Origin of the sequence: Streptococcus oralis (assembly GCF_001578705.1) — a bacterium.
Lineage (GTDB): Bacteria > Bacillota > Bacilli > Lactobacillales > Streptococcaceae > Streptococcus > Streptococcus oralis_J.
Map to the genome: position 1 here is coordinate 1 of NZ_KQ969038.1, position 100,035 is coordinate 100,035.

Below are 100,035 nucleotides of genomic sequence, written 5' to 3' on the forward strand. Positions count from 1 at the left end.
TTAGTTATAGTGCCCTGCACATTGGTTCGTCTTGTTCAGTTTTCAAAGGTCTTTGTCACTCTTTCTCTCTCAAGCGACAACTATGTTAGTATATCACAGCTGTTGACCTATGTCAACACTTTTTTGAAACTTTTTTTACTTTTTTCGTCCCTGCGATACACTCATAGTCCGTACGGGATTCGAACCCGTGTTACCGCCGTGAAAAGGCGGTGTCTTAACCCCTTGACCAACGGACCTTGAGCTTGTCAACTCTTTCTATTATACCTACTTTTTCCTCTTTGTCAAGGACTTTTTCAGTGAATTTGATTTTTTCTTTTCTTGATCAACTTCACAACTGCTTCTGTTCGTGCGGTGTGGGGAAACATATCGACTGACTGGATATACTGGAGATCATAGACTTTCACTAGTTTAACTAAATCTCGCGCCAAGGTAGAAACATTGCAGGATACATAGACCATTTTTTCTGGAACATAAGTCAGAATGGTATCCAACAACTTATCATCTAAGCCCGTACGAGGAGGGTCTACTATCAGTGCATTCGCTCGGTAACCCTCTTGATACCAGCGTGGAATAATCTCTTCAGCTGTCCCCGCTTCGTAATGGGTATTGTCAAACCCCATTCTTTGAGCATTTTGCTTGGCATCTTCAATGGCTTCTGGAATAATATCCATCCCTCTGAGACTCTTGACCTTATTTGCGAAGGCGAATCCAATCGTCCCGACACCGCAATAGGCATCAATCAGATGATCTTCTTTGCTAACATCTAAAGCTTTAACTGCTTCACTATAGAGAATCTCAGTCTGCTCCGGATTGAGCTGATAGAAGGCACGGGGCGAGAGAGAAAACTCATAGTCGAGCACTCCTTCTTGAATACTCTCTTGGCCCCAGATAATTTCCGTCTTTTCACCATAGATTTCACTTGTTTTTGCTGTATTTGTATTGACTGCAACTGTGACGACTTCTGGAAAATCTTTAACTAAGTCTTTTACTAGCTGGGTTAAATTAAGCTGACGATTTGTGACGATGATTATCTGGACTTGTCCCGTCTTCCTTGCTCGACGTACCATGATGGTGCGAACGCCTAGCGTTTTTCTCTCATCGGTGATGGGGATTTGATGGTAAGTAAGAAGTTCAGCTAGGCGATTCGCAATCACTTGGGTTTCCTTATCTTGTACCAAGCAGTCTTTTAACTCTACGAGATAATGAGAGTTTTGTGCATACAAACCTGCCTTGACCTGATTGTTAAATTTCCGAGTTTGAAATTGCAACTTAGCACGGTAGTACTTCGGTTCCTGCATTCCGATAGTTGGACGGATTTCATAGCTTTCATATCCTGCAGGAGCAAATTTTTTCAGAGCTTGGTGGAGCAAGTTCGTTTTGAACTCTAACTGTTTATCATAGTGAAGGTGCATGATCTGGCATCCACCACATTCATTATAAATCGTACAAGCCGGTACGACTCGAAATTTCGACTTCTTATTAACCTTTAGTAATTTTGCTTCAACAAAGTTGCGTTTAATAGAAGTAATCTGACAATAGATATCTTCTCCTTTGAGGGCACCTGGCACAAAAACGAGGGTTTTCTGGTAGAAACCGATTCCCTCACCATTGATACCCATCCGCTTGATTTTTAAAGGTATTTTTTGTTTGACTTTCAGATTCATACCCCTATCTTATCACATTTTACGGTATAATAGAACTATGAAAATCACAAAACTTGAAAAGAAAAAACGCCTCTACTTAATGGAGCTAGATAATCAACAAACCTCTTATATCACGGAAGATACCATTGTCCGTTTTATGTTGTCTAAAGATAAGGTTGTTAGCAAAGAAGAATTAACCGAGATACAGGCCTTTGCCCAGTTTTCTTATGGTAAGAATCTCGCACTCTACCATCTATCATTTAAAGCTCGAACCGAAAAGGAAGTTCGTGAGTATCTGAAAAAGTATGAACTTGATGAAAAAATCACTAGTCAAGTTATCGCTAACCTTAAAGAAGATAACTGGATTAATGATCGTCAGTATGCCTACTCTGTCATCAATGCAAATCAACTTTCTGGAGATAAGGGACCTTATGTGCTAATTCAAAAACTGTCTCAAAAAGGGATTGCCAAATCAACTATTGAAGATGTTTTAATGGATTTTGATTTTTCAGAGGTTGCTCATCGTGTGGCGGAGAAACTACTTAAAAAACATACCGGAAAGCTTCCTGCTCGTGCCTTGCAGGATAAGATTATTCAAAGCTTGACGAACAAAGGCTTCTCCTATTCTGATGCTAAAAATGCCTTTGATGACTTGGACAGTCAAGTCGACCAAGAAACGACTCAAGAACTCATTTTCAAAGAGTTAGACAAACAATATACTAAATACGCTCGCAAATATGAAGGTTACGAACTAAAGCAACGATTGACTCAAGTTTTAGCTAGAAAAGGCTATGATTTTTCGGATATAGCAAGCGCTCTCAGAGATTATCTTTAACATTTTCATGTAAAATTCAAAAAAATTAGATCAATTTATGATATAATAGTAGACGATAAACTTATAAATTGTAGAAAGTTGGTTAGTTATGAAACTTCCAAAAGAAGGCGACTTTATTACAATTCAAAGTTATAAGCATGATGGGAGTCTTCACCGTACTTGGCGGGACACCATGGTACTAAAAACAACAGAGAACGCTATTATCGGCGTCAACGACCACACACTTGTTACCGAAAGTGACGGTCGTCGTTGGGTAACTCGAGAACCGGCTATTGTTTACTTTCACAAAAAATATTGGTTTAATATCATTGCTATGATTCGTGATAATGGGATTTCCTACTATTGCAATATGGCCAGCCCTTACTATCTAGATGAGGAAGCCCTGAAATACATTGATTATGATTTGGATGTCAAGGTTTTCACTGATGGTGAAAAGCGTCTCTTGGACGTTGAAGAGTATGAGCGCCATAAACGCAAAATGAAGTATTCTGATGATTTAGACTATATTTTGAAAGAGCATGTTAAAATCCTTGTTGATTGGATCAACAATGGACGCGGTCCTTTCTCAGAGGCCTATGTCAACATTTGGTACAAACGCTACATAGAACTAAAGAATCGGTAAAGTTGTCAAACTGGGGTGAGAGCCCTGGTTTTTTATTTGAAAAACCCAGCCTGGAAGCTGGGTTAATTGCTATATATCTAATTTAGTGACAGTAAACTTGATATGAGAATAGTCTTTTTCAACATCCTTATCCAACAAGAAAGCCGTGGCATCCTTCTTAATCTGAACAAGATCAATATTCTGGGCTTGAGCTGCATAGACGCATCCACAATAACATTGACGATAGATATCATACTCCTCGCACATCTCCACTGAACGTTTATAGCCTTGATTTTTCTTGAAATCACTTGGAAGATAGTGGGTTGTGTAAATCTTTTGCACATCGATTCCGATGCTGTTGATGGTTTGAGAATTCTTATGGGGACTGATGGTCAAAGCTGAACCAAAGTAGTCAAAGCCCAAGTCCATAGCTACCTGTGCTGTTTTGTCCAAACGGTAGTCAAAACAAACCTTGCAACGGTCACCACCTTCTGGTTCTTCTTCCAGTCCTCTGACTAACTTCCGGTATTCATTTGGTTCATAAGGTGCTTCTAAATACTGAACCGTATTTCCTGTCCTCTCATTGAAATCACTGACAAATTTCTTGGTGACGTAAGCCCGCTTGTGGTATTCTGCCTTGGGATGGATATTGGAATTGGCAAAATAGATAGTCACATCAGCGTGCTTGGTCAGATACTCTAGGGTGTAGGTACTACAAGGAGCACAGCAAACATGCATGAGAATAGTGGGACGTTGCTCATTTTTCTCCCAAACCTGAACCATTTTTTGCATAACACGGTCATAATTAATCTTCTGATTGGGATTCATCTTGCTCAGAATTTCTTCTACATCGATCATGTTCTTCTCCTTTTTCTAGTCTTATTTTATCATATAAGTTAGGAGAGCTCAAATCAATTTTAGAAGAGAGAACCATAAAAGGAGGGATGCATTCCCCTCCTTTTGTGTTTTTTAGTAAGTTACTTTTACATCATGCCACCCATCATGCTTGGATCCATTGCTGGAGCTGGGGCTGCTGGTTCCGGTTTATTGGCTACGACTGCTTCTGTTGTCAAAATCAAGCTGGCTACAGATGCTGCATTTTGAAGGGCTGAACGGCTCACTTTAACTGGGTCGATGATTCCCTCTTCAATCATGTTGACCCACTCGCCAGTTGCTGCGTTGAAGCCTGTACCAACTTCAGCATTTTTCAAACGGTCAATAACAATAGAACCTTCGAATCCCGCATTGTGGGCGATTTGACGAACAGGCTCTTCCAAGGCACGGAGAACAATATTGCGTCCTGTTGCTTCATCTCCTGTCAATTCCAAATCAGCTACGGCTGGAATGACATTGGCAAGAGCAGTTCCACCACCTGCAACGATTCCTTCTTCAACGGCTGCACGAGTAGCGTTGAGGGCATCTTCAATGCGGAGTTTCATTTCTTTCAACTCAGTTTCAGTTGCAGCTCCGACCTTGATGACTGCGACACCACCTGACAATTTTGCCAAGCGTTCTTGCAATTTTTCACGGTCAAATTCAGAAGTTGTAGTTTCGATTTGAGACTTGATAACCGCAACACGGTGAGAAATAGCTTCAGGATTTCCAGCACCTTCTACGATAACAGTGCTATCTTTGTCCACAGTTACTCTCGCTGCTTGACCAAGCGCTTCAATTGTCGCATCTTTCAACTCAAGACCAAGATCTTCTGTGATGACTGTTCCTCCTGTCAAGATGGCGATGTCTTCAAGCATTGCTTTGCGACGGTCACCAAAGCCAGGTGCCTTGACAGCTACTACGTTGAAGGTTCCACGAATCTTGTTCAATACAAGAGTCGGAAGAGCTTCACCATCTACATCATCCGCAATAATCAAGAGTGGACGGTTGCTTTGGAGAATGCTTTCTAGGAGTGGCAAGATTTCTTGAATATTGGAAATCTTCTTATCAGTAATCAAAATGTATGGATTTTCAAGGTCGGCCACCATTTTTTCGCTATCTGTCACCATGTACTGTGAAAGGTAACCACGGTCAAACTGCATTCCTTCCACGACTTCGAGCTCTGTTTCCATACCACGTGACTCTTCGATGGTGATGACTCCATCTTTGCCAACTTTTTCCATAGCTTCAGAAATGTACTCGCCGACTTTCTCAGAACGAGAAGACACGGCAGCAACCTGAGCGATGGCTTCTTTGTTGGCAACAGGGATGGCATTGTTTTTTAAGGCTTCTACTGCAGCGACAACCGCTGCTTCAATCCCACGACGAATGCCGATTGGGTTGGCACCTGCAGTAACGTTTTTGATTCCTTCGCGGACGATTGCTTGGGTCAATACGGTTGCAGTAGTTGTTCCGTCACCTGCGATATCATTTGTTTTTGAAGCTACTTCTGATACCAATTTGGCACCCATATTTTCAAAATGGTCTTCTAGTTCAATTTCTTTAGCAATAGTAACACCGTCATTGGTAATCAATGGTGAGCCAAATGATTTTTCAAGAACGACATTACGACCTTTTGGTCCTAAGGTTACTTTAACAGTATCTGCTAGGATATCAACACCACGGACCATAGCTGAACGAGCATCAGATGAAAATTTAATTTCTTTTGACATACTTATTTTCTCCTTCTATTCTTCAATGATTGCCAAGATATTGGCTTCTCCAACGATGATGTACTTTTCATCGCCATCTTTGACATCAATACCTGCATTAGCTTCAACTAAGACACGGTCTCCAGGCTTAACGCTTGGGGTCACCAAGTCACCATTCAAGGTACGAACACCTTGTCCAGTAGCTACAACTTGAGCTGTTTTTGTTTTTTCTTGGGCTGATCCTGCAAGGACAAAGCCTCCAACAGTTTGTTCTTTTTCTTCGATTTTCAAGACCACACGGTCTCCTAATGGTTTCAACATCTGTTTTCCTCCATGATGAACTACATATTATTAGCACTCTTTGTAACCGAGTGCTAATTCATAGTTCTATTGTATCACTTGGTCAGAAATAGTCAAGAAAAAAGTCTGACTTTCTCAAGATAAAAAGCCTGAGACCAACTCAGACTTTTCAATGTTTCTACTCAATGAAAATCAAAGAGCAAACTAGGAAGCTAGCCGCAGGTTGCTCAAAACAGTGTTTTGAGGTTGTAGATAAGACTGACGAAGTCAGTTACCTATACCAGCTGACGTGGTTTGAAGAGATTTTCGAAGAGTATTAAAATGGCAATTCTTCCTCTTCCAAAACCAAGTCTGCCAAATCCTGTCCTGCATTATTTTCACGCATAGCACGTTGGGCGCGGCTTTCTAAAAGTTGGAATCCTGTGGCAAGAACTTCAGTCACATAGTTCATCTGACCATTTTTCTCAAAGCGACGGGTACGAAGTTCCCCATCTACTGAAATGAGGCTTCCTTTGGTCGCGTAACTTGCCAAGGTTTCAGCCAATTTCCCCCAAAAAACAAGATTGACAAAATCAGCTTCACGTTCCCCGTTTTGGTCTTTGTAACGACGGTTCACAGCGATAGTTGCTCGCGCTACTGACTTGTCGTTGTTGGTTTTGTGCAATTCTGGTGTAGACGTCAAGCGCCCAATAAGAATAACTTTATTATACATATTTTCTTCCTCCTACTTATCTATTCGTAGGGAATCAAAAAAAGTTACAGAAATTTGTAACTTTTCGAAGAAATTTTTTATTTTTTATGCACCATGAAACCTGTCGCCTGTTGATTGGCCATAATAGTCATATCTGTAATCTGCACACGACGAAGCTGACTGGTCACATAGACCACTGTATCTGCAATATCCTGAGCTTGCAGGGCTTCGATTCCCTGATAGACCGTCGCAGCACGCTCTTTGTCACCATGAAAACGAACCGTAGAGAAGTCTGTTTCGACAATCCCTGGCTGAATGGTGGTCACCTTAATATCCGTTGCGATGGTATCAATTCGCAGTCCATCTGAAAAGGTTTTAACTGCTGCCTTGGTGGCTGAATAAACTGCTGCACCCGCATAGGCATAAATTCCTGCGGTCGATCCCATGTTGATAATATGACCCTGATTGGCTTTTACCATTGCTGGCAAGAAACAGCGAGTAACTGCCATCAAACCCTTGACATTGGTATCCAACATGGTCAGCATATCCAATTCTTCATAGTCTTGATAGGGAGCTAAACCAAGAGCTAGTCCAGCGTTATTGACCAAGATATCAATCTGCCCTATCGTTTCCAAAATATCGGAGCAGACAGTCTTTACCATAGCCATATCCGTCACATCCAGTGGAAAGGTCCAAACGGTTTGATTTGGAAAAGTTTCTGCAAACTCTGACTTGAAGGCCTCTAGTCTGTCTGTCCGTCGCCCTGTTAGAACGACATTCTCTCCCTGCTCCAGATAAGCACGCGCAATCGCTTCACCAATTCCAGAGGTCGCTCCTGTAATCACTACATTTTTTGCCATCTTATCCCCCTCTATCTGGTCTATCAAGCACTGACAATTTCCTAGGCAGTCCAGTGTTTAGCTGGGTCAAATGGAGTTCCAACAACTTGGTCTTCTGATAGTTCAATAACCCCACGTTTTTGCGGAGCATTTGGCAAATGCAACTCACGAGGGCTACACATCATGCCAAAACTCTTTTCGCCACGAAGTTCGCCTGGGAAAATGAGATTGCCTTTGGGCATCATCGCTCCAGGAAGAGCCACAATGGTTTTCAACCCAACACGTGCATTAGGTGCCCCTGCAACGATTTGCACTGTCTTGTCACTTGCAACGGCCACTCGACAGATGTTGAGGTGGTCACTATCAGGATGAGCTACCATCTCGACAATTTCACCAACGACAAACTTAGGTTCTTTGTCATTGACAATCTCTTCTGCAAAGCCTTCCGCCCGCAATTCTTGGTTCAAACGTTCTACTTGTTCATCTGTCAAAAAGACTTGACCACGCTCTGCAATTTCAAATAAACTTGAAACTTCGAAAATATTCCAAGCTACTGTTTCTCCATTTTCTTTGATGAAAACACGGGCTACCTTGCCTGTGCGCTCCACGTCCAACTTGGCATCTCCGCTGTTTTTCACGATGATCATAAGGACATCGCCGACATGCTCTTTGTTATATGTAAAAATCATTCTTTCCTTTTCTCCTATTTCAGTCCTGCTAAAAAGTCGTTAATTTGTTCCTTGCTTTTACGGTCGCGATTGACAAAACGGCCGATTTCCTTGTCCTTTTCTAGAACAACAAGACTAGGAATCCCGTACACATCCCAGAGTTTGGATAGATCCAGATACTGGTCTCGGTCCACTCGAATAAAGGTGAACTCTGGATTGGTCTCCTCAATCTCTGGCAAGGATGGATAGATATAACGACAATCTCCACACCAGTCTGCCACAAAAAGAAAGACCTTCTTGCCATCCTGCTCGACAAAACCTGCGAGTTCTTCTATACTACCGGGAGTAATCATAAGACTTCCTCCTCATAGACCAGATCTTCATTTTCATAGACAAAGGTATAGTGACGGCCATCCTCGAAAATGACTCCTCCGACGAGGCGCTCTAGACTACTTTCGTAGACTTGAACATAGAGAGTCGCAATCTCACCCATATCTGAGAAAAGTTCGCGCACGATAGTGGTTAACTCTTCTTGCGTCTTCATGAGTTTGTGGTTATCTGCTGCTTTTTTGGCACCCAAAGCGAGGACACTTAGACCAGCCACAGTCAAGCCAGTCATCCATAATTTCTTAGCTTTCATACCTTTCATTGTAACACAAAAAGGCCTCTAGGACAAATAGGGAAGCCGTATACGAGCAAGGAAAATCACTTCCCTCAGTGAGAAAAGTGAAGTTCTGATTCTTATTGCCAAGCGCCTGAGTTAACAAGAATTTCCTGAATGGATTAAAAAAATCTCTGAGATTGCTCTCAGAGATTGGAAGATAACTAGTTACTATTTTCAACCGCTGCAGTAACAAAGGCAGTGTAGAGTTCTTCTGGACGGTTCGGACGGCTGGAAAGTTCAGGGTGATACTGACAAGCCACAAAGAATTTATTCTCAGGAATCTCAACGATTTCTACCAAACGATTATCAGGTGAAACTCCTGAAAAGACAAAGCCTGCTGCCTCAAACTGTTCACGAAAGGCGTTGTTAAACTCATAACGGTGACGGTGACGGCGTTGCACCACTTCTTGATTATGGTAAGCAGCTGCTGCCTTAGAACCACGTTTCAACTTAGACGGATAGAGGCCCAAGCGAAGGGTTCCACCCATATCTTCAACATCAACCTGGTCACGCATAATATCAATGATAGGGTATTTTGTTTCTGGTGCAAGTTCTGCAGAATTGGCACCTTCAAGACCTAAAACGTTACGAGCAAACTCGATACAAGTCAACTGCATTCCCAAGCAGATACCTAACATTGGAACATCATTCTCACGCGCATAGCGGATGGCTTGGATTTTCCCTTCCGTACCACGTTGGCCAAAACCGCCTGGTACGATGATTCCGTCCGCATCAGACAAGAGTTCTGCCACATTTTCTGCTGTCACATCATTGGCGTTGATCCAATTAATCTTCACTTCTGCGTCGTTGGCATAACCAGAGTGTTTCAAGGCTTCGACCACAGATATGTAAGCATCTTGCAACTCCACATACTTACCAACGAGGGAAATCTTGACTTGTTTCTTCAGGTTCGTGACCTTGTCCACCATGGCTGACCACTCTGTCATATCCGCTGCTGGTGCATCTAGTTTCAAATGGTCACAGACAATTTGGTCCATGCCTTGCGCCTGCAAATTCAATGGAATTTGGTAAAGATGTTCAACATCCAATGATTCGATGACAGCTTCTGGTGCTACGTCACAGAACTGAGCTAGTTTATTTTTAATTCCTTGACCAGCTGGTTTTTCTGTACGAATGATCAACATATTTGGCTGGATTCCCAACCCACGCAATTCTTTTACAGAATGCTGAGTAGGTTTGGTTTTCATTTCACCAGCTGCCTTGAGGTATGGAAGCAGGGTTGTATGAATATACATGACATTATCCGCCCCCACATCTGCCTTCATCTGACGGAGGGCCTCTAGAAATGGTAAGGACTCAATATCCCCAACGGTTCCACCGACCTCTGTGATAATGACATCAGAGTCTGTCGTTAGAGCGGCACGCTTGATTTTTTCTTTCAAAGCATCTGTGATATGAGGAATGACTTGAACAGTTGCTCCAAGGTATTCTCCACGGCGCTCCTTACGAAGAACTTCACTGTAAATTTTACCAGTTGTCACGTTGGAATATTTGTTGAGATTGATATCGATGAAACGTTCATAGTGACCCAAGTCCAAATCTGTCTCAGCTCCGTCATCTGTCACAAAAACTTCCCCGTGCTGGTAAGGACTCATGGTTCCCGGATCGATATTGATATAAGGGTCAAACTTCTGAATAGTTACTTTAAGACCACGATTTTTCAAGAGTCGGCCCAGACTTGCTGCGACAATTCCTTTCCCAATAGACGACACCACACCACCAGTTACAAAAATATATTTCGTAGACATAGATTCCTCTTTCTAAAATGCTCAAGGCCTTGTTAACTACAAGGGGACATCGAAAACAAGACCCTTATGAATAACAACTCTTCAAGAAAACTTCCTGAAAAAACAAAAATAGCTCCCTAGTAACTAGGGAGCCCCGACCTCTAAAAGAGGTGCCCGAACAATATAATACCTTAAAGCAGAACATTTGTCAACCCGAATTGGTAAAACATGAAAATGAGAAGATTACTTTCAGAAAACCAACTAAAGATCCGCATCCCAACGGATGACCTGCTCAAGGAACAAAAAAGGAGATCAGGCGATCTCCTTTGTGAAGTCTTTTACTCTTCTTCACTCGTTTCAGCGTCATCGTCAGAAAACTCATCGTCTTCTTCGTTGAGATCCACGTCTTCACCCAAGTCATCAGGGGCGATTTCATTGATTTCTGCATCGTAAGCTTCCACTTCATTTTTCTCATCATCTGGATTTTCATCATCATATGAAAGAGCTGGATCTGCTTCGTATGCATCTTCGTCTTCTGGATCATCTGCATTGTAGTCAATAGCATCTGAATCACCATCCATAAAGGCATTGACACGTTTTTTCTTAGCTTTTGGTGCTACTTCATCGTCGTCACTTTCTTCAAGAGCGATGATTTCTTCGTCGATTTCGTCCACACCATACCATGAACGAAGCCCCCATTTGTTGTCTCCAAGAGAGATGAAGCTACCGTCAAAGTTCAACTCTGTGTAGAACAAAGGCAAAGCTTCGCGGATATCGCTGTTTGATGTTCCAAGGTAGTTTTGAATTTCGTTTACAAGATCGCTAAAATGCATCTCATGATCGCGACCACGAAGTTCTAAGATAGCACGCGCTACCTCAATCATAGATAGTTCACTTTTTTCTTGCCCAGCAAATACTTCTAATTCCAAAGCGTTTCTCCTCATTTTTACTACTATCGCCAGAGCGAACAGACTCTGACCTCATTTTATCATGTACTCTTTATTGTACGATAATTTTGCGGAATAGTCAAAGGTTAAATGGGAGAACTAATACAAATCTTCTAAGCTGCTATATTCAATAATTTCATTTTTGATAATATTCTTTTTAAACTCAAAATGTTTTAAAGGATTATCGATTAACACTAACTTTGGAATATCATCTAGATTGGTAACCAAGGATAAAATAAAATCTGTTTGGAACTCTTTGGCTTTTTCAAATTCGTTGGCAGTCAAACGAATGCGACCCTTAGGTTTTCGAATCCCTTTTACTTCGGCAAGGTAAGAATGCTCTTGAACATCTACTTGAAAGTCATATCCATCACCATAAAGACGGGCATCGGTCAATAGCCCACCTTGAAATTTCTCTTCTTTATCAAAATGAAGGATAAAATAATTCTCTGCCTCCATCCCCGTTTCCTGTAGACGTTTGAATTTAGTTCGAATAATTGGTTTTTCAACGATGGTTATGCCTGTTTGCTTTCCTTCACTAGCAAGTAACATTTTAACGATTTCAGCATAACTATGAACATCTTCATTTCCAAACAATATATCAATTAAATCTTTACGAAAACGATAAACTTCGGCTTTCTGCCACCAACCTTTTCGATTATTGTCAAAATAAGGATCAAATAAATCCATTCTATTTTTTACAACCCCAGTTGTTTCAGCAATTCCCAGAGAAACCACATAGCGATAAAACTCTGACTTGCTAGAGCATTGAAATTCTTTTATAAAAAGCTTGTCAAACTTGGCAAGACCGTAACCAATTAAATTTAACAATTCATAATGTGGGTGTTTAGATATCACTTTCTCCATCAATAGATATTGATTTCATTATACCAAAAAAACACGGCTCACCACCGTGTTTCTGTGTTTATTTCACCAACTTCTTCATCTCATCAATACGTGCGACGGTCGCGTCGTATTTTGCTTGGTAGTCGGCTTGTTTATCGCGTTCTTTTTGGACGACTTCTGGTTTTGCGTTGGCTACGAAGCGTTCGTTAGAGAGCTTCTTACCAACCATATCCAGTTCTTTTTGCCATTTAGCCAGTTCCTTGTCGAGACGAGCGAGTTCTTCTTCGACATTGAGGAGGTCTGCTAGTGGCAAGTAGATTTCTGCTCCAGTAATGACGCTTGACATGGCGAGTTCAGGTGCAGGGATAGTTGATGCGATTTCCAAGTGTTCTGGATTTGTGAAGCGTTTGATGTAGTTGACATTGCTGTTAAAGAAAGCTTCCAAGTCGCTATCGCTTGTCTTGACAAGGATGGTGATAGGCTTGCTTGGAGCAACGTTTACTTCAGCACGCGCATTCCGAACAGCCCGAATCAAGTCTTTGAGGCTTTCGACACCAGTGTGAGCCGCAAGGTCTTCAAAGGCTGGGTTGACAGTTGGGTATGCTGCTGTAACGATAGAGCCTTCTGAGATTTGTCCAAAGATTTCCTCGGTCACGAATGGCATGATTGGGTGAAGGAGACGAAGGATCTTGTCCAAAGTATAAAGGAGAACAGAACGTGTGATAACTTTCTCTTCTTCGTTATCGCTATAAAGGACTTCCTTGGTCAATTCAACGTACCAGTCCGCAAACTCATCCCAGATGAAGTTATAGAGGATGTGTCCAGCCACACCAAACTCAAACTTGTCAAAGTTGGCAGTTGCTTTTCCGATCGTTTCATTGAGGTTGTGGAGAATCCAGCGGTCTGTGACATTTCCAGCTTCCTTGTTGACAACTTTTTCCACATTGGCAGTTGCTTGTTCAAGGGTTAAACCTTCATTGTTCATGAGGATGTAGCGAGAGATGTTCCAAATCTTGTTAATGAAGTTCCATGAAGCATCCATTTTCTCGTAAGAGAAACGCACGTCTTGCCCTGGTGCAGAACCGTTTGAAAGGAACCAACGAAGGCTATCTGTTCCGTACTTATCAATAACATCCATTGGATCAATCCCGTTACCGAGAGATTTCGACATCTTGCGTCCTTGCTCATCACGAATGAGACCATGAATCAAGGCATTTTTGAATGGCGACTTGCCAGTAAATTCCAAACCTTGGAAAATCATCCGAGACACCCAAAACGGAATAATATCATAACCAGTCACCAAAGTTGATGTTGGATAATAACGTTTAAAGTCTTCTGAGTCGACATCCGGCCAGCCCATGGTAGAGAATGGCCAAAGGGCAGAACTGAACCACGTATCCAAGACGTCTTCGTCCTGAGTCCAACCGTCACCTTCTGGAGCTTCTTCACCGACGTACATTTCACCCTCAGCATTGTACCAAGCAGGGATTTGGTGACCCCACCAGAGCTGGCGAGAGATAACCCAGTCATGGACATTTTCCATCCATTGGAGGAAGGTATCGTTGAAACGAGGTGGGTAGAATTCTACCTTGTCGTCTGTGTCTTGGTTGGCAATGGCATTCTTAGCCAATTGGTCCATCTTGACGAACCATTGAGTAGACAAGCGTGGCTCAACCACTACACCTGTACGCTCTGAGTGACCAACACTGTGAACACGTTTTTCGATTTTAACGAGGGCACCGATTTCTTCCAACCTAGCAACGACTGCCTTACGAGCTTCAAAACGGTCCATGCCAGCAAATTCGAAGGCCAAGTCGTTCATGGTTCCGTCGTCGTTCATGACGTTAACTTGTGGCAAGTTATGGCGTTGACCAACCAAGAAGTCGTTTGGATCGTGGGCAGGTGTGATTTTCACGACACCAGTACCAAACTCAGGGTCAGCGTGTTCGTCAGCAACGATTGGAATTAGTTTATTAGCGATTGGAAGGATGACATTTTTACCAATCAAGTCCTTGTAGCGCGGGTCTTCTGGATTGACCGCAACCGCAACGTCCCCAAACATGGTCTCAGGACGAGTTGTCGCAACTTCAAGGGCGCGTGAACCGTCTTCTAGCATGTAGTTCATGTGGTAGAAGGCACCTTCGACATCCTTGTGAATCACCTCGATATCAGAAAGAGCTGTGCGAGCTGCTGGGTCCCAGTTGATGATAAACTCACCGCGGTAGATCCAGCCTTTCTTGTAAAGGTCGACAAAGACCTTGCGGACGGCTTTTGACAGACCTTCATCAAGAGTGAAACGCTCACGAGAGTAATCTACAGAGAGGCCCATCTTGCCCCATTGTTCCTTGATAGTAGTGGCATACTCGTCTTTCCATTCCCAGACTTTCTCTAGGAATTTCTCACGACCGAGGTCATAGCGGGAAATACCCTCACCACGCAAGCGCTCCTCAACCTTAGCTTGAGTTGCAATTCCAGCGTGGTCCATACCTGGAAGCCAAAGCGTATCAAAGCCTTGCATGCGTTTTTGACGGATGATGATATCTTGGAGAGTCGTGTCCCAAGCGTGACCAAGGTGAAGTTTACCAGTTACGTTTGGTGGTGGAATGACGATAGAATAAGGCTTAGCCTTTTTATCGCCAGAAGGCTTGAAAACATCCGCATCAAGCCATTTTTGGTAACGACCAGCCTCAACCTCGGCTGGATTGTATTTAGGTGAAAGTTCTTTAGACATGTGTGTGTCCTTTCTAGTTAATTTCTAAGCTACTTTGATAAGCATCTAAAATATCAATAGTATCTCTTATAATAGGGCTCTGTGTGGCTTTGTAAAGAGATTTATTCCCAATAATATAAAACTCTTCTTTAGCTCTAGTCGCTGCAACGTTTAAAATATTGGGTTCAGAGACAGCCCAACGAGCAGCCCCCTCACTCATATTATCTGCTCCAAGCACAAAATATACAATCTTATTTTCTTTTCCTTGGAAAGTATGTACCGTCCCTACATTTATAGGTTTTCCATTTTCCCGCTTTGTGAAACCGATTTTATCTAGTTCTTTTGCTAGTTGAACCGATACATTTTTAAAAGGAGTAATGACATAGATATCATCAAATTCCTCATGTCTTTTCTGCAACTCTTCTTTCAAATAATCAGCTTGCTCAGGAACAAATTTATCCTTAGCACCTCCACCAACGTCAAACCATTCTCCCAGACCTCGAGCTTCTTCCTTTCCTTGAACCATTAAATTATCATAAGAAATTTTATTGGAAATACTGAACATCGGATCACTAGAACGACGATGAACCCAGAGAGGAAGTCCTATCCATGTCCCATCTTGTTTTTTAAAACCATATCTACTAGCAGAATCCATCAATTCTTGCGTTGATGATACAAGATATTTAAAGGCTATCTTGTGGTGCTGTGCTAAAAATCCTAAAATATTTTTATCCATAGTCTGTACTGGTTGTATTTGAGAAGGATCTCCAACAGCCATAATACGTTTACTTCTAAAAATAGCCCCCACACTTGCTTGAGGTAATGCCTGACCAGCTTCATCAATAAATACATTACCGATACTATTTTCAGGCAAACACCGAAACATGGAATTAAAGCTTGCAAAAGTTGTACTAATAACTGGAACAGTGAAATTGACCCAATCCCACGCAGCTTTATATAAATCACTAGCATTATCTCTCATTGAATAGTTTTGAGGCTTCTCCCAAATCCATAATGCTTTTTCAAAATGCTTTTTATTGTCATATATAAATTGCTTCCTAACTGCCAGTGCTTTAATAAACAAACGACTCTGCTCTTCTCGATAGTCATCATCAAACCAAAAATTTGATACTTGTAGTTCTTCATATGGAACAGAAAAATTCAACTTTTTAACAGGGTATGTAGCAAGTTCCGATTGTAATTTCAAAATTTTTTCCTGATGACGAATTAATTTATCTTCTTGTTTAGATTTCCATTCATTATATCTCTGTTGCCTTTGACTCAATTGATTTAATTCAAGTTCATGCATTTTTATCTCTTTTTGCAAACCGTGGCAATATTGACTTTCATCATGTACTTTCTTCAGTTCTGCTTTTAGACTTTCATTCGCTTGATTCAATCTCGTAAAATAAGTATCTAATTTCGATGGTGTGAAAAGTCTTTTTAACCATAAGAAACGTGGAGCTTGTAATTTTATCAACTCAACATCTTGTGCTGCTATCTGTTTGTTAACATTTAACATAGAAATAAGACGCTCATGCTCAAACAGCTCAGATTCTATTTCCTTTTTACTATTTTCTAATTGAATATGTTTATCCCGTATTTTAGATAGTTCTGAACGTCTTTGGGCATCATCCTGATGAAACTCTATCTCAACCTGCTGGTAAGCATTTTTCAATTTTACATGCAATCGAATCTTATCTGCTATATCTTGCATCTTTTCTCTTTTATCAAATAGCTTCTGATATTGAATTTTAAACTCTTCGTATACTGATGGATTCGATTGAAATTTATCCGAATTCAACTCTTGTCGTATTGCTTTTAAAACATTTTGCAGACGGTCTCTATTCTGTTTTTTTCCACCTTCTATCGAAAACAATCCCCAATATTTTTTGTCGTTAGAAACATCTTCATCTTCTAACAATAAATCATTACTGATTTCAGCAAAATAATCAATTTTCTTTAATTCATCTAACCAATTTAATTTCTGATAAATTTCTTTTCTTTGGGGTAATTCATTAACAATATTTTTAACAGCACCATTATTAGAACTTGCAACTACGATTCCCTTTTCTGCAATTTCTTTTGGTAATTTTGCAATAAGATCAGATTTGTCATGACAAACTAGATTCCCTTTAAGCTTAGGAGCCGATAATTCACTAATAATTCTCGCCTGTTCCGTTACCAGATCTGCAAAAATATCTTTTAAAAGTGTCGTTTTACCAGTTCCCGGAGGACCATTGACACTTCTCACATCTTCATCCGCATTCGAAGCTAAATTTACAGCTACTTGTTGCATCATGGACAGAGCATATTTAGGGTTACTAGGAAATCTTCCTAATGGATAATTTTTCGGTTCAAGTATAGTTTCTAAATCTTTGGGATTAAAATAGGATGATTCTTTATTGCCGTCCAGATTGACCCTTACAGAATCGGATCCTGATAAATAACGATTGAGATTTTCATTATAAATTGATTTTGCATATTTCAAATCCTTTAGAAAAAATGAATGTAAATTTATTTCGTCATCGAAATTCTTAACAAAATAATATCTGCAATCACTTGGTGAAATCTCATACTTTTTGAGAAGTTTACTAAAAACTTCATTGAACTCTCCATCAAGAAACGTCTGACCTAACTGTTCTCGAAGCTCATTTTCTGCTATTAAAAAATCTTTAGGCAATTCCCTATTTTTGAAAATTTGCCCACTCATGGTTAAAAAAAACTTATCAGCCAAGAACTTCAAATCTTTATCAAAGTATAGAGCAAAAGTAAATTTATAAGAAGCTCTTCCCAATTCTTCCTCCGTCGCTTTTAAATTGTATTTGCCTCTTAACACTTCAATAATTTTTCGAAAAGGGAAAATTCCACAATAAACAGCAATCCCTGAACTGGATTTTAATTTTTGACGTTTAAAAAAATCTTTTAATATTGATTGATAATCATCACCTTGAAAAATCTTATACTTAGAATCACTTTTTTCAATATTCCCTTCTGATAATTGTTCTACTGTAATCCAGGCATCTAATATTTGATTATGACTACTTCTCATCATGTCTCCCTTAAAGCATATAAAAACAAGAATATATCTTACTCATTAAAAACTCTCCCACTCACTCTTCAGCAAGCCATATATCAGACTGTCACAGCGATTTCCTTGGGCATCTTTGCGGTCCCTTATGCGAGCTTCTAGAGTGAAGCCAAGCTTCTCTGCGACTCGTTGACTTTGGACATTGTAGCCAAAACAAGACAATTCAATTTTATGAAGATTCAATTCTTTAAAAGCTAAATCAATCAAGGTACGTGCTGCTTCTGGGACATATCCTCGTCCCCAATAGTCTGGGTGCAAGGTATAGCCAATCTCCAGAACATCGTCTTCGTAGCGACAGGGGAAATCGACAGAACCAATGATTGTATCGGTTCCTTTAACGATAATTCCGTAGCCTGCTGGGAGATTATCCTTTTGATTACGCTCGGGAAGGATATGTTCTAGGTAATAAATCTCATCTTCCAAGGTCTTGACAGGTAGAAAACCTGCTGGGTAAGAGACTTCTGGACAACTGGCATAGTCAAAGATATCCTCAGCATCCGCCACTGTACGGACTCGCAAGACAAGTCGCTCGGTTTCTATTCGTTCTGGCAACTCTGCTCTGGTCATTTTCCTGCCTCGCTTTCTACAAAAAATCGCCCCTGCCATCTACATGACAGGGACGAATGTGCTTATCCGCGGTACCACCCAACTTCGGGCAGTTGCCCGCAACTCTTGTCTTTAAAACAAAAAGACTTTTTATTTCATTTTTCATCCATCAGCAACCAGTTTTGACACATTTGTGGACTTCTCAGCACCGCCACTTTCTGTAAAATGTGGAATCCAAAACACCTCTAATGGCTCTATTGTAGCAATTTTTTCTCGGAAAAGCAAGGCTCAAGAAAGATTACTTGAAACTGATTCCGTGTTCTTTTAATTTCTTGATGGTAGCAGGGCCAATTCCTTTCAAGGCAAGGAGTTCTTTTTCAGTCCAGTTTTTAAAGTCAGCAGCCGACTTGATGCCTTCATCATAGAAAGTCTTAGCACGATCTACCGAGAGGCCTCCCAAAGTAGCTGCGAAATCTTCTACTGAATTGGCTACTTTTTGAGCTTGTTCTTTAGTTACTTCTACTGCTTGTTCCACTTTTTTAGAGACAACTTTTCCTGCTTCGCTAGCAGATTTTTCTGCGTGTTTCACGACTTTCTTGGTCTCTTCTACAACCTTAGTCACCGTACTTGAAAAGGCACCTGAGCGACGAAGGCTATTTCGCAATTGTTTTTTACGTTGGAGTTTCTTTGACATGATAAAATCCTTTCAATAAAAAATCCCTGATCTGACAAGGATTTAATAAAGATATTCTATCAAGATTTCGATAAAAAATCAAGAAAGTATCACTATTTTAATAATTTCGCTCGCCAAACAATCCTTCTGGCAAATCATGAAATCCCTTGCCTGCCTTGAAGTTTTCAAACTTACCCAGCAAGAACTGGTAGGCATCCAAGCGGCTTTCGTAGCGAATCATGGCATCTTTGGCACGCTCGTCTTGATCTTCCTCGTAGACCTTTTGACTTTCCTTGTGCGCCATGTCGTTGATCATAATCTGGGTATTGACCCAAGCTTCAAATTCCTTCATAAATTCCTGTTCGTAACTCATTGATTCTCCTTATTCTAATCCACGGAAATAGTCCGTATCAATCTCACGGTAGGGCTGAATATCCTGAACATACTCCAACACTCCTTGGAATTCTCCGTTTTCATCGTGTACGGCGGCATAGGTGATGTGGACAAACTTGCCTCGCGACTCTGACTTGAACCACATTTCATACTTGTCCTTTTTACCTTCACGAAGACCTTTCATAACGGCCTTCACCTTTTCTAGGTACTTGGGCGGATGACAGAGTTCTACATTACGCCCGACTTGAGATGGTGTCCGTTTGAAAATCATCTCATCAGCTGGCGCATTGTCATTGTAATACTGGAAAATATCGTCTTTATTGACAAAGGTAATCTCCATGGGGAGGTGATTGAGGATGAGGTTGGCCTGCTCAACTGAGAGATAGCCATTCCCAAAAGCCTGTTGACTATGGCGGTCCAGCACTGCTTCCTTTTCCTTAGGGGTAAAGGTAATGGTGAACTGTCCTTCTGGTGTATCGATAACTTGCTGCACTTGACCTTCAGCCGTGTCTAGTTGCACGGGCTCCTCTGCACTCTTTTCCTCAACAAAGCTCTGGCGTTCTGGAACCCATTTCTCAGACGGACGGATGATGGCATAGCCATAGGCGTCACTCTCCTCCGCAATCTGAAGCCAGTCATCCTGAGTAAAGGACTCAAGGAGAATCATGAGAAGGATGGACTCTTCCTTGAAAATCATACTTTCAAACTCTGTCGCAAAAGCTTCAAAGTCTTCTTTTACACTACTAATCGACACTTCTGGAAGTGACTTGGCTGTCGTTAGAGCTGTTTGAAAGAGTTCCCTAATCTGGTCATCCACTCCCCACATAACTTTTGGAGGTGAATCGTGACCATAGCGCTCCATGATGGGAAAGAAGAGCTCTTCCTTGCGCTGGTAGTGGATATCAAATTGCCCCAAAAGCCCCATTTGACGGACCAAACCCTTGCGCATCTCCGCCAGCATTTCCTCGTCTTCCATAGACTCATAGGTATCTAACAATCTCCGAATGCGAATCAAGGCAGCACGGAGGGCCAGATTTTCATCCTTGAAGACGCGAACTGGGTGACCAGGGTGTTCGGTATCCTCTACTTCGACACCCTTTACAGCGTTTTTAAAAAGATTAGCATGGACATCACAAAGCTCCATGACATCTTCAAAGGTGACTCCTGAATCTGAGTTCATCAATTCGTGCTCCATGAGAGAAATCTCAATTGCCGAGACACCTGTAAAGGTCGCATCAAAACGTTCCTGAACTGACTCAGGAGAGGCGCCATTGTGCAATTCTAACAAAATATCCCGTAGGATATGAATCCGTTCATCTGCCATTAGTCTAATCCAATCACTTCGTAGCCATTCGCTTCCAGTGTGCGGACAATCTTGTCCATAGGAGTTCCTTCGAGCTTAGAACCTTGTTTGAGCGATACTTTGCGACCGACTGTGTTGCGCATCAAGGGATTAGCAAGTGGTTTAAAACCCAGCTCCACTAGGATTTCCAAGACTTCTGGATGCTTGTCCACCACTTCTGCAACGGGAATTGACACATCGATGATATTATCCATGACGACCTCCATGTATGTTCTAAAATGATTTTCCTGCTTATATTATACCATAAGCCTGACTAGCAAACACTAAAAAAGAGGGGCAACCCCTCTTTCTTAATTTTTATCCAGATTGCGTAGCATCTCGTCAATCTTGTTTCCATATTCAATGGATTCATCTTTGACGAAGGTTAAATCTGGGATTTTGTACAATTTCAAATTGCGACCAAGTTCACGTTTGATGGTACCAGTTGCTTTTTCAAGCCCGATTTGTGCTTTTTGGTTATCCGAAGCAAGGTTACTCAAAATGGTATAGTAAACCTTGGCAACAGACAAGTCACCTAGCATCTGAACATCTGTAATGGTCACACCTTGGACACGCGGATCACGGACTTTCTTTTGCAAAATCTCATTGACTTCACGCTTGATTTCCATGCCCACACGATCCGTACGGAAATGATTTGCCATGATATTCCTTTCTCTACTTTGAACCAAAAGCTAGGCCAGCAGACCTAGCTATTTCTGTTAGATAGAGGAACTAGAGCCATTTGAATCTAGGAAACAAGCCTTAGATAGAACTAAGGGTTCATCAAGGCGCTGTTGACGACGAGTCAAATCGGCTATCGTTTCTCTATTATCTCTTGATTTCTTCCATGACATAAGCCTCAATCACATCATCAGTCTTGATGTCATTGTAGCCATCGATCATCAATCCACCTTCACGACCGTTTGTAACTTCTTTGACGTCGTCTTTGTAGTGTTTCAAGCTTGCGAGTTCGCCGTCATAGATAACGACACCGTCACGGATGACACGAACTTTAGAATCACGGGTAACCTTACCACTCATAACCATAAATCCACCGATGGTTCCTACTTTAGATACCTTGAAGGTTTCACGGATAACTGCTTCACCGATAACTTTTTCTTCAAATTCTGGATCAAGCATCCCTTTCATGGCTTCTTCCATCTCTTCGATAACCTTGTAGATAATGCTGTGGAGACGGATTTCTACATCGTCAGCTTCCGCTTGTTGACGCGCTTGTGGTGTAGGGCGTACGTTGAAACCAACGATAAAGGCATTTGAAGCTTCCGCAAGGGTCACGTCAGATTCATTGATAGCACCGACTGCCGAGTGGACAATAGTAACTTTGACACCTTCTACATCGATCTTTTGAAGTGAGGCAGAAAGGGCTTCGACAGAACCTTGTACGTCGGCCTTGATGATAACGTTAACCGACTTAAGTTCACCAGCTTTAAGCGTATCAAAGAGGTTTTCAAGGCTGACACGTTGGGTAGCTTGGCGTTGTTTCATGAGGGCACGTTTCGCACGCTCTTCACCTGCTGCACGCGCAGATTTTTCATCCTCGTAAACGGCAAAATGGTCACCCGCCATTGGCGCTTCGTTTAGACCTGTGATAGAAACCGGCGTTGATGGGCCTGCAACCTTAACACGACGACCAAGGTCATTGGTCATGGCACGGACACGACCGAAGGTATTTCCGACAACGATTGGGTCTTGGACATTCAAGGTACCTTGTTGAACAAGAAGGGTTGCAACTGCACCTTTTCCTTTATCCAAGCGCGCTTCGATAACCGTACCAATCGCACGAACTGTTGGGTCTGCCTTGAGTTCTTGGATTTCAGCTACAAGAAGGACTGTTTCCAAGAGTTCATCGATATTTTGGTTGAATTTGGCTGAGATTTCGACAAACTCAGAATCTCCACCCCAAGCTGTTGACATAACCCCATGCTCTGCCAATTCACCGATAACACGTTCTGGGTTGGCACCTGGTTTATCAATCTTGTTGATAGCTACGATAATTGGAACGTTGGCCGCTTTTGAGTGGTTGATGGCTTCGATAGTCTGAGGCATAACCCCGTCATCTGCCGCAACGACCAAGATGGTAATATCGGTAACAGAAGCACCACGCGCACGCATAGAGGTAAAGGCTGCGTGCCCTGGTGTATCAAGGAAGGTAATCTTCTTGCCATTTTCCACGATTTGGTAGGCACCAATATGCTGAGTGATACCACCTGCTTCACCTGTCGCAACACGAGAGTTACGAAGGGTATCCAAGAGGGTTGTTTTACCATGGTCAACGTGTCCCATGATGGTTACAACTGGTGGACGCTCAACCAATTCATCTTCATTGAGATAGCCATCTTCGACGAAGAAACGTTCGATGTCGGCATTATCCACTTCAACCTTTTGTTTGGCTTCGATGCCGTAATCCACCATGAGGAGTTCGATGGTTTCTCCATCCAAGGATTGGTTTTGTGTGGCCATCACACCCATCATAAAGAGTTTCTTAACGATTTCTGCTGGTTCACGTTTGATACGTTTTGCGATTTCCGCAACAGTCATACCATCTGTATACTCAAATTCCGTTGGCAATTCGTGGAACTTACGCTCTGTAACAGGTTTTGGAGTCTGGTTACGGTTGTTTTGCTTGTTCCCTTTTTTATTCTTTTTGTTGTTATTCCAGTTACTATTTCTTTGATTTCTCACTTGATTCTGACTACTTCGATTCTTTTGTTGTTTTCTAGGACCATCTTCTTCGTGATCATAATCGTCACGTTCTTTGTCTGGTCGAGCTTGTTTTTTACGACGTGTATCCACTGGCGCTTCTTTCGCTACTGGAGCTACTGTTACGGCTGGCTGCGTTTGTTCAGCTAGCTTAGCAGCTTCCTCAAAGATTTCCTCAGGCTCCTTGCGTTTGTTAGCTTGAGCCAAGGCTTCTTTGGCAGCTTGCGATTGTTTGAAGCGCTCCTCGCTTGAGCGTGCGTACTCTGCATTTTGCTCTGCTTTTAGGGCTGCCGCACGGGCTTTAAAGTCAACACGTGGTCCAGCTTGTTTTGGCTGGAAGTCTTGTTGCTGACGGCGATCATTGCCACGATTTCCTTGACCTTGTGGTTTTTTCCCTTGGTCGTTAAATCGGCGATTATCGCGGTTTCCTTGACCAGGTTTGCCACCATTACGGCCGTCATTTTTCTGACGGTTGCCGTTTTGTTGTTGGTCACGGTTATTGCCCTTGTTTTGTTTGCGTCTCTCTGCCTGCTCTTTGGCACGTGCCTCACGCTCCGCCTTGAAGTTTCGACTTTGTGGTCTTGCTGCCACTACTGTTTCTTCCTTAGGAGCTGCAGGTATAGCTGATTTGCTTTCTTTCTTAGCAGCTACTGGTTTAGCTGATACAGGCTTTTCTGCTTTCTTTTCTACACTTACTTTTGGTGCTGCAGGTTTTGCTTCTGCCTTAGGAGCAGGTGCAGGTTTAAAGCTAGCTGCGATTTGTTCAGCAGCAGCAGCTTCCACGCTCGATGAGTGGCTTTTCACATCCAAGCCCAACTCTTTTGCACGCGCTACAACTTCTTTACTTTCTTTTCCAAGTTCTTTTGCGATTTCGTACAATCTTTTCTTAGACAAATCATGTCCTCCTCTTCTATTCCATAAGAGACCTCATTTTCTTTGTAAATCCAGCATCTGTCACAGCCAAAACCTTTCGCGATTTTCCAACTGCTATGCTTAATTCCAGTGTTGAAAACACGGTTATAACTTCTACTTGATAATAGTCACTTTTATCTTGAATCTTCTTGGTCAGATTGGGACCAGCATCATGAGCCAGAAAGACTAGCTTGGCTTTCTGGTCTTGAATGGCCTTGACCACCAATTCCTCACCCGATATGATCCGACCTGCTCGTTGAGCAAGTCCCAAGAGATTGCTTATCTTTTGCTTATTCAAGTCCTAACTCTCTTCTTTTCACTTTGTGATCCACATAAGCGATCAACTCGTCATAAAAGCTTTCTTCCACTTCCATGTTAAAGCTGCGGTTAAAGACTTTCTTCTTTTTTGCCTCTAGGGCTTCTGCATTGTCTAGCTTGATATAAGCGCCACGACCATTGGCCTTGCCTGTTGGATCGATAAAGACCTGTCCTTCCTTGTTCTTGACAATACGGAGCAAATCACGCTTATCAATCACTTGGTTGGATACAACAGACTTGCGCAAAGGGATTTTTCTTGTTTTCATCTTTCCCTCCTCTAGCAGCTTTTATTCTTCGATCAATTCGTCCGCAGCTGCGTAATCCACTTGACCAGCTTCTTCCATAGCTTCAAACTCACTTGCAGACTTGATATCGATACGGTAACCCGTCAAGTGAGCTGCCAAGCGAACGTTTTGTCCACGACGACCGATGGCAAGAGAAAGCTTGTTATCAGGTACAACGACCAAGGCACGTTTGCTGTCATTTTCATCAAAGATAACTTGGTCAACCTCTGCAGGTGCGATGGCATTGTAGATAAATTCAGCTGGATCCGCTACCCACTCAATAACGTCAATGTTTTCTTCTACAGGAATCATGCGGTCGCTCTTGGCATCGTAACGAGCTGGGTGGAATTTGCTGGTGATCTTCTTGATGTTAGCACCACCACGTCCAACGATTGTCCCGATAGCGTCCACGTTTGGATTGTGACTACGAACTGCAACCTTGGTACGGTCACCCGCTTCACGAGCCACACTCATGATTTCAACAGTTCCATCATAAACTTCTGGAATTTCTTGCTCCATCAAGCGTTTGATCATTTCTGGATGGCTACGGCTAACAAAGACGTTGACACCACGAGGGTTGTCTTCAACCTTGTAAACATAAACTTCGATACGATCATGGGAAGCAAAAACTTCTCCAGGGATTTGGTCTTGTTTTGACAATTGGGCTTCGATGCTGCCAAGGTTGACATAGATGAAACGGTTGTCAAAACGTTCTACTGTACCAGACATGATTTCTTGTTCATGTTCCTTGTAAGTATTGTAGGTGATAGCACGTGTTTGCTTGCGCATTTTTTCCATAATGGTTTGTTTAGCAGATTGGGCTGCTACACGACCAAACTCAGCTGGTGCTTCTTCAAACTTGATTTTGTCACCAAGCTCATAGGCTGAATTAATAGCAAGGGCATCTTTCAAGCTGATTTCCAAACGGCTATCAAATACTTCATCAACAACTTCACGGACAGTATAGACAGTAAAGTCACCTGTTTTTTCGTTGAAGTCAATGGCTACGCTATCAGATTGACCATAGCGTCTGCGATAAGCGGAACGAAGCGACTCTACTACTGCGTCGATGATGTCTTCTTTTTTGATTCCCTTGTCTTCTTCCAAAATGCGGAAGGCCTCTAGCATTTCTTTACTCATGTTTTCTTCACTTTTGAATCCTCAAAAGCTATCCTTTCTTTTCTATAGTTTTACTGCTAAACGTGCTTTTGATACTAAACTGTATGGAATTTGGACAGTTTTCTTACGTGTTTTGTCCATATATTCCATGGTCAACTCGTCCTCTTCAAAGGATACCAAGGTTCCTTCAAAGACTTTTTGCTTATCGATAGCTTGGTAGAGCCCGACATGGATGTATTTCCCAACAGCTCCAGCGACAGCATCCTTGGTTTTCAAAGGACGTTCCAATCCTGGACTGGTAATTTCTAGGAAATATTGTTCTGGGAAGGGATCGGGCTTGATGGTGTCTAGGACAGGACTGATAATTTCTGTCAGGTCTGCCGTGTCGTTCAAGGTAATTCCTTCAGGTTTATCTACAAAAATACTGAGAATCATGTCACTGCCAATCTTTCCATACTCGATATCCACGAGTTCAAAAGGTGCTTGAATGACAGGTTCTACAACTTCTCTGACTAATTCTACGATTGTTGCGATTGCGTCCACCTCCTCATAAGCAAGAGGCGAAGATATTTCCCCGCCTCACTTTTTCATATTCTTGCTATTAGTATAACACTCTTGATTCTTTTTGTAAAGCAAAAGCATTCAAAGGGCTTGTTTTCAAGCTTAGTCTTAAAATTCTGCCTCAACTCGGTAGATCACTTGACCTTTGCTGGAGAATTTTTGCTCATATTCCGTCATGACATTGCCTTCAAAATCACTGGCATGCAAGTCCAACCAAACACCATTGAGCTTCATCCCATACTGAGAAAAACTCACCAAGCTGTACTCAAATAAGCCACGATTGTCTGTCTTGAAATGGATTTCCCCATTCTCAGGCAAGATGCGCTTGAAGGTATCCAAGAAACTCTTGTAAGTCAAACGACGTTTTTCATGGCGTTTTTTAGGCCAGGGATCTGAAAAGTTTAGGTAGAGACGATCAATTTCACCGTCTTCAAAGTAGTCGGTCAGATCTGAACCATCTACCCACAACAATTTGATATTGGGCACTCCAACTTCAAGCACCTTGTCCAGGGCATAACTCAATACCGACTTTTGAATGTCAATCCCGATGTAGTTAATGTCAGGGTTTTGCTTGGCCATTCCTGATATGAAGGCCCCTTTCCCACTTCCAACTTCAACATGAATAGGATGATCATTTCCAAACAAGTCTCGCCATTTCCCTTTGGCTTCCAAGGGATTGAGGACAACATACTGGGGATTAGCCTCTAGTAACTCTGTCGCCCCTTTACGATTTCTAACTCTCATCTCTTCTTTCCATACTTGTCACGGAAGACACGCAAGGCATAAATCTCCCGGTTTACATTGTCTAAATCTTGATTTACAAAGTATTTGGCAATCTGGCTCAAGTAAGAATACTGACCATACCAATACAATTTATCTAACACTGTCTGATTGTACTTATAACCGTAATAAGTTAGCCAATCATGCCAATGTTGCTCTGGAATATAATGACACAGCATATGCGCTACATCAAACATACGATCCGTCAGACGAACCGAATCCCAATCCACTAGATAAACGAGTCCACTCTCTGTCTCAATCCAATTGCTATGGCGAAGATCTCCATGCACAATCGTTGCATGGTCTTCCCTAAAACCTGGAACTGTCCTGCGCAAATCATCAATCACCGAGTTTAAGTACTGATGTCGTTTCAAGACTTCGGGTGCTTCCTGCCTCCAAGACTGCAACAAGTCTAATGGAGTCTCCATGGTATATCCCAAACGGCTCAACTGCTTCATCAAGGGACGTGAGCGGTGAAGACGTGTCAAGATATTGATGATCTGCTTGCGATTCATATCGTGAGGTGTCAAGATTTTACCCGTCAACCATTCCTGGGCACACATATCACGACCATCTGGCAAACGACGAGTCCATAGTAATTGAGGAGCGATTTGTTCTCTGGCTAGGCCAGGTAGGATTGGAGAGGTGTTCATTTTTACAAAGACGCGCTTCCCATCAGGGTAGCTTCCCATATAAGCTTTGCCGCTCTTCCCAGGTATAGGGGTCAGCGTTAGCTCATTATCACCCAAGTCCATTTCTTTCCTCCGTATAAAGTTTCCTTACTATTCTACTAGTTTTTGGTCTATTCGTCAACCAATCTTTTTAGTTGGTAAGGCAAATAAAACAATTGTAGGAAGAGACTAGCCCCTACAAGAGCCAACAAGGCTATTTTTTCTTGAAAAACCACTGCTCCGACCAGCAGCTCCAGCAAAAGAACTGCACTTCCCACACCGAGCACAACCTGTTTCAGACCCTTTTCTTTCTCCCCTTTTTCTAGTGGAAAGAGCTGGGTCAAGTATTGGTAATCAAAGGCGTGATAGAGGGCTAGCAATTGGAAGAGTAAGAGATAGTTAAACAGTATTACCACTGCTGTCGCAATCCAAGATTGCTCGATAAAGATCTCAGCTAACAAAGAAAGCAAGAGAAGCCTGAAACTGAGGGCAAAGAGATCTCCATTTCGCAGATAAGAACGAAGATAGAGGTTTTGCCAAATCTTCCCTGGAACCTTTTGAACAACATTTAGGATGAAATCCAGATAAGCACGACGTTTGACACTATTTGAAATCCCCTTGACCTGCGTAAAGAGAGCAAAGAAACGAAGCAAGACTTGCTTGCGTTTGCTTTCTTGAGCGATCACATAGTCCCAGTCAAGCCCATTCTCTGTAAAAAATTTACTAACTTTTTGGCGAAAGATTAGGTACTTTGCTGCTCCCAATAAAAGCACATAGATGAAAAAAACTGGCAAGCCATAACCCATGGCTAAAAATAAGGGCGCAAATAAAAGCAAGAAAAGGGTTTGGACAAAGAGCCAAAAGACCAGTGAGCGCATCGTCTGCCCTTTGAGGTGAGACTTAACCTCCTCTTCACTGACTAAGAGAAAGAGCTTGTCAGGTCCTTCCATGTAGGTCGCGATTCCTCCCCAAGCCAAAAGTAAGACAGATACAATCCCAAAAAACAAGAGGATAGGCCAATGATTTTCAGGAAAATCTTGCAAGAGTTGACTATACTGGTAAGCTAGAAAGCCGATAAGAACTAGCAGGAACAAGACAAAGTGGTCATTTAGAACATAACGCAGATAACCGACACACTCCTTACGAAAAGCCTGCTTTCGCTTTAAAAACAAGTCTTTCATAGCTCCTCCTCTTTGGTCAGAGCCAAGTAAATGTCATTCAAACTTGCTTCAGGCATGTCAAAGGCTTCGCGTAGTTGCGCCAGATTCCCCTTGGCACGCACCTCTCCCTTGTGGAGAATGACAAAGGCGTCACACATCTTCTCCGCCGAGTCCAGAACATGGGTACTCATGAGGATAGACTTGCCTTTTTGCTTTTCCACTTCCAAAAGCTGAATCAAGTCAGAAATAGCGAGTGGATCGAGGCCAAGAAAAGGCTCATCTACGATAAAGAGGCTCGGATCCACGACAAAGGCACAGATAATCATGACCTTCTGCTTCATCCCTTTGGAAAAATGCACTGGGAGCCAGTCTAATTTTTGATCCAAACGAAACATTTTTAACAAAGATTCTACTCGCTCAAAAGCCACTTTTTGCTCAATACCATAGGCCATGGCAACCGTCTCGATATGCTCTCTGAGGGTCAATTCCTCATACAGACTAGGCGTTTCTGGGATATAGCCAACCTGTTTGCGGTAGTTGGTTGCATCTTCTCGCAAGGTGAGACCATTAATCTTGATTTCCCCACTGTAAGGTGTCAACAGACCGATAATCTCATTGATAGTCGTTGATTTCCCAGCACCGTTGAGACCAATCAAACCGACCAACTGCCCACTTTCAACTGTAAAGGACACATCTTTCAAGACAGGAACGTGAACATAGCCTCCTGTCAGGTTTTTAATTTCTAACATATTTTCTCCGAATCTGGTATAATGTAGCTATATTATATCAAAATTCAATACAGTAGAGGTGGATTTTATGTCAGATTGCATTTTTTGTAAGATCATCGCAGGGGATATTCCTGCTTCAAAAGTATACGAAGATGAGCAGGTTCTTGCCTTTCTTGATATCTCTCAAGTAACGCCTGGACACACCTTAGTCGTGCCAAAAGAGCACTACCGCAATCTCTTGGAGATGAATGCTGCGAGCGCCAGCCAACTCTTTGCACAAGTGCCAACAGTGGCTCAAAAAGTTATGAAGGCTACCAAGGCTGTCGGCATGAATATCATTGCCAATTGCGAGGAAGTCGCTGGTCAAACGGTCTTTCATACCCATGTGCACCTCGTACCTCGCTACGGTGCAGAAGATGACCTCAAGATTGACTTTATCGCTCACGAACCTGACTTTGACAAACTTGCCCAAGTCGCTGAAACCATTAGAAACGCTTAAGGAGTTGCCATGAAACTATCCAATCTATTGCTATTCGCAGGAGCTGCAGCTGGAAGTTATTTTGTCGTAAAAAATCGCCAAGCCATCACAGAGGAGTTTGTGGATACTAGCGACCGTGTCGAAGCTATGAAGGAGGATTTGGATGTCATTCAAAACAGTCTACAAATCATCGACCGGCAAAAAACCCTTATCAAGGAATACCAAAAAGACCTAACCTACAAGTTCAAAGTCTTGGAAAAGGATTTCCAAACCAGAATGGCGGTCCTCCAAGAAGAAAAACAAGAATAAGAAAGCCTCCAACTTTCCTTAAACTCTTTTTTGGATACTAGGTTTGAACAGAAAAAGGAGGCAATGAAAGTGAAACAGTTTTTAAAAGTTCTAGCGAAGGTCATCGCAATCCCTTGTGGCTGCCTCTGTCTCCTTGCAGTTCTGGCATTTCTACTACTAATCAATCTTTTCAAAGCGTCACCGAGTGACATCCAAAAAGGGAATGAATCCTTAAAACAAATCTTTATCTCTCTTGACATGCCTCCTAAGAAAGTAGAATCAAATGGAAGGTATCAATTTGAGGGTGGAGGCTTACATTTTTATGTTACTTTCTCAGATGAGGTCATCAATAGCCACCCCGTCCTAAAAGAAAGTCCAAAACTCTCCAAAAACCGACTCGAAGTCTATGTCCTCCAGACAGGAGAGATTTCATACTATAAAGTTGGAGACAACTTATTCAATCATGGTTTAATACAATTTTTAGAGGAGGAGGGCGAGAAGTATCTCCAAGAAATCGGAAAGAAATTTAATCCCAATTACTCAATTCTCTTTTGGAATGATCAGGAAAGTCTAAAAAAGGGAATCGTATTCTATGAAAAAGCCTTGACCTTGGTAGATATTCAGGATAATTCAGCAATCAAGCACATTGATACCGTCACCGTTAAACCAGGTAAAGAAGCGGAAATCAAGCAACTCATCCGGGAGATGGATGCAGCTGGCCTGCTTACTCAAAAGTATAAATAGCAGGCTAACTGGAAAATGATTTTTCGATGCTAAATTTTCAAAGATAACGCAAAAAAAGAGCCAATTGGCTCTTTTTACTTTATTCTCCTTCAAAGGCATCTTTTATATGCTCAAAGAAGCCTTTTTTCTTTGGATTGACTTTCAAATCACCCGCAGCTGCGAATTCTTTAAGCGCTGCTTTTTGGCGATCATTCAAGCCTGTCGGAGTCACGACATTAACTGTAACGTATTGGTCACCAACGGCACCACCACGAAGGCTCGGAGCTCCTTTGCCACGTAGACGGAATTTCTTGCCAGTCTGAGTCCCATCTGGGATAACCAATTCAACATCACCGTGCACGGTTGGAATTTCCACAGTATCACCAAGAGCAGCTTGGACAATATTAAGATTTAACTTGTAGAAAATAGTTGTTCCTTCACGTTCAAACTTATCGCTGGCTTCTACTGAAACCACCACGTACAAGTCTCCGTAAGGCCCACCGTTAAATCCTGCTTCACCTTGGCCCGCTAGGCGAATTTGTTGGCCTGTTTCCACACCAGCAGGGATTTTCACATGTACACTATGAGCTTGTTTTTCATGACCCGTTCCGTGACAAGTTGTACATGGATCTTTGATTTCTTTTCCGCGACCATGACAGACATCACAGGTTACTTGACGGCGCATCATACCAAGCGGAGTCTGCGTATCGACATTAATGACACCAGCGCCATGACAGCGTCCACAAGTGACTGGACTTGTTCCTGGTTTAGCACCAGATCCATTACATGTACGACAGCTGGCTTCACGATTGTATTTAACTTCTTTTTCCGTTCCAAAGATAGCTTCTTCAAAAGTCAAACTCACACGATACTGGAGGTCGTCTCCTTGACGAGGAGCGTTTGGATTGCGCGAAGCTCCGCCTCCGCCGAAGAAACTTGAGAAGATATCCTCAAAACCACCGAAGCCACTTGCTCCGTCAAAGCCGCCAAAACCGCCAGCACCACCAAAGCCACCGTTGGCACCCGCCGCACCATATTGGTCATAGGCTGCACGTTTTTGGTCATCACTCAAAGTCTCATAGGCTTCTTGAACTTCCTTGTATTTTTCCTCAGCACCAGGTTCCTTGTTGATATCTGGGTGGTATTTTTTGGAAAGCTTACGATAAGCCTTTTTGATCTCGTCTGCCGAAGCGTTTTTTGACACCCCCAGACGATCATAAAATTCAGTATTGTTCATAATTCAAGATACAAAGGGCGTCAAACGGACACAGTCAAAATAAGAGTTTTGACGACGGACGCTTACGTCCTAGAAAAAACTATCTTTTTGACACAGTCCGTAGCCCGTGTTCAGTTACTCGAACACCCTTATTCCTTTCTATAGTTTATAAGTAAATCATTAGAGAGTATTTTCTATACTCTGTTTCACTTCATCAAACTCTTTGTCCGATAGAGTAAAAATCAAGTCCTCTTCTGAATATTCGTTCTGTTCTTTAAAATAGTTGTCAGTATTTTCTGCCAAACCTAGACCAAGAATTACTTTTCTTGCAAACTCTTGATGTGCAAAGCCAATAGCAGTAATGATATTTTTATCTTGCAGGACAGCTTTTGCTTTGAAATTTTCCCGAGGAACAAATTCAAAATAGTCAAAGAAGTTTTGCCAAATCCCACCTGTAAATTTCGTATCATTCAATAAACCTGCTTTTGCCAACAAAATAGGCGCTGAAGAAATGGCTGCAATTAAGATATCCTGCTTGCCGAGTCCCCTCAAAAACGAATTTAATTTTTCATCCTGTAGAGCAGACCCTATATTTACCATTCCTGGCAAAATGACACAAGAATAATCTTCTAGACGTATTTGATTCAACGTCTTCGTCGGTTGGCAGGGCAAACCATCTTCAGAGACAATCATCGAATGATTTGAAGCGACATAATCAATCGTGATGTCAAAAGACAGAGCTAAAGTACTTGTTAAAGTGGCTATCTCATAAAGAGAAAAATTAGGATAAAGGACACAAAGTACTTTTTTCATAAGCTACACCCTCTATTTTACCGAAAAACAGAGGCTGGGTTGCAACCTCTGGATTTCTTCCTATCATTACGACGTTCAAGTTTTAAAAATCAAACTAGTAATGCTTAACTGAGTTTCGGCTAAAAACTTCGGAAAAAAGATAAGCCATCTTTTGTGCATCGCACAAGGCGATGGCTTCCTATTTTTCTTTCGTTTTCTTAACGCCTCAACATCTTATTTCTCCGTAAACTCTCCGTCTACGACGTCATCGCCTGCGTTTCCTGTTGCTTGTGCGCCTTCTGCTCCTGCTTGAGCTTGTTGAGCAGCTGCGGCTTGTTCGTAGAGTTTAACAGCAAGTCCTTGAGCTTTTTCGTTCAATGCTTCAAGTTTTGCTTTCATGTCGTCCAAGTTGTTGTCTTCTTGAGCTTTCTTAAGGTCATCAAGGGCAGCTTGTGCAGCATCACGTTCTGCATCGAAGCCTTTGCCTTCAGTTTCCTTGATTGTCTTTTCAGTCGCAAAGATTGCTTGATCTACTTCGTTACGAAGGTCTACTTCTTCTTTACGTTTCTTATCTGCTTCAGCGTTTGCTTCTGCATCTTTCATCATACGGTCGATTTCTTCGTCCGTCAAACCTGAGTTTGATTGGATAACAATTGTTTGTTCTTTTTGAGTTCCAAGGTCTTTGGCTTTAACAGATACGATACCGTTTTTATCGATGTCAAATGTTACTTCGATTTGAGGAATTCCACGAGGAGCGGCTGGAATATCTGTCAATTGGAAGCGTCCAAGAGTCTTGTTATCTGCTGCCATTGGGCGTTCACCTTGAAGAACGTGGATATCAACGGCTGGTTGGTTGTCTGCCGCAGTTGAGAAGACTTGTGATTTAGATGTTGGAATCGTAGTGTTGCGATCGATCAGTTTTGTGAAGACACCACCCATTGTTTCGATACCAAGTGACAATGGCGTTACATCAAGAAGGACAACGTCTTTCACATCACCAGTAATGACACCACCTTGGATCGCAGCACCCATGGCAACCACTTCATCAGGGTTCACTGATTTGTTTGGCTCTTTACCAGTTTCAGCCTTAACAGCTTCTACAACAGCTGGGATACGAGTGGAACCACCAACAAGGATAACTTCATCGATTTCTGACAAGCTCAAACCTGCATCTGAAAGGGCTTGACGAACTGGAACTTTTGTACGTTCTACAAGGTCACGAGTCAAATCGTCAAATTTCGCACGAGTCAAAGTCATTTCCAAGTGAAGAGGTCCAGCTTCACCAGCAGTGATAAATGGCAAGCTGATTTGAGTTGAAGTTACACCAGAAAGGTCTTTCTTAGCTTTTTCAGCTGCATCTTTCAAACGTTGCATTGCCATCTTGTCAGTTGACAAGTCAATACCGTTTTCTTTCTTGAATTCTGCTACCAAGTGGTCGATTATTTTTTGGTCAAAGTCGTCACCACCGAGTTTGTTGTCCCCTGCAGTTGACAATACATCGAAGACACCATCGCCGAGTTCAAGGATAGAGACGTCGAATGTACCACCACCAAGGTCGAATACCAAGATTTTTTCTTCTTTGTCAGTCTTATCCAAACCGTAAGCAAGAGCGGCTGCAGTTGGTTCGTTAACGATACGTTCTACTTCAAGACCAGCGATTTTACCAGCGTCTTTTGTTGCTTGACGTTGAGCATCGTTAAAGTAAGCAGGAACTGTGATAACTGCTTTAGTTACTTTTTCACCAAGGTAATCTTCAGCGTAACCTTTCAAGTATTGAAGGATCATAGCTGAGATTTCTTGTGGAGTGTATTCTTTACCGTTAGCAGAAACTTTTTCAGAAGTTCCCATTTTAGATTTGATAGAGATAACTGTATCTGGGTTTGTGACCGCTTGACGTTTCGCAGCATCACCAACGATGATTTCTCCGTTTTTGAACGATACTACAGATGGAGTTGTACGGTTCCCTTCTGGGTTTGCGATGATTTTGCTTTCAGTTCCTTCAAGAACTGCAACTGCTGAGTTTGTTGTACCTAAGTCAATACCGATAATTTTAGACATGTGTTTTTCTCCTTAAATTTTATATTCTTTCTTTTTGATACCCTTCTTAGGTGGCGGCGCCGTCAGAGCTTGACTTCGTCAATCTCTTTGACTAAACTTTGAGCCTAAGGTCTCAAAGTTTGCGCAAATAACGCCACGGCGAAGAGTATCGCCTTTAGTTCGCTTCGCTCACTATTGCAAAGCTGAACTACTTTTTTATCTTTCTTCATAGTTTATTGTCGTTTCAGACAAGATTTTTAAGCTCTATTGCCTAGTTGTATACTACTACCATTGCTGGGCGTAGGATACGGTCATGGAGTTTGTAGCCTTTTTGGAAGACTTGGGCGATGGTATCTGCTGGATGTTCATCGTCTGCTGGGAGAGTTTGGATGGCCATATGATAGTTATGGTCAAATTCGCCATCAGCTGCGATTTCTTCGATTCCTTCTTCTTTCAAAGCGTGAATCAAGCTCTCTTGCACCATCTCCAATCCTTTTTTGACATCGTCTGTCAATCCTTCAACTGCAAGTGCACGTTCTAGGTTATCGAGCGATGGTAAGATTGCTTTTGCCAAATCTTGACTACGATAGCGCTGCAAGTTTTGACGCTCTTCATTAGCTCGGCGCTGGATATTTTGCATTTCTGCATGAGCACGAAGATATTTATTTTCAAACTCGTCCGCACGTTCATTTGCCAAGTCTAACTCTGACTTTTCAGGAGTTGTTTCTTCAACTGTTTCCACAACTTCCTCTTCTTTTACTTCTTCGTTTTTTATTTCCTCAGACATTTTTCGCCTCCTTTTTAGGAATTTATGTAATTTCATGTTCAACTCACCTCATAATGATTACTACTCAAATAGCGGTAGAAATCTGTGAGTTTCATAGTTAGGACTCGATTGACAACATTGAGTTGATTAACCAATTGCTGGTAATCCAGATTAACCGGACCGATAATGGCAAGAATTCCAAAACCTCGATAAGGAATGAGGAATTTACTGCTAATCACTGCTAGATCTGCTAGACAAGACTCTTGACTGTCCGCAACACGGACATTTTGCATTTGATCTTCATGCAGACCCTCACGAATTTCCAGAGCCACTTTCTGTGGTTGGTCAAAAAACTGATAAGCTGCTAGATTTGCAAAATTCAAGAGATTGACCTTACCAGCCACCACAATGTTTTCGTTGAACATTTCTTTAAAAATGTGTTCAAAAAGATCCATAACATTGTCCGTCGTTGTGAAGTAACGCTGGATAATCTGCGGAATCTCCGTCCGAATCTTGTAGTGAATATCTAGAACGGTGTGACCTAGGAAACGTTCCTGAATGATTGCCTTAAGCTTCAGCAAATCTTCCTGCAAGAAGTTCCTTGGAATCAGAAATTGACTGGTAACCGTTCGCGACTCGTCTAGGGTAAATACTGCCAAGGCTGTATGTTGCCCTAGAACAACGATATCAAAAGCTGTCAACCGTTGCCTGCTGGGCTCAACATCCAGTGCCACTACCGTACAGCCACTCAATTCTGTTAGTAGATTGGCAGCCTCTTGAAGAATATCCTCTAGTTTGAAGAATTCCTGATCAAAGGCTTTGACAATCTCATAGACCTCATTTTCAGCCAGTCGGTCAAAATCCAGTGAGTGTTTCACATAGTACTGAAAACCAGCAACACTTGGCATCCGACCGCTTGAAGTATGCGCCTTCTCAAGCAAACCTTGCTTTTCTAGAGCCGCCATATCATTACGAATGGTTGCACTGCTAGAGTTGATAGACTCTTGCAAAGCTTTGGATCCGACAGGTTCGTGCGTTTTGGTAAAGATGTCAATAATCAGATTTAAAATATCCTGCTGACGCTCTGTAACCATCTCATCACTCCTCTCTGTCCAATCGATTAGCACTCGATCCACCTAAGTGCTAACTCATGATTCTATTATACACCCTTAGAAGAGAATGTCAAGACAAAAACTCAAAAAATTAGCACTCTTTTGCCAAGAGTGCTAAAAATCAGTCTGAAGACCTAGAAACTTACTTTTCATCAATTTGGTATTTCCTTTTAAGTCTGAAAAAACCATAGATTAGATAAGAAATTAAGCAAGCATATAACAAGAAAATAATAAAGAAAGACTGAGACAAGTTTTCTCGATACAAACTCATGCAAACAACAAGACCACCTGAGAAAGCAGCTGTACAGGATCGAAGTCTAGACCGCATAACTTCCCACCTGAGGTCATTACTCATATAGATTTGATCATCTGAAAGTATATCGGAAGCTGGTTTACGAAGAATCAAACAAGAACCTGTTTCTATCAATTCCCAACCGCTATTTTTAAAATTTTGTAGTTCATGCTTATACTTTTTAAGATGGCGAGTATCATAGATCTGATAGATGACATCATCTGGTTGGCATTGTTCAAAATAGAAAAAGCTCAAACGATTAGTTCTATATCTCCAACCTTTCAAGTGCATCTCATGCAAATAATCTTCTTCCTTGTCCAAATCAATAATGGTGAAAATCCGAAATTGTACTTTGCTATTCATTGCCTGACCTCCAAATCAGAAAACAAGTATTGTTTCAGCTATCAGATAATTCTTTCCACTTTTGGAACAATCTCCAAAAAATATAAGAAATCTGAATCGCAAAAACTATCAATAAAACACAATCCATAATAACAATCAAAAACATTACCCAACTGAAAGAACTACCTCCACTGAAAAACTTTGAGAAAACCGGTAGTAGAGCTGAAAAAAGAATCAAAATAGGTAGCATCCGCATTATTTAAATCCGTTTGACCATGGCTAACTTCCCAGTAGCGTCATTATAGATTTCAAACTCGGCATCCAACTCAATTCCAGAACGAAGCTTTCTAAAGTAGGAAAAGCCATTAAAGTCTGTAATATGCTCCCAGCCACAGTCTTTAAATAGTTGTAAATAGGAGGCTCTCTCTGATTTTTCCATTGGGTGAAAATCCAACTGATAAGACACCTGCTCCGGTTGGCACTTTTCAAAAGTATACTTAACCGCAACTACTAAGTTAGAGTAACTCACTTCCTTAAGTTTCCAACCCTTAGCATGCATTTCCCCAAGGTATAAAGCCTCTCTATCATAATCCGCAATGGTAGTAATTCTATAAACAACCTTCTTTTCCATCAACCTTCCTCCCGACTATTTCTGTAAAGTCGTTCAATACGTTTCAATTCAATATCTAAGACTTTTCGTCCCAAGTCTGTGATCTGATAGATTTTACGCTTTTCCTCTTCGCGAACAAAGGAAATCAAGCCATCCTTTTCCATCTTTGACAAGGTCCCATACATAGTCCCCGGACTAATCAAGATTTGCGAATCTGTCATCTCCTTGACCTTTTGGGTAATACTATAACCATGACGTTCCTTTTGCAGACAGAACAAGATATAAAAACCCGTTTCCGTCATCGGAAGATAAACTCGACGAATCTTATCCGTTAATTCCATTTACAACTGCCTCCTATTCAGTTCGATACATCGCACCTCGTTATATAAAATATATCACACCTCGATATAAAACGCAAGAAAAAAGACCGCCCTCAGGCAATCTTTCTTCTACATTAATAAAGATCTAAATAGTTATCAACTTCCCATTGTGAAACAAAGGTCGCATAACTAGCCCACTCGATACGTTTGGCTTCAAGGAAGCTGGTATAGATGTGGTCTCCGAGGGCAGCCTTAACTACTTCATCTTCAGTCAAAGCTTTCAAGGCGTTATGAAGAGTTGATGGAAGGTCTGTGATCCCAGCTTCCTTACGCTCTTCTGCTGTCATGATGTAGATATTTTCTTCGATAGGAGCTGGTGCTTCGATTTTGTTTTCAATACCGTGCAAACCAACTTCCAAAAGAACTGCCATCGCGATGTATGGGTTTGCCATTGGATCCACTGAACGCAACTCGAGACGAGTTCCCATACCGCGTGAAGCAGGCACACGCACAAGTGGTGAACGGTTACGACCAGCCCAAGCAATGTAAACAGGTGCTTCATAACCTGGAACCAAACGTTTGTATGAGTTAACTGTTGGGTTCATGATAGCAGTATAGTTGTAAGCATGCTTGATCAAACCACCAAGGAAATGGTAGGCCGTTTCAGATAACTGCATTCCTTTTGGATCATTTGGATCAAAGAAGGCATTGTTTCCTTCTGCATCAAACAAGGACATATTACAGTGCATACCTGATCCAGCGATACCAAATTTTGGTTTCGCCATAAAGGTTGCGTAAAGACCGTGTTTGCGAGCAATGGTTTTAACAACGAGTTTAAAGATTTGAATCTTGTCACAGGCACGGAGGACTTCATCATACTTGAAGTCAATTTCATGTTGTCCAACTGCAACCTCGTGGTGACTCGCTTCTACTTCAAATCCCATTTTGGTCAAGACATTCACAATTTCACGACGTGTATTGTCTGCAAGGTCAGTAGGTGCCAAGTCAAAATAGCCACCCTTGTCATTTACCTCAAGAGTTGGATCCCCATTTTCATCCAATTTAAACAGGAAGAATTCTGGCTCTGGACCAAGGTTGAAGGATTTGAATCCTACTTCTTCCATATGACGAAGTGCACGCTTCAGATTCCCACGAGGGTCACCTGCAAAGGGTTCTCCTTCTGTTGTATAGACATCACAGATCAAACCTGCAACACTTCCGTTTTCATCTCCCCAAGGGAAGACTGTCCATGTATCCAAGTCTGGGTACAAGTACATATCTGACTCATTGATACGTACAAAACCTTCAATAGAAGATCCATCAAACATGGCTTTGTTTGACAAGACTTTATCTAACTGTTCATCTGTAGCAGGAATTTCGACGTTTTTCATCGTTCCCAGAATATCTGAAAACATGAGACGGATAAAGGTAACATTTTTTTCCTTGACTTCACGACGAATATCTGCAGCTGTGATTGGCATGGTTTTTCTCCTTAATATCTGACTACTTGCGGTTGCCTAACCGCGACCAAAAGGCGACTGTGCTGAAGCAAAGCGTCCCTGTTGGAGGAGCTCATTATGAAGCGCACGACGCACTTCCGTTGGACTCACTGCTTTCTTGGATTTCGCCTCACGTTCAGCATATTTCTTCTTAATGGCAGCGATATTGAAACCTTCCGAGATATAGTCTTTGATTTCAAGTAAACGATCCATGTCATTCAAAGAATACATGCGACGGTTCCCTTCGTTTCGATCAGGCTTTATCAACTCTTGATCTTCATAATAACGAATCTGACGCGCCGATAGATCGGTCAACTTCATCACACTGCCGATAGGAAAAACAGCCATATTTCGGCGAAATTCTCTTTCCTTCATTTACAATTTCCTTCTTTCTGTCTATTATAGTCTAAAAAAAGATATACGTCAATTGATAATGTCACAAAATATAACATTATTTTCTTTTTTTCTCAAAAAGATTTCTGAAGCGATCAATATCATAATTTACGAGTATTGCGACAAAAACACCCATAAAAGTTTCAAATACACGAGCAAATACGTACAAAAATGTTTCTCCGCTCGGTATTGATAGGGTAATAATCAACATAGCTGCTACACCACCAATAACTCCCGCCTTATTGTTCATAGCAACATTTGTCATAATGGTTAACATGGTGCAGATTGGCACAATCAGCAAGGTCACCCAAAAGGCTTCTTGAAATAAGGTATTTAAGAGGAAAAAGACAAGAGCATAAAAACCTCCGATGCTATTTCCTAAGATACGTGAAGTTCCAAAATGGACACTCTTATCAAAGCTTTCTCTCAAACTAAAGACTGCTGTCAAAGCCCCAATTTGAAGCCCCTTCCAACCAAAGAATCCAAAAATCAAGAGAACTAAAAAAACAGCAATTCCGGTTTTAAAGGTTCGTAGACCAAGCTTGAACTGTGACTTATCAAATTTATATTTTTTAAAATAACCCATAATCTCAACTTTCTATTTCCATTTTATCATAATTTAGTTGATTTTATGAGCCAAAATCAATCGGAAACGTTTTTAATTCAAGCTACAAGAAAAAGAGGAAACAAAGTTCCTCTTTTCATCGTTTCATTTACGAAAGATTATTTTTCTGTAAGTGCAGCCAATCCTGGCAATACTTTACCTTCAAGGAGTTCCATTGATGCTCCACCACCAGTAGAGATCCATGAGAACTTGTCTGCGCGACCGAGGTTGATGGCTGCAGCAGCTGAGTCACCACCACCGATGATTGATTTCACGCCTGGTTGTTTCACGATAGCGTCCATCACACCGATTGTACCAGCTTGGAAGTCAGGGTTTTCAAATACACCCATAGGTCCGTTCCATACAACTGTTTTGGCACCAGTCAAAGCTTCGTCGAATTTAGCGATAGATTTAGGACCGATATCCAAACCAAGGAAACCTGGGTCTACTGCTTCACCTTCAGTGTCTTTCACTTCAGTGTAGTCAGCAAATGCGTTTGCTTCTTTTGAGTCAACTGGCAAGATCAATTTGCCGTTTGCTTTTTCAAGAAGAGCTTTCGCAACATCCAATTTGTCTTCTTCTACAAGTGAGTTACCGATTTCGATACCTTGAGCTTTGTAGAATGTGTAAGTCATCCCACCACCGATAAGCACTTTATCAGCTTTTTCAAGCAAGTTTTCGATGACACCGATCTTGTCAGATACTTTTGAACCACCAAGGATCGCTACGAATGGACGTTCTGGAGCTTCAACAGCTTCTTGGATGTAGGCAATTTCGTTTTCAAGAAGGAAACCAGCAACTGCTTTTTCAACGTTTGCTGAGATACCAACGTTAGATGCGTGTGCACGGTGAGCTGTACCGAATGCATCGTTTACGAAGATACCATCTCCAAGTGATGCCCAGTATTTACCAAGTTCAGGATCATTTTTAGATTCTTTCTTGCCGTCAACATCTTCGAAACGAGTGTTTTCAACCAAGAGAACTTGTCCATCTTCAAGAGCGTTAACAGCGGCTTCCAATTCAGCACCACGTGTAACACCTGGGATAAATTTAACTTCTTGTCCCAATTTAGCAGCCAAGTCAGCAGCTACAGGAGCAAGTGATTTACCTTCTTTGTCTGCTTCTTCTTTTACACGTCCAAGATGAGAGAAGAGGATTGCACGTCCACCTTGTTCAAGGATGTACTTGATAGTTGGAAGAGCTGCAGTGATACGGTTGTCATTGGTAATCACGCCATCTTTAACAGGTACGTTGAAGTCAACACGAACGAGAACTTTTTTCCCTTTCAAGTCAACGTCTTTAACAGTCAATTTTGCCATTAGATATGACTCCTTCTTTTTTTATACGTGTTAATTATATCACAAAATCAGTAAAAGAGATAGCAAAAGCCTGCACTTTTCTTGTTCTCTATTCCATCTGGAAAAATTGACATTAACTTTGCTTATCAGATGAAACCTTTACCATTTTCATCTTTAATTAAACCTATCCTGATACAGTAGATTAAACAGCCACTGAAGATTAATGAGGGACTTGGATTGTACATCAAGTACGGGTTGAACGGTCTCTCTAATACCTTGTTTTATCTTTTTTTCGTCAATTGTAGCTAGATCAATCTTTTTATAATGCTTGTCAATAGCCCACTCAAGAGAAAAATTTTTTCCGAATTTATAAGCTACATTATTTTGATCTCTATAGCTATAACTTCCATCAAACTCAGAAAAATTTGTAGGTTTACCAATCATATTGGTTGAATTTTCAATAAAATTTCTACCATCATCATCATAGCGGATTCCTTCTATTTCTGGTGTATAAACCCACCACATATTTTCAATCAACATAACTAAGTCAAGCTCTGTCCCCTCCTTATGGGGCATCTGTTGGGCATAGTAGACCGAATTGTGTTTTAAATTAGTATATGCATAGAAACTTATGAGCAAGATTGTTACAATTCCTACTAGAAACGCTTTTACCATTTTCATCTTTAGTTAAACCTGTCCTGATACAGTAGATTAAACAGCCACTGAAGGTTGACGAAGGGTTTGCTCTGAGCATCAATAACTGGTGCAAAAACCTCCCTAATCTCCTGTTTTATTTCATCCTCATGAATTTCTTTTTTGGGTTGCTCTCCTGATAAGTCAGTCACATGGAAAAATCTAAAGGTACTATCAAAAGCTACAGTTACACGATTTTTATGATACAAAAAATTTCCCATAGAGTTGGACAGAACTGTTTCCGTTTTGGTATTTTCAATAGCATTATTCCCATCATCATCATAGCGGATTCCTTCTATTTCTGGTGTGTAAACCCACCACATATTTTCAAGTAACATGACTAAATCGGGCTCTGTCCCCTCCTTATGGGGCATCTGTTGGGCATAGTAGACCGAATGGTATTTCAAATTAGTATATGCATAGAAACTTATAAGTAAGATTGTAACAATTCCTACTAGAAGCGCTTTTACCATTTTCATCTTTAGTTAAACCTGTCCTGATACAGTAAATTAAACAGCCACTGAAGGTTGACGAAGGGTTTGCTCTGAGCATCAATAACTGGGGCAAACACTTCCCTAATCTCCTGTTTTATTTCATCCTCATGAATTTCTCTTTTTGGTTGTTCTCCTGTGAAGTCACTTACATGGTGAAATCTAAAAGTACTATCAAAACCTATAGAGAGATGATATTTATGATATGAAAAATTTCCCATGGTTTCTGATAAAACAAAATTGTTTTTAGTGTCAATAATAGCATTCCCTCCATCATCATCATAGCGGATTCCTTCTATTTCTGGTGTGTAAACCCACCACATATTTTCAAGTAACATGACTAAGTCGGGCTCTGTCCCCTCCTTATGGGGCATCTGTTGGGCATAGTAGACCGAATGGTATTTCAAATTAGTATATGCATAGAAACTTATAAGTAAGATTGTAACAATTCCTACTAGAAGCGCTTTTACCATTTTCATCTTTAGTTAAACCTGTCCTGATACAGTAAATTAAACAGCCACTGAAGATTAATGAGGGGCTTAGATTGTACATCAAGTATGGGCTGAACGGTCTCTCTAATTTCATCTAAAACTAGTTGTTGATTGAATTCAATATCATTATAATGTTCATCAAATGCACTTTGAATACGAAAAACTTCATCGAAGAGATAATGATTATCAGTACCGGAATGAAACATTAAATAATCTCCTGATGCAGAGAATATTGACTCCTTTCCCTCAATATTTCTAGCTATACTATTCATTCCATCATCGTCATAGCGGATTCCTTCTATTTCTGGTGTATAAATCCACCACATATTTTCAATCAGCATGACTAAGTCAGGCTCTGTCCCCTCCTTATGGGGCATCTGTTGGGCATAGTAGATCGAATTGTGTTTTAAATTAGCATATGCATAGAAACTTATGAGCAAGATTGTAACAATTCCTACTAGAAGCGCTTTTACCATTTTCATCATCTCTTTCCTTTCTTACGACCAAACCAATTTTTAATTGGATTAACGATCCATTTGTTTACAGTGTTTACCACTGGTTTTATAATATAGCGATTGGTTGCCCGAGCGATTGGCCTTACAACCTTCTGATAAATCGGTTTGACGATTGGTTTAACAATATGGTTGTAGACGGGCTTAACAACATAGTTATAGACGGGTTTGACGACTGTCCGATTCACAAAACTTGCCGCAGGCTTGAGTACATGATTGTAGACGGGCTTAAGCACATTGTTGTGGATAGCTTTTGCAATAGGCTTCACCACGTGATTATAGGCAGGTTTGACAACTCCATGGTAGAAGGGTTTCGCTACTGCATTATAAGCAAAGTTTACGATTGGTTTTACTACTGGTTTTATAACCTTTTGATAGAGCGGTTTAGCCACTTTATTCACAGCGACATCAACTACTGGTTTGACGACACTATTGTAGAGGGGTTTCACCACATTGGTAGCTACAAAGGTTACGACTGGCTTAAGGAGATAGTCATTAACAGCCTTTGTCACTCTCGCACCCACATATAAGGTAGCACTTCCAAAAGTAGCCAAGGTATTTCCTATCGGAGCTGCAATATGCTTCTCGACAAATTTTAGTGGGTGTTTCATAAAGGAATCAAAGCCGGATTTTAGTGGTTCCAAAATATCTTTTTGAATCGTCGTTGAAGGATCTTTCCACAACCGTTCTACAAAAGCTTTGCCCTCATTGAACTTTTTCATCCCAAACAAGGCGAGCCCTGATAAACTAAAAATACTTCCAAGTAACAAGAGATCTTTATAGCCCTCGGCAGTGGTATTTCCCGACTGCTCTTTGAGTACTTGGTGATAATACTCTTGACGTTTCTGCTCCAAGCCATCTGTATGGTAATATTTTTCGATGGCCTGATCCAAATCCAAGTCTTTAAAGTCCCTATGATACTTCAGGATAAAGGCATCTATATCTGTGAGCGTGTCCTTTTCATCGATGGTTGTTAATAAGTCTCCTGTTAGAGAATTATTTTGAAAAAGAATCGCTTTTGGGGATAAGCCAAAAAGGTTAAATGGGGAAAAACCTGCAAAAAATTTCCCTACTTCTTTTAGAAAACTACTTTGATAAGAGGTAGCAATCGGTGCAGCCAGATGTGGAAAGTCAATAGTATATGATGGAGATGTGTGCAAATCAGATAATAGATAATGAATTTTAGAAGTTAAAAAATCTGGGGCTTCTCCAAAATCATTGGTCATGGATTGCAGTTTATCTTTTGAGTAAGGAACACGCGCGATGGCGTTAGCAATAGCGTGATTGATTTTATTGCGATTATTACCATATTTTTTGCGTGCTTCATCTCCAACAGCCCTGATATAATCAAGAAACAATTTCTTCTCATCTTGATTCATCTTGGTATTGGTTAAAAAGGGATCTTTTTTGGTTGGTATCTCTTGCTTTTTGGGTTCAGTATGACTATCCTCTACTCTTTGGCCTTGGTTATTTGGTACTTGGTTTGATCCCTGAGAAAAGGATGGTAATGAGCTCCCTGCCAAAGAGGTCTCTACAGGGTAATTAGAGTTTGCTGAGGAAAAGGATGATGGCAGCTGTGGCCTGATAGTCTTCTCCGCGTTAGGATTCGTAATTTTGCTAGAAGGTTGAAGATTTTCCTTAGCTTGTGGAATCTTCTGATAAACAAAAACCTTTTCTACAGCATGTTCGACCAAGGTCTCAAATACTGTTGGCGTCACATAACCATCTACTTTCTTAGGTGTATGCTTTAGTCTTTGCCCCTCGAGAACTTTATAAGTTAGAGTACCGTACAACTCCTTCCCTTTTTCATCTTGAAACTTTAATGTTACGGGTAGTTCTTTTTGATAGACGAACTGAATCCTTGTTTTTGCCTTATTTTCTGTTAATCTCTTAACATCTACTAATCGATAATTTGGAATATTAAGGGATTCCACTTTATAAGATTCATCATCGAAACCTTTATAAAATTCTGTTTTCTTTAATTCTTTTCCATGTTTATCAACATACTGGACAATAATCGGTTTAGAAACTCGCGTATTGATATTGGCTTGCAAGCTGCTTCCAAAAATATCGTACCTTACAGCTATTGGGTAGTAGTAAGAATCATTCACTCTTTTTGGGGCAGGCGAGTAGAAGGTATAATCAAAATTTGAAATAAAGCCAGCTCCAAGATAGCCACCTTTCGGAAGATCTTTAGAGCCATTTAGACCGACTACGCCTGAAGTAGCATCATAGATAATTCCATCTTCCTTGACGAGATTGGATTCTGTCGGAATGATTTCAACTAAATTTGCAAGGTTCGTTTGAACTCCCTGAGCGGCATCAATATCGGTAGAAATAAAACTAACAAGTATGGGTTGCTCAATCTTAGTTCCATGTTTTACAATTTGATAATGTAGAGCGAGGTTACTTGCATTGTTGTACAATACAACGATAGAATTCCCTGTTGCGCCTGGAATAAATTGCTCACCTGAGAAACCTAGTCCTTTTGGACGACTATCCTGAAATCCAGAATTTGAAGCCCACTCATCTTTATCACTTTCAATGACCGTCCATAGTAAATCTAAATCTATACCAGATAAGGTTTTGCCGACAAAATTGATTCGTCCACTATCACCTACATTGTTGCTATATGCTATAACAGGGGTTGAGGGAGTGTTGGCCTCACCAAATCGTTCACTGTCATTTAAAAGACCATTTTCAGTTCCTTTATCAATTTCGACATATGTTTTATCAGACCAATGAAGTCCTTCTTTGCTGAGAAAGTTATCATCAGTTAGGTTATTTCCCTCAAGATTAATTTCAACATCTTTGAAAAAATCGACACCGGTCGCAGATGGATTTACTCCACCAGAGACTTCAATTTTAGTAATGCTAGGTTCAGAAGTCCCACTATTTTTGTCTTCCTTTAAATCGGAAATTGCATTGTTCGGATTGCCGACAACGACATCATTTGGCGTAGATTTTGCCATATTTTCAACACTAGATTTTGTACTAGTCTGTACAGCTTCATCAGCCATGACACTATAGGTACTGAGGGATAGAACCGTTGCAAAAAGAAATATCCCATGTTTTACAAATAATTTCACAACATCTCCTTAAAATTTTACTGAAATTTTATGGTATCAAATAAACTGATTAAAGTCCAGAAATATGACCGAACTGAATTTGAAGATTATGTTGCTGAAAAACACTTTATGATGGCTTACAAGCTATTCAGTCTCAATTCAGAAAACCATTCGGATGATAGAACACAAAGAAGCAACAACTATTTTTAGCTGTTGCTTCTTGAAACGATTTCTTTCTAATCTCAGCTTAAGAAATACTATCTATTCTTAGTCTTCTCTCTTTTTCAAAGCTACAAGTCCATAGCCACTCATCACTCCGAGAAGCCCCAGAGCTACAAGACTGGCATCTGTTTCTACTCCTGTATTTGGCAGTTGTTTGCTTGCTACTTCACCTTTGACAGGCACTTCTGCAGTTGGAGCATTGGTACTTGGTGTAGCTGGAAGTCCCTTTTGCTCTTTAGAGAGGGTATCAGCATGAGGTTTATCTGGACTTGGCGCCACTTCTTTTGTTCCAACTTCTGTGATTTCTGGAATAGCTTCCTTGAGAACTTCAGTTGAACGAAGGGTGCGTTTGCCTTGGACATCTACTTCTACTAGACGACGAATTTGTCCTTCTTCTCCTTTTTGGACAAGTTGACGTTGACCTTTTAGAAGGCTTGCATTTGGTCGCTCTTGACGTTCGAAGTCCACTGTATCCTCTTCAATTTCTAGTTTCGGAATTTCTAAAACTAGGTCTTTTACTCCCCCAGCCGGTTGGTTGCTTGATAGAACTTTTGTTCCAACTTCTGTGATTTCTGGGATAGCTTCCTTAAGAACTTCAGTTGAACGAAGGGTGCGTTTGCCTTGGGCATCTACTTCTACTAGACGACGAATTTGCCCTTCTTCTCCTTTTTGGACAAGTTGACGTTGACCTTTAAGAAGATCCACATTTTGTCTTTCTTGACGTTCAAAGGCTGTTGTTTCTGTTTCAATAACCAGTTCAGGCAATGCCTCTACTGTTGGCACCACTTCATTAGGATCCATGCTGCCAACGTGGTGACTTTCTTCTGCAGGAGCTAGTTTCTTATTCAGCTTTTCTTTCATGTCCACAAAAGCTTGTGGAGTTGGATTTTGTAGAGCTAACAAAGCTTCAGCTTGGGCAATCAACTCATCTTGAGAATCTTTTTCACGGACGGATTCGAGCAAGCCTTCCAATTCTTCTCTAGCAGTTTGATAACGTTGATTTCCATCCAAGTCCGCTCCAGCTTGTTTCAATTCATTCAAGGCTTTGTTGACTTCTTCCTGACTGGCATCATGGTTTTCAGCAACAGCTTTCGCAGCATTGAGCTTCTCTACTAACGCTTCTTGTTTGTCCTCACTTGAGAAGGTGTAGGCAAGGGTTGACTGACGGCCTTTGGCAGCAGTGATTTCTTGTTTGAGGTACTCATCATTGACAGCTGCTTTTGGAGAAACCAAAACATCAAACTCAGCGGTGTGCCCCTTGTAATGCAAGGTCAAGGTCTGACGACCAGTCTTTTGAGCATCGTAGCCTGTAATTTCAACACCTTGATCAGTAAAGCTGTGAGCCTCTTCTGTCTCATCATCATAGAGAACTCCAAAGCGACCTTCTGCAAGATCCAGTTGATCTCCAACTAGATAGTCTGTTTTTGGTTTCTGAGTAATATACAAGCCTGCTACTTCTTTTGGTTTTCCTTCATCTTGGCCAGTCACTTGTACGTTTAAATCACCAGTAACTGGAAGTCCAAGGTAGCTGACTGTGAGCTTCTGTTCCCCTTTTTGATGAGCGTCGTATCCAGATACAGTCACACCTGAGTGGGTGAGGTTAATCAGCTCGTCGGCTTGTCCCCCTTCATATTGAACACGGAGTGTTCCGCCTCTGAGGTCGAGTTTTTCTCCCTCTTTATAAACCGCCTTCTTAGGTCCTTTTTCAAGGCTGACAGATTTAATTTTTCTTTCATCCTGTGGAATCGCTACAGCCAAAGTGTTACTGATTTCTTTGCCAGGTAGTTGGGTACGATAGTAGAGGAGATTTGGTTGCTTGTTAAAGGCTAATGGTGCTGTTACCAGGTCCCCACCAGTTTCAGTCTTCAAGGTTGCAATTGGTGTTTGTGAATCCGCCTTGTCGTAAACGGTGATGGTTGCACCTGCCGGAACATCAGAGAAGCCTAGTTGAACTTGATGGTTTCCAAGTGAACGAGCCGCTACCTTAGCCATTGGAATATTTTGACTTTCTGTGTCCAAGGTTTCGTACATCTTCCAGTTGTAGATACGAATGGCCTTCCAAGGTGTTCCGTTATCAGATGTAATGACATGCAAACGCCAGTCTTGGGCGGTGATTGGTTTATCAAGAGTGATATCCGTAACGTGCGCTTTATTACCACGGACTTCCTTAGCTAGTTTCCACTCGCCATCAGTATCCTTGTAATAAAGATCAAAGTCCTTGGTGTTCATCAAACCATCGTTAACAGACTCACCGCCAGCTCCCGCATGATCCATCACCCATCTAACAACACGACGTGGTTGGGTCAAGCGAATATCCACACTACCGCTCAACTGAGCTGAAGACCACTTATCTGACAAGCTAGTAATGGTACCGTTCAACATACCTTCGATACCTTCTCCACCTTCAGTATTTGGGAAAGTGCTATCAATAACAGTCGCCCCTGGAACAATATTTTCAGCCAAAGGTCTAGGAAGACTGGTATCTTGAACAGTCATCCCCCAGTTAAAGGATGTCGTCGCAACTTCAGAGCGGAGGCCATTTTTACCAACTGCAACGACCTTCAATTCTTGAGTCGTACCAGTCGCATTAGCAGAACGGCTAACTTTTGGCAAGTAGATAGTGGAAGCAGATGATCCTGTCAATAAACGCCAGTTATCTCCATCTTTTTCGTAAACTTCATAGAAATCGGCATCCTTGTTACCCGCAAACTGGATAACTGCTTCAGCTTCTTGGGCGTTTTTAAGTGATTGTTTCACAACAGAAAGACCCGTCGGCGCTTGTGGTGTTTGGTGATTGTCTGAAATTGTTAATTGACCTAAATTGAACTGATAATTTTTTACAGCTCCTTCATGCTCGAAGAAGAGTTTGACTGCATAGATGGTTTTACCTGCTAGTGAGCTGAGGTCAAATTCTTCATTTGTCCAATCGTCAGATCGCGTAAGTTCCTTCCATGCATTTGCATCATCAAATTTATAGTCTGGAGTCGTAGAGAAGGCCATATAAACTTTAGAGCCTTTTCCTCCCTTGTGGGCAACACGGAGTTTGGTTTTCTCAGTCACTTCTAGTTTAGTAGAATACAAATTCACATCCTGGTCTGTCTTGCCAGCTACATCACCTGAGAATTTAAGTGAGTTACCGCCATTATAAGCATCTGTAAAGTCATATTCTGCACGAAGTTTTTCACCTGTCGAAGTCTGCCACCAGCGCCATGTTGGCAAGACACCTGAAACCGAACGGTAGTTCCACTCAGAATCCTTAGAAACTTTGCCGTCAACAAACCATTTTCTACCGTGCCCTGTATTAAAAGAGGTAGTGAAGGTGCGTCCTACTGCTGGTGTACGATCAGCAACTAAATTGGCAATCCCATACCACTCTTTGTCCGCTGGTTTTTGAGCCGTTGGATCTCCTTGGTAACCTGTAAAGAAGATGTCTTCGTTCTTGTGGTAGTCTTCGCCTGTTTTTCCTAGACTGGTAATCGTATCTGGTGCAAAGAGTCCAAGTGACAAACGCAACTTGCCTTTTTCATCTAAGAGGGCATCCCATTTGACTTTGGTCTTATAAGAACCACCTTGTTGCAATTCCAAACCGGCAAAGACATCATATTGGCTACGCTCTAGCCATTTAGCCATCTCTACTGAGTGGTCATTCTTTTCTTTGTTCCAGTTGAAGTTGGCAAAGAATTGATCTGCAGGAACCTTGTCGCCTTCTTTTTGCATGAACTGGTAGTTGTAATCACCTAGACCATCTTCGTGGTAACGACCGTATTTGTAGGTCATGGCATCGTACCAAGCATACTTGATTGGGTGATTGACTTTAGCTGCGTATTCTTTTGTATAGAGCATGAATTGGCGCATCTTTTCACCAAGAGGTTCTACCAATTCACCCGTTGTTTCCTGGTTGATGAAATAACCATCAAATCCGTAATACTTAGCAAGATCGACAAGTTTTCGTGCAATAGGGAAGGTACCATCTGCATCTTGTTTCAAAGCAGCGGCAAATTTCTCTTGGTCGGCAATGCTGTTTGACCAGTTGAAGAAGAGTGTTCCATAAACGGGAACTCCGTTGCGGTGACCGGCATCAATGACATCTGGAGTTGGAACTAGACCTTCCCAGAAGACCATTGAATCCAAGTATTGCCAGTAGTCAAAGGCGTAGGCCTTGAATTCTTCTCCACCAACAGAAGCGTGGTCTTTAGCTTTCGAGTTGGTATTTGCTAGCGCTTGAACCTTGGCTCTTCTGCTTGCTTTTTCATTAACCAACTGACCTCTGTGGCGCTTGGCAAGTTCAACTGAGGAACGGTTGATGGGATCGTCCTCACGCGCACCCGGTTCCCATTTCAGCAAATCTTCCCATGTATCAAATTTGATTTCTTTGGGCCGGAGACTCTTTTCTTCATTTTTAGGAACGTCTGCTAGACTTGGTTTATCGGCTTTCTTCTCAGCTATTTGAGGAGCTTCCTCTGATTTGACGCCTTCTTTATCAGATAATGGAGCTGTTTCTTCAACTTTTTCTGTTGGAGCTGGCTTCGCTTCTTCTTTTTCATTAACCAAATCCGTTATTGCTGGAGTGTTTTCTGAAATTGGTTGCTCAGCTACTTTATTCTCTGTTTCCGATAATTGTTTTTCGATAGCTGTGGTATCTGGATTAGTTGATTCACTAGCACTTGTCGCTTGAGCACTCGTATTAGTAGCTGGATCAGGGACTGTAACCTGTTCGGCAAGAGCTGGGCTCGCAAATAGAGCTGAACCAATCATCAAGGAACAAGCCCCGATTGACAACTTACGAATACTGTAACGGCAACGTTTTTCAAAAAATAGATCTTTCATCTTATCCTCCTAATAAAATATAAAGTAAGCGCTTCACTCTTTTGATAAAAAGTAACTGTTCTCAGTGCACACCACCAGAACAGGATCATCTTCATTCTACCTCATGTGAAAACGTTGTCAATCCGTTTGATAAAAAAACTATAACTAGGATAAAAAACAGTTTAATTTGGATATAATCCTTGCAGACATTTATACTTGAGGTAAGAACTCTATTTAAGGAAGAAATTTAAAAAAGTTAGCGATTTCTTACTAAAATATCAAGAAAACACTTGTGGGATTTCCTATTATCCTTTAAAATAGAATAGGAGAAATTCCGCGATTATTTTTCGGAGGAAAAAGAAATGTCCATTAATTGGCAGGAAATTTTATTTCACTTTTTAGGAGGTCTAGGACTGTTTTTATACAGCATTAAGACCATGGGAGACGGTTTGCAACAAGCTGCTGGAGATCGCCTTCGTTTTTACATTGACAAGTACACCAGCAATCCCTTTTTAGGCGTTCTAGTCGGAATCGTCGTGACCGCCCTGATTCAGTCAAGTACAGGAGTTACAGTTATCACGGTTGGGCTGGTTAGCGCTAGTCTTCTAACTCTTAGACAGGCTATCGGAATTATCATGGGAGCTAATATTGGAACCACTGTTACTTCCTTTATCATCGGTTTCAAACTGGGTGAGTATGCTTTACCCTTGATTTTCCTTGGAACCATGTTCCTCTTCTTTACAAAAAATAGAACCGCAAACAATATCGGACGCATCCTATTTGGTGTTGGGGGAATCTTCTACGCCCTCAACCTCATCAGTGCCGGTATGAGTCCGCTTAAAGATTTACCACAATTCAAGGAATATATGGTGACCTTGGGACAAAATCCTATTTTAGGAGTAGTAGCTGGTGCGGTGATTACCGTCCTCATCCAGGCTTCCTCGGCTACAATCGGGATTTTGCAAGGCCTCTATGCAGGTGGGTTCCTTGACCTTAAAGGTTCACTACCAGTTCTTTTCGGAGATAATATCGGGACAACCCTAACAGTTATCATTGCGGCAGCTGGAGCCAATGTCTCTGCGAAACGCGTTGCAGCAACCCACGTTACCTTTAACGTTTTAGGGACTATTCTTTGCTTAATCTTATTAGGCCCCTTTACTGCTATGATCGAGTACTTCCAGGCACTCCTTCACCTCTCACCTGAGATGACCATTGCCTTCTCTCACGGTGCCTTTAACGTAAGTAACACCATTGTACAATTTCCGTTCATCGGAGCCTTGGCCTACTTTGTAACCAAGCTCATCCCTGGTGAAGACGAGGTTGTCAAGTACGAGCCCCTTTATCTCGACGAACAACTTATCCAGCAATCTCCTTCTATCGCTCTCGGAAATGCCAAAAAAGAACTTTTACATTTGGGGAACTATGCAGCTAAAGCTTTTGACCTTTCTTATACCTATATCATCGGTTTAGATGAAAAGGTAGCTGAAAAAGGGCACAAGACAGAGGAAGCTATCAACACCATCGATGAAAAACTCACTCGTTACCTCATCAGACTCTCAAGCGAATCCTTGAGTCAAAAGGAAAGCGAAGTCTTGACTAACATCCTTGATTCATCTCGTGATTTGGAACGGATTGGGGACCACGCAGAAGGGTTGCTCAACCTAACAGACTACCTCCAACGCAAAAATGTTCTTTTCTCTGAAGCAGCTTTGGAGGAGTTAGCTGAGATTTATGAAGCAACAACTGCATTTATCAAAGATGCCCTTGATAGTGTGGAAAACAATGATATTGAAAAAGCTCAGAGTCTGATTGAACGCCATAAAGAAATCAACAATATGGAACGCGTTCTCAGAAAGACCCACATCAAACGCCTTAACAAGGGTGAGTGTTCTACACAAGCCGGGGTCAACTTTATCGACATCATTTCCCACTACACTCGTGTGTCTGACCATGCTATGAACCTAGCTGAAAAGGTCATCGCTGAACAGATTTAATAGGTAAGAAGCCACCTTTACTTAGGTGGTTTTTTCGTCTCCTCATTAAGAATTTCTTTTGGAGCATAAAAAAAATACTTTGATTCACAGTGGAATCAAAGCATTTTAAAGAGTTCTCCAAACATGATAGCAGAAACTGCAGTGCCCCTGTACTTGGCCTCTTCTTTTTTGATAAAGCGCGCCAAGTTGATCAATTCAGGTGCTGGGTGTTTGGGATTAGTGAGCAATTCACGATTGACAAGTCCTGAGAGTCGGACTGCTAGTAATTGCTCATTTGTAGTAGGTAGTTTTTTAGCAGTCTCTAGGAGAGCAGCAACTAAATCTTCACTCAAGCCCTGACGAGCATGATTATAGAGTTCTCTTATAAGGCTTTCTAGGTTTGGTTCTACCATCTCCTGACCACCTCCCTTATATTTAATAATTTTTAATCAAATCAACCGTTGAACGATCCAATTTTTTCACCAGAGCTTGCAAGAAGGCTTGAGCTTCAATAAAGTCATCCATAGCATAAAGTGTTTGATGTGAATGGATATAACGAGCGCAGACCCCGATGGTTGTAGATGGGACACCGCCATTTTTCAGATGAGCTGCCCCAGCGTCTGTTCCGCCTTTTCCACAGTAATATTGGTACTTGATACCTGCTTCTTCAGCCGTTGTCAAAAGGAAATCCTTCATACCTGGGAGGAGCAAATGGCCTGGATCGTAGAAGCGAATCAAGGTTCCATCCCCAATCTTGCCTTGGCCACCATAAACATCACCAGCAGGTGAGCAGTCAACTGCGAGGAAGACTTCTGGGTCAAACTTAGTTGTAGAAGTATGAGCGCCACGGAGACCAACTTCTTCTTGGACGTTGGAACCAAGATAGAGTTCATTTCCCAGTTTTTGGCCTGACAAAGCTTCTGCAAGCTCGCTTACCATGAGAACACCGTAGCGGTTGTCCCAAGCTTTAGAGATGATATTTTTTTCATTGGCTGTCAAGATAGCAGAGCTATCAGGGACAATGGTATCACCAGGACGGATGCCAAAACTTTCTGCTTCAGCCTTGTCCGCAAAACCACCATCAAAAACAATATCTGAAATAGCTGGCATGGTTGGTCCACCTGTTCCACGAGTCAAATGTGGAGGAACAGAACCTGAAATCACAGGGATTTCACGACCGCCACGAGTAAAGAGTTTAAAGCGTTGGCTGCTAACGACCATAGGGTTCCAGCCACCGATTTCAACCACACGGAAGGTTCCGTCTGGCTTAATCTCGCTGACCATAAAACCAACTTCATCCATGTGAGAAGCAACTAAGACGCGTGGTGCATCCGCAACTTCTGAATGTTTAATACCGAAAACACCACCCAAGCCATCTGTCACCACTTCATCCACGTGCGGTGTCAACTTATCACGAAGATAGGCACGGACAGGTGCTTCATGACCTGAGATCGCAGCAAGTTCTGTTACTTCTTTGATTTTTGAAAATAATGTTGTCATTTCAGTTCCTTCTTTCTTTCATCCATTTTACCACTTTTTATAGGAGAAGGATAGAGGGAAAGTAGATTGTTTTTTACTCTGTTTTCCGATAAAAGAAAGGGGCAGATGTTATTTCAGGAATTTTTCTATCACTTTACATTAAATTGTCAGAACATTTATTGACAGATTAAAAAAATCGTGTTACATTATCTCCAAGGGTATTTTTATACCAAATCTACATGAAAGGACGGGGTATGAAACTCTCTCATATTTTAACAGGCTTACTTCTACTCCTAGTCTTTCTCTCCATCACCATTGGAACCAGTGATTTTTCTTGGGAAAAATTCTTTGCTTTTGACCAACAGACCTGGCTTCTCTTTCAAGAGTCGCGTCTTCCAAGAACCATCAGTATTCTCCTTGCAGCCTCTAGTATGAGCATGGCAGGACTCCTCATGCAGACCATTACTCAAAATCAGTTTGCTGCTCCGAGTACAGTCGGAACGACAGAAGCCGCCAAACTGGGAATGGTGTTGAGCCTCTTTGTCTTTCCGTCTGCTAGTCTGACCCAAAAGATGCTCTTTGCTTTTGGCTCATCCATCTTATTTACCCTCTTCTTCCTAGCCTTTATGACTATTTTTTCTGTAAAGGAAAGGTGGATGTTGCCCTTAATTGGGATCATCTATAGTGGGATTATCGGTTCTATCACAGAAGTTATCGCCTATCGTTTCAATCTGGTTCAGAGTATGACGGCCTGGACCCAGGGCTCCTTCTCCATGATTCAGACCCATCAGTATGAGTGGCTCTTCTTAGGCCTCATTATCCTGATAGCCGTTTGGAAATTATCCCAAACCTTTACCATCATGAATCTGGGTAAGGAAACCAGTGAGAGTTTGGGGATTTCTTACTCCCTACTTGAAAAGCTGGCCCTCTTTCTAGTGGCGCTAACGACAAGTGTCACCATGATTACCGTGGGTGCCTTGCCATTTCTCGGGGTCATCGTTCCCAATCTCGTCCGCAAGCGCTATGGAGATAATCTGGGCCAAACCAAACTCATCGTCGCTCTGGTCGGCGCCAATCTGGTTCTGGCCTGCGACATCCTCTCTCGAATCTTGATTCGGCCCTATGAGCTGTCTGTCAGTCTCCTTCTAGGAATCATCGGTAGCCTCGCCTTTATCCTACTTCTATGGAGAGGGGGACGAAAAGATGCAGTTTAAAAGCAAACATACCAAACTCTTCTGCCTTCTCATTATTCTGGCCATCGGGGCTTGTCTCCTCTACTTTTGGCCCTTCACCCATCTGTCTGCCTTTGCCTGGAAGTTGCGTTCCCAAAAGATGGTTGTTTATCTCTTGGTAGCCATCGCGACAGGGATTTCGACCATCAGTTTTCAAACCCTGACGGAAAATCGTTTCCTGACACCTAGTATTTTGGGAATCGAATCCTTCTATGTTCTGCTTCAGACCCTACTACTGATATTTGAAAGCAAATTTCTACAGCTTGGAAAGTCTCCAATCTTAGAATTCCTAGTCTTGCTTCTGCTTCAATCCCTCTTCTTTCTCGCCTTACAAGGTTACTTGAAGACGCTGATGAAGCAAGATCTGGTCTTCATTCTGCTGATCTGTCTAGCCCTCGGAAGTCTCTTTCGAAATATCAGTACCTTCCTACAAGTTCTGATGGATCCAAATGAATACGATAAACTGCAGAACAGTCTCTTTGCCTCCTTTCAGCATCTCAACACTTCCATCCTAGCTATCGGTTCTCTGATCATCCTTGCCTTGACAATCTTTTTCTTTCGAAAAGCAGTCGTTCTGGATGTATTGCACCTGCAAAGAGAAACGTCTCAGATACTGGGACTCGATGTTGAAAAAGAACAGAGGGAACTCCTCTGGGGCATCGTGCTTTTGACCTCAACAGCCACTGCCTTGGTAGGGCCTATGGCCTTCTTCGGCTTTATGCTGGCCAATCTTACCTACCTGATTGTCAAAGATTATCGGCACAAGTTGCTCTTTATCGTAGCCATTCTGATTGGATTTATTAGCTTGACCTTGGGGCAAGCCCTTATTGAACGAGTCTTTGCACTGGAAATTCGCATCAGCATGATCATCGAGAGTGTGGGTGGCTTCTTATTCTTTATCTTACTTTATAGGAGGGCACGTCGGTGAAACTAGAAAACATTGACAAATCCATTCAAAAACAGGATATTTTGCAAGACATTACCCTTGAAGTCAGTCCTCATAAACTTACAGCCTTCATTGGTCCAAATGGTGCTGGAAAATCAACTCTCCTCTCCATTATGAGCAGACTGACCAAGAAGGATCAAGGAATCCTCAGTATCAAAGGTCGTGAAATTGAAAGTTGGAATTCGCAAGAACTAGCCAAAGAACTGACTATCCTAAAGCAGAAGATCAATTACCAAGCCAAATTGACTGTAGAAGAACTGGTCAGCTTTGGACGTTTTCCCTACAGTCGAGGTAGACTCAGAACAGAAGACTGGGAAAAAATCCGAGAAACTCTGGACTATCTGGAACTGACCAACTTAAAAGACCGCTACATCGATAGTCTGTCTGGTGGACAGCTCCAACGTGTTTTTATCGCTATGGTACTAGCCCAGGATACAGACTTTATCTTGCTGGACGAACCGCTCAACAATCTCGATATCAAGCAAAGTGTCAGCATGATGCAGATTCTTCGGCGACTGGTGGAGGAACTAGGGAAGACCATTATCATCGTTCTCCACGATATCAACATGGCCAGCCAGTATGCGGATGAAATTGTTGCCTTCAAGGACGGTCAAGTCTTTTGCAAGGGAACGACTGCTCAAATCATGCAGGCTGACCTGCTCAGTCAACTTTATGAGATTCCCATCACGCTGGCTGATATCAATGGCAAAAAAATCTGTATCTATAGCTAGTAACTCAGAAACTCGAGTTAGAGAACCCTCTGTCTCTTAGCTAACAAGCCTATCTAAGAGCCCCCCCTACATCGTTATCACATTTTAAAAAGGAGAAATCATGAAAACATCCCTTAAACTTTATCTCACTGCCCTAGCGGCTAGCTTCTTGCTCTTACTTGGTGCATGTAGTACAACTAAAACTACGAAGCAAACAGAGACAAGCAGTTCTGCTCAAACAGAAGTAACTATCAAAAGTTCACTAGACGACGTCAAACTTTCAAAAGTTCCTGAAAAGATTGTTACCTTTGACCTTGGTGCTGCGGATACTATTCGTGCTCTTGGATTTGAAAAAAATATCGTCGGAATGCCTACAAAAACTGTTCCTACTTACCTAAAAGATCTTGCAGGAAATGTCAACAATGTGGGTTCTATGGTTGAGCCAGACCTAGAAGCCATCGCTGCTCTTGAACCGGATTTGATTATTGCTTCTCCACGTACACAAAAATTCGTAGACAAATTCAAAGAAATCGCTCCAACAGTCCTCTTCCAAGCAAGCAAGGACGACTACTGGACTTCAACTAAAACCAACATCCAATCACTAGCTGCTGCCTTCGGTGAGACAGGTACACAGAAAGCCAAGGAAGAATTGGCCAACCTAGACAAGAGCATCCAAGAAGTTGCTACTAAAAATGAAAGTTCTGACAAAAAAGCCCTTGCTATCCTCCTCAATGAAGGAAAAATGGCTGCCTTTGGTGCCCAATCTCGTTTCTCTTTCTTGTACCAAACCTTGAAATTCAAACCAACTGATACTCAATTTGAAGACTCTCGCCACGGACAGGAAGTCAGCTTTGAAAGTGTGAAAGAAATCAACCCTGACATCCTCTTTGTCATCAACCGTACCCTTGCCATCGGTGGGGACAACTCTAGCAACGATGGCGTCCTAGAAAATGCCCTTATCGCTGAAACTCCTGCCGCTAAAAATGGTAAAATCATCCAACTAACACCAGACCTCTGGTACCTAAGCGGAGGCGGACTTGAATCAACTAAACTCATGATCGAAGACGCTCAAAAAGCTTTGAAATAAGCAAGAAAACCCAACATCAAATGATGTTGGGTTATTTTTCTTCTTGATTTCGTTTGAGAGAAAAGTGGTCTGGGACAAGGTCCTTGCCTGTTTTCGACCAAGGGTGGCAACGCAAAACCCGAGCCAAGCCCATCAAAACACCCTTGAAGCCATGCTTTTCAATGGCTTGAATCATGTAGTTGGAACAAGTCGGCTCAAAGCGACAAGAAGGTGGAAAGGCTGGTGAGATAAAACGTTGGTAAAAGCGTACAGGCGCTATTAAGATTCGTTTCATTATTTCTTGGTTACAGCCATAGTGTGTAGTTGGCTGATTTCTTTTTTATTAAGGCGACGGGATTCTCCTGGACGAAGACCTGTCAAGTCTAAGTGTCCAAAACGTGTCCGAGACAACTTATCCACTTGAAGACCGACGGCTTCAAACATCTTTTTAACCTGATGATTACGCCCTTCATGGATGGTCAACTGTACCACTGAGCGGTTTTTGACTGGATCCACTTTGAGAATCTCATAGACAGCTGGCTTGGTTTTCTTGCCATCAATCTCAAGACCACGGGTCAAGGGGCGGAGATTTTCTTTGTTGGCCACACCTTTAACACGCGCGACATAGACCTTGTCAATCTCATTACGGGGGTGAATCATCTCATCTGTAAAATCACCATCATTGGTCAAAATCAAGACACCGGATGTATCCCAGTCCAAACGCCCCACAGGGTAAATACGCTCTTTCACATTGGGCAAGAGATCGACAACTGTCTTGCGGCCCTTGTCATCTGTCACACTGGAAATCACACCGCGTGGTTTGTTGAGCAGGTAGTAGACCTTTTCTTCGTTATAGATAGGTTGACCTTCAACTTCGACCTTATCGCCAGACTTGATGGTGGTTGCGAGTTCACGTACTACCTGTCCGTTGACGGTTACCAAGCCTTGCTTGATCAACTCTTCTGCTTTTCTCCTACTGGCCACACCTGCGTGGGCAATATATTTATTGATTCTCATCTTCTTCTATCCTTTCACCAAATAATTGGCTTTCTTGGGCTTGAATCTCAAGCTCATCAATCACTGGCAGTTCTTCCAAATGGTTAATCCCCATGTAATCTAGGAAATAATCCGTAGTCACATAGAGATTAGGGCGGCCCAAAACTTCTTTTTTTCCATCTTCTCTTATTAATTCAAAAGCTTGTAGCTTAGCTAGAGCTCCACTAGAATTGACCCCACGAATAGCATCAATCTCAATTCGGGTAATCGGTTGCTTGTAGGCAATGATGGACAAGGTCTCAAGGGCAGCCCGAGACAAACTCTGGTTGATAGGCGCCTTGGAGTATTCCTTCAAAATCTCTGCAAATTGAGGCTTGGTGACCAATCTGTAAGCTCCACCTGTCTCAATCAAAGCCAAACTGGAATCTGGGTCATTTTCATACTTATGGGCTAATTTTTCTAAACTCTGTTGGATGCCTGTCGGGGGAAGTGAGAGGAGTTCAGCCAACTGACGAACCCGAATCCCATCTTCACCTGCCACAAACAAGAGCGCTTCTATTTCTGCTAAAGTACTCATCTTTCCTCTCTATCAAGTCTAGCTTTGTGCCTCTTGACTTTCTTCCTTCTTTTCCATAAGATAGATATCTCCGAAACTCTCCTCTTGCACGAGGATCAGTTCCTGAGTTTTGATTAACTCTAGGGTTGCCAAAAAGAGGGTAATGACCTCTTGTACATTCTGGGCTTCCTTGAACAAATCCTGCAAGCGCAACTGGTCTCGTCCAGACAAGGACTCTTTTACGATGACCATCATGTCCTCAATCTTATACTCATCTCGCAGGATAGTCGTGTGATTTTGTGCGAACTCCTCTTTTTTCTTGGCTAGGATATTTGAAAAAGCCAAAAAGAGGTCAATGGTCGTCTTGTCATGCACAAGCTCCGCATCTTCGTAAATCAACTCTGTCGGCGCTTTGGAATAGTACTGGGCCCGATCTTGGTGCTTAGCCTCCAAGTGCTCACCCAAGAGCTTGAACTTGCGGTATTCTTCGATTTGAGAGAGAAGGTCCTGCTCCAGATCATCCTCCAAGTCTGTCACTTCTGCTACCTTTGGCAAGAGCTTGCGACTCTTGATCAGCATGAGCTGACTAGCCATGACCATATACTCGCCCGTCACTTCCAGACGCATGGCCTGCAGGGTTGAGACATAGGCTAGATACTGTTCGATAACTTCTGTAATGGGCACATCGTAGATATCCATCTGGTACTTTGAGACTAGGTGCAAGAGCAGGTCCAGGGGCCCTTCAAAATCTTTTAATTTAATATCCATTATCTATATTTTTCTAAGGTCAGGACTGTTTTTAATCCTAATTTTTTTGCAATTTCGTACAAATCGACCTTCTTTTCTATCTGTCTTAGAATGAACTGTTCTCGCAAGGCTTGGGCTGATAGGGTTGGGAAACCTTTCTCCTTAACAAAGGACTCCAGCTGACGAAAGGCCCACTGACGAGAATAGGCTTTCCCTCCCCTTTCAAAGAGATAGGTCTGCCCCATCAAGGGTTCCAATTCTGGAAGCAAGGTCGTGGGAATGGTGACAATCCTCTGTTGGGAAGCCTTGTTAATTCGCAACACCTGAAAATCCAGATTGATATCTGCAACCTTAAGGGCTAAAATCTCACTTGGTAAGAGCCCTATTTCCAAGATAAGAAGCGCCAGCAAACGTCCTTCTGGATGATTACTTTCCTGCCAAAAAGAGTCTAGGTCTAGAATCTCTGGCTTTTCAGTCTTCTTTTCAGCTTGTTTGGCTAATTCCAGACGGTAAAAACTGTCCACTTCTTCTTTTCGATAGAGAAAGTAGAGAAATTGGTTACAGGCCGAAAGTTTTCGCTTCTGGGCGCTGATTTTTAGATTGGCTAGCTGGGCTTGGTAAATCTTGAGACTGGTCTCAGAGATCCGTTCCCCTACCATGTCTAAAAACTGTTCCAGATCATATCTATAGGACTGCTTGGAATTGGCAGACAAACCCTGCTTTCCCTCTAAAAAGTCTGAAATCCTATCTCTCATTTGCATCGAATCTCATATTCCTTACTAAAGTCATGCAAGAGGGCATTAACGGCCTTGAGGATAGACTTGCGCGTGATGATTCCTTGAAAAATCCCTTCATCATCTACCACTGGCAAGAAGGGTTCATCCACCAGTTTATGGAGGACCTCTGTGATGTTATAGTCTGGAGCGACAACTGCCACATCTGTCTTAGTCATATTGACGATGTCTGTCTTTGCCATCTGTTCATCTGTCAAACCTTGCTCCATTTGATAAGCCAAAATGTCTCTCAGCCCAATGGTTCCAACAAAGCGTTTGTCAAAGGTCACAACAGGGATACGGGTATAAGTGATTTGGCTCAACACTAAAATCGCATGGTCAGCATTATGGGTATCAATCAAAGCTGCTAGATTCTCAGCAGGGGTAAGAAAAGTCTCTTCCTGCTCCAATAAAAATGCTTCAAATTCCTTGGCAATCATCGAGCAAACTCCTTGGACAAGCCTGGATAAACCTCATGGTCACGTGTCAAAAAGTCTACTTTGAAATAGCTATCATCAATCTCCACTCGAGCATAGAGACATTCTCTAATGGTTCCTCGTGGTTGGCTGATGGATCCTGGATTTAAAAAGAGTGTTTTGCCTTCCATCCAAGCATTTGGCACATGCAAGTGACCATAGAGACAGATATCGGCATCTTCTTCCTGAGCCCAGTAGTCCAACTTTTGAAAGTTGAAATTGATATCAAACAAGTGTCCATGCGTCTGGATGATCTTGGTCGGACCAAGTTGAGTCACCAAACGTTCTGGGTAGCCAGCATAAAAATCCATGTTGCCTTTGACGACATGGATGCCTTCCCAAAGCGGAGAGTCTGGACGGAGTTCTGAGTCACCATCGTGAAAAATGGCATCAACTTTCCCCAGATAGCGGTCACGAATTTCTTCCACAATCAAGCTATCGCCATGGGAATCACTCATTACAATGATGGTTTGCTTTGCCATGATGGAAATACCTCCAAAAGTTTCTTAACGGCTAAGGCACGGTGGGATTGGCTATTTTTTTCTTCAAGGGTTAATTCAGCTGAGGATTTGCCTGTCTCTCCCACAAGGAAAAGAGGATCATAACCAAAACCATTTTCACCCTTGGGTTCAAAGTTGATATAACCTGGCCAGTCAGCTTCAACAACCAAGCTTTCCTTGTTTGGACTGGCTACAACTAGAGTTGTGTGGAATTGAGCCGAACGGTCCTTGAGATCAAAGACCATGGCCAATTCGTGCAAGAGTTTGGCGTTGTTTTCACGATCAGTCGCTTCCACACCTGCAAAACGGGCTGACCAGACACCTGGCAAGCCACCGAGGACATCGACTTTGAGACCTGAGTCGTCTGCCAAAACCATCTTGCCAGTTAATTTGGAAATGGTTTCTGCCTTGAGGCGGGCATTTTCTTCAAAGGTCATGCCTGTTTCAGCTACTTCAGGCAGGTCAGGATAGTCATTGAGATTTTCCACGTCGTAGCCTAGTTTGTCAAAGATGGCTCGGAACTCCTTGGTCTTGCCTTCGTTACGAGTCGCAATCAACAAGGTTTCCCTAACCTTACTAGTTTCAAAGAAGGCTTCTACATCAACACCTTCTTTAGGCAATTCTACATGCAAAAGCTTTCCATTTTCAACCAAGAGCAGGGCTCCCTGACGTTGGATGACTTCCAAGTTACGTCCTGCTTCTGCATTTAAAATCTCGACGATAAAAGAGAGCAGACGAAAGTTAGAAGACCAGCGCATCACCGTTATCGTAATTGGAAAGCCATTTTCCTCATCACGAAAAATCCGCGCCAAATCCATAAAATCAAGATTAAGCGGATCTTTGATGAGACTGTAGATGCCTCCATAGACGTCCCAGACACCGACATACCAGTCCTGGTCGTCCTTATATTCATAAATTTTGTTTGTCATAATGTTACATGCTCCACATGAATCTCTTTTTCCAGCCATTCTGCTCCAATCTGGGCAAAACTTTGGCTATTGGCTGTTGTGTAAAAACGATGTTGAAGAGGTCCAGCATCTCGGCTACGATTGATTTCAAAATAGTTCAGTAAAACCGAGATATCCCGCACACACTCTGCCCCACTATCGATGAGCTGAACCTTAGGTCCCATGACATTTTGGATGATGGGGCGAAGGAGCGGATAATGGGTACAACCCAAAATCAGGCTATCCACTTTTCCGACCAAGGGACGCAGAGTTTCATAAACCACTTTCTTGGTCACACTGGTTGATAGGGCACCAGACTCCACCAAGGGGGCAAACTTGGGACAGGCCAAACTCTCCACCTGTAAGTCCGGATCCAGATCATGAATTTTTTGACGGTAGATGTCTGATTGGACCGTCATGGGTGTTCCAATCACTCCGATTTTCCCACCTTGACTGGACTTGATGGCTGCCGAAGCTCCTGGTAAAATCACACCTAGGACAGGAATGTCTAGTTGAGCCTTGATTTCTTCCCAGACGACCGCAGTCGCAGTATTACAAGCAATGACAATCATCTTGACATCCTTGGTCAAGAGAAAGTTGACCAACTGCCAAGTATATTCACGAATTTGCTCAGCAGGACGGGGGCCATAAGGCGCCCGCGCCGAATCTCCAATATAGACGATTTCTTCATGAGGAAGCTGGCGCATGAGCTCACGAACAACGGTCAAGCCCCCGACACCCGAATCCAAAAAACCAATTGGTCGATTATCCATACAGTCTTCTTTCTAGTTTTTTTCTGATTGATAGTTCATCATGATTTCTTGTCCTGAACGAACTGACAGACAGCTTGATAGAATGTCAACTGCCTCTCTCTTAATCATAATCAAATATCAATAGAATGCAAGGAAAAAGTCCTATCCTTGAGAACTATTGAACATAGTGAGAAGTCTGGAACTTTCATCCCAGACTTTTCCTATTTATTTCTTTTTATTGTTAGCAAGAGCTGCTTTTTGTTGGCGGATGATTTGGTGGTAAACTTGTTGTACCTTAGCTTCGCTTGGTTTTTGTCCATTTGCGCTCAAGAGAGCACGAACTGCCTCAGCGTTCAAACGTGGGTTGTCCGCAAATTCTTTTTCGATTTGCTTACGCACCAAATACATACCTCCAAGAGCTCCTCCTAGAAAAGCTAGCACAATCAAGATAATTGCTAAAAGTAAATCCATTCTTTTTCTCCTGTTTCTTTTTGAATCTTCTATATTATACCACAAAGTGGCTTTCCTGACTAGTTTGTTTTACGCTTTCAGGGAGGGGGGGAAGCTAATTCTAAGCTAGTCTTAAAATCAGATTGAACTATGAAATTACGAATAATTCCACCCTTTCCTCTCTTTCTTCTACTTTTTTAAGAAAAAACAACAACAAATATGTCTCTTGCAGAAAACCTCTTGACAAATGCTAGATGACCAGTAGAATGGGAGGTGAGGAGATAAACAGAAACAAATTAAAAGGAACTGCTTTATAAAATGTAAGCGATTTCGAATAAACGAAGGAGGGTTTTATGAAAAAACACTTTTGGGAGAAATCCTGTCGCTATAGCATCCGCAAGCTGACGGTTGGGACTGCTTCTGTTTTACTGGGGGCTATTTTTCTAGTCAACCACACTGTAGCCGCAGACAGTGTGGAGGTCAAGCAAACTGAACAGACCTCTGTCGAAGCTATCACTAAGCCTGATAGTGAACCCAAAACAGCTGAAGCTACTGAAACTACAAATCCGTCTCTAGCAGAAAGTCCAGTAGTTTCCGAAAGCAAGCCAGCTGAGGAGACTCCGAAGACAAATAGTCAAGCTAGTGAAGAAGCCATTGTAGAAGCTAAAGAAAATAAGGAACCTGAAAAAGCAGATCAGCCCGTGATAAAGCAAGAAAACTATCAACTCAACTACGATCAGCCAACAGCTCCCTCCTATGACGGATGGGAAAAGCAAGCCCTTCCTGTCGGAAACGGAGAGATGGGAGCCAAGGTATTTGGCCTAATTGGCGAAGAGAGAATCCAGTACAACGAAAAGACCCTCTGGTCAGGAGGACCACAACCCGATAGCACCGACTATAACGGAGGAAACTACAAGGATCGCTACAAGGTCTTAGCAGAGATACGTAAAGCCCTCGAAGCTGGTGACCGCCAAAAAGCTAAACAGCTCGCTGAACAAAATCTAGTTGGACCAAACAACGCCCAGTATGGACGTTACCTAGCCTTTGGAGATATCTTTATGGTCTTTAATAACCAGAAGAAAGGACTAGATACTGTAACTGATTATCACCGTAATCTGGATATCACAGAAGCCACTACGACCACTTCTTACACCCAAGATGGGACGACCTTCAAACGCGAAACTTTCTCCAGCTATCCTGATGATGTCACTGTGACCCACTTGACCAAAAAAGGAAACAAGACACTTGACTTTACCCTTTGGAATAGCTTGACAGAAGATTTACTTGCTAACGGTGAATATTCTTGGGAATACTCGAAGTATAAACAGGGGGTAGTCACTACTGACTCCAATGGTATTTTACTCAAGGGTACTGTCAAAGATAATGGTCTAAAATTCGCCTCCTATCTTGGAATCAAGACAGACGGACAAGTTACTGCCCAAGATGGCTACTTGACTGTCACTGGAGCCAGCTATGCAACCCTTTTACTCAGTGCCAAGACCAATTTTGCTCAAAATCCAAAAACCAACTATCGTAAGGATATTGATCTAGAAAAAACTGTCAAATCGATCATCGAATCTGCCAAGGCAAAAGATTATGAAACTCTAAAAAATAATCATATCAAGGACTATCAAAGTCTCTTTAACCGCGTCAAACTAAATCTAGGCGGAAACAAGACTGCTCAAACGACAAAAGAGGCCCTTCAAGGCTATAATCCAGAAAAAGGGCAAAAATTGGAAGAACTCTTCTTCCAATATGGCCGATATCTACTCATCAGTTCGTCTCGTGATCGGACAGATGCCCTTCCTGCAAACCTACAAGGAGTCTGGAATGCTGTAGACAATCCACCTTGGAACGCTGACTACCACCTCAATGTCAATTTGCAAATGAACTATTGGCCAGCCTACATGAGCAACCTTGCTGAAACAGCCAAGCCAATGATCAATTACATTGACGATATGCGTTACTATGGCCGTATCGCTGCTAAGGAATACGCTGGTATCGAATCCAAAGACGGACAAGAAAATGGCTGGCTGGTCCACACCCAGGCGACACCATTTGGCTGGACTACTCCAGGCTGGAATTACTATTGGGGTTGGTCTCCAGCTGCTAATGCTTGGATGATGCAGAACGTCTATGACTATTATAAATTTACCAAGGATGAGACCTATCTCAAAGAAAAGATCTATCCTATGTTGAAAGAGACTGCTAAGTTCTGGAACTCCTTCTTGCACTATGACCAGGCCAGTGACCGTTGGGTGTCTTCTCCATCCTACTCACCAGAACACGGAACCATCACCATCGGAAACACCTTTGACCAATCGCTAGTCTGGCAGCTATTCCACGACTACATGGAAGTCGCCAACCATCTGAATGTCGACAAAGACTTAGTCACAGAGATCAAGGCTAAATTTGACAAACTCAAACCGCTTCACATCAACAAAGAGGGACGCATCAAGGAATGGTACGAGGAGGACAGTCCGCAATTCACCAATGAAGGGATTGAAAATCATCACCGCCACGTTTCCCATCTAGTTGGTCTCTTCCCAGGTACGCTCTTTAGCAAGGACCAGGCTGAATATCTAGAAGCTGCGCGTGCTACCTTGAACCACCGTGGAGATGGTGGTACGGGTTGGTCTAAGGCCAATAAAATCAACCTCTGGGCTCGTTTGTTGGACGGTAACCGTGCCCATCGCTTGCTCGCTGAACAGCTCAAGTATTCAACCCTAGAAAACCTTTGGGATACCCACGCGCCTTTCCAAATTGATGGCAACTTTGGAGCAACCAGTGGGATGGCAGAAATGCTTCTCCAATCACACACTGGCTACATTGCACCATTGCCAGCCCTTCCAGATGCATGGAAAGACGGTCAAGTTTCTGGCTTGGTTGCTCGAGGTAACTTTGAAGTCAGCATGAAGTGGAAAGATAAGAACTTGCAAAGCTTGTCCTTCCTTTCAAATGTCGGCGGAGACCTGGTTGTAGACTATCCAAACATCGAAGCCAGTCAGATCAAGGTCAATGGCAAGCCAGTCAAGGCAACGATTCTCAAAAACAATCGCATCCAACTGGCAACACAAAAAGGTGACGTCATTACCTTTGAACACTTCCCTGGTCGTGTAACCAGTCTAACAGCAGTTCGACAAAATGGAGTCACTGCCGAACTCACTTTCAATCAGATAGAAGGCGCTACCCACTATGTCATCCAAAGACAAGTGAAAGACGAAACTGGCCAAACTTCTGCGACCAGAGAATTTGTAACCAATCAAACCCACTTTATTGACCGATCACTCAATCCTCAACATGCCTATACCTATACCGTCAAGGCTATGCTAGGCGAGCTTGCCACACAAGTGTCTGAGCAGGCCACTGTCGAAACATACAGCGAGTTGATGGATGACCGAGATAGCCGTATCCAGTACGGAGCTGCCTTTGGAAACTGGGCAGACTCAGAATTGTTTGGAGGAACAGAGAAATTTGCTGACCTTTCAAAAGGAGACTACTCAGACAAAGACGTGACTGCTACTATTCCTTTCACTGGTGTTGGTATCGAAATCTATGGACTGAAATCGTCTGAACTAGGCCTTGCCACTGCTAAAATTGATGGTAAAGAGGTCGGAGAGCTTGACTTCCATACTGCTGGGGCAACTGAAAAAGGTAGTCTCATTGGTCGCTTCGCAGGATTGTCTGACGGACCTCATACATTGACTCTTAGTGTTAAACGTGAGCACAAAGGACGTGGTAGTGAGCGCTCGAAAATTTCATTAGACTACTTCAAGATTCTAGCAGGAGCAGGTAACACGATTGAAAAAATAGATGATCGTGATTCGCGCATCCAATATGGTTCCCAGTTTAAGGACTGGTCTGACCCTGAACTCTACGGTGGTACGGAAAAATACGCTGACATCAACAACAGCGACTCTAGTGCAGCTTCAGAAGCTCAGGCAACTATTTCCTTTACTGGTACAGGCATTCGTATCTATGGCTTGAAAACTACCGAGCTAGGTAAAGCGCTTGTGACACTAGATGGCAAAGAAATGCCAAGTCTAGACTTTTATACGTCAGGTGCAACTGAAAAGAGGGCCTTTATTGGCGAATTTACAAATCTTACTGACGGTCCGCACACTCTGACATTACGTGTTGACCCAGATTCCCCAGAAGGGCGCAAGAAAATTTCTCTAGACTCCTTTGATATCATCAAAGCCCCTGCTGTTGGTCTAGATAGTCCGAGCATCGCGCCTCTTAAGGAAAATGACAAAACCATTTCCTTAAGCCTACCAGCTGGAGATTGGGAAGCCATCGCAGTGACCTTCCCAGGTGTCAAAGATCCTCTAGTCTTACGCAAGGTGGATGAAACGCATCTGGTTACAAGTGGAGATCAGACCGTGCTATCAGTCCAAGACAATCAAGTTCAAATCCCAATCCCTGATGCCACTGATCGACAAGCCGGAAAAGCGATAGAAGCATATGCTATTCAAGGAACTACCACTAGCAGTCCTGTCGTAGCCGTCTTTACTAAAAAGGACGAGAAGCAGCCAACTACAAGCAAGGGGGACGAACCAGCTCCTACTGTTGAAAAACCTGAATACACCGATCCTATCGGAACCGCAGGGCAAGAAGAGCCACCTATAGTAGAAATTCCGGAGTATACCGACCCTATCGGAACTGCTGGGCAAGAAGAGCCACCTACTGTTGAAATTCCAGAATATACCAAACCTATCGGAACAGCGGGACAAGAAGAGTCTCCTACTGTAGAAAAGCCCGAATACACCCAACCTATCGGAACAGCAGGTCAAGAGGAAGCTCCTACTGTTGAAAAACCTGAGTACACTGACCCTATCGGAACTAGTGGAGTTCAGGCCGCTCCAACCCTCATCCGACCTGAGTATCAGCTACGCACCTTGAAAGATAAAAAGACGGGTGTCGAAATTATCGGTGGAGTTGCCGACTTAGAAGGAATTTCTCACATCTCTAGCCGACGTGTCCTAGCTCAGGAACTCTTTGGCAAGACCTATGATGCTTACGACCTACAACTTAAAAATCCAACCGATCATAGCCTGCAGCCAAAAGGCTCTGTTCTGGTTCGCTTGCCTATTTCAGCTAGCGTAGAAAATATCTACTACATCACTCCGACCAAGGAGTTACAAGCCCTTAATTTCACCGTTCGAGAAGGAAAGGCAGAATTCATCACTAGTCATTTCAGTACCTATGCTATCGTCTATCAAGCTATTGGAACAACCTCTAACACAGAGGAAAAACCAAGTACTTCAGATACAGAAATCTTGGCACACGAGACTGAACAACTTTCAGCTAGTTCTAACCTTGCTAAAACTGGGAATCATTCTCCTAAAGAAGAACTTCCAGCAACAGGAGAAACGTCCAACCCACTCCTCTTTTTAGCAGGCCTCAGCCTAGCCCTCACAGCCACTTTTATGTTAAAAGGAAGAAAGGATGACTCTAACTAACCTTTAAGCACACAAAAACAGGATGAAGAACAACTTCATCCTGTTTTTGTGTGCTTAAAGGTTATTATTACAGCAGGTATAAAACAGCTAGGGTCAAGAGACTTGCTAGAAGCCCAACTCCCCAAAAGAAGAAATCAACCTTCCACTCGCTCCAGGGATTTCCCTTACCTGAAAATCCTCCAAGCTCAAAATGGTGATGCACAGGAGTCATACGAAAAATTCGTTTTCCACCACTAAGTTTGAAATAGGTAACCTGCATCATAACAGAGCTTGTCTCAAAGACATAGATAATCCCAATCAACAAGAGCGTCCATTCTTGGTGGAGAGCCATAGAAATAGCTGCTAGCATTCCACCCAGAGCCAAACTTCCCACATCTCCCATGAAAACCTTGGCAGGCTTGTGGTTAAAGACAAAGAAGCCTAACAAACCACCAATCATGGCAAGAATCACAAGCAGGATATCCAGCTGGTTTTGCACATAAGCAATAACACCATACGCAGACAAACTGATGACCACTGATATGCTGGCTAAACCATCAATTCCATCTGTTAAGTTCACCGCATTGGAAAAACCGACCAGCCAGAAAAGGGCAAAGAAAATATAGAAAATACCCAGATGTACTTGGTAGCCAAAGACTGAAAGCATGTCGCCACCACGCTCATAAAAGAGGTAGAAAATCACTCCTCCAAGCAGCTGGAGAGCAAGCTTTTGCTTGGGATTCAAGCCTTCGTTGATCTTGCGAAAGACCTTGAGAAAATCATCCAAAAAGCCTACCAAGCCATATAAAACTAAGATAAACAAAATCATGCCAACATTGTTGGTCAATTGTTGGCTAAAGAGAGCGACAAGGAAGCTCACCACTACTGCAACGATAAGAAAGACAAGCCCTCCCATGGTTGGAGTTCCAGCCTTTGCTTGATGCTGCTTGACATCCTCGTGCATCTGCTGTCCTGTAATCTGTGCTTTTCGATAAAATCGGATAAAGGCTGGAATGCCAATTAAGGTCAATAAAAAGGTCAGAATTCCAGCACTAATGGAACTAATCATGTTAATCTCCTAAAGTTACTTTCAAATTTTTTATATCCTTGAGAGCGGTATTGGCGCGAACACTCTGTTTTTTGACTGTTTTGCCACTACCCTCCCATTCGATTTCAATATTCAGCCATTTGGCAAATGTTTGAACATTTTCCTCTGTCCAACCATACATATCTGGCATCTCTTCAACCTTATCAGATAGGATCAAGATCTGCTGGTTGGCTTCTAAATTATCTCCTTCAGAAACCGAGAGATCCTTGATTTTAGTTCCTGTTCCGATAACAATTGGTTGCACAAGATTGCGACGCAATTCTTCCGCCAAATCCCCTGGGGTAATATCCTTAGTAGCTGGCATGGCATAGCTTGTCGTCTTGCTGATCTGATCTAAGTTTTTGGCAGTTGACTGAAGATTGAGGGATTCTTTCATTGCAGAAGCTCGCTCAAGAATAGGATTCGCAAATTCTCCCAACTGGATGCCTGAATAGTGCTCCGGTTGTTGAACTGTTACATAAAGAATGAAATCAGGATTTTCAGCCGGAGTCATGGCAACCACGGAGAAAATGTAGTTGGTTATCCCTGTCAAATAACCGCCATTCTTCTCATCTGCAATCTGAGCGGTACCTGATTTGAGGGCGACATTCTGTCCTGGAACATTGACCGTCGGTTTACCTGTACTGTGGTTATACATAGTTCCATGTACAGGATCTGTCCCAACCATGACCATATGATCTCGAGTGGATGAAGCTGCTTCTTTTGATACAGGGTTTCCGATAACTTCTTTTTGAGACTTACGGACAGACTGGTCATTGGGATCATAGAGAGCGCTGATAAATTTCGGTTCTAACATGACTCCGTCATTAGCAATAGCCGTAAAGGCACGAAGCATTTGAGTCTGGGTAACAGAAATCCCTTGACCAAAAGCACTCATTCCGATATTGACAATATTGTCAGCTGGTAGTTGTCCTGAGTACTCATCTGTCAAACCAAAGCGAGTCGGCACCCCAAACTTAAAGCGGTTAAGATAGTCCAGCCATGTTGCATCCCCCATCTTTTGCTCAAGCAAGGTCATCCCGATATTACTTGAATGGGCAAAACCTTGGGAAAAGGTCATTGTCCCACCACTGGTCAACCCTTCATTTACGTCCCAGTCTTTGATAGTAGCATCTGCTAGCTTCAACTCACTGCTATTGAAATATTCTCCGCCTGGGAAGGTGTTATTATCAATAGCAGATGCCAAGGTCATCACCTTCATGGTTGATCCTGGTTCGTAGTTGCTTTGATAGAGGATATCACGCCAGACAAAGTCTTCTGTAATGCCATCCTTAGTATCCGCATTAAAGGTCGGTCGTTGAGTTGTCGCAAGGATCTCCCCTGTCTTAGCGCTGACCAAGGTAGCCGTCATATACTTGCCTTTGACTTTTTCCTGAAAGGCATCCATCTGCGTCTCCATAAAGGATTGCAGAGGGCTGGAGATGGTCGTGTAGACATCTTTTCCATCTACAGTCTGTTGCGAAGCTTGCTCTGTACCTGGAACGATATTTCCCAGACGATCCTTTTCATAAGTAATAATGCCGTCTGTTCCAGCCAAAATGCTATTTAAAGAACTCTCCAAACCAGACGTTCCAATCAATCGTTTGGTACCATCTTCATTTTCATGGAGTTGTGCTAAACCGATAAAGGAAGAAGCAAACTGTCCATTGGGATAACTACGGTTAGGGCTAGTGGTAAAGTCAACTCCCTCGACACCAGCGGTTTTGAGGTCATTTTTAATAGCCATCATATTGGCATAGGTAATCCCATTTCCCTTGGTACCAAAGGATACCTGTTTTAGATTTGGCTGAGAAAGCTGTTCTTTGACATAGGACTCCTCCATATCCAGGTATTTATGGAAAATCTCTGCCACCTTACTAAACTGCGAATCCTCTACATAGAGAATTTTGCCTGTTGCTGACTTGTAGGTCTTGTCAATCACAGCATAGATGTTATAAGAGGTCGCATCTTCTGCAATAGGCGTTCCATTTCGATCATAAATGGTTCCCCGTTTTGCAGGAATGGTCCTGGTTGTTTGGTGAACCTTTTTGGCTTCTTGAACCAAGTCCTTACCAAATTTTTTACCTGTTCCGATGATGACCGCAAAGTTAACCAAAAAGACAGCGAAGAGTATAACAGCCAATAAACTCAGACTTTTCCCTACTCTTCTGCGGTTTTCTTTTGGAGATTTGCGATTGCGAACGGCATAACGGATGATTTTTTCTTTCCATTGTTTCATTTTCTACTCCGCCACTCGGATATTTTCGTTATTCAGCTGCAAATCCTTAGAGTTTGCAATTTCTTTCAAACGTTCTGAACGAATCAATTCATTGACCTCTTGCTTAGCATCGTCTAGCTCTGTTTTCTTTTCTTCGATTTGAGCATTGACCTTGGTCAATTCATTCTGAACTTGTAATAGCTTGGTCTGCATAAACACAACGCTAATTGCCAGGATAATCATTGTAACTGCAATCGAAACATAGAAGGCTTTTTCCACACGTGAAAAACCTTTAAATTTCGTTTGCAATAACTGGCTTGTTTTTTCGATTCTTTCTGCCATGTTTTTCCTCTTACTTGTGAATTTTTCTGGCCACGCGCAACTTAGCTGAATGCGAACGATTGTTGACTTCTAGCTCTTCGGCACTTGGCAAGATTGGCTTACGGGATACCAATTCCATCTTGGGCTTAAGATCGTCTGGAATGAAGGGCAAGCCTTTGGGAACTTCCACTGTTGAAGCTTCCTTGAACAATTGCTTAGTCAAGCGGTCTTCCAAGGAATGGAAGGTAATCACTGATATTCTACCATCCAGAGCCAACATCTCCATAGCCTGCTGGATGGATTCGTCTGCCGCCCCCAGTTCATCATTGACTTCAATCCGAATAGCCTGGAAAATCTGCTTGGCAGGATGGCCCTTCTTCTTGAGTTCCTTGGCAGGCTTAGCAGACTTGATAATCTCAGCTAACTCAGTCGTTGTCTCAATTGGCTTCACTTCACGTGCTTGTTCAATCTTACGCGCGATCTGTTTAGAGAATTTGTCCTCGCCATACTTGAAGAAAATTCGAACCAAGTCATGATAGTCATAGTGGTTCACCACTTCATAGGCCGTCAAACTAGCATCTTGATTCATCCGCATATCCAGTGGCGCATCCTTTTTATAAGAAAAACCACGCTCACGCTGATCCAGCTGAGGACTGGACACTCCCAAATCATAACAAATTCCATCAATTTCCTGGACACCAGCCTCCTGCAAACGTGCCTGCAAATGACGAAAGTTATCCTTGATAAAAGTCACCATCCCCTTTTCGATATAGGGTGCCAACCGTTTTTGCGCATTGTCAATAGCATTCTGATCCTGGTCAAAGGCATAGAGATGGCCTTTTTCGCTCAATTTACTTAATAAATATTCGCTATGGCCCGCTCCGCCTAAAGTCGCATCAACGTAGATACCGTCAGGTTTTACGTCAAGCATATCAATCGTTTCATGAAGCAAGACCGTTACATGATGAAATTCTTTTGTCATATCTTATCTATTTTACCACAAATCTGACCAGCTTGCACTAGTCAGACAAATAGGCCAAATGTAAGTAAGATTTCTTTAAGAAATATGTCAACTATGCTTGACATCTATTCCATAGAAGAATATAATATAGTCAAATATATGCGACACAAATTAGAAAGGAGAACAGATGAATCGTGTCAAAGAATTTCGCAAGGAACTGGGAATGTCCCAGCTCGAACTCGCCAAAGATATCGGCGTCTCGAGACAGACCATCAACATGATTGAAAATGACAAGTACAATCCAACCCTGGAACTCTGTCTCAACCTCGCCCGCAGCCTCCAAACTGACCTCAACAGTCTCTTTTGGGAGGACAATTTTTAAAAAAGGAGCAAACAAATGAAGAAAGAAACTCTCACTGAAAAACTCATCAAACACATATACGGTATTTCTGGTCCCCTTGACGAACACAAACGGCGCGAGGCCGATCGTATCGGGAACCAAGTCTTTATTGTCCTCTTTTATCTGATGACATTTGGCAATCTCATCTCCTTTGTCCTTGCTTATAAATACCCGCAAATTGTCGCTATCGGCTATCCCCTCGTGGTGTTTGGCATTTCGATGATGGCTGCCCTCTATGTGGTCTCCCAAACCAAGAAAACAGGTATTACAACTATTGAACCAGATATGCTGAGTCAAAAAGAAAGCAAACAGCTACATTTTCCCGGTCTAAAAGCGGGTGTGTTCTTTGGCCTATGGATGTTTTTTATAACCCCTCTTCTCCATATACTTATAGGTGAAGGTCAGGACTATTTTCATTCTCTTCTCACTATAAGAAATGCTTTAACGAGTATTCTCGGTTCTGTTTTCTTCGGAGCGGTTATACAGATCCTCATCTCCCGTCGCATTGCAAAATCTAAGAAAGACCAAGAAGACGACTAGGAGGTGCCTTATGAAATCACTAGCTAGACTACTAATCAGTCATGTTTTTATCAGTATCTTTGTTACCTTTTTCCTATTTTCTGAACATATTGAGCATCCTTTCTTGATTATCTTTCTTTTATTCCTTCCTGTATTGAACAAAGGACAGAGATTCCAGAAAATCCAATCAAAAAAAATACGTCTTCTAAACGCATCTCTCTGTTTTATCCTCATATCCTTTCCACAACTTTTAACAAATCCTATGGATTGGAGATACCTGGTATTTCTAACAATCTGTATTATTTTTAGCTTGATTTACTTCTATACTCTCTATCAACTCTTTAAGGAAATCAATCAAAAACAATGTTTTTAGGAGATGACTAGCATGAAAAAAGAAGATTTCACCACTCGCCTACTTCGAAATCTCTTTCATATTCAAGGTCCTTTCGATGAATGCCGGCAAGAGATAATCTACAAAGCTTGTGCCCGTTCCATGGTCCAAATCGTTTATTCTTCCCTCTTCCTCTTTTTGTTTTATCTGTTATTTGGACGTTTCATAGCGGTGGTTCGCTATGCCATGCCCTACGCTTACTCTGGACTCATTTTTTTCATTACCTTAAAAACTCAAAGAGCCGTCAAAGAACTCCATCCAGAAAAAGATGACAAGTCAGAAATCATCCTCAAAACCTACAGCAAAGGTCAAATCAAATTCCGAAGCTGGATTGTGTTTATCGGTATTCAGATTGGCCTCTTTACCTTACTCATCTTTCATAAAATGTTCGTTCAGCAGATGTCCCTTTCAGATTTTGTGAAGTTGCTCATGCAATTCGATAAAAGTGGTCCTTTCCTAATGTACGGCCTGATTATCGGTAGCGTTTTCGGAACCATGACCTACGCCTTTTTATCAGAACACGTTAAAAAATAGAGCAAGATTCGCTAATTTCTCATTTTATAGGCAAAGAATCCCACCTAGCTTGTTCTAGGTGGGATTTCCACTCCAATTCATAGGATATTTTCCAAAATATCTACTGACCCTTGTCACCAATTCTCCCACTGGGTTTCAACCTTGACATCACCATAGTTGCTTGGAGAATACTTGCTGTCATAGATGGTACACCAGTCTTTCAAGACTTTCTGGTTGACAATTTCGTCGAAGTCTTTCTCTAATTCTTCTTTGGTTATGTTGTATTTTTTTAAATAGTCTCTTACTTTTTCTTCATCATTAAGATATTGACCTGGTTGCCTTGGCTCTTCAAAAATCGCAAGCCCTTTTTTGAGCACTTTCTTTTGCATATTATAGTGTGCTGAATACCATAGGGTAATATCCGAATTAATCCTTTTTTCAAAACGTATCGTCATCCCTTTAATACCTTCTCCAAAATTAAAGCTAATACTTATGTCTTTATAACCTTCAGGATGAGTTTGATACTTCCCTGAAGGGGTGTATGCAAAATATTCTCCATCGTTAGGCCAATCGGGTCTGATTTTAAACCCATCTATGTTTCTTAAGATATTATTTGACCGATAGGTTTTCTCCGTCTCCTGATAAATCTCATCAAAAATGTTTTTAGGTTGGTGGATAAAAAAGTAGAAACAGGATAATATGATTATCATGAATAAGGCTACTAGGCCTAGGATTTTCTTCATATTGTCACCAATTCTCCCACTGGGTTTCAATCTTGATATCTCCATAGTTACTTGGCGAGTACTTGCTGTCATATATAGAACACCAATCTTTTAAGACTTTCTGATTGACGATTTCGTCGTAGTAAGAATCTAAGTCCTTAGCAGTGATACCGTACTGCTCTAGGTAAGATTTTACTTGGGCCTCGTCTTCGATATAAGTTTCCGTATCTGCTTTCTTTAATCCTATTTTGACAAATTTTTTTAAAACACGATCCTTACGAGTATATTTATTCCATAAGCGAACTCTAACGTTTGGCCCGATTCGCTTTTCAAATGAGATTGAACTTAACTGTGTTTTTGTAGCAAAATTAAAACTAATTTCGACTTCAAAATACTCTTCTGGGGTATGGTCTTTATTATAAGTTCCAAATGGATAATATTTAGAATACTCTCCATCACTTGGCCAACCTGGACTAATTTCAAAGCCATCTATATGCCTTAAAATATTATTTGTTCGATAGGTTTTCTCAGTTTCTTGGTAAATCTCATCGAAAATGTTTTTAGGTTGTCTAGTAAAAAAGTAGAAACAGGATAATACAATTAGTACGAAAAACGTTACTAAACCTAATATTTTTTTCATCATCATCCTCCTAGTCTGCCACAGCCTCTAAACGATTTAAAAATGTGGACACTTCTGGGTATTTTTCCTCAATATACTCTTTAATAGATGCCTCACCCTTTTTCAGTATATTTGCAGGCGCTACCCCTGCATAGATTGTACCTTTGACATGTTTCCAATCCTTATTTTTCAAAAATTCTCTTTCTCTAAGAGTCGAATCCTTTTGAAGGTCAGCATAGTAAGAAGATATGACTTGGTCATAGGATTGCCCCTGTTTCATACGACCGATAAGGTTGACCGAGTCCAAATCCGCCTTGTAGTCATCTTCCCCGATGCTTGGTTTCATATCGTTTGCATTAAAGGTCGTGTCTCCCTCCCAACCTGATAAGTCCTTAACATGCTCTCTACCACCATAAACATCAGATAACTGAACTTGATTAGGATTAAGATGAGTGGCCATAGTGATGGACTGGTGGGTAAAGTCTGCATGGCCCGCTCCATTGTTAGAATAAGCCTTTAGTTTGCTATCCCAAAATTGGTCAAAGTTACCAGAAGTACCATATACTTTTTCGTATTTAAGCTTGGCATTATTATAATCAATTTCGTTTTCTTTTATTTTTTCTATATTATCAATTTTCCCCCCGGCCATCTCGTGTTGCAGTCTAAGATTATAATACAGTTCTTTGGCCTTTTCTTCTTTCAACCCCAGTTCTTGAAAGATTTCAAGAACTGGTTTCAAAGTTCTCAATTTTTGGCCTGTATTCGGATCACTCACAAATTCGTAATAAAAATATTGCCACAATCCACCTGCCGTTTCGTTCCACTTAAAGTCATCATAGTTGGCCGCACCGACGACTCGCAAAAAGATATAGTCACGGAACTCTTGACTTGAGGTTGGGAACTTCTTGTCTATCCCTTGCTTGATGGTCAGGAGCTGCTTGCCTGTCTCAGCATCAAAGCCGTATTCTGCCATCATGGTTTGGACAAAGGCTTTCTCTTGACGACTGAGCTTCAAATCCTTTGTATCAGCATAGGCAGTCAGGTAGTTGGCCCAAGTCAGGTCAGATGGGACTTTAAAGACCCCTGTCTTTGCATCCCAACTCGTTTCAATCTGGGCCAGTCCACGACTCAGTTGCACATTGATACTGTCTAGTTCATCGAACAGTCCTCCTGAATAGCTATCATAAGCTCGCAGGTCTCTCAAGATCGTTTCATAGACGCGTTTATTGGCATGGTGTCCTCGCATGAGTTCCACATTACTGCGTCTCAATCTTCCTTTTTCTTCACTATCCATGGTCAAGGCAGAAAAGGATTGGTTAACTTCATCTAGGTAGGCGATCATTTGCTCTTCCTGACGGATCTTATCAAGCAGATCATCCTCACGCCAACTCTTGCTGTCGACCATCGTTTGGTAGTCTTCTGGTAGTTTCTTGATGGCTTTAGAGAAGGTTTCTGCATAGAGTTGTCCCCCTTTGCTCAAGGGTAGTAAGACGCTTGCAAAAAAACTTCTAGCCGAATCATAAGCGTCGCCCTTTAGGCTCTCCGTATCCTCTGAAAACTTTTGGATGGCTAATTGCAAATCTTGATAAGCTTCCACCTGAGATTGGCACATGGTCGCTACACTTGAACTTTGTAGTTGTGATTGGTCCAAATACATATCAATGCCCATGTCGCGTCTCCTCCTCTCTTTCTAGTTCCTTGCGTCTTTCATAGTAAACCGCATCCAAGTCTCCCTCTAACCGGAATTTTTCTTTTTTCAAATCATCCATGTGGTAAGCGAGGTCCTCAAAGATTTGGTTTTTGAGTTGGTTTCTTTGCAGGAGCGTTTCTTCCAACTGTCCTGCGTATCGGCTCTGATAGGCCGCCTCCCACAAATCACTTTGATAACGGTGGCTAGCTCTATCATATCCTTCAAAGGTTTCTATCAGTTCTTTGGTGCGGTATTTCTCTTTTCCATTGTCTTCTAGCTGGTACAAGAGTTCTCGCTCTCTTTTCTTCAACTCATCTAACTTGCTCATGTATGACTCCTAAAACCATTAGCCGCAGCCGCATCTAGCGCTTCAAAATCACTCGCTACAGAGTGAAGTCGTTCGGAAGTTAGGGTGACAGCTACCGAAATCTTACTAGCTAGATTTTGATCCTTTGTCAGACATTGATGGGCCTTGTTATTCCCTTGAAGGGTCGTTAAGTCATCCTGACTAGCCGCAGCGATCGCTGTTAACGATTGACAAGCATTTTTAAGCTGAGTCGCATATGTTTGCGCAAGATTTAGATCACTTTTTACTGTTGACATGACTGTTCTATCCTTTTCTCGAATCCCTAGTGATAGGTACACTCCATTTAGCTATATAGGCCTATTATACCATGTTTCATAAAAGGATCATCATTTTATCCCGATTTATGTACAATTGTGTATTTTTTCAACAACTTCTCTCATCCGACTCGACGAAAAAAGTAAAAACTATTACAATGTAGAAAAAGAAAAGAGGCCCTCATGACCAGTATATATGATTTTTCCGTTTTGAACCAAAACAACCAAGTAACTCCCTTGGAGAACTATCGTGGTAAAATTCTCTTGATTGTCCATACTGCTACTGGATGTGGTTTAACACCCCAGTACCAAGGACTTCAGGAACTCTAGGATAGCTATCAAAATCAAGGTTTTGAAATTGTAGATTTTCCTTGCAGTCCATTTATGGGACAAGCACCCGGCAGCGCAGAGGAAATCAATAATTTCTGTAGCCTACACTATCAAACCAACTTCCCACGTTTGGCTAAAATCAAGGTCAACGGCAAGGAAGCAGATCCTCTTTATGTTTGGCTAAAAGACCAGAAATCTGGCCCGATAGGAAAACGAATCGAATGGAATTTTGCTAAGTTTCTCATTGGCCGAGATGGGCAAGTTCTTAAGCGCTTCTCTTCCAAAATTATCCAAGAGTATATCCAAAAATTACTCTAATTTCTTTTTAAAATGCGTCCTTTCATTTAGTTTGATCCTTGAAAGGATGCGTTTTTTCTTTAAAAAGTAACTTATTTTCTTTAATTTCTATTTATTTTTACCATTGCATTTTCCAAGACAATTTAGTATATTTGTCATATCAAAAACTTACAATCATTTTAGGATAAAAAATTACGATAAATTTTTTTATTCTTGAATGAAAGCGCTTTATATAAAGAACGGAGGGTTTATTTTTTCAAAGAAATCATCTTGTATTAAATAAAGTTGTATCCAAGTCATACTTGGGCTCAGGCAGTAGCTGACTGCCTTTGTAAAAAGTAGGAGTATATTATGAATCGATACCTTTTTGAAAAAGGGCAAACGTTTAGCATTCGGAAGTTAACTGTAGGTGTGGCCTCTGTCATCGTCGGACTCGCATTTTTTGCTTCTGGAACCGCACGAGCAGATGAAGCATCTCCAACAACTACATCTAATCTTGATCATCAAATTGAACAAGTCACAGATATGATACAGGATAAGGCTGAGTCTACAAAAGAAGAAGGCCTCACGCAAGCTGAAAAACAAGAGATAGAAGCTACAAAAGCTAATAACACAGTCTCTGAGAAAGAACTAAACACCGCTGCCATTGTCAACAAGTCAGAAGAAAGCATTCAGCCAACAAGCGTAAACGAGACAGAGCCAAACTCTGATATAAGCAATCAAAGCACACCTACTCCCCCTGTTTCTCATTTAGAAGATAAGGAAACTGAGATTGGCAACCATGGTCCTCTTCCAAGTAAGGCTCAACTAGATTACCACAAAGAGGAACTAGCTGCCTTTATCCACTTCGGCATGAACACCTATTACGACCGCGAGTGGGGTGATGGAAGCGAAGATCCCTACTACTTTTATCCTGAAAATCTTGATACCGATCAATGGATTAAGACGCTAAAAGATTCAGGATTTAAACGCACAATTATGGTAGTTAAACACCATGATGGTTTTGTTTTGTATCCTTCAAAATACACCGACCACACTGTTGCTCAAAGTGTTTGGAAAGATGGAAAAGGCGATGTCCTTGAAGAAGTTTCCAAATCTGCTAGCAAGTACGACATGAATATGGGAGTTTACCTATCACCGTGGGATGCCAACCATCCAAAATACCATGTCGCAACCGAAAAAGAATACAACCAATACTATCTCAATCAACTGAAAGAAATCCTTGGAAATCCAAAATACGGAAACAAAGGAAAATTTATCGAGGTTTGGATGGACGGTGCGCGTGGTAGCGGTGCACAAAAGGTAACCTACACCTTTGACGAATGGTTCAAATACATCAAGGAAGCCGAAGGAGATATCGCCATTTTCTCTGCTCAACCGACAAATGTCCGCTGGATTGGAAATGAACGGGGTATTGCAGGTGATCCTGTATGGCACAAGGTTAAAAAAGCCAACATTACCGATGATGTCAAAAACGAATACCTCAATCATGGTGACCCTGACGGTGATATGTACTCTGTAGGTGAAGCGGACGTTTCCATCCGTTCTGGTTGGTTCTACCATGACAACCAACAGCCTAAATCCCTCAAAGAATTGATGGAAATCTACTTCAAGTCTGTGGGACGCGGAACGCCACTTCTACTTAACATCCCACCAAACCAAGAAGGAAAATTTGCAGATGCCGATGTGGCTCGCTTGAAAGAGTTCAAGGCAACCCTAGACAAAATGTATGCGACTGACTTTGCCAAAGGTGCGACTGTAACAGCAAGTTCGACTCGTCAAAACCACCTCTACAAGGAAAGCCACCTCACTGACGGTAAAGACGACACCAGCTGGGCTCTTTCAAACGACGCTACAACTGGTAGCTTCACCGTTGACTTGGGACAAAAGAGACGCTTTGACGTCGTTGAACTCAAGGAAGATATCGCCAAAGGTCAACGTATCTCTGGTTTCAAGATTGAAGTTGAAATCAACGGACGCTGGGTGACTTACGGTGAAGGTTCAACCGTTGGTTACCGTCGCTTGGTTCAAGGAAAACCTGTAGAGGCGCAAAAAATCCGTGTAACCATCACAGGAGCACAAGCTACACCTATCTTGAACAACTTCTCAGTCTATAAGACACCAAGTAGCATTGAAAAAACAGATGGCTACCCTCTTGGACTAGAATATCATTCAAATACAACAGCTGATACAGCCGGAACAACTTGGTTCAATGAATCTGAAGGTGTTCGTGGTACTTCTATGTGGACCAAGCAAAAAGATGCTAAAGCAACCTATACCTTCACAGGAACCAAGGCCTATGTCGTCTCTACAGTCGACCCAGGTCATGGAGAAATGTCCGTTTATATTGATGGGCAAAAGGTTGCCGACGTCCAAACGAAGAACAGCAACCGTAAACGTAGCCAAAAAGTCTTTGAAACAGATGACTTAGCACCTGGACAACATACCATTACCCTTGTGAACAAAACAGGCGAACCAATCGCTACAGAGGGAATCTATAGCCTAAACAACGATAGTAAAGGAATGTTCGAACTAGAGTCTAGCAACTACGAAGTCGAGAAAGGAAAACCAGTCACTGTTAAGATTAAGCGTGTTGGTGGAAGCAAGGGGGCTGCTACTGTTCGCTTTATCACAGAACCTGGAACTGGAGTTCACGGCAAGGTTTACCAAGATACAACTCAGGATGTGACCTTCAAAGATGGAGAAACAGAAAAAACCGTTACCATCCCAACCATCGACTTTACAGAACAAGCCGACTCTGTCTTTGACTTCAAAGCCAAGCTCACTTCTGTCACTGATGGTGCCCTGCTCGGTTTCGCTACCGATGCAACCATCCAAGTGATGAAAGCTGAATTGCTGGTCAAGGACCAAACAAGTTATGATGACCAAGCTAGTCAGTTGGATTACAGCCCTGGCTGGCACCATGAAACCAATTCGGCAGACAAGTACCAAAAAACGGAATCTTGGGCATCTTTTGGTCGCTTGACTGATGAGCAAAAGAAAAAAACAACTGTGACAGCTTACTTCTACGGTACTGGACTTGATATCAAGGGCTATGTTGATCCAGGTCATGGTATCTACAAAGTCTTCTTGGATGGAAAAGAGGTTGCTTACCAAGATGACATGGGAAATGCTTCGACTATTGATGGCAAGAAATACTTTAGCGGTTATGCTAGTCAACGCCAAGGCAATCAAACTCTGGTTAGCTTAAAAGGACTTGAAGAAAACTTGCACGCAGTCACCCTTCAGCTAGATCCTAATCGAAACGATTTGTCTCAAAATATCGGTATTCAAGTGGACCAATTTATCACTCGTGGCGAAGGTAGCGAACTCTACAGCAAGGCAGATATCATCCAGTCTATCTCTAAATGGAAAGACGATCTGTCCAACTTTGACCCAGCAGGCTTGAAAAATACGGCTACTGCACGCCAAGCTTTCCAAACAAATCTAGAAAAATTGAGAAACCAACTCAGTGCTGATGCAGTGGATGTTCAAAATGTCATGTTGACGGTCAGCGCCTTACAAGATATCCTATCCAAGGATGAGAACTATCAAAGAGGCCAAGAGGAGCCTAGTCCAGAGCAACCGGAACAGCCAGAAGAACCTGAGAAACCTGACCAGCCTGAGCAACCAGCTGAACCAAAACAACCGGAAATTGAGTACGATAAGGCTATGGACAGCTTGACAAAAGCTATCGAGAAAAAAGTCGCTGAGCTTGGATCCAACAAGGAAGCTAAAAAGAAATTATTAGAAATTGCTGACCAAGCCATTGCTGCAATCCAAGAAGCTAAAACTCAGGAAGCAGTCAATCAAGCACTAGAAACCGCTCTCGAACAAATCAACAAACTCGAAGCGGCTCAGCCTGAGAAACCTGCTGAACCTGAAAAACCAGTTCAGCCTGAAAATCCGACTCAACCTGAAAATCCGACTCAACCTGAAAATCCGACTCAACCTGAGAATCCAGTTCAACCGGAAAAACCTGCTCAGCCTGAAAAGCCAGCTCAGCCTGAAAAACCAACTCAACCGGAAACTCCGGCTCAGCCTGAAAAGCCAGCGCAACCGGAACAACCAACTCAACCTGAGAATCCAGTTCAACCGGAAAAACCTGCTCAACCGGAAAAACCGGCGCAACCGGAAACTCCAGTTCAACCTGAAAAGCCTGCTCAGCCTGAGAAACCAGCGCAGCCTGAGAAACCAGTTCAGCCTGAAAAGCCTGCTGAGCCTGAAAAACCGGCGCAACCGGAAAGTCCAGCTCAGCCTGAAAAGCCTGCTCAACCGGAAAAACCGGCTGAGCCTGAAAAACCGGCGCAACCGGAAAAGCCTGCTCAACCTGAGAAACCTGCTCAACCTGAGAAACCGGCGCAACCGGAAAATCCGGCTCAACCGGAAAAACCGGCTGAGCCTGAAAAACCAGCTCAGCCTGAAAAGCCAGTTCAGCCTGAAAAACCTACTCAACCGGAAAAACCGGCGCAACCGGAAAATCCGGCTCAACCGGAAAATCCGGCTCAACCTGAAAAACCAGCTGAACCTGAAAAACCAGCTGAACCTGAAAAACCAGCTGAGCCTGAAAAACCAGCTGAGCCTGAAAAACCAGCTGAGCCTGAAAAACCTGCTCAACCTGAGAAACCGGCTCAGCCTGAAAAACCTGCTGAGCCTGAGAAACCAATTACTTCTTCAAGTCCTGAGGAAGGGGTTAAAGACCTTGTCTTTACACTTCCAAGCTTGGAAATCGTCAATAAGGTAGTACCGTTCAAGACTATCCGTCGCGAAAACCCACAATTAGACAAAGGAAAAGAGCAAGTTCTATCAGAAGGAAAAGACGGTCTCTTAGTTGAGTATGTTGAAGTGGACGGCGACAATCGTAAGGTTCTCCAAACAGAAGCAACCCCAGCTCAAGATCGAGTGATTGAGGTAGGTAGCAAACAAAGCTCAGTTGGAACAGAGGCACCACCAGTTGTGACTCTTCCTGAGTATGTTCTACCAAGAGAGACTGAAAAACCTGCTCCAGCCGTAACAGACAATTCACCATCAAAAGATGAAAAAGCTCCTGTTACAGCTACAATCAAAGAAGACAAGGAAAGAGAACTCCCTGCAACTGGGGAACAAGAAACAACTGCCTTCCTCTTCTTGGCAGCCATTACTTCTATCTTATCTCTCCTCATCTTCCAAAAGAATTTCAAAGACTAATAACCCTCTTTGATTGATTCTTTCTAATTATTCAGTTCCCCCGTTGAGAAGACCATTTGGTCTTCTCTTTTTCTATCTATAAAATAAAAAAACATCCACAAATACACATGGATGTTTTGGTATGAATCTATAAAGTAAGATGATCATTGAGAATAGGTGTTCTCAAATCCAACCACGTTTTCAAATAAACGCTCATCTAAAAAAGAGAGTGCCCCTGGTCTTATCTCATCAGAACTACCATCATAAGTTCTGCAAAAACTCCACAGATATAGGATGGTGTTTCGAATTCCAATACCATGAGATTTTCTGACGTTCACAAGCCATCTTTCCTAAATCAAACTTCCCTCTTCCACACCTAGTCACTGACTACTATTTTTGAGTCCAGCGTATGCATAGGTTCGATTTCTGGGGCACTCTTTTTCTGTCACCACCCTAAAGTAAAAGCGATGCTCCCGCCCATCCTTGGCATTTTCCTTGTTTAAGACAAAGTAGTTTTTCTGATTCATCGCCATGGTGCGTAGAATGTCATCGATCAAAAAAGTCAGTGGCACATTCATGGCAGAGTATTTTTGAAAATCCTCTTCAAAACGAATATAGGCTTCTGAAAAATAATCCATCTGCAGTTTGTTTTCATACAACTCTTTTCTAGTCATAAACTCCCTCCTCCCACAGTCGAATTTCGAGGACATCTGCTAGCTCTACCAGCCTATAGCCCTCATTGGTCCTAATAGATAGAGTTTGAGATGATAATTCGCTCACCTCGCCGACGATAGTGGCTTTCTGTTTCTTTCCCTTGACAACAAAGCATCCCTTTAGTTGCCCGACATAAAGCTGTGAAAGCAAGAGTAGCTTCTCAACGGAATTCAAACTCGTCGAAAAAGCAACCCGATTTTTCTCTTCACCGAGTGAACTAGTATGCTCTGAGAGGAAAAAGCCCATCCACTTCTGCATCCCTGGATCTTGATAGTCACGCGCAGATTGAAAGGGTAAATAAGAACGATCAATCATTTTAGTCCATCTAATCCTCCAGCAGAATGTCCCCCAATCAGCTTGCTTCTGGCAAGACTCCTAGAGGCTTCTTCCAGTGCATTGGCCTTTAAAAGGGAGGTAAAACCAAATTGTTCCCGAATGGCATCAATAGCCGTCTGGAGCCTTTCTTCTTTTTCTAACTTGTCAACATCATCAAAGAGGGAGATCAAACCAAAGGACTCGTCCACAAATCCTGAATAGTTGACTCCAACACTTCTGACCGCCCCAGAAGTGTATTTGTTATGAAATAACTTCAAAACATAATCCGTTAAGATAGCTGTATTATTGGTAGGTTCGACCTTCATTTGTGTGTGAATAGACGACCTAACCTCCTCTTTAGAGAAACCGACATAGATAGAAACAAGGGTTGTTTTCTTTCCCACCCTTCTCAATCTAATAGCCACCTGCTCTGCCATTTCTCGGAGAATAATTTCGATATCCCGTAACTTCACGTAGTCTCTCGGTAAAATTTGAGAATTTCCCAACCCATGGGACTTGGCTTTATAGGGCCTATGAACATTACTTTCATCAATCCCGTTAGCATGAAACCACAAACGCAGGCCAGCCTGACCCAGAGCTTTCTTTAGCTGGTCTGGATTACTGGTTGCCAATTCCTTGATGGAAAAAATCTCCTGAGCATGCAAGCATTTCTCCATCCGCCTGCCAATACCCCAAAAATCCGTCATCTTGGGAATGGCCCAGACTTTCTCTTCCACGTCTTGATAAGACCAATTGGCCCTCATGGTCGGGGTGTGCTTGGCCTCATTATCCAGTGCCAACTTGGCCAGTAAGGGATTGGCATTGGACATACCCACTGTAGAGTAGATCCCTGTCTGCCTCCAAATATCCCTCTGGATACGAGCAGAAAGCATATCCAGCTTGTCTTTGCGAGAGAGACTCTTGTCTGGGATGAAATAGTTGAGCGAACTGGTCAGATCGATAAAGCCCTCATCGATAGAGTAGGGATAAATATCATCTGGGCTACCATAGTTTTGAAAGATTCGTTGGATTTCCATATTGACTGCGATGTACTCATCCATCCGAGGAGGGACAATCAAGGTAACTTGGGCCCAATCTTCGATGTAGCGAACATAGTCTGAGTCAGTTGGCAAGCCTTGCTTTCGAGCATTGTAATAAGAAAATTTGCGCGTTTTGATATCAAAAGGCAGATCATAGGCCCGACCAACATTGGACTTGCCAAAAATCTTCTTAAACATGGGAGAGGAAGCTAGGATAAGACCAGTTGAATTATCCGCGCGACTCATGACACAAAGCGAGGTCTTCAGAGGATGCAAGCCCCTTTTCACACACTCGACACTGGCATAAAAGGATTTCATATCGACAAAGGCAATGTCACTTTTGGGCTCTCTGGAATAATCAAAGTAGCCCATAGGCTAGCCCTCCATTGGCACAAAATTCCCAACGATAATCCCCACAATCCGAGGATCTTCTTCATAGGAGATGAAAATGTCCTTGTATTTAGGATTGATAGAGACCAGACGCAAGCCATCTTCCTCCCGATAAACCCGTTTGATATAGGTCTGGTTGTTGCAGACCACTGCATAAACTGCCCCGTCATAGTCAAATCCCGTCTCTCGAATCAGAGCCACCGAACCATTTTGATATTTAGGCTCCATAGAGTCCCCAGATACCCAAGATGCAAAATCATGGGCCAACTCCTCGTTAAAGTAAACCGTATCAAAATTCTGGTCATCATAGACCGAAGCCCCGATCCCTGCTGACATACGTTCATAGACACGGTACTCGTAGAGGCGCTCTGGCATGGTTGTCACCTTCTGAGTTTGTTCCTCTTGAGCTAGGTTGCGAGCATAGAGTACAACCTTGTCCTTCCCTTGCTTGGAGAGACTATTGTAGAGACGAACAATCTCAATCTGAGTAAAATACCCTTTTGCTACCTTTAAAATATTCTCTAGCTGGGCAACCTTCTCCTTGGATGGTTCCTTGATTCCACGTTCCCAAGCCGAGTAAGCCTGAAAACTAATCCCTAATTCCTCTGCAATTTCCTTCTGTGTCAGTTTTAACTCTTTCCTCCGAGCCTTGAGTTTTTCTGGCTGATACATACTTCGCCTCCTAGTGTGATGTTTTATTGAGAATACCTCTCTTAGAAAAACAAATCGACGGTTGAGCTTATATCTCTAAACTCAACCAATTCGGTTTAGTTTTATTATATAAAAAAAGTGGACGATTGTCCACTGGGAAAATCAAATTTTAACAACTGCACCTGGAGATTCTGAACAAAAGAACACCTCGAAAGGTGCTCTTTGTAAGTATTGTAATTCTTTCGAATTAACGTTTACTAAATTATGATGCTTTACGAGCTTTCTTTAGACCTGGTTTGACAAGGTTTGATTTCAAGTAATCTATAAATAGCTTTACATCAAAATTTAGCAGACTTGTACTGCTTTTTTATTTCAAAAAAATTGAATAAGTTTGCTTGAAATAGGGGAATTTATTATTCCTATAAAGAGCCATCTAAAAATTTACTTAGCCGATCATTTATAAAACTGGTTGCTACACTTTTAATTACTTCCAAAGTCATAGGTAGAGCATTTTCTTTGATACTATTCTTAGTCCTATTCCACATAGTGTTTTCTCTTATTTTATCTAGAAAATCATGCCCCTCCCAAGTCAAAGCACCAACACTAAAAAAATAGATTTCATCACTAGCATACGTTGGTTTATAACTTTTTATTAAACCCGCATCAAACAACAAGTCGCAATGGTATGCTATTGTTTCTACATCATATCCGTCAATTTGTAAATTAATCAACGCAGTTGATCTATACTCATCCTCAATTTTAAAAAGTATCAAACGGCATAAATCCATATCTCTCTTCATCTTAATAACCTCTACACAGTGACATATATTCATAGTGTACAACTTATTAATAGAAGGGTCAAGTGGTAAAACAGTGGATTTTATCCAAACATATACAGTTCATTTTGCCGAAAGATTTATATTTTCTCGAAAAATGTTTAATAGTAGCTGACAATATCTATATTATACTCGTGATATTTATTTGGTATAATGTTGAAAGGAGGAAGTAAGATGAAAAAATTAGTCGTATTAATATTGGTAGCTATGTCTACATTTTTGCTAATAGCCTGCTCTAAGCAATCAAATAACTCCTTAGATGGGGAATATTACTGGATAAACGAAAATAGAAATGAATTAGCTTTTGTTATATCTAGGGATACAGGAACTATTAAACATGGAGAGGCCGAAGGGTTTACTATAAACAAAGAAAAATCAACCATTCAATTATTAGGAGAAAATATCATTAAACTTACAAAAAGTTATACTTTTAAAGATGATGTATTTACTGTAGATATTTCAGGTATGAAACACGACTACTATAAAAAAGATAGCAAGGCTTATCAAGAAGCTTTAAAAAAGTATGGCTATCAATAATATACTCAAAAATCAGAGAAAGCTATGCTTAATTTAAAAGAATACTACACTCGAGTGTTCTTTTTTGTATCCGTAAAACATTTTAAAATACTTGTTTATAATCTGTATAGACAGTTCAGAGTTATTTTTAATCATTTGAGAATTATTAGAGGAACTATATAATTTCTTTTGATATGATATAACCATGAAAAATACAAAAGAAAATAACATTCAAAAAGTCTTATGGCATATCAAACAACATTGTAACTATATAGAAAATAATCATTCTAGCAACGATATACAAGCTGAACTATTCAATTTAAAAACAAGTGTTGAAACCTTACTGCAAGTTTTAAATAATGAAAAACCCTATCCAAATTTGGACAGGGAGGAAGTATTTTAAATCAATAGTTTATTTTATTGGAATGGGAAGCTCACTATATCTGAAAAGATTACATACCCCTTATCATTTATCTGACATTTCAACTTCAATAAGAGAAATAGTCTTATCAAAACAAGTATTATGTATTATAGAATTTCCAGCTCTACGATCATACTTATATTTTTCGAGAATTTCATCCTTTAACTTATCTAATTTTTCGTATCTTACAGCCTTGGAAGCTTCAGCCATCCAAAATATCAATTCACCACATTTCACAGACCTAGGAAAATCCTTGTTTTTACCATTATGTATAATATGCTTCTCACAATAATTCATTAAATGGATATATTGCGACGGCATATCATCTATTTGTTCTTTTCGATAGCCCGTTCCTTTTGCTTGAAGATAACCTCCTCTCATAAGTGCCTCAGTTAATGGACAGTCTATATCTTTTTTATTTTTATAGAAATCATATAATTGCTTAATTTTCATAATTAATAACCTCTTCTCAATTTTCTAATAAACATCGAAAGTATAAATTATTCTTTCGGAATCTTATCTCAATAATATTGATAAAAAAATACAAATCTTACCCCCATTATACCAGACAAATTCTTTATCAACCTGAAGACCTGGTTTAGCAAGGTCTCTTTTCTATGATTTAGTTGGAACAATTGTAAGGTCGCTGTGGTCATTTAAAAAACTATATATTGGTACTCCAAAACCCTCTTCGGATATATTCTCACACAGAGTTTTTACAAAAAATTCTATCCATTCACTAGAAGGTTCCACAGCATCATCAGTCTGAGGAGTGAACCATATTTGAGGAATAAGTTCCATTGTGTCTAAATCGAATGCAATTCCAATCATCATATCATAGAAATCAAAGGAAGCACAAAAAGCACGCATATTATCGCTAACTTTATCAATTCCTAATTCAGGAGGTATTTCCGTCATCGTAATCATCATATGACCAGTTATTTCTCCATTTTCCTCTTCAAACTTTTCAAGTATCCCTCGCTCACGGAGGGTATCTTCCACTTTGAAGAACATTTCTTTATCTGCTAACATAATATTCTCTCCAGCAATTTGAATTAGCCTTATTATACCATTCATTTTTGTCCAAAATAGAGGAAGTATTTTGAAAGCTATTTTCTATTATATTCTTTAATCCATTCTCTTCTTTATTTCAAACTCTTCTAGTCTGTCCCTTTTCTCTTTTGCATTATCAATGTATTTTTTATAATCTTTTTTAAATACCTCTAAACTAACCAAAGAAATATAAGAATCATATTCATCACTATAAAGATTATTACATAGTTCTTTCTTAAAGTTAGGTTTAATATTTAGCATATTCTTACGAGCTAAATTATCAAAATCTTTTAATATCTTACAAGGTTGATTCTGCTGACAACACGAGCAATAATGGTTATCCTCTATAAATAATTTATCTCTAGCACCATCTGTATATACAGCAACCACACCATTTGTTCTATTATTAGTTCTATCTTCTAAAGAATATCTTAGTTCATCGTAAAGCCAATCATCATATTCCCCATACCAATCCTTTTTATAAGAAACAGCTTCTGGTGTTAATAATAGGATAGTAACTGATGTATCTTTTAACTTCTCATATAGATATTTCTGAATAGTCTCCTCACTCATTTGGTTTCTATCAACATCTTCTGATCTATTAATTATCTCAGTAGATTCATCAAATAAATCAACTAATTCATCTTTAATATTTTTCCCATCACTATAACGAAAAGAAATAAATACTTTTGTTGCCATTATCATGTTCCTTTAATAATACTATCAATTGCAGAAAAAACTTTTTTTGAATCATCTCCAGACTCTAATATGTCCCAATATTTATCTAGATACCTAAATTTATCCGATGCTTTCATCCTGTCAAAAATTTTTTTTGCAGTAAATCCTGTAGATCCTATTGGAATTATTATTTTACCAGTTTCACTAGCTAAATAAAATTCTTCCAACATACCAGTTGCATCTACTATTTCTCCATTAGCATCTATTTTGTTGCCAAATATAAAAATGCATACTCCTGCTGAGCTTATCATTTCTTTACGATTCTCCGTCCAACGCTCTTGTAAAGATTTTTCCCCATTCTCATATTGTGGAAAAGGGAATAAACCAAGATGCTCATTTACATGTCTATATTTGCTTTTATAAATTTCATCAAGAGCTCCATTAATAATGCTACTCCCTACCCCAAGACCAAACCCTGATATAATCTTATAATTTTGGGAAACAAGATACTTAGACAAATCATAACAATACTTATTTACACTTTCTTCGCTCCAAGTTGTATCATAGCTTGAAATACTACCGGAAATAAATATTGTATTTTTTAGGTACTCCTTCTCAATCCTTAATATTAGTTCAGGTATTTCAGAGTACTCATCAACTAAAACTGTCTCTATACCATAACGTCGCAAGTCTTCGATTTTTAAATCTTGTTTGATTAAAGCATAAGCAAACTTATCATTAGTAACTTCTTCAGCTTCTTCTGGATCATAAAAATCAGACTTTGAAACTTTCTTTTGAATACAAAAATGTTCTCTTGTATCTTCTTTTAGTAAAACATGTAATTTCCCTAAAATAGAATCTAAATTAGGATCTTCAAAGCTAAATCCAACAAATAAAAAGGTTTTAGAAACCAAATCACCATGCAAGGCAGTTATAAATAATGAGTGATCATCACTATATCTCGCATAATCATCTTTTGAAATGACAGCTTCTTCAGGTAACATTACATCTCCATGCATTTTATAAACCACCGCATCTCTATCAGGAACACTGTATGTTAAATTCGTCTCCTTCCTCTTTATATCACCCTTACGGTGGTTGTTTTCCAAACCTTTTTCAATTACTGTATCATAATTAGTTGTCCAATAAGTTGAAATAGGAAGACGTGTTAATAAATTCATAACATCTGTTTCTGCTTCTCGACTTAAAAATGTGTTGAATATCCTCTGATTAACCTTTGCTCTGTTTCGTTTAGTATTGATATAATATTGAGTCACTCCTATTAAGTCCGTTTCTTTCTCAATATCTAGTTTAATTTCTACTGAAAACGGGCGTACTAGTTCTTTCCAATTAACAAAGCCAGCACTCACAGATGTTCCTGCACCTGCGAAAATAGCTGCATTCCCTTCATGAATAGCTTTTGAAAACTCTCTTATAAATAATTCCTTGTCCATTATAAATCCTATTCTTTCTAATAAAGATTCCCATTTTTTATTCCCACAAGAGGTTGAAAATCCTGAATCAATTGACTTCTACTTTTTGATTGTTTATTCTGTCTAAATCTATCAATATAAAATCTACTTCCGCCTGATCCATTTGTCTTATAATCAAAAGTACCAATTTCCCATGCACACCATTCTCGTATTTGTCTTTTCCCTCCTTGAAGAGCTAACTCACTATTTAAAGTTCTTAGAAAAAGTAATTGATCAGACTTGATAATTTCTTGAATTAGATTACTTTTAAGTTTTTTAGTTTTTGAACTTTTGGGTTGATGCATCCAATCTACGTATAGGTAAACATTTTGTTTAGAAAAATATAAAAATAGCCCTAAAGTATATAATCTATCTACAAAAGCATGAGAAAGAAAAACTTAATTTTTTTTCTTAAGTCTGTGTATTCTTTTTTTTCGTTAATAATTCTAACAATATCATCTATTTCTATATCTTCAATTTGTTCATTTTGAAGTTCGGCAATAGTATCCAATACTTTCGAAATAATTCTTCTAATATCTGTTTTTATTTTTCTTTTTTTATTTTCAATATTACTCCATTTTTTATCATTATTCTTTACTGAAAGAGACTGTTCCAGCAATTTTTTTTCATTATAACTCAATAATTCAATCTCTACCAGCAACTTCTGTTCCTTGTCAAGCCATGATGAAATTTCTACCAGCAACTTCTGAACATCTTTATTATCAAAATCATAGACGAAAGTAATATTTTGAAAATATAGTAATGCATCCTCTAGTTTACGAACCACCTCTATCAAATCTATTTCATTTGAATCTATCAAAAATAAAATATTCTCTAGTTCCTTAACCACCTCATTTGAAAACTCAGCTAATCTAGCGAAACTATTTAAGTTGTGTTCTCTTAAAAATTTAATTACATACTCATCTAAAATTACTCCCTTAGATAAATTTCTTGGCAGCAGACTTTCTTCTGATACATTTCCTTCCATCGTATACTCCTTTTTAAATTAGCAATAGAAATCTCTTATTAACAAACAGTATTCAGAATTCCCGAGATTCATATAATAATTATATCATATAAATAAAATTAGATATCATTTAACTTTATTTTTCTCAATATTCTCTTTTGCAAATCTTAAATAACTAACGGATATTAAAAACTTTCCGAAAAATAAGTATTTTCACGAAAGATGTTTAATAGTAACTAACAGCATATATATTATACTTGTAATATTTATTTGGTATAATGTTGAAAGAAGGAACTAAGATGAAAAAATTAATCGCATTAATATTGGTATCTATGTCTGCATTTTTGCTAATCTCTTGCTCTAAGCAATCAAATATATCCTTAGATAGAGAATATTACTGGATAAACGAAAATAGAAATGAAGTAGCTTTTGTTATATCTGGGGATACGGGAACTATTAAACATGGAGAGGCCGAAGGGTTTACTATAAACAAAGAAAAATCAACCATTAAATTATTAGGAGAAAACATTATTAAACTTACAAAAAGTTATACTTTTAAAGATGATGTATTTACTGTCGATATCTCAGGTATGAAACACGACTACTATAAAAAAGATAGCAAGGCTTATCAAGAAGCTTTAAAAAAATATGGCTATCAATAATATACTCGAAAATTAGGGAAGACTTTGCTTAATCATAACCACCCGTTAGACGGGTGGTTTGCACCAGGGCTATAAGCCCAAATTACCAGCCAGCGCCTAAAGACGCTGGCTTTCACGTTGTTCAAGCCTCATTGCTCTTGACTCGTCACTTGCCTCTTAAAGAGACTTTGGTACTACTTACCACTATCCCTAAAGGGATCCTCATATTCTTTTACACTTAATTTATCTAGTGCTATATCATGCTTTACTCGTTCTCGAATTTTCATACTCGTGAAGAAATCATCCACTGGATAATTTCTTTAATCTTGAATATATTTCTTAATTGTGGCTTCATTAAGTCCCACTGTACTCACGTAGTAACCTTCTGCCCAGAAATGCCGATTTCCAAACTTATACTTGAGGTTGGCGTGTTTATCAAACATCATGAGTGCACTTTTACCTTTTAAATATCCCATGAAACTTGAAACACTTATCCTTGGTGGAATACTTACTAACATATGTACATGATCAGGCATCAAGTGACCTTCGATAATTTCAACACCTTTATAACTGCACAAAAGATGAAATATTTCGCCTAAACTACTTCGATATTGATTATAGATCACTTTTCGTCTATACTTAGGGGTAAACACAATGTGATATTTACACATCCACTTTGTGTGTGATAAACTATGTGCCTTTTGTGCCATATTTTTCTCCTTTCGCTTTACAATTGGCTTGAACACCTTTATTGTATCGCGTTTGGAGTTTTTTTTGGTATAACCTTCGATGCGCACCCGCATAGCGGGTGGTTTATTTGTCTCGCACCTTACGGAGCGAGACGGACTAATAGTCACATAATAAACAGACATCCAAGAGTAAATTCTTGAATGTCTGTAAACGTTGATATAATCGTATTGATTAACGTTTTGAGGCAACTGACTTTGTCAGATTGCAGCCACATTTGTAAGCGACTAAAGTCGCAACAACTGTGTCAATTGCACCATTTTAGTATGAAAATATAAAAAAGAACACCCCGAAAGGTGCTCTCTGTAAGTATAGTAATTCTCTCGAATTAACGTTTACTAAATTGTGATGCCTTACGAGCTTTCTTAAGACCTGGTTGGGGCACCACTTATTTCATCTAATTTCAAAGTGCTTTAAAATCAACGTTTTCATAAGTTTTCAAAAAATAAAATTTCAACTAATTTCAATCAGTTTCATTAAAATAAGGTAAACTTTCATCAAAAATAATCAAAAATCGAACCAGAATATCAAAAGTTTCCCTTATTTGGATTTACTGAAGTGAAATAAGGAATCACTACACGTCAACAGACGTGAGAAACCTTAATTTTCAGCGATTCTTGAAATTTTAAATTTCAATACATTGCAATATAAATCAACCGAATCACTACCTTTGTTTGAAATAATTTTTGATTCGGATAATAAAAAGCAAAAGGGGCTTCATTTGGAAGCTCCTCTTTTTGTATATTCACACTCAATGAAGATGAAGAAAAAGTTAGAAATAACTTATAAGGGAATATTAAGTAGATATTTTTTATCTTGCATTGATTGCATAGATATAAGCAATATATGATGCAAAATCTCCAACTTGTTTTCGATTATTTTCTATTTCTTTTAGGTAGTTTACTACTTCACTCGACTGCTCCATATTACGACTAAGTAGCTTAAAATTATATATAACTATTTCATGTTGAGCTGTGCGACCTTCATCTTTTTCTCTACGTTCAGCACTTTCCCATAACAACCACTGACTGCGGGTATAAGCATAATCCATACTTGCTTTTAGAAAATCATGCCATATTTCTAAAATATCTGGTTCAGTTCCCAACTCAAGTAAAATTGCTTGATGAATTTTTTGACAATATTCAAAAGAGAGAGTATCTTTACACTTTAAATAGCTTTCATAACTTATATTTTCCATATTTCCCTCCTTAAAAAACTTTATATATAAAAATCTATCTAGCTTTCGTACTAGATAGATTTATATAT

The 100,035-nt window shown here is 41.2% G+C and carries 99 protein-coding genes, 1 tRNA gene and 2 pseudogenes; 20 read left to right on the forward strand and 82 right to left on the reverse strand.

Translation table 11 applies throughout. The features are described from left to right. Positions 1–164 precede the first annotated feature (164 nt). Together SORDD05_RS05840 and rlmD are read right to left on the reverse strand one after the other, a co-directional pair. A tRNA-Glu gene (locus SORDD05_RS05840) sits at positions 165–236 on the reverse strand. Positions 237–293: 57 nt separating this feature from the next. Beyond that, the gene (rlmD, locus tag SORDD05_RS05845; protein ID WP_001050286.1) at positions 294–1,664 is read right to left on the reverse strand and encodes a 23S rRNA (uracil(1939)-C(5))-methyltransferase RlmD; all 1,371 of its coding nucleotides are present in this window, start codon (positions 1,662–1,664) and stop codon (positions 294–296) included. Positions 1,665–1,701: 37 nt separating this feature from the next. Between rlmD and recX the strand changes: the two genes are divergently transcribed. After that, positions 1,702–2,478 (forward strand): recombination regulator RecX, encoded by a 777-nt coding sequence (gene recX, locus SORDD05_RS05850; RefSeq protein WP_061417865.1) that lies wholly within the window; start codon positions 1,702–1,704, stop codon positions 2,476–2,478. An 88-nt stretch (positions 2,479–2,566) separates the two neighbouring features. Further along, positions 2,567–3,100, forward strand: coding sequence for a nucleoside tri-diphosphate phosphatase (locus SORDD05_RS05855; RefSeq protein ID WP_000775318.1), 534 nt, complete (start codon positions 2,567–2,569; stop codon positions 3,098–3,100). A gap of 69 nt (positions 3,101–3,169) precedes the next feature. On the opposite strand, the gene SORDD05_RS05860 is transcribed toward SORDD05_RS05855, so the two are convergent. The 28 genes from SORDD05_RS05860 to SORDD05_RS05995 form a co-directional block, all read right to left on the reverse strand. After that, on the reverse strand, positions 3,170–3,937 hold the full coding sequence (locus tag SORDD05_RS05860) for an epoxyqueuosine reductase QueH (protein ID WP_061417869.1): 768 nt from the start codon (positions 3,935–3,937) through the stop codon (positions 3,170–3,172). 125 nt (positions 3,938–4,062) lie between these two features. Then, positions 4,063–5,685, reverse strand: a complete 1,623-nt coding sequence (groL, locus tag SORDD05_RS05865) for a chaperonin GroEL (protein ID WP_061417872.1) — start codon at positions 5,683–5,685, stop codon at positions 4,063–4,065. Between the two features lie 15 nt (positions 5,686–5,700). Continuing rightward, entirely contained in the window at positions 5,701–5,985 is a 285-nt protein-coding gene (gene groES / locus SORDD05_RS05870) for a co-chaperone GroES (protein WP_061417876.1), read from the reverse strand. A gap of 295 nt (positions 5,986–6,280) precedes the next feature. After that, entirely contained in the window at positions 6,281–6,676 is a 396-nt protein-coding gene (locus tag SORDD05_RS05875; RefSeq protein WP_061417879.1) for a single-stranded DNA-binding protein, read from the reverse strand. 77 nt (positions 6,677–6,753) lie between these two features. Further along, positions 6,754–7,515 carry an SDR family NAD(P)-dependent oxidoreductase gene (locus SORDD05_RS05880; protein ID WP_061417882.1) on the reverse strand — a complete coding sequence of 254 codons (762 nt, stop codon included), beginning with the start codon at positions 7,513–7,515 and terminating at the stop codon, positions 6,754–6,756. Between the two features lie 41 nt (positions 7,516–7,556). Beyond that, positions 7,557–8,183, reverse strand: coding sequence for a YtpR family tRNA-binding protein (gene ytpR, locus SORDD05_RS05885; protein WP_061417885.1), 627 nt, complete (start codon positions 8,181–8,183; stop codon positions 7,557–7,559). Between the two features lie 14 nt (positions 8,184–8,197). Further along, positions 8,198–8,515 carry a thioredoxin family protein gene (locus tag SORDD05_RS05890; protein ID WP_061417888.1) on the reverse strand — a complete coding sequence of 106 codons (318 nt, stop codon included), beginning with the start codon at positions 8,513–8,515 and terminating at the stop codon, positions 8,198–8,200. Further along, a complete protein-coding gene (locus SORDD05_RS05895; protein WP_061417891.1) occupies positions 8,512–8,811 on the reverse strand; it encodes a DUF4651 domain-containing protein in 300 nt (99 codons plus the stop codon). Before SORDD05_RS05895 ends, SORDD05_RS05890 begins: the two co-directional genes overlap by 4 nt. A 176-nt stretch (positions 8,812–8,987) precedes the next feature. Beyond that, the gene (locus SORDD05_RS05900; RefSeq protein WP_061417894.1) at positions 8,988–10,595 is read right to left on the reverse strand and encodes a CTP synthase; all 1,608 of its coding nucleotides are present in this window, start codon (positions 10,593–10,595) and stop codon (positions 8,988–8,990) included. 317 nt (positions 10,596–10,912) lie between these two features. Beyond that, entirely contained in the window at positions 10,913–11,503 is a 591-nt protein-coding gene (gene rpoE, locus SORDD05_RS05905; RefSeq protein WP_000418415.1) for a DNA-directed RNA polymerase subunit delta, read from the reverse strand. Positions 11,504–11,620: 117 nt separating this feature from the next. Continuing rightward, on the reverse strand, positions 11,621–12,376 hold the full coding sequence (locus tag SORDD05_RS05910) for a protein NO VEIN domain-containing protein (protein WP_081102476.1): 756 nt from the start codon (positions 12,374–12,376) through the stop codon (positions 11,621–11,623). Between the two features lie 70 nt (positions 12,377–12,446). Continuing rightward, the gene (locus SORDD05_RS05915) at positions 12,447–15,098 is read right to left on the reverse strand and encodes a valine--tRNA ligase (protein WP_061417900.1); all 2,652 of its coding nucleotides are present in this window, start codon (positions 15,096–15,098) and stop codon (positions 12,447–12,449) included. A 13-nt stretch (positions 15,099–15,111) separates the two neighbouring features. Beyond that, positions 15,112–18,129, reverse strand: coding sequence for a DEAD/DEAH box helicase (locus SORDD05_RS05920; RefSeq protein WP_061417903.1), 3,018 nt, complete (start codon positions 18,127–18,129; stop codon positions 15,112–15,114). A gap of 45 nt (positions 18,130–18,174) precedes the next feature. Beyond that, the gene (locus SORDD05_RS05925) at positions 18,175–18,735 is read right to left on the reverse strand and encodes a GNAT family N-acetyltransferase (RefSeq protein ID WP_061417906.1); all 561 of its coding nucleotides are present in this window, start codon (positions 18,733–18,735) and stop codon (positions 18,175–18,177) included. A gap of 277 nt (positions 18,736–19,012) precedes the next feature. Beyond that, complete coding sequence (locus SORDD05_RS05930) at positions 19,013–19,408, reverse strand: helix-hairpin-helix domain-containing protein (RefSeq protein ID WP_061417909.1); 396 nt, start codon at positions 19,406–19,408, stop codon at positions 19,013–19,015. A gap of 97 nt (positions 19,409–19,505) precedes the next feature. Beyond that, positions 19,506–19,760, reverse strand: coding sequence for a DUF1912 family protein (locus SORDD05_RS05935; protein WP_000119707.1), 255 nt, complete (start codon positions 19,758–19,760; stop codon positions 19,506–19,508). A 9-nt stretch (positions 19,761–19,769) separates the two neighbouring features. Continuing rightward, the gene (locus SORDD05_RS05940; RefSeq protein WP_061417912.1) at positions 19,770–21,104 is read right to left on the reverse strand and encodes a DUF438 domain-containing protein; all 1,335 of its coding nucleotides are present in this window, start codon (positions 21,102–21,104) and stop codon (positions 19,770–19,772) included. Then, the gene (locus SORDD05_RS05945) at positions 21,104–21,337 is read right to left on the reverse strand and encodes a DUF1858 domain-containing protein (protein WP_000368739.1); all 234 of its coding nucleotides are present in this window, start codon (positions 21,335–21,337) and stop codon (positions 21,104–21,106) included. The genes SORDD05_RS05940 and SORDD05_RS05945 overlap by 1 nt, the downstream gene beginning before the upstream one ends. A 96-nt stretch (positions 21,338–21,433) precedes the next feature. Continuing rightward, positions 21,434–21,784, reverse strand: coding sequence for a 30S ribosome-binding factor RbfA (rbfA, locus tag SORDD05_RS05950; RefSeq protein ID WP_001273601.1), 351 nt, complete (start codon positions 21,782–21,784; stop codon positions 21,434–21,436). Between the two features lie 166 nt (positions 21,785–21,950). Then, positions 21,951–24,737, reverse strand: coding sequence for a translation initiation factor IF-2 (infB, locus tag SORDD05_RS05955; protein WP_061417915.1), 2,787 nt, complete (start codon positions 24,735–24,737; stop codon positions 21,951–21,953). Between the two features lie 16 nt (positions 24,738–24,753). After that, positions 24,754–25,053 (reverse strand): YlxQ-related RNA-binding protein, encoded by a 300-nt coding sequence (locus SORDD05_RS05960; protein ID WP_001041396.1) that lies wholly within the window; start codon positions 25,051–25,053, stop codon positions 24,754–24,756. Next, positions 25,046–25,339 (reverse strand): RNase P modulator RnpM, encoded by a 294-nt coding sequence (rnpM, locus tag SORDD05_RS05965; protein ID WP_061417918.1) that lies wholly within the window; start codon positions 25,337–25,339, stop codon positions 25,046–25,048. The genes SORDD05_RS05960 and rnpM overlap by 8 nt, the downstream gene beginning before the upstream one ends. Before the next feature lie 21 nt (positions 25,340–25,360). Further along, entirely contained in the window at positions 25,361–26,497 is a 1,137-nt protein-coding gene (gene nusA / locus SORDD05_RS05970; RefSeq protein WP_000032277.1) for a transcription termination factor NusA, read from the reverse strand. 42 nt (positions 26,498–26,539) lie between these two features. Next, on the reverse strand, positions 26,540–27,019 hold the full coding sequence (gene rimP / locus SORDD05_RS05975) for a ribosome maturation factor RimP (protein ID WP_000338695.1): 480 nt from the start codon (positions 27,017–27,019) through the stop codon (positions 26,540–26,542). Positions 27,020–27,145: 126 nt separating this feature from the next. Continuing rightward, positions 27,146–27,781, reverse strand: a complete 636-nt coding sequence (gene trmB, locus SORDD05_RS05980) for a tRNA (guanosine(46)-N7)-methyltransferase TrmB (protein WP_033583646.1) — start codon at positions 27,779–27,781, stop codon at positions 27,146–27,148. Next, complete coding sequence (ccrZ, locus tag SORDD05_RS05985) at positions 27,778–28,572, reverse strand: cell cycle regulator CcrZ (RefSeq protein ID WP_061417921.1); 795 nt, start codon at positions 28,570–28,572, stop codon at positions 27,778–27,780. The genes trmB and ccrZ overlap by 4 nt, the downstream gene beginning before the upstream one ends. Before the next feature lie 47 nt (positions 28,573–28,619). Then, positions 28,620–29,669 (reverse strand): ABC transporter permease, encoded by a 1,050-nt coding sequence (locus SORDD05_RS05990; protein WP_061417924.1) that lies wholly within the window; start codon positions 29,667–29,669, stop codon positions 28,620–28,622. Further along, positions 29,666–30,397, reverse strand: a complete 732-nt coding sequence (locus SORDD05_RS05995) for an ABC transporter ATP-binding protein (RefSeq protein WP_061417927.1) — start codon at positions 30,395–30,397, stop codon at positions 29,666–29,668. Before SORDD05_RS05995 ends, SORDD05_RS05990 begins: the two co-directional genes overlap by 4 nt. Before the next feature lie 67 nt (positions 30,398–30,464). Between SORDD05_RS05995 and SORDD05_RS06000 the strand changes: the two genes are divergently transcribed. The 3 genes from SORDD05_RS06000 to SORDD05_RS06010 all read left to right on the forward strand — a co-directional run bounded on the left by SORDD05_RS06000 (position 30,465) and on the right by SORDD05_RS06010 (position 31,886). Further along, positions 30,465–30,875 (forward strand): HIT family protein, encoded by a 411-nt coding sequence (locus SORDD05_RS06000; RefSeq protein ID WP_061417930.1) that lies wholly within the window; start codon positions 30,465–30,467, stop codon positions 30,873–30,875. A 9-nt stretch (positions 30,876–30,884) separates the two neighbouring features. Next, the gene (locus tag SORDD05_RS06005) at positions 30,885–31,163 is read left to right on the forward strand and encodes a hypothetical protein (protein WP_061417934.1); all 279 of its coding nucleotides are present in this window, start codon (positions 30,885–30,887) and stop codon (positions 31,161–31,163) included. Positions 31,164–31,226: 63 nt separating this feature from the next. Further along, positions 31,227–31,886 carry a hypothetical protein gene (locus SORDD05_RS06010; RefSeq protein ID WP_061417936.1) on the forward strand — a complete coding sequence of 220 codons (660 nt, stop codon included), beginning with the start codon at positions 31,227–31,229 and terminating at the stop codon, positions 31,884–31,886. A gap of 79 nt (positions 31,887–31,965) precedes the next feature. On the opposite strand, the gene dnaJ is transcribed toward SORDD05_RS06010, so the two are convergent. From dnaJ to SORDD05_RS06105, 18 genes are all read right to left on the reverse strand, one after another. Further along, entirely contained in the window at positions 31,966–33,102 is a 1,137-nt protein-coding gene (gene dnaJ / locus SORDD05_RS06015; protein ID WP_061417939.1) for a molecular chaperone DnaJ, read from the reverse strand. A 159-nt stretch (positions 33,103–33,261) separates the two neighbouring features. Continuing rightward, complete coding sequence (locus SORDD05_RS06020; RefSeq protein WP_061417942.1) at positions 33,262–33,894, reverse strand: DJ-1/PfpI family protein; 633 nt, start codon at positions 33,892–33,894, stop codon at positions 33,262–33,264. A 213-nt stretch (positions 33,895–34,107) separates the two neighbouring features. Continuing rightward, complete coding sequence (dnaK, locus tag SORDD05_RS06025) at positions 34,108–35,931, reverse strand: molecular chaperone DnaK (protein ID WP_000034661.1); 1,824 nt, start codon at positions 35,929–35,931, stop codon at positions 34,108–34,110. Between the two features lie 250 nt (positions 35,932–36,181). Next, entirely contained in the window at positions 36,182–36,697 is a 516-nt protein-coding gene (gene grpE, locus SORDD05_RS06030; protein WP_001288016.1) for a nucleotide exchange factor GrpE, read from the reverse strand. A 38-nt stretch (positions 36,698–36,735) separates the two neighbouring features. Next, positions 36,736–37,770, reverse strand: coding sequence for a heat-inducible transcriptional repressor HrcA (gene hrcA, locus SORDD05_RS06035; protein WP_061417944.1), 1,035 nt, complete (start codon positions 37,768–37,770; stop codon positions 36,736–36,738). A 160-nt stretch (positions 37,771–37,930) separates the two neighbouring features. Further along, positions 37,931–38,443: a DUF2812 domain-containing protein gene (locus SORDD05_RS06040; protein ID WP_061417947.1), complete on the reverse strand. Its 513-nt coding sequence runs from the start codon at positions 38,441–38,443 to the stop codon at positions 37,931–37,933. A 238-nt stretch (positions 38,444–38,681) separates the two neighbouring features. Then, entirely contained in the window at positions 38,682–39,053 is a 372-nt protein-coding gene (locus SORDD05_RS10255) for a DUF2812 domain-containing protein (RefSeq protein WP_061417952.1), read from the reverse strand. Continuing rightward, on the reverse strand, positions 39,053–39,373 hold the full coding sequence (locus SORDD05_RS06055) for a PadR family transcriptional regulator (RefSeq protein ID WP_061417954.1): 321 nt from the start codon (positions 39,371–39,373) through the stop codon (positions 39,053–39,055). The genes SORDD05_RS10255 and SORDD05_RS06055 overlap by 1 nt, the downstream gene beginning before the upstream one ends. 113 nt (positions 39,374–39,486) lie before the next feature. Continuing rightward, positions 39,487–40,833, reverse strand: a complete 1,347-nt coding sequence (gene glnA, locus SORDD05_RS06060) for a type I glutamate--ammonia ligase (RefSeq protein WP_001122884.1) — start codon at positions 40,831–40,833, stop codon at positions 39,487–39,489. Between the two features lie 36 nt (positions 40,834–40,869). Then, the gene (glnR, locus tag SORDD05_RS06065; protein WP_000664331.1) at positions 40,870–41,226 is read right to left on the reverse strand and encodes a transcriptional repressor GlnR; all 357 of its coding nucleotides are present in this window, start codon (positions 41,224–41,226) and stop codon (positions 40,870–40,872) included. A gap of 76 nt (positions 41,227–41,302) precedes the next feature. After that, on the reverse strand, positions 41,303–41,830 hold the full coding sequence (locus tag SORDD05_RS06070) for an FUSC family protein (RefSeq protein WP_000540311.1): 528 nt from the start codon (positions 41,828–41,830) through the stop codon (positions 41,303–41,305). 137 nt (positions 41,831–41,967) lie between these two features. After that, positions 41,968–43,167: a phosphoglycerate kinase gene (locus tag SORDD05_RS06075; RefSeq protein WP_001096770.1), complete on the reverse strand. Its 1,200-nt coding sequence runs from the start codon at positions 43,165–43,167 to the stop codon at positions 41,968–41,970. 153 nt (positions 43,168–43,320) lie between these two features. Then, entirely contained in the window at positions 43,321–43,827 is a 507-nt protein-coding gene (locus SORDD05_RS06080; RefSeq protein ID WP_061417957.1) for a hypothetical protein, read from the reverse strand. 2 nt (positions 43,828–43,829) lie between these two features. Continuing rightward, entirely contained in the window at positions 43,830–44,318 is a 489-nt protein-coding gene (locus SORDD05_RS06085; RefSeq protein WP_061417960.1) for a hypothetical protein, read from the reverse strand. Between the two features lie 2 nt (positions 44,319–44,320). Further along, on the reverse strand, positions 44,321–44,809 hold the full coding sequence (locus SORDD05_RS06090; RefSeq protein WP_061417963.1) for a hypothetical protein: 489 nt from the start codon (positions 44,807–44,809) through the stop codon (positions 44,321–44,323). 2 nt (positions 44,810–44,811) lie between these two features. Further along, entirely contained in the window at positions 44,812–45,303 is a 492-nt protein-coding gene (locus SORDD05_RS06095) for a hypothetical protein (RefSeq protein WP_061417966.1), read from the reverse strand. Then, complete coding sequence (locus SORDD05_RS06100) at positions 45,303–48,353, reverse strand: MucBP domain-containing protein (protein ID WP_196757203.1); 3,051 nt, start codon at positions 48,351–48,353, stop codon at positions 45,303–45,305. Before SORDD05_RS06100 ends, SORDD05_RS06095 begins: the two co-directional genes overlap by 1 nt. A 315-nt stretch (positions 48,354–48,668) precedes the next feature. Next, entirely contained in the window at positions 48,669–53,450 is a 4,782-nt protein-coding gene (locus SORDD05_RS06105) for an endo-beta-N-acetylglucosaminidase (RefSeq protein WP_061417972.1), read from the reverse strand. Between the two features lie 341 nt (positions 53,451–53,791). On the opposite strand from SORDD05_RS06105, the gene SORDD05_RS06110 reads away from it, so the two are divergent. After that, the gene (locus tag SORDD05_RS06110; protein WP_061417975.1) at positions 53,792–55,423 is read left to right on the forward strand and encodes a Na/Pi cotransporter family protein; all 1,632 of its coding nucleotides are present in this window, start codon (positions 53,792–53,794) and stop codon (positions 55,421–55,423) included. A 95-nt stretch (positions 55,424–55,518) separates the two neighbouring features. Here SORDD05_RS06110 and SORDD05_RS06115 read toward each other — a convergent pair whose 3' ends face one another. Together SORDD05_RS06115 and pepA are read right to left on the reverse strand one after the other, a co-directional pair. After that, the gene (locus SORDD05_RS06115; RefSeq protein WP_061417978.1) at positions 55,519–55,815 is read right to left on the reverse strand and encodes a bacteriocin immunity family protein; all 297 of its coding nucleotides are present in this window, start codon (positions 55,813–55,815) and stop codon (positions 55,519–55,521) included. 22 nt (positions 55,816–55,837) lie between these two features. Beyond that, on the reverse strand, positions 55,838–56,902 hold the full coding sequence (pepA, locus tag SORDD05_RS06120) for a glutamyl aminopeptidase (RefSeq protein WP_061417981.1): 1,065 nt from the start codon (positions 56,900–56,902) through the stop codon (positions 55,838–55,840). Between the two features lie 233 nt (positions 56,903–57,135). On the opposite strand from pepA, the gene SORDD05_RS06125 reads away from it, so the two are divergent. The 4 genes from SORDD05_RS06125 (at position 57,136) to SORDD05_RS06140 (ending at position 60,856) form a co-directional block, all read left to right on the forward strand. Further along, the gene (locus SORDD05_RS06125) at positions 57,136–58,095 is read left to right on the forward strand and encodes an ABC transporter permease (protein ID WP_061417985.1); all 960 of its coding nucleotides are present in this window, start codon (positions 57,136–57,138) and stop codon (positions 58,093–58,095) included. Further along, complete coding sequence (locus SORDD05_RS06130; RefSeq protein WP_061417988.1) at positions 58,085–59,041, forward strand: iron chelate uptake ABC transporter family permease subunit; 957 nt, start codon at positions 58,085–58,087, stop codon at positions 59,039–59,041. The genes SORDD05_RS06125 and SORDD05_RS06130 overlap by 11 nt, the downstream gene beginning before the upstream one ends. Continuing rightward, positions 59,038–59,790, forward strand: coding sequence for an iron ABC transporter ATP-binding protein (locus tag SORDD05_RS06135; protein ID WP_061417991.1), 753 nt, complete (start codon positions 59,038–59,040; stop codon positions 59,788–59,790). The genes SORDD05_RS06130 and SORDD05_RS06135 overlap by 4 nt, the downstream gene beginning before the upstream one ends. Positions 59,791–59,890: 100 nt before the next feature. Further along, positions 59,891–60,856, forward strand: coding sequence for a siderophore ABC transporter substrate-binding protein (locus tag SORDD05_RS06140; RefSeq protein WP_061417994.1), 966 nt, complete (start codon positions 59,891–59,893; stop codon positions 60,854–60,856). A gap of 31 nt (positions 60,857–60,887) precedes the next feature. Here the strand turns inward: SORDD05_RS06140 and yidD are convergent, their stop codons facing one another. The 10 genes from yidD to SORDD05_RS06190 all read right to left on the reverse strand — a co-directional run bounded on the left by yidD (position 60,888) and on the right by SORDD05_RS06190 (position 67,053). Next, entirely contained in the window at positions 60,888–61,130 is a 243-nt protein-coding gene (gene yidD / locus SORDD05_RS06145; protein ID WP_061417997.1) for a membrane protein insertion efficiency factor YidD, read from the reverse strand. Continuing rightward, positions 61,130–61,852 (reverse strand): pseudouridine synthase, encoded by a 723-nt coding sequence (locus SORDD05_RS06150; protein ID WP_001222230.1) that lies wholly within the window; start codon positions 61,850–61,852, stop codon positions 61,130–61,132. The genes yidD and SORDD05_RS06150 overlap by 1 nt, the downstream gene beginning before the upstream one ends. Next, positions 61,839–62,408, reverse strand: coding sequence for an SMC-Scp complex subunit ScpB (scpB, locus tag SORDD05_RS06155; RefSeq protein ID WP_061418000.1), 570 nt, complete (start codon positions 62,406–62,408; stop codon positions 61,839–61,841). The genes SORDD05_RS06150 and scpB overlap by 14 nt, the downstream gene beginning before the upstream one ends. Before the next feature lie 18 nt (positions 62,409–62,426). After that, the gene (locus tag SORDD05_RS06160) at positions 62,427–63,155 is read right to left on the reverse strand and encodes a segregation/condensation protein A (RefSeq protein WP_049550437.1); all 729 of its coding nucleotides are present in this window, start codon (positions 63,153–63,155) and stop codon (positions 62,427–62,429) included. Next, positions 63,155–63,889, reverse strand: a complete 735-nt coding sequence (xerD, locus tag SORDD05_RS06165) for a site-specific tyrosine recombinase XerD (RefSeq protein ID WP_330997262.1) — start codon at positions 63,887–63,889, stop codon at positions 63,155–63,157. The genes SORDD05_RS06160 and xerD overlap by 1 nt, the downstream gene beginning before the upstream one ends. Next, the gene (cbpB, locus tag SORDD05_RS06170) at positions 63,886–64,347 is read right to left on the reverse strand and encodes a cyclic-di-AMP-binding protein CbpB (protein ID WP_000560694.1); all 462 of its coding nucleotides are present in this window, start codon (positions 64,345–64,347) and stop codon (positions 63,886–63,888) included. The genes xerD and cbpB overlap by 4 nt, the downstream gene beginning before the upstream one ends. Continuing rightward, complete coding sequence (locus SORDD05_RS06175; RefSeq protein ID WP_001118939.1) at positions 64,344–64,865, reverse strand: metallophosphoesterase; 522 nt, start codon at positions 64,863–64,865, stop codon at positions 64,344–64,346. Before SORDD05_RS06175 ends, cbpB begins: the two co-directional genes overlap by 4 nt. After that, positions 64,841–65,851 carry a nucleoside-triphosphate diphosphatase gene (locus SORDD05_RS06180; RefSeq protein ID WP_419579802.1) on the reverse strand — a complete coding sequence of 337 codons (1,011 nt, stop codon included), beginning with the start codon at positions 65,849–65,851 and terminating at the stop codon, positions 64,841–64,843. The genes SORDD05_RS06175 and SORDD05_RS06180 overlap by 25 nt, the downstream gene beginning before the upstream one ends. Further along, the gene (racE, locus tag SORDD05_RS06185) at positions 65,809–66,603 is read right to left on the reverse strand and encodes a glutamate racemase (RefSeq protein ID WP_000370379.1); all 795 of its coding nucleotides are present in this window, start codon (positions 66,601–66,603) and stop codon (positions 65,809–65,811) included. Before racE ends, SORDD05_RS06180 begins: the two co-directional genes overlap by 43 nt. 204 nt (positions 66,604–66,807) lie before the next feature. Further along, complete coding sequence (locus tag SORDD05_RS06190) at positions 66,808–67,053, reverse strand: YneF family protein (RefSeq protein WP_000364980.1); 246 nt, start codon at positions 67,051–67,053, stop codon at positions 66,808–66,810. A gap of 332 nt (positions 67,054–67,385) precedes the next feature. Between SORDD05_RS06190 and SORDD05_RS09865 the strand changes: the two genes are divergently transcribed. After that, complete coding sequence (locus SORDD05_RS09865; RefSeq protein ID WP_081102464.1) at positions 67,386–72,494, forward strand: SIALI-17 repeat-containing surface protein; 5,109 nt, start codon at positions 67,386–67,388, stop codon at positions 72,492–72,494. A 67-nt stretch (positions 72,495–72,561) separates the two neighbouring features. On the opposite strand, the gene mraY is transcribed toward SORDD05_RS09865, so the two are convergent. Genes mraY through rsmH form a run of 4 tightly spaced genes read right to left on the reverse strand, consistent with a single transcriptional unit; the run spans position 72,562 to position 77,081 of the window. Continuing rightward, entirely contained in the window at positions 72,562–73,542 is a 981-nt protein-coding gene (gene mraY / locus SORDD05_RS06200) for a phospho-N-acetylmuramoyl-pentapeptide-transferase (RefSeq protein ID WP_061418009.1), read from the reverse strand. Position 73,543: 1 nt separating this feature from the next. Further along, positions 73,544–75,799 carry a penicillin-binding protein PBP2X gene (gene pbp2X / locus SORDD05_RS06205; RefSeq protein ID WP_061418012.1) on the reverse strand — a complete coding sequence of 752 codons (2,256 nt, stop codon included), beginning with the start codon at positions 75,797–75,799 and terminating at the stop codon, positions 73,544–73,546. Positions 75,800–75,802: 3 nt separating this feature from the next. After that, positions 75,803–76,120 carry a cell division protein FtsL gene (gene ftsL / locus SORDD05_RS06210; RefSeq protein ID WP_061418015.1) on the reverse strand — a complete coding sequence of 106 codons (318 nt, stop codon included), beginning with the start codon at positions 76,118–76,120 and terminating at the stop codon, positions 75,803–75,805. Positions 76,121–76,130: 10 nt separating this feature from the next. Further along, a complete protein-coding gene (rsmH, locus tag SORDD05_RS06215; RefSeq protein WP_061418017.1) occupies positions 76,131–77,081 on the reverse strand; it encodes a 16S rRNA (cytosine(1402)-N(4))-methyltransferase RsmH in 951 nt (316 codons plus the stop codon). Between the two features lie 166 nt (positions 77,082–77,247). On the opposite strand from rsmH, the gene SORDD05_RS06220 reads away from it, so the two are divergent. The 4 genes from SORDD05_RS06220 to SORDD05_RS06235 are packed head-to-tail and all read left to right on the forward strand — an operon-like array spanning position 77,248 to position 78,904. Next, the gene (locus SORDD05_RS06220) at positions 77,248–77,442 is read left to right on the forward strand and encodes a helix-turn-helix transcriptional regulator (protein ID WP_060955391.1); all 195 of its coding nucleotides are present in this window, start codon (positions 77,248–77,250) and stop codon (positions 77,440–77,442) included. Positions 77,443–77,457: 15 nt separating this feature from the next. Then, complete coding sequence (locus SORDD05_RS06225; protein ID WP_061418019.1) at positions 77,458–78,000, forward strand: DUF3278 domain-containing protein; 543 nt, start codon at positions 77,458–77,460, stop codon at positions 77,998–78,000. 10 nt (positions 78,001–78,010) lie between these two features. After that, positions 78,011–78,352, forward strand: coding sequence for a hypothetical protein (locus tag SORDD05_RS10260; RefSeq protein WP_061418022.1), 342 nt, complete (start codon positions 78,011–78,013; stop codon positions 78,350–78,352). A 12-nt stretch (positions 78,353–78,364) separates the two neighbouring features. Next, a complete protein-coding gene (locus SORDD05_RS06235; RefSeq protein ID WP_061418024.1) occupies positions 78,365–78,904 on the forward strand; it encodes a DUF3278 domain-containing protein in 540 nt (179 codons plus the stop codon). A gap of 113 nt (positions 78,905–79,017) precedes the next feature. On the opposite strand, the gene SORDD05_RS06240 is transcribed toward SORDD05_RS06235, so the two are convergent. Genes SORDD05_RS06240 through SORDD05_RS06260 form a run of 5 tightly spaced genes read right to left on the reverse strand, consistent with a single transcriptional unit; the run spans position 79,018 to position 82,517 of the window. Beyond that, positions 79,018–79,626, reverse strand: a complete 609-nt coding sequence (locus SORDD05_RS06240) for a TipC family immunity protein (protein WP_061418820.1) — start codon at positions 79,624–79,626, stop codon at positions 79,018–79,020. Positions 79,627–79,630: 4 nt separating this feature from the next. After that, positions 79,631–80,245, reverse strand: coding sequence for a TipC family immunity protein (locus SORDD05_RS06245; RefSeq protein WP_061418027.1), 615 nt, complete (start codon positions 80,243–80,245; stop codon positions 79,631–79,633). Between the two features lie 10 nt (positions 80,246–80,255). Further along, positions 80,256–81,893 (reverse strand): LXG domain-containing protein, encoded by a 1,638-nt coding sequence (locus tag SORDD05_RS06250; RefSeq protein WP_061418030.1) that lies wholly within the window; start codon positions 81,891–81,893, stop codon positions 80,256–80,258. Continuing rightward, entirely contained in the window at positions 81,883–82,242 is a 360-nt protein-coding gene (locus SORDD05_RS06255; RefSeq protein ID WP_061418033.1) for a DUF3958 family protein, read from the reverse strand. The genes SORDD05_RS06250 and SORDD05_RS06255 overlap by 11 nt, the downstream gene beginning before the upstream one ends. Continuing rightward, positions 82,239–82,517 (reverse strand): TIGR04197 family type VII secretion effector, encoded by a 279-nt coding sequence (locus tag SORDD05_RS06260; RefSeq protein ID WP_061418036.1) that lies wholly within the window; start codon positions 82,515–82,517, stop codon positions 82,239–82,241. The genes SORDD05_RS06255 and SORDD05_RS06260 overlap by 4 nt, the downstream gene beginning before the upstream one ends. Positions 82,518–82,718: 201 nt before the next feature. Between SORDD05_RS06260 and SORDD05_RS06265 the strand changes: the two are divergent. Continuing rightward, positions 82,719–83,183, forward strand: a pseudogene (locus tag SORDD05_RS06265) (glutathione peroxidase). A 330-nt stretch (positions 83,184–83,513) separates the two neighbouring features. Next, a complete protein-coding gene (locus SORDD05_RS06270) occupies positions 83,514–88,349 on the forward strand; it encodes an alpha-L-fucosidase (protein ID WP_081102466.1) in 4,836 nt (1,611 codons plus the stop codon). Positions 88,350–88,708: 359 nt separating this feature from the next. Here the strand turns inward: SORDD05_RS06270 and SORDD05_RS06275 are convergent, their stop codons facing one another. The 5 genes from SORDD05_RS06275 to SORDD05_RS06295 all read right to left on the reverse strand — a co-directional run bounded on the left by SORDD05_RS06275 (position 88,709) and on the right by SORDD05_RS06295 (position 92,238). Next, positions 88,709–89,002, reverse strand: coding sequence for a DUF5960 family protein (locus SORDD05_RS06275; protein ID WP_061418039.1), 294 nt, complete (start codon positions 89,000–89,002; stop codon positions 88,709–88,711). Further along, a complete protein-coding gene (locus SORDD05_RS06280) occupies positions 88,995–89,357 on the reverse strand; it encodes a hypothetical protein (protein ID WP_061418042.1) in 363 nt (120 codons plus the stop codon). Before SORDD05_RS06280 ends, SORDD05_RS06275 begins: the two co-directional genes overlap by 8 nt. Continuing rightward, entirely contained in the window at positions 89,354–90,769 is a 1,416-nt protein-coding gene (locus tag SORDD05_RS06285) for a Y-family DNA polymerase (RefSeq protein WP_061418045.1), read from the reverse strand. Before SORDD05_RS06285 ends, SORDD05_RS06280 begins: the two co-directional genes overlap by 4 nt. 3 nt (positions 90,770–90,772) lie before the next feature. After that, positions 90,773–91,459 carry a LexA family transcriptional regulator gene (locus SORDD05_RS06290; protein WP_061418048.1) on the reverse strand — a complete coding sequence of 229 codons (687 nt, stop codon included), beginning with the start codon at positions 91,457–91,459 and terminating at the stop codon, positions 90,773–90,775. A 398-nt stretch (positions 91,460–91,857) separates the two neighbouring features. Continuing rightward, on the reverse strand, positions 91,858–92,238 hold the full coding sequence (locus tag SORDD05_RS06295; RefSeq protein ID WP_061418050.1) for a DUF2513 domain-containing protein: 381 nt from the start codon (positions 92,236–92,238) through the stop codon (positions 91,858–91,860). Positions 92,239–92,448: 210 nt separating this feature from the next. Here SORDD05_RS06295 and SORDD05_RS06300 point away from each other — a divergent pair, with 210 nt between their 5' ends. Both SORDD05_RS06300 and SORDD05_RS06305 read left to right on the forward strand, forming a co-directional pair. Further along, positions 92,449–92,811: a hypothetical protein gene (locus SORDD05_RS06300; RefSeq protein ID WP_061418052.1), complete on the forward strand. Its 363-nt coding sequence runs from the start codon at positions 92,449–92,451 to the stop codon at positions 92,809–92,811. Between the two features lie 184 nt (positions 92,812–92,995). Beyond that, entirely contained in the window at positions 92,996–93,193 is a 198-nt protein-coding gene (locus SORDD05_RS06305) for a hypothetical protein (RefSeq protein ID WP_061418055.1), read from the forward strand. 63 nt (positions 93,194–93,256) lie between these two features. On the opposite strand, the gene SORDD05_RS06310 is transcribed toward SORDD05_RS06305, so the two are convergent. From SORDD05_RS06310 to SORDD05_RS06335, 6 genes are all read right to left on the reverse strand, one after another. Continuing rightward, complete coding sequence (locus SORDD05_RS06310) at positions 93,257–93,664, reverse strand: hypothetical protein (protein WP_061418058.1); 408 nt, start codon at positions 93,662–93,664, stop codon at positions 93,257–93,259. A gap of 162 nt (positions 93,665–93,826) precedes the next feature. Then, positions 93,827–94,243, reverse strand: a complete 417-nt coding sequence (locus tag SORDD05_RS06315; protein ID WP_061418060.1) for a hypothetical protein — start codon at positions 94,241–94,243, stop codon at positions 93,827–93,829. A gap of 96 nt (positions 94,244–94,339) precedes the next feature. Continuing rightward, the gene (locus SORDD05_RS06320) at positions 94,340–94,963 is read right to left on the reverse strand and encodes a TIR domain-containing protein (protein WP_061418063.1); all 624 of its coding nucleotides are present in this window, start codon (positions 94,961–94,963) and stop codon (positions 94,340–94,342) included. Between the two features lie 2 nt (positions 94,964–94,965). Further along, positions 94,966–96,396, reverse strand: a complete 1,431-nt coding sequence (locus tag SORDD05_RS06325) for an SIR2 family protein (RefSeq protein ID WP_061418066.1) — start codon at positions 96,394–96,396, stop codon at positions 94,966–94,968. 17 nt (positions 96,397–96,413) lie between these two features. Next, the gene (locus tag SORDD05_RS06330) at positions 96,414–96,719 is read right to left on the reverse strand and encodes a hypothetical protein (RefSeq protein ID WP_061418069.1); all 306 of its coding nucleotides are present in this window, start codon (positions 96,717–96,719) and stop codon (positions 96,414–96,416) included. 68 nt (positions 96,720–96,787) lie between these two features. Then, a complete protein-coding gene (locus SORDD05_RS06335; protein WP_061418072.1) occupies positions 96,788–97,402 on the reverse strand; it encodes a hypothetical protein in 615 nt (204 codons plus the stop codon). A 278-nt stretch (positions 97,403–97,680) separates the two neighbouring features. On the opposite strand from SORDD05_RS06335, the gene SORDD05_RS06340 reads away from it, so the two are divergent. After that, positions 97,681–98,043: a hypothetical protein gene (locus SORDD05_RS06340; RefSeq protein WP_061418075.1), complete on the forward strand. Its 363-nt coding sequence runs from the start codon at positions 97,681–97,683 to the stop codon at positions 98,041–98,043. Between the two features lie 173 nt (positions 98,044–98,216). Here the strand turns inward: SORDD05_RS06340 and tnpA are convergent. Both tnpA and SORDD05_RS06350 read right to left on the reverse strand, forming a co-directional pair. Then, a pseudogene (gene tnpA, locus SORDD05_RS06345) lies at positions 98,217–98,732 on the reverse strand (IS200/IS605 family transposase). 848 nt (positions 98,733–99,580) lie between these two features. Then, entirely contained in the window at positions 99,581–99,967 is a 387-nt protein-coding gene (locus tag SORDD05_RS06350; protein WP_061418080.1) for a hypothetical protein, read from the reverse strand. Between the last annotated feature and the right edge of the window lie 68 nt (positions 99,968–100,035).

What these genes read in the sequence shown, in the direction of transcription:
- rlmD (WP_001050286.1), bottom strand. Translation starts at nt 1,664, where the DNA reads ATGAATCTGAAAGTCAAACAAAAAATACCTTTAAAAATCAAGCGGATG.
- recX (WP_061417865.1), top strand. Translation starts at nt 1,702, where the DNA reads ATGAAAATCACAAAACTTGAAAAGAAAAAACGCCTCTACTTAATGGAG.
- SORDD05_RS05855 (WP_000775318.1), top strand. Translation starts at nt 2,567, where the DNA reads ATGAAACTTCCAAAAGAAGGCGACTTTATTACAATTCAAAGTTATAAG.
- SORDD05_RS05860 (WP_061417869.1), bottom strand. Translation starts at nt 3,937, where the DNA reads ATGATCGATGTAGAAGAAATTCTGAGCAAGATGAATCCCAATCAGAAG.
- groL (WP_061417872.1), bottom strand. Translation starts at nt 5,685, where the DNA reads ATGTCAAAAGAAATTAAATTTTCATCTGATGCTCGTTCAGCTATGGTC.
- groES (WP_061417876.1), bottom strand. Translation starts at nt 5,985, where the DNA reads ATGTTGAAACCATTAGGAGACCGTGTGGTCTTGAAAATCGAAGAAAAA.
- SORDD05_RS05875 (WP_061417879.1), bottom strand. Translation starts at nt 6,676, where the DNA reads ATGTATAATAAAGTTATTCTTATTGGGCGCTTGACGTCTACACCAGAA.
- SORDD05_RS05880 (WP_061417882.1), bottom strand. Translation starts at nt 7,515, where the DNA reads ATGGCAAAAAATGTAGTGATTACAGGAGCGACCTCTGGAATTGGTGAA.
- ytpR (WP_061417885.1), bottom strand. Translation starts at nt 8,183, where the DNA reads ATGATTTTTACATATAACAAAGAGCATGTCGGCGATGTCCTTATGATC.
- SORDD05_RS05890 (WP_061417888.1), bottom strand. Translation starts at nt 8,515, where the DNA reads ATGATTACTCCCGGTAGTATAGAAGAACTCGCAGGTTTTGTCGAGCAG.
- SORDD05_RS05895 (WP_061417891.1), bottom strand. Translation starts at nt 8,811, where the DNA reads ATGAAAGGTATGAAAGCTAAGAAATTATGGATGACTGGCTTGACTGTG.
- SORDD05_RS05900 (WP_061417894.1), bottom strand. Translation starts at nt 10,595, where the DNA reads ATGTCTACGAAATATATTTTTGTAACTGGTGGTGTGGTGTCGTCTATT.
- SORDD05_RS05915 (WP_061417900.1), bottom strand. Translation starts at nt 15,098, where the DNA reads ATGTCTAAAGAACTTTCACCTAAATACAATCCAGCCGAGGTTGAGGCT.
- SORDD05_RS05920 (WP_061417903.1), bottom strand. Translation starts at nt 18,129, where the DNA reads ATGAGAAGTAGTCATAATCAAATATTAGATGCCTGGATTACAGTAGAA.
- SORDD05_RS05925 (WP_061417906.1), bottom strand. Translation starts at nt 18,735, where the DNA reads ATGACCAGAGCAGAGTTGCCAGAACGAATAGAAACCGAGCGACTTGTC.
- SORDD05_RS05930 (WP_061417909.1), bottom strand. Translation starts at nt 19,408, where the DNA reads ATGTCAAAGAAACTCCAACGTAAAAAACAATTGCGAAATAGCCTTCGT.
- SORDD05_RS05935 (WP_000119707.1), bottom strand. Translation starts at nt 19,760, where the DNA reads ATGAGTTACGAACAGGAATTTATGAAGGAATTTGAAGCTTGGGTCAAT.
- SORDD05_RS05940 (WP_061417912.1), bottom strand. Translation starts at nt 21,104, where the DNA reads ATGGCAGATGAACGGATTCATATCCTACGGGATATTTTGTTAGAATTG.
- SORDD05_RS05945 (WP_000368739.1), bottom strand. Translation starts at nt 21,337, where the DNA reads ATGGATAATATCATCGATGTGTCAATTCCCGTTGCAGAAGTGGTGGAC.
- rbfA (WP_001273601.1), bottom strand. Translation starts at nt 21,784, where the DNA reads ATGGCAAATCATTTCCGTACGGATCGTGTGGGCATGGAAATCAAGCGT.
- rnpM (WP_061417918.1), bottom strand. Translation starts at nt 25,339, where the DNA reads ATGAAAACAAGAAAAATCCCTTTGCGCAAGTCTGTTGTATCCAACCAA.
- nusA (WP_000032277.1), bottom strand. Translation starts at nt 26,497, where the DNA reads ATGAGTAAAGAAATGCTAGAGGCCTTCCGCATTTTGGAAGAAGACAAG.
- trmB (WP_033583646.1), bottom strand. Translation starts at nt 27,781, where the DNA reads ATGAGAGTTAGAAATCGTAAAGGGGCGACAGAGTTACTAGAGGCTAAT.
- ccrZ (WP_061417921.1), bottom strand. Translation starts at nt 28,572, where the DNA reads ATGGACTTGGGTGATAATGAGCTAACGCTGACCCCTATACCTGGGAAG.
- SORDD05_RS05990 (WP_061417924.1), bottom strand. Translation starts at nt 29,669, where the DNA reads ATGAAAGACTTGTTTTTAAAGCGAAAGCAGGCTTTTCGTAAGGAGTGT.
- SORDD05_RS05995 (WP_061417927.1), bottom strand. Translation starts at nt 30,397, where the DNA reads ATGTTAGAAATTAAAAACCTGACAGGAGGCTATGTTCACGTTCCTGTC.
- SORDD05_RS06000 (WP_061417930.1), top strand. Translation starts at nt 30,465, where the DNA reads ATGTCAGATTGCATTTTTTGTAAGATCATCGCAGGGGATATTCCTGCT.
- SORDD05_RS06005 (WP_061417934.1), top strand. Translation starts at nt 30,885, where the DNA reads ATGAAACTATCCAATCTATTGCTATTCGCAGGAGCTGCAGCTGGAAGT.
- SORDD05_RS06010 (WP_061417936.1), top strand. Translation starts at nt 31,227, where the DNA reads ATGAAAGTGAAACAGTTTTTAAAAGTTCTAGCGAAGGTCATCGCAATC.
- dnaJ (WP_061417939.1), bottom strand. Translation starts at nt 33,102, where the DNA reads ATGAACAATACTGAATTTTATGATCGTCTGGGGGTGTCAAAAAACGCT.
- SORDD05_RS06020 (WP_061417942.1), bottom strand. Translation starts at nt 33,894, where the DNA reads ATGAAAAAAGTACTTTGTGTCCTTTATCCTAATTTTTCTCTTTATGAG.
- dnaK (WP_000034661.1), bottom strand. Translation starts at nt 35,931, where the DNA reads ATGTCTAAAATTATCGGTATTGACTTAGGTACAACAAACTCAGCAGTT.
- grpE (WP_001288016.1), bottom strand. Translation starts at nt 36,697, where the DNA reads ATGTCTGAGGAAATAAAAAACGAAGAAGTAAAAGAAGAGGAAGTTGTG.
- hrcA (WP_061417944.1), bottom strand. Translation starts at nt 37,770, where the DNA reads ATGGTTACAGAGCGTCAGCAGGATATTTTAAATCTGATTATTGACATC.
- SORDD05_RS06040 (WP_061417947.1), bottom strand. Translation starts at nt 38,443, where the DNA reads ATGAATAGCAAAGTACAATTTCGGATTTTCACCATTATTGATTTGGAC.
- SORDD05_RS10255 (WP_061417952.1), bottom strand. Translation starts at nt 39,053, where the DNA reads ATGGAAAAGAAGGTTGTTTATAGAATTACTACCATTGCGGATTATGAT.
- SORDD05_RS06055 (WP_061417954.1), bottom strand. Translation starts at nt 39,373, where the DNA reads ATGGAATTAACGGATAAGATTCGTCGAGTTTATCTTCCGATGACGGAA.
- glnA (WP_001122884.1), bottom strand. Translation starts at nt 40,833, where the DNA reads ATGCCAATCACAGCTGCAGATATTCGTCGTGAAGTCAAGGAAAAAAAT.
- glnR (WP_000664331.1), bottom strand. Translation starts at nt 41,226, where the DNA reads ATGAAGGAAAGAGAATTTCGCCGAAATATGGCTGTTTTTCCTATCGGC.
- SORDD05_RS06070 (WP_000540311.1), bottom strand. Translation starts at nt 41,830, where the DNA reads ATGGGTTATTTTAAAAAATATAAATTTGATAAGTCACAGTTCAAGCTT.
- SORDD05_RS06075 (WP_001096770.1), bottom strand. Translation starts at nt 43,167, where the DNA reads ATGGCAAAATTGACTGTTAAAGACGTTGACTTGAAAGGGAAAAAAGTT.
- SORDD05_RS06080 (WP_061417957.1), bottom strand. Translation starts at nt 43,827, where the DNA reads ATGAAAATGGTAAAAGCGTTTCTAGTAGGAATTGTAACAATCTTGCTC.
- SORDD05_RS06085 (WP_061417960.1), bottom strand. Translation starts at nt 44,318, where the DNA reads ATGAAAATGGTAAAAGCGCTTCTAGTAGGAATTGTTACAATCTTACTT.
- SORDD05_RS06090 (WP_061417963.1), bottom strand. Translation starts at nt 44,809, where the DNA reads ATGAAAATGGTAAAAGCGCTTCTAGTAGGAATTGTTACAATCTTACTT.
- SORDD05_RS06095 (WP_061417966.1), bottom strand. Translation starts at nt 45,303, where the DNA reads ATGAAAATGGTAAAAGCGCTTCTAGTAGGAATTGTTACAATCTTGCTC.
- SORDD05_RS06100 (WP_196757203.1), bottom strand. Translation starts at nt 48,353, where the DNA reads ATGGCTGATGAAGCTGTACAGACTAGTACAAAATCTAGTGTTGAAAAT.
- SORDD05_RS06105 (WP_061417972.1), bottom strand. Translation starts at nt 53,450, where the DNA reads ATGAAAGATCTATTTTTTGAAAAACGTTGCCGTTACAGTATTCGTAAG.
- SORDD05_RS06110 (WP_061417975.1), top strand. Translation starts at nt 53,792, where the DNA reads ATGTCCATTAATTGGCAGGAAATTTTATTTCACTTTTTAGGAGGTCTA.
- SORDD05_RS06115 (WP_061417978.1), bottom strand. Translation starts at nt 55,815, where the DNA reads ATGGTAGAACCAAACCTAGAAAGCCTTATAAGAGAACTCTATAATCAT.
- pepA (WP_061417981.1), bottom strand. Translation starts at nt 56,902, where the DNA reads ATGACAACATTATTTTCAAAAATCAAAGAAGTAACAGAACTTGCTGCG.
- SORDD05_RS06125 (WP_061417985.1), top strand. Translation starts at nt 57,136, where the DNA reads ATGAAACTCTCTCATATTTTAACAGGCTTACTTCTACTCCTAGTCTTT.
- SORDD05_RS06130 (WP_061417988.1), top strand. Translation starts at nt 58,085, where the DNA reads ATGCAGTTTAAAAGCAAACATACCAAACTCTTCTGCCTTCTCATTATT.
- SORDD05_RS06140 (WP_061417994.1), top strand. Translation starts at nt 59,891, where the DNA reads ATGAAAACATCCCTTAAACTTTATCTCACTGCCCTAGCGGCTAGCTTC.
- yidD (WP_061417997.1), bottom strand. Translation starts at nt 61,130, where the DNA reads ATGAAACGAATCTTAATAGCGCCTGTACGCTTTTACCAACGTTTTATC.
- SORDD05_RS06150 (WP_001222230.1), bottom strand. Translation starts at nt 61,852, where the DNA reads ATGAGAATCAATAAATATATTGCCCACGCAGGTGTGGCCAGTAGGAGA.
- scpB (WP_061418000.1), bottom strand. Translation starts at nt 62,408, where the DNA reads ATGAGTACTTTAGCAGAAATAGAAGCGCTCTTGTTTGTGGCAGGTGAA.
- SORDD05_RS06160 (WP_049550437.1), bottom strand. Translation starts at nt 63,155, where the DNA reads ATGGATATTAAATTAAAAGATTTTGAAGGGCCCCTGGACCTGCTCTTG.
- xerD (WP_330997262.1), bottom strand. Translation starts at nt 63,889, where the DNA reads ATGAGAGATAGGATTTCAGACTTTTTAGAGGGAAAGCAGGGTTTGTCT.
- cbpB (WP_000560694.1), bottom strand. Translation starts at nt 64,347, where the DNA reads ATGATTGCCAAGGAATTTGAAGCATTTTTATTGGAGCAGGAAGAGACT.
- SORDD05_RS06175 (WP_001118939.1), bottom strand. Translation starts at nt 64,865, where the DNA reads ATGGCAAAGCAAACCATCATTGTAATGAGTGATTCCCATGGCGATAGC.
- SORDD05_RS06180 (WP_419579802.1), bottom strand. Translation starts at nt 65,851, where the DNA reads ATGGCTGGAAAAAGAGATTCATGTGGAGCATGTAACATTATGACAAAC.
- racE (WP_000370379.1), bottom strand. Translation starts at nt 66,603, where the DNA reads ATGGATAATCGACCAATTGGTTTTTTGGATTCGGGTGTCGGGGGCTTG.
- SORDD05_RS06190 (WP_000364980.1), bottom strand. Translation starts at nt 67,053, where the DNA reads ATGGATTTACTTTTAGCAATTATCTTGATTGTGCTAGCTTTTCTAGGA.
- SORDD05_RS09865 (WP_081102464.1), top strand. Translation starts at nt 67,386, where the DNA reads ATGAAAAAACACTTTTGGGAGAAATCCTGTCGCTATAGCATCCGCAAG.
- mraY (WP_061418009.1), bottom strand. Translation starts at nt 73,542, where the DNA reads ATGATTAGTTCCATTAGTGCTGGAATTCTGACCTTTTTATTGACCTTA.
- pbp2X (WP_061418012.1), bottom strand. Translation starts at nt 75,799, where the DNA reads ATGAAACAATGGAAAGAAAAAATCATCCGTTATGCCGTTCGCAATCGC.
- ftsL (WP_061418015.1), bottom strand. Translation starts at nt 76,120, where the DNA reads ATGGCAGAAAGAATCGAAAAAACAAGCCAGTTATTGCAAACGAAATTT.
- rsmH (WP_061418017.1), bottom strand. Translation starts at nt 77,081, where the DNA reads ATGACAAAAGAATTTCATCATGTAACGGTCTTGCTTCATGAAACGATT.
- SORDD05_RS06220 (WP_060955391.1), top strand. Translation starts at nt 77,248, where the DNA reads ATGAATCGTGTCAAAGAATTTCGCAAGGAACTGGGAATGTCCCAGCTC.
- SORDD05_RS06225 (WP_061418019.1), top strand. Translation starts at nt 77,458, where the DNA reads ATGAAGAAAGAAACTCTCACTGAAAAACTCATCAAACACATATACGGT.
- SORDD05_RS10260 (WP_061418022.1), top strand. Translation starts at nt 78,011, where the DNA reads ATGAAATCACTAGCTAGACTACTAATCAGTCATGTTTTTATCAGTATC.
- SORDD05_RS06235 (WP_061418024.1), top strand. Translation starts at nt 78,365, where the DNA reads ATGAAAAAAGAAGATTTCACCACTCGCCTACTTCGAAATCTCTTTCAT.
- SORDD05_RS06240 (WP_061418820.1), bottom strand. Translation starts at nt 79,626, where the DNA reads ATGAAGAAAATCCTAGGCCTAGTAGCCTTATTCATGATAATCATATTA.
- SORDD05_RS06245 (WP_061418027.1), bottom strand. Translation starts at nt 80,245, where the DNA reads ATGAAAAAAATATTAGGTTTAGTAACGTTTTTCGTACTAATTGTATTA.
- SORDD05_RS06250 (WP_061418030.1), bottom strand. Translation starts at nt 81,893, where the DNA reads ATGGGCATTGATATGTATTTGGACCAATCACAACTACAAAGTTCAAGT.
- SORDD05_RS06255 (WP_061418033.1), bottom strand. Translation starts at nt 82,242, where the DNA reads ATGAGCAAGTTAGATGAGTTGAAGAAAAGAGAGCGAGAACTCTTGTAC.
- SORDD05_RS06260 (WP_061418036.1), bottom strand. Translation starts at nt 82,517, where the DNA reads ATGTCAACAGTAAAAAGTGATCTAAATCTTGCGCAAACATATGCGACT.
- SORDD05_RS06270 (WP_081102466.1), top strand. Translation starts at nt 83,514, where the DNA reads ATGAATCGATACCTTTTTGAAAAAGGGCAAACGTTTAGCATTCGGAAG.
- SORDD05_RS06275 (WP_061418039.1), bottom strand. Translation starts at nt 89,002, where the DNA reads ATGACTAGAAAAGAGTTGTATGAAAACAAACTGCAGATGGATTATTTT.
- SORDD05_RS06280 (WP_061418042.1), bottom strand. Translation starts at nt 89,357, where the DNA reads ATGATTGATCGTTCTTATTTACCCTTTCAATCTGCGCGTGACTATCAA.
- SORDD05_RS06285 (WP_061418045.1), bottom strand. Translation starts at nt 90,769, where the DNA reads ATGGGCTACTTTGATTATTCCAGAGAGCCCAAAAGTGACATTGCCTTT.
- SORDD05_RS06290 (WP_061418048.1), bottom strand. Translation starts at nt 91,459, where the DNA reads ATGTATCAGCCAGAAAAACTCAAGGCTCGGAGGAAAGAGTTAAAACTG.
- SORDD05_RS06295 (WP_061418050.1), bottom strand. Translation starts at nt 92,238, where the DNA reads ATGAAGAGAGATATGGATTTATGCCGTTTGATACTTTTTAAAATTGAG.
- SORDD05_RS06300 (WP_061418052.1), top strand. Translation starts at nt 92,449, where the DNA reads ATGAAAAAATTAGTCGTATTAATATTGGTAGCTATGTCTACATTTTTG.
- SORDD05_RS06305 (WP_061418055.1), top strand. Translation starts at nt 92,996, where the DNA reads ATGAAAAATACAAAAGAAAATAACATTCAAAAAGTCTTATGGCATATC.
- SORDD05_RS06310 (WP_061418058.1), bottom strand. Translation starts at nt 93,664, where the DNA reads ATGAAAATTAAGCAATTATATGATTTCTATAAAAATAAAAAAGATATA.
- SORDD05_RS06315 (WP_061418060.1), bottom strand. Translation starts at nt 94,243, where the DNA reads ATGTTAGCAGATAAAGAAATGTTCTTCAAAGTGGAAGATACCCTCCGT.
- SORDD05_RS06320 (WP_061418063.1), bottom strand. Translation starts at nt 94,963, where the DNA reads ATGGCAACAAAAGTATTTATTTCTTTTCGTTATAGTGATGGGAAAAAT.
- SORDD05_RS06325 (WP_061418066.1), bottom strand. Translation starts at nt 96,396, where the DNA reads ATGGACAAGGAATTATTTATAAGAGAGTTTTCAAAAGCTATTCATGAA.
- SORDD05_RS06330 (WP_061418069.1), bottom strand. Translation starts at nt 96,719, where the DNA reads ATGCATCAACCCAAAAGTTCAAAAACTAAAAAACTTAAAAGTAATCTA.
- SORDD05_RS06335 (WP_061418072.1), bottom strand. Translation starts at nt 97,402, where the DNA reads ATGGAAGGAAATGTATCAGAAGAAAGTCTGCTGCCAAGAAATTTATCT.
- SORDD05_RS06340 (WP_061418075.1), top strand. Translation starts at nt 97,681, where the DNA reads ATGAAAAAATTAATCGCATTAATATTGGTATCTATGTCTGCATTTTTG.
- SORDD05_RS06350 (WP_061418080.1), bottom strand. Translation starts at nt 99,967, where the DNA reads ATGGAAAATATAAGTTATGAAAGCTATTTAAAGTGTAAAGATACTCTC.